Source organism: Dietzia sp. 111N12-1, from assembly GCF_001658045.1.
GTDB classification, from domain to species: domain Bacteria; phylum Actinomycetota; class Actinomycetes; order Mycobacteriales; family Mycobacteriaceae; genus Dietzia; species Dietzia kunjamensis.
This window is the reverse complement of the sequence record NZ_LSSV01000025.1, coordinates 1-84,935: the sequence shown is the minus strand read 5'-3', so window position 1 is coordinate 84,935 and position 84,935 is coordinate 1. Positions and strand designations below refer to the sequence as shown.

Here is an 84,935-nt window from a genome sequence, read left to right as displayed (position 1 = left end):
CCCTCCGCCACCGACATCGAACCTATATTCGACAATACCCGCACCGGCTCACTAGCACAAGTGTTCGATCATCTTCGATCACTCATCCCAACCTGGTACCCACCCACTGCGCCAGGGAAACACTGTCGCCTGCACCCGATCGACCAGACCGGCGGCCATCAGCGCCCGGTTCATCGACAAGCTGCCGTGCGAGCGCAACGACACGTCGGATTGCTGCTTCAAGCGAGCGACCACCTCGACGGCGTCTCCGCTGACGATGGCCGCGTCCGGCCAGTCGAGGGGACCATCCAGCGTCGTTGACACCACCGTGGTCAGCAGCGTGGTCATCTGGGTGACCCAGGGGTCGAACACGCCGGAATCGTCAGTAGCCGCCCCAATCACCGTTGTCGTTGTACGACCCGAAGCCGTCGAGGCTGGCGAAGACGTCAAACGTGTAGGTGGCGGTCATGGTGTTGCCTCCTAGATCGTGGACGCCTCCCATGGGAGGCGTCCGGAGGTCAGCCGGGTTGGAGTGTCCGGAAATCGCCTCGGTCGAAGCTGATGTGGAACCTCCTCGAGTCGATCCGCCAGCCCTCCGGCGTCCGGGTCCACAGATCCGAATACTCGCCGAAGCACTCGTAGGACAGATCGGACTGGTCCCCGGCACCGAGGTGGAGGACACGCGCGTACGTGAGGCTTCGTGCCCGGTCCTCGTCTCCGTGGAAGGCGAGCTGGACCCGATGGTTGCCCAACAGGTGCTGGGACGGTCCGCAGCCCCCGAGGTGCTCCCTGACCCTCTCGATGATCGCCTGCCGACCGGTCGCGCCGTACCCGGTGGCGGACTCGGTGAACAGCTCGCCCAGCCCGTCCCAGTCACGTGAGTCCAACGCGGAGGCCACGTCGGCCAGACGCTCGATGATCAGGTCCCTATCACTTGTCATCTCCTCTTGGTAGCAGGGATCGCCGGGGGATCTCAGCTGTCCTGGCTAATCTGGCCGCCATGACCGACGTCGAGATCGCGCTGTCCACCGGCCGCGTCAAGGGCACCGATCTGGGGGATGTGGTCCGCTACTACGGCATTCCGTACGCCGAGGACCCCGTCGGCGACCTGCGGTTCGCCGCCCCGGTCCGCCGCGAACCGTGGCCGGGCGTCCGTGACGCGACCCGGCCGGCCGCCACAGCGCAGCGGCTGCGCTTCGACCCCGACCCGGCGATCCCCGAGCCGATCGTCGCCGGCACGGACATCCTGCACGTCGACGTGTGGGCCCCCACCGAGGGCGCGGGCCACCCGGTGCTGGTGTGGATCCACGGCGGCGGCTGGGAGTCCGGGTCATCGCACCAGCCCTGGTTCGACGGGACCGCCTTCGCGCGCGCCGGGATCGTCGTGGTCTCGGTGGGCTACCGCCTGGGCGTCGAGGGGTTCACCGCGTTCCCCGACGCCCCGGACAACCGCGGGGTGCGGGACTGGATCATGGCCCTGGAGTGGGTCCGCGACGAGATCGCGGCGTTCGGCGGTGACCCCGGGCAGGTCACGGTGTCGGGTCAGTCGGCGGGCGGCGGGGCGGTGCTCTGCCTGCTCGCCTCGCCGTTGGCGGCCGGCCTGTTCCACCGGGGGATCGCCTCGTCGCCGGCGGTCCTGCGATCGCCTGCCGCGCAGGCCCCCAAGGGCACGACCGCCGCGGAGCTGGCAGCCGGCGGCCGGGGCGCCGTCGACGAGTTCCACCGGCGCCTGCGCAAGGACAATCCCTTCCTCATGCCGTTCCGCCCGACGGTCGGCGACGACACGGTCCCGGTCCCGCCCCTGGAGGGCATCGGGAGCGGTCCCGGGCTCGCCCTGCCCCTGCTCATCGGCTCCACGGCCACGGAGTTCGAGGGGGTCGTCCGGGCCCTCCCCGGGCCGGCGCTGGTGCCGGGTGCCGCGATGATCCTGCGGTCCCAGGAGCTGCCCACCACCGGACTGCGCGCGCTGGCCAGGCAGTCGGCGGGCAAGTCGCTGCGGCGGGCGGTGGGGGCGGTGGTCGACGCCGCGACCATCCACTCGACCGTCGTGCGGGCGGCCGAGACCCGGGTGGCCGCCGGCGCGCCCACCTGGGTGTACGACTTCCGCTGGTCCGAGGGCCGCGGCGCCGTCCACTGCGCGGACCTGCCGTTCTTCTGGGCGGTCCCGGAAGCCGCGAATGTGCGGGCCTACCTCGGAGCGGATGCGTCGCCGGAGCTCGTCGACGCGATGCACCGGTCGTGGGTCGACTTCGTCCGCTCCGGAGACCCGGGGTCCCCGCCCTACGAGGCCCCCGGGAGGCGCGTGCAGGTGTGGGATGACCCTCCCGCTGTCGTCGAGGACGGACTGGCCGACGTCCGCGCGGTCTGGTGGCCCGCCGGCGGCTCCTGACGCCTTGCTACGATTGCGCCGCGCGTGCCGGTGACGTACCCGGCGCGTGCGGGGGGCTATAGCTCAGTTGGTTAGAGCCGCGGACTCATAATCCGCTGGTCGCGGGTTCGAGCCCCGCTGGCCCCACCATCGCTCGACTCATCACCACAGCTGGCCCCACAACCACGCCGCGACCCCACCTCGGACGCGGGTCGGCCCGGTCAGGCGGGCCCGGAGCGCCCGACTACGATCGATCTCATGGTCGCCTCCCTGCTCGTCGCCGGTACGACCTCGGATTCGGGTAAGAGCGTCGTGACCACCGCACTGTGCCGGGCGTTCGCCCGCCGCGGCATCGACGTGGCCCCGTTCAAGGCCCAGAACATGTCCAACAACTCGATGGTGGTCGCCGCTCCTCGCCGCACAGGTCCGCACAGCACAGGCCCGGACGGCACCGCCGAGATCGGGCGCGCGCAATGGATCCAGGCCCTGGCCGCGGGCGTGGCCCCGGAGCCCGCGATGAACCCGGTGCTCCTCAAGCCCGGCGGAGACCGGCGTAGCCACGTGGTGGTGATGGGACAGCCGGCCGGGTCGGTGTCCTCCCGCGACTTCGTCGACGGACGGGCCCACCTGGCCGACGCCGCGTTCGCCGCCTACTCCGACCTCGCCTCCCGCCACGAGCTCGTCATCTGCGAGGGAGCCGGCAGCCCCACCGAGATCAACCTGCGCTCGAGCGACTACGTCAACATGGGGCTGGCCCGTCACGCGGACATGCCCGTCGTCGTGGTGGGGGACATCGACCGCGGAGGCGTTTTCGCCGCCCTCTACGGCACGGTCGCGCTGCTCGAGCCCGCCGATCAGCGGCTGGTCGCCGGGTTCGTCATCAACAAGTTCCGCGGCGACCCCACGCTCCTGGCGCCCGGGTTGCGCCAGCTCGAGGACCTCACCGGCCGCCCGGTCCACGGGGTGCTGCCCTGGAATCCCGACCTGTGGCTGGACTCGGAGGACGCCCTCGCGGTGGGTCCCCGCGCCGCTCACGCCACCGCCACCCTGCGCGTGGCCGTGATCCGTCTGCCGCGCATCAGCAACTTCACCGACGTCGACGCCCTCGGCCTGGAGGCGGACGTGGAGCTGGAGTACGTCACGGAGCCCCGCGACCTCGCGGGGGCGGACCTCGTCGTCGTCCCCGGGACCCGCGCCACCCTCGACGACCTCGCCTGGCTCCGTGCCCGGGGCCTCGACCGTGCGCTCACCTCGCACGTCGAGCGCGGCGGCGCGGTGCTGGGGATCTGCGGCGGCTTCCAGATGCTCGGCGGGGAGATTTCCGACCCGGACGGCATCGAGGGCGAGCCCGGCACGCGCGTGACCGGCCTCGAACTGCTCCCCATCACCACGCGCTTCGGCGCGGAGAAGGTGCTGCGGCTGCCCACCGGACGCGCGCTGGGCCAGGACGTGGGCGGGTACGAGATCCACCACGGGAGGGTGAGCGTCGGCGGCGGGCGCGAGCGGGTCGACGACGACGAGGAGTTCCCCGGCGGAGCCCGGCGGGGCCGCGTGTTCGGCACCATGTGGCACGGAACCCTCGAATCGGACGGCTTTCGGTCGGCGCTGCTGGCCGAGGTCGTCGGCGGCTCCGGCGGCGCGGGGCGTGAGCGCCCGGCGTCATCAGTGAGCTTCACGCAGGCCCGCGAGGCGCGGCTCGACCTACTGGCGGATCTCGCCGAGGAGCACCTCGACCTGGACGCGCTTCTCGAGCTGGCCCGCTCGGGTGCTCCGGAACTGCCGCTGCTGCCGCCGGGGGCGGACCGGTGAGCGTGCTGATCCTGGGCGGGACCGCCGAGGCCCGCGACCTCGCCGTCTTGCTGCAGGAGCACGGCCTGCGGTTCTGCTCGTCGCTGGCGGGCCGGGTCGCGCGGCCGCGGTTGCCGGTGGGGGAGGTGCGCGTCGGTGGGTTCGGCGGCATCGACGGGCTCCGGCGGCACCTCACGGAGGCCGGCGTGACCGCGGTCGTGGACGCCACCCACCCCTTTGCCGCCGGCATCTCGGCCAATGCCGCTGCCGCCTGCGCGGCCGCAGAGGTCCCGCTGCTGCGCCTCGAGCGACCGGGGTGGGCCGCCGCCCCCGGTTCAGGCGGCTGGCACTGGGTCGACGACCACGACGAGGCCGCCGCTACCGCGTCCCGCCTGGGCCGGCGGCCGTTCCTCACGATCGGCCGGCAGTCACTGGACAGGTTCGTCGGCCCCCTCGCCGAGCACCACGCGCTGGTCAGGGTGGTGGACCCGCCCGAGGTGGAGCTGCCCGCGTCGTGGCGACTGCTGCCGAACCGCGGCCCCTACTCGGTGGAGGGTGAGCGCGAACTCTTCGCCGACCACGGCGTGGACGTGCTGGTCACCAAGGACTCGGGCGGCGGTCACACGTGGTCGAAGATGGCGGTGGCCGGCGAGCTCGGCGTTCCGGTCGTGGTGGTGCGGCGGCCCGGACCCGCGCCGGGCGTGCAGGTAGTGGACGGCGCGACTGCCGCTGCGGAGTGGGCCCGCAGCCTGGATTGAGGATGTCGCCCACGCGCAAAGCGTGGCACAATTGTGTACATGTCTACCGAGCCGCTCCGTGATGTCCGGGCCAATTTCAGCGACGTGGTCGACCGTGTCTCCAAGCACCACGAGCGCGTCACCGTGACCAAGAACGGACGCCCGGTGGCCGTGGTCATGAGCCCGGACGATCTCGCCGCTCTCGAGGAGACGCTTGATGTCCTCTCCGACCCGTCAGCGTTGGCGGATATCCGGGAGGCCGATGCGGCGAGGGCGCGCGGAGATGTCGTGCGCGGCGTCGATGCCGTCCGGGCCCTCCGCCAGTAGGCCGCGCGGTGGAGGGCTACGAGCTCGTCGTCGCCCCACCCGCGGCTCGGGCGATCCAGCGGGGCCTTCCGGAGAATATCGCCGCGGCGGTTGTCGAATTCCTCACCGGGCCACTGATCGCGAACCCACGGCGAGTGGGAATTGAACTGCGGAGGGAGCTGACCGGGGTGTACTCCGCACGTCGCGGGACCTATCGCATCCTGTATCGGATCGACGACGACGCCAGAGAGGTCTTCGTTCTCTGGGTCGAGCACAGACGGGATGTGTATCGGTGAGCGCGGTCTGAGCGGCTGGTGTCGTCGGATAGCGCGCTCGTCGTCGCGAAGTCAGACCAACTCGGCGGCCGTGCCCATTCCGCGGTCCGCTAACCGGGCGAACTGCCGAGCCTGCGCCGCGAACCGGGCCGCGAGCGCCGGATGCCCGGCCCAGTGCGTGTGCAGGTACGACGCGTGGACCGACCCGCTAACGAACCCCTCTGGTCCGGCGCTGCTGGTCCAGGCGGGAGCCGCGCCCGGCCCGTCCGTGCTGGGCACGCCCGCGTGAGAGCCCGCCGCGCCCGCCGCGCCGGCGGGCGGGTTGACGGCCGTGCGGTGGAACTCGTGGCCGGTGACCTCGGTGCCGGCGGTCGCAAGGACACTGTCGGCGACCGCGGTCGAGCGGCGGTAGGCCAGCGTGAGCCGCGGGGCCATGGCCGCGTCGGCGTCAACGGCACCGACCATGGGGACACCGTCGAGGGTGCGACAGAGGTAGAGCAGGCCCGCGCACTCGGCGACGGTCGGCGTCCCGGCCGTCGTCGCCGCGCGCAGCGCCCCCAGCATCGGCGCGTTGGCGGCGAGGTCCGCGGCGTGCACCTCGGGGAACCCGCCCCCGAGGTAGATCCCCGCGGCGGTGTCGGGCAGTGCCTCGTCGGACAGCGGGTCGAACGGCACGACCGAGCAGCCGGTCGCCTCGAGCAACTCGACCGTCTCGGCATAGCGGAACGTGAAGGCCCGGCCACCGGCCACGGCGATGAGCGGGCGGCCCTCGTCGTCGTCGACCTCGTGGGCTCGGTCACCACCCAACGCCACGCGCGCCGACCAACCCTCGCCCGCCAGCGGCGGCGCCTCACGCGCGATGCGCATGACCGCCTCGAGGTCGATCGACGCCGCCACCTTCCCGGCCAGGTGGTCGAGCGAGCGCGCGGCCTCCGGGCGTTCGGCGGCGGGGACCAGGCCGAGATGGCGGGAGGGGGCGGTGACGTCGTCGTCGCGCTGGAGGACACCCAGCACCGGGATGCCGAGGGGCGCCAGCGCGCGTCGGACCTCGTCGGAGTGGCGGACCGAGCCGGCCTTGTTGAGCACCACCCCGGCGATCCGCACAGCCGGGTCGAAGGAGGCCATCCCCAGCACCACCGCGGCGATGCTGCGCGAGGCGTGGGAGATGTCCACGACCAGCACGACGGGGGTCCCGGTGAGCGCGGCGACGTGAGCGGTGGAGGCGAACCCGTCGCCGCCGATGTGCCCGTCGTACAGGCCCATGACGCCCTCGATCACCGCGACGTCGGCGGGCCGCCCCGCATCGATCCCGGCCCCGCCCGCGCCCCCACCCGCGCCGGCACCGTGCAGAAGCAGCGGCACGATCCGCTCCTCACCCACCAGGTGCGGGTCGAGGTTGCGGCCCGGACGCCCAGTGGCCAGGGCGTGATAGCCGGGGTCGATGTAGTCGGGGCCCACCTTGTGGCCGGACACCTCCAGCCCGGTGCGGCGCAGCGCGGCCATGAGGCCGGTCGCGACGGTGGTCTTGCCGTGCCCCGACGCCGGCGCGGCCACGACGATCCGCGGCAGCGCGGTCACCATTCGATGCCCCGCTGACCCTTCTGCCCGGCGTCCATCGGGTGCTTGACCTTGGTCATCTCGGTGACCAGGTCGGCGACCTCGAGCAGCCGGGGGTCGGCGTCCCGGCCGGTGATCACCACGTGCTGCCGTCCGGGGCGGCTGGCGAGGGTGGCGACCACGTCGTCGACGTCCACCCAGCCCCACTTCATGGGATAGGTGAACTCGTCGAGCAGATAGAGGTCGTGCCGCTCGTCGGCCAGTCGGCGCTTGATCTCGGCCCAGCCTTCGGCGGCGTCGGCGGCGTGGTCGTCCTCGGTGCCGTCCTTGCGCGACCACGACCACCCCGAGCCCATCTTGTGCCACTCGACCGGCCCGCCCTCGCCGGTCTCGTCGTGCAGGCGGGCGAGGCGTTCCATGACGGTCTGCTCGCCGATGCGCCACTTGGCGGACTTGACGAACTGGAACACCCCGATGTCCCAGCCCTGGTTCCAGGCGCGCATCGCCAGGCCGAACGCGGCGGTGGACTTCCCCTTGCCGGGCCCGGTGTGGACCATGACCAGCGGCCGGTTGCGGCGTTGCCGGGTGCTGAGCCCGTCGTCGGGCACGATCTCCGGCTGTCCCTTGGGCATCAGGCCACCTCGTTCCGGGGGCCGGCGGCGTGCGGGCGGGCGGTGCGCGCGCGGGCTGTGTGAACGCCGACCGCGTCGGTGAGTCCCTCGGCGGTGACCTCGCCCAACGGCACGTGCTCAGCGCCCAGGTGCCCGGCGAGCTCGGAGGCCAGGCCCATCCGGAAGCGGCCGGTCTCGCAGTCCACCACCACCGACGCCACGCCGAGGGAGGCCAGCCCGGTCGCCGCGGTGCGGGACCTGGCGAGGGCGTCCGGGCCGTGGGTGGCGCGGCCGTCGGTGACGACGACGAGGAGGGCCCGCCGCCGCGGATCGCGGACGCCTTCGATGCGCAGGACTTCGGCGGCGGTGAGCAGTCCCTCCGCCAGTGGGGTCCGGCCGCCCGCCGGGAGTTCCGCGAGGCGGGTGGCCGCGATGTCGACCGACGACGTGGGCGGCAGGGCCACGTGGGCCGCGGACCCGCGGAAGGTCACCAGTCCCACCTTGTCGCGGCGGCGGTAGGCGTCCAGAAGCAGGGAGAGGATCGCGGTCTTGACCTGCTCCATCCGGGTGCGAGCGGCCATGGAGCCGGAGGCGTCCACGCAGAACAGAACCAGGTTGGACTCGCGGCCCTCGCGGACGGACGAGCGCAGGTCCTCGGCAGCCAGCCGGAGTCGGCCGCCGTCTGGACCGGCTCCGCGACCCCGGGCGGATTGCTGCGGCGCGGCGGACCGGATCGTGGCGGGCAGGTGCAGGTCGGACCCGGTGAACGCGCCCGCGCCGATGCGGCGGCCGCTGGTGGTGAGGGCCCTCGATCGGCGGCCGGCAGCGCCCTGGCCGGTGCCGGCGACGGCGAGCAGGCGGGTGCGGTACGGCGCTGCGGCCGCGGTGACCGTGCCTGGCTCGGGCGGGGTGGGCCCGGGAGCGTCGGACCGCGAGGCGTCGCCGGGGGTGTCCTCCGCGGCGTGTCCGCCGGGCTGCTCGTCGGCTCGGCCGTCGGCGTCGTCGTCCGATTGGCCGTCCGCCTGGTCGGTGCCCGCGGTGCCGGAGTCGTCGCCAGCTCCGGGGCTGTCCTCGGTCTGCTCGGTCTGCTCGGGTGCGTGCTCGTGCCCGGCGTCCTCGGCCGACGCCCGCGCCGGGGTCGACTCTGCATCCGAGGTGTCTGCCGACGCGGACTCGTCTGCGGACTCCGACTGTTCGGCGTCGTCGGCCGGCGCGGTCTCGTCTCGAGGGTCGGGATCGGGCTCGTCGTCGTCGCCCAGGAGCCGCTCCAACAGGACCTCGTCGAGGCCCGGCGCATCGAACGGGGCACGACGGCGGCGGTGGGGCAGTGCCATGCGCGCGGCGACGCGGATGTCCTCGCGGGTGATCCGGGTCCGGCCCTGCCATGCGGCGTGGGCGGCGGCGGTGCGGGCGGTGACGATGTCGGCGCGCATGCCGTCCACGTCGAAGCCCGCGCACACCCGGGCGATGGTGGACAGCGCCCAGGGGGTCAGCGTCACCCGGTCGAGCACGCGCCGCGCGGCGGCGATCCGTTCGCGCACGGCGGCCTCGTCGGCGGCGTGGTCGGCGACGAATCCCGCCGGGTCGGCCTCGAACACGATCCGGCGGCGCACCACCTCGGCGCGCAGCTCCGGGTCCCGGGGCGCGGCCACCTCCACGGTGAGGCCGAAGCGGTCCAGCAACTGGGGCCGGAGCTCACCCTCCTCGGGGTTCATGGTGCCGATCAGCACGAAGCGCGCGGCGTGCTCCACCGAGATGCCGTCGCGCTCCACGGTCACCCGGCCCATCGCGGCGGCGTCGAGCAGCAGGTCCACCACGTGGTCGTGGAGCAGGTTGACCTCGTCCACGTAGAGGAGTCCGCGGTGCGCGCGGGCGAGCAGGCCCGGTTGGAACACCGTCACGCCATCGGCGAGCGCACTCTCCAGGTGTAGTGATCCGGTGATGCGGTCCTCGGACACCCCGATGGGCAGCTCGACCAGGCGGACCGGCCGCCGCTCGGTGGGCGCGTCGTGGGGGATACGTCCGTCCGGGGTCTCGGAGCCGCGGTCGTCGGGTGCGGAGGAGAAGCGGTCGCCGGTGACGACCTCGACCTCCGGCAGGATCCCGGTGAGGGCGCGGACCATCGTGGACTTGGCCGTGCCCTTCTCACCGCGGATCAACACGCCGCCGACCGCCGGGGACACCGCGGTCAGGGTGAGGGCCAGCGTCATGTCGTCGGAACCGACGACAGCGCTGAAGGGGTAGTGCAGTGGCATGGGGGCTCCCGCTCTCGTCTGCCAGGCTGGTCAGCGCGAGGCCGGTCTCCGGACTTCCCGGCTCATCTCGGACGTGCGCGCGGGGCGCGATCGTCTGAGAGGCCGGGTTACCGTAGCGGGCCCTGTGCCGGATTCTCACCGGCTTCCCTGATTCTCCCCTCCGCCCCGCCTGGGGCGGGTCGTGGGGCACCTCGTGCTGTGGGGTCTGTTCGGTTGTGTGGTCCCGAGGCTAGCCCAACGGCCTGTCCCGGGGCGCCTCAGGTGTCGCGGTAGGGTTCCGCGTCATGAACGCACGGGTGGTGGTCGTCGGCATCGGCGGCGACGGGTGGGCGGGGCTCGACGAGGCCCGCCGTCGCGCCGTCCTGCGCGCCGATGTGGTGCTCGGCGGGGAGCGTCATCTGGCGATGGTTCCGGGCGATGTGACGGCCGAACGAGTGCCGTGGCCGCGGCCGCTGCGGGATGGGTTGCCGGAGCTGCTCGCGCAGTTCCGCGGGCGATCGACCGTAGCCCTGGCCTCGGGCGATCCGCTGGTCGCCGGGATCGGCACCACCCTGATCGACCTGCTCGGCGCGGACGCGGTCGAGGTGCTCCCGGCGGTGTCCTCGGTCGCTCTGGCCCGCGCCCGGATGCGGTGGCCGGCCGAGTCCGTGGCGGTGCTGCGCGACCACCGCGCGCTCGGTCGTGAACTGGCACCGGGGCGACGTCTGCTGGTGCTCTCGGCGGACCGGCACACGCCGGGAGAGGTCGCAGCGCTACTTGACGGCGCCGGCTTCGGGGGGAGCGCGATGACCGTTCTGTCCGATCTCGGGGGCCCGTCGGAAGCGCGCTTCAGCTGCCCGGCGCGCGACTGGGCTGTCGATCACGAGGCCCCCGCCCTACACGTGTTGGCCATCGAGTGCGTGGCCGACGCGTCCGCCCGGCCGCTCGGGCTGGCGCCGGGATTGCCCGACGACGCCTTCCAGAACGACGGCCAGCTCACCCGCCGCGACCTGCGAGCCTCTGCCCTCTCCCGGCTCGCGCCGGCCCCCGGTGAGCACTTGTGGGACGTGGGTGCTGGCGCCGGGTCGGTGGGCATCGAGTGGATGCGCGCGCACCCGTCGTGTCGGGCGACCGCGGTGGAGGCGAACTCCGAGCGGGCGGCCCGGATCAGGCGCAACGCGGCCGCCCTCGGGGTGCCCTCGTTGGAGGTCGTCCACGGACGGGCGCCCAAGGCTCTGGACGGTCTGCCGCGGCCGGACGCGGTGTTCATCGGTGGGGGCGGTACTGCCCCTGGCCTGCTGCGACAGTGCTGGGACGCACTTCGCCCGGGCGGCCGGCTGGTCGCGCACGCGGTGACGCTGGAGACCGAACGCGCGCTCATCGACACCCGCGCCGTATTCGGCGGGGAGCTGACAAGGATCCAGGTCGAGCACGCGGACTCGATCGGCCGGTTCACCGGCTGGGCCCCCGCCCGTGCGGTGGTGCAGTGGGCGGCCGTGAAGCCCTTCGTCGCTGCGGCTGATACTTCGGAAACAGGGGAGAGCTCGTGACCGTTCACTTCGTGGGAGCCGGCCCCGGCGCCGCCGACCTGCTGACGCTGCGCGCGGCTGCGGCGCTTGCCGCCGCCGACGTCTGCCTGTACGCGGGGACGTATCTCGACGACGGTGTGCTCGACCACTGCCGACCCGAGGCCCGGCTGGTGGACACCCAGCATCTGGACCTGGACGGGATCATCGGCGAGATCGTCGCCGCTCACGCCGATGGGCTCGAGGTGGTCCGGCTGTGTTCGGGTGACCCGTCGCTGTACTCGGCTCTCGCCGAGCAGACTCGCCGCCTCGACGCGGCCAGCGTGCCGTGGGACGTGGTTCCTGGTGTTCCGGCCTATGCCGCGGCCGCCGCCGAGCTGGGTGTGGAGCTCACGGTTCCCGAGGTTGTGCAGTCGGTGGTGCTCACCCGCGTTCAGGCGCGGTCGACGGCGATGCCGTCGACTGAGTCGTTGGAGAATTTCGCCGCCACCGGCGCGACGCTTGTGTTGCACCTGGCGATCACTCGGATCCGTGAGCTGGCCGAGCGTCTGGTGCCCACGCACGGTGCCGACTGCCCGGTGGCGGTGGTGGCCAGCGCGAGCCGCCCGCACCGCGTGGAGCTGCGCGGCACGCTCGCCGACATCGCGGACGCGGTCGAGTCCGCCGGCCTGCGCCAGGCCGCGGTGATCCTGGTCGGCCGCGCGCTCGAGCGGCCGGGGGAGGCGGAGTCGTGGCTGTACGCGTCGAGCCCGGAGCGAGAGTCGAAGCGGCGGAGTGTCGCCGATACGCTCGGAGGGGATTGAACGCGGCCAGCGCCCGAGCGCTGACCAGGGAATTTCACATAACCCAACATTATCGGCACATCGCGCGGGGGTGTGAGCTGCGGAAATTACGGAGTGACGCTTCTCGGCCATTGTTCCAATCACCTGAGATGGATCGGGCCCGACGACATACTCCAGCGCCACATCGCAGGTGACAGTGGCTACGGTGAGGCTTGGCGGGCTCCAAGTTCGGCGACCTTGATGAAGTAGAGAAGAACGTCCCTACAGCGATGGTTCTTGCGGGCTCTGGCTACTTGGGTTCAAGTCGGCCGCTGTCGCGCATGCCCGTAATAGTGAGGCGACGGGATTGGTCGCCGAACCTGGTCCGGAGATCCCCACCGCATGTCCGTTTTTACGAAGTGGATAAGGCCTGATGGGCTGCCCGTGGCGCGGGACGCAAATACAGCCGCCCGTCTCGAGGGCGCACGCGTAATCTCAACAGGCATGACGCCTCGCGACAATGATGAACGGCTCATCGGGACCCTTGGCCTTACCGCCTGCGTCCGCTTGAGCTCCTGCGTCCAGCAGCACCGGCTGATCTCCGGTGGCGCAGGGTCTGCAATCGAGTCGCAGCGCACCGACTGTGGGCAGCGGACATGACCGTGCCCGCGTCCGGACGGCGGGTGCTGGTCACCGGCGCCACCCAGGGTATTGGCCGTGCCGTGGCACAGGCGTTTGCCCGGCTCGGGGATATCGTGGCTGTTCACTACGCATCGCGTCCCGAGGAAGCTCGACGTACGCTCGAGTCCCTTGATGGCGAGGGGCACGTCATGGTGAACGCCGACATCAGTGACCCGCACCAGTGCCGAGCCCTCGTGCAGAAGGTTCTGAGCGAGCTGGGAGGGGTGGACGTGCTGATCAACAACGCAGGTATCGCTCCGAGCCCGTTCAACGCTCATCCGATCGCAGACGCAACGTTCGAGGACTGGACGGATCGTTGGGAGCAGATGCTGTCGGTCAATCTCCTGGGAGCCGCCCACGTCACCTGGGCGTTCGCGCAGCAGCTCCGTGAAGGCGCCGGTTCTGGCGCCGTGGTGAACATCGGGTCGCGCGGCGCGTTCAAGGGCGAGCCCGAGCACCCGGCCTATGCGGCCAGCAAAGCCGCACTCCACGCGTTCGGGCAGTCAATCGCCGCGACGCTTGCCCCGTACGGAATCTCGGTCTCGTCGGTGGCGCCGGGCGTCGTAGCCACCGAACGCCAGGCGACAACACTGGCTGGCCCGGACGGCGATGGGCTGCGCGCACAGAGCCCCTTCGGTCGCGTTGCCACCCCGGAAGAGGTGGCACACGCCGTGCTCTACCTTGCCTCCCCCGAGGCGGTCTGGTCCTCGGGCGCCGTACTCGACCTCAACGGAGCCTCGTACTTCCATCCGTAGAGGGCTGACGGCTGACCCGTATGCCGGGTGCATCTCAACAGCAATGCTGGTCGTGGGTCTCCGCCGGGCCGTCAATTCCCGCCGGCCACTAGACCCAGTCGACGGTCTGCAGCAGCGGCTCCTCGAGCTCCAGAGCGGGGTCCCCAAACAGTGGTATGCCAGGGGACGGGCGTCCTCCGGCAGCGGAACGCTCCCGGAGAAGTGGTCGGGATCGACGAAGCTCGTGACGTGCCATGGTTGGCTCAGCCCGACGCTCGGCGCCACGGCGAAGACCCTAGGAGCCGCTCGATGGTTTCGCGCGGAACCGGGGTGCGGTGGAAGTGCCGATGGTCCCGGCGCGCGTCGCCAGAACGCGCCACAATGCCTCGACATCGACCGCGCGATCGTCGCCGGGGCCGGGACCGGTGCTCATGCCCGCACGAACCGGGGGCTCCACACCCGGCCGGAGTCCGTGATCCGCGTCCCGGAAGCGCCCACGATGAGCAGGCACTTCATGTCGATCGACCCACAGTGGAGTTCGCCGAGGGTGGTGACGGTCAACGATTCCTCGGCTCGGCCCACGTCACGGCCCACCACGACGGGCGTGGTCGGGCAACGGTGACGCAGGATCACCTCGCGGGCGTCGGAGACCTGGTGGGTGCGCGAGCGGGAGGCGGGGTTGTAGACCGCCAGGATCAGATCCGCGGCGGCGATCGCGTCCAGCCGCTGGTCGATCACGTCCCACGGCTTGAGCCGGTCCGACAGGCTCACCACGGCAAAGTCCGCACCGATGGGAGCGCCCGCCCGCGCGGCCACCGCCTGTACAGCGGAGACCCCGGGAGCGACGTGGACGTCGATGCCGGTGAAGCGCGGATCCTCCGCGGCTTCGAAGACCGCCGAGGCCATGCCGAACACGCCCGCGTCGCCGCCGGAGACCACGGCCACTTGCTCGCCCGCGCCGGCCAACTCCAGGGCGAGTGCCGCCCGGTCGACCTCGACGGTGTTGCCGGAGCAGTGTCTGCGCAAGCCCGCCCGCTGCGGGACGCGGTCGACGTACGGGGCGTACCCCACCACGTGGTCGACCTCGGACAGGATCCGCGAGGCCTCCGGGGTCAGCCACTCTGCCGGGCCCGGGCCCAGGCCGACGACGTGCACCACGCCGCGCGATGCAGAGGACTGCTCCTCGGCCGAGCCGGCGGTACGCCCCGGGGAGGGCTCCCCGGGTGCAGCGAGCTGCGCGGGCCGGCGGCCGGTGGGGTCGGAGTGCTGAGAGTCGCCGGGGACGACGATGAGCGAGAAGTACGGCACGGAGTCCGGGTCGACCTCGCTGACCGGGTGATGTGCCTCCGCGTCGGTCGACGCGCGCTCCACATAGACCGCGCCCTCGAGCCGACCGGCCGCCTCGAGCGCCCGGCGCACGGCCGGGAAGTTCCGGCCGAGTTTCATGATGATCGCGCCGTCGGTGTCGGCCAGCCGCCGCGCGAGCTCGGGCTCGGGCAGGGTGCCGGGCAGGACGGTGAGGACGTCAGTCTGTCTGACCAGGGGAGTGGCGGCCGCGGCGGTGGCAGCGGCGAACGCGGGAATGCCGGGCACGATCTCGGTCTCGAATCGAGCGGCGAGCTTGTCGTGCATGTACATGAAGGAGCCGTAGAACAGCGGGTCTCCCTCCGAGAGCAGGACCACGTCCCGGCCGGCGGCCAGGTGCTCGGCCAGTCGCTGCGCGCTGCGCTCGTAGAAGTCCGCGATCGCGCCCGCGTACCCGCCCGGGTGGTCGGTGACGCCCGTGGTTACCGGATACTCCAGTCGCTCCTCGATCGCGCCGGAAGGGATGAGCTCGGCGGCGATGCGACGCGCGTTGGATTCCTTGCCGCGCCCAGCGTGAAAAGCCACGACGTCGGCCGCGCCGATGAGCCGGGCGGCCTTGAGCGTGAGCAACTCGGGATCGCCCGGTCCCACGCCGACGCCGTACAGACGGCCGGTCACTCCGCCTCCTGGGCCAGGGCGTTGACAGCAGAGGCGGTCATCGCGGACCCGCCGCGCCGGCCGTGCACGGTGACGAAGGGGATGTCGATGCCGTGGTCGTCGGCGAACGCGGCGAGCGCGGCCTTGGACTCGGCGGCTCCGATGAAACCCACCGGGCAGCCGACGATCGCGGCGGGTCGGGGAGCACCGTCGAGGATCATCTCCAGCAGGTGGAACAGGGCGGTGGGGGCGTTGCCGATCGCGACGACGGCGCCGTCGAGGCGGTCGCCCCACAACGCCAGTGCGGCGGCGGATCGGGTGGTGCCCATCCGCGCGGCCAGGTCGCGAACGCCGGGATCGGACAGGGTGCACACCACGTCGTTGTCGCGGGGGAGCCGAGCCCGGGTGATCCCGGAGGCGACCATGTGGGCGTCGCAGAGGATCGGCGCGCCGGCGTCGAGCGCCGACCTCGCCGCGCTGACCAGGCCGGGGTGTACCTGCAGGTCACGGGTCAGGTCGGTCTGACCAGTGCCGTGCACCATCCGGACGGCGAGTCTCTCGGCGTCCGCCGGAACGCGGGACAGGTCGGTCTCGCGGCGGATGGTCGCGAAGGAGTCGACGTAGATGGCGGGCCCGTCGTCGACGTAGTCGTAGCGACGCGGCGGCCTCAGGGCAGCACTCATGGGGTCCTCCTCGGGGTTCTCGCCCCGGTGTGAGAAGTCGCAGCGACGCGGTGGGAGCGCGCTGATCCCCGGTGAGTATCTGGCTGGGCCCATCGGCTCGACGGGCCTCACAGTGGCGGAACCGCCCCGGACTTGCACCGGGTTCCTCGCCGTGGGACAGCCCGCAGCCTACTCGCGGACGGCCAGCACCCCGCGCCACGGGGTCACGATGAGCTCGGCGACGTCGCCGCCGGTGAGCCGGGCGATGAGGTCGCGGTCGAGGATCCCGTCCGGCGCCTCGACGTGCTCGATCGGCTCCGCCGAACCCGCGACCGGCCCGTACGGCAGCGCCGGGGCCGGGCTCGGCAGTCGGCCGTCCGCGGGGCGGGCCTCGAAGAGGGGGGTTGGCAGTTCCCGCACGTGCCACGGGGCGTCCGGCCCGACGCCGCGGGCGTCGACGAACTCGCGGGCCAGCTCGACCAGCCGCTCGGCGGCGTCGACCAGTGGCACCACCTCGGACCAGCGGTCACCCACGCGCAACTGCGCGGTGTCGGCATCCAGGGCGACCAGGCCCAGGTCGCAGGAGCGCTCGAGTAGGTCCCCGCGGCCGTCGTCCAGGACGAACAAGAACCGGCCCGGCAAGCCGCCGAGCGCGGGATCGGCCAACAGTCTGTCGTCCAGGGCCGTGGTCACCGGCCGCAGGTCCGCGCGGCCCCGGGCCTGCCCGCCGAACGACTCGCCCAGGCCCGTCAGCGGCGAGACGAGGACGTTGCGCACCAGCTCGTGCCCGGGCGCGGGGAGCAGGCCCGTCTCCGCGATCGCCGCCACCACCTCGCCGGGCAGCTGCCCGTCCGGACCGATCGGCAGAGCCCGCAGCTGCAGGTTCGCGCGCGTGGTCACGTGCACGTTGTCGTCGTCGCCATATCTCACGGCGACCCCGTGCAGGGCGGACAGGGCCGCCGGTGACACGCGGCCGCCCGGCACGCGCAGCCGGACCAGGGCGCCGTCGGAGGCCGGCCACGGCCGCAGGACGCCCGGGCACAGGTCGCTACGGGTCCGGCGGGTGGGTTCGCTGATGCTCACGGGGGCCATTGTGGCAGCCCATCGAGGGTGTACTTTTCCCAGATCGCAGATGGTAAGTTTTTTCTTCACAACTGAAGAAGCGGAGCTCCACCGTGACAACTCGCCGCGTACCCACCCTTCTCGCCTCCGCCCTCACCGCAGTCGCACTGGTCGCGGCCGGGTGCTCGTCGGACGCCGCCACCGAACCCGCCGCCACCGAAGCGGCCAACACCACCACGGCATCACCGGCCGCCGGGTCCGTCGCCGAGGTGACCGTCCCGGACGCGTTCACCGCGCTGACGATGATTCCCATCGGCAACCCGCCGCTGCCGTTCAAGGGCACCGACGGCAAGTACCACGTGGCCTACGACCTGCAGCTCACCAACGCCACCAAGGTGCCGGCGAGCGTGGACAAGATCGACGTGGTGGACGGCGCGGATCCCACGACGGTCATCGCCAGCTTCTCCGCCGCGGAGCTCGTGGACCCGGACTGCGTGTTCGGCGACTGCAACCGCCTGCGCGACCTGCCCGCGGGGTACGTCGACACCGCGCAGATCCCGCCGCAGGAGAGCCGGGTGCTGTTCATCGACTACACCTTCGACTCCCTCGACCAGGCACCGAAGGTGGTACTGCACCACCTCTACGGGACCGGCGCCGCCTCGCCGGCGTTCGGGGAGCCGGGGCCCATCGACTACCTCACGACGCCGGTCGCCTTCTCCACCCGCACCGTGCCGGTCATCGCGCCGCCCGTGCGGGGCGAGAACTGGGTGGCCCTCAACGGGTGTTGCGAACCGGGCTTCCCGCACCGCAGCTCAGTGATGTCGGTCAACGGCAAACTCAACAACAGCCAGCGGTTCGCGATCGACTGGAAGCGCACCAACGACCAGGGCGAGTTCTTTGCCGGAGACAAGAACCACAACGAGAGCTACGTGGACTACGGTGCCGAGATCCTCGCCGTGGCCAACGCTACCGTGGTCTCGGTCCTCGACGGGATGGACGCCAACGCGCCGGGGGTCCTGCCCGCGAGCAACCCGGAACTGGCCTCCAAGCTCACCGTGGAGAACGTGGACGGCAACCACGTGGTGCTCGACCTCGGCGGCGGCGTGTACGCGATGTACGCACACATGATCTCCGGCTCGGTCACGGTGAAGCCCGGGGACAAGGTGACCGAGGGCCAGGTGCTCGGCAAGCTCGGGAACACCGGCAACGCCAACGCCTCGCACCTGCATTTCCAGCTCATGGACGGGCCGAGCCTGCTGGAGGCCGACTCGCTGCCGTACGAGCTGAAGGGGTTCGACTACGCCGGGCAGGTCCCGCCGCAGCGGATCGCCGACGCCGACGACTTCCTGTCCGGCACCTTCGTCGACACCGCGGACCTCTCGCCGGAGCCGCGGAGAGGCGAGCTGCCACTCAACCTCGCGGTGGTGGACTTCCCCTGACCGGGATGGCCGTCCCCGGCTGACGCGAGGCAGCCGGGCGGCCACGGGCGGGGTGCGCCGGATAGGCTCGCCCGTGCCGTGGTGTTCGGGAAGCCGGAGGAAAAGCCGGCGCGGCCCTCGCCACTGTAGTCGCGGAGTCGCGCCCCCTCGTCCGTCCCTCACGGGGCGGAGACCACTGGATCCACGGGTCCGGGAAGGTCGGTCGCGCGGCATTGATGCGGAAGCCAGGAGACCGGCCACGGCGACATGTTCCACGAGGGTTTGGAGAAGAACATGCGCCCCGACCGGCGTTCGGCGTCCCCTGATGACGCCTCGGCACAGCACGACGTGCCCCGCATCACCCTGTTGTCCACCTCCGACACGGACCTGCTCTCCGCGCGGGAATCCCGCGCGGATTGGTCGCTCGGCAACCCGTCCCGACTCGACGTCGAGGCGAATCTGCCCGAACTGCTCGACGGCGCCGACCTGGTGGTGGTCCGCATCCTCGGCTCGCGGCGATCGTGGGAGGCCGGGTTCGCCGCCGTGCTCGGCGCGGGCGTCCCGGTGGTGGTCCTGGGTGGGGAGCAGACCCCCGACGCAGACCTGATGGAGCTGTCCACGGTCCCGATCGGCATCGCGGCCGAGGCGCACCGCTATCTCGCCGAGGGCGGCCCGGGCAATCTCGCGCAGCTGCACGCGTTCCTGGCCGACACCGTGCTGCTCACCGGCGCCGGGTTCGAGCCGCCGGTCAGCGTGCCGGTGTGGGGGATGCCGCCGCGCCCGGACACGACGGAAGCCCCCGGCCTGCCCCGCGTGGGCGTGCTCTACTACCGCGCCCACGAGGTGAGCGGGAACTCCGGGTTCGCGCACTCGCTGGCCGACGCGATCGACGCTGCTGGCGCGGTGGGAGTGCCGGTCTTCGCCGGCTCTCTGCGCTCGGCCCCCGACGAGCTGTTCGACGCGCTCGGCACTCTCGATGCGCTGGTCGTGACGGTTCTTGCTGCCGGCGGCACCACGCCCGGCGCGGTGAGTGCGGGCGGCGAGGACGAGACGTGGGACGTCGAGCGCATCGCCGCGCTGGACATTCCCGTATTGCAGGGCCTGTGCCTGACGTGGAGCCGGGAAGACTGGGCGGCCTCAGACGACGGCGTCAACCCGCTGGATTCGGCCAACCAGATCGCGATCCCCGAGTTCGACGGCCGGATCATCACCGCGCCGTTCTCGTTCAAGGAGATCGACGCCGACGGCCTACCCCGCTACGTGGCCGATCCGGAGCGGTGCGCGCGTGTCGCCGGGATCGCCGTGGCCCACGCGCGGCTGCGCCACGTGGCGCCGGCCGACCGCAAGGTCGCGCTGGTCCTGTCGGCCTATCCGACCAAGCACTCCCGCATCGGCAACGCCGTCGGCCTGGACACCCCGGTCTCGACCATCCGCCTGCTGCGCCGGATGCGCGACGAGGGCTACGACCTGGGCCCGGACGACGGCCCCATCGCCCGGTTCCTGGACACAGCCGGGGACTACGCCGACGACACCGCCGCCGGCGACGCCCTCATCCACGCGCTCATCGCCGCGGGCGGGCAGGACGAGGAGTGGCTCACCAGCGCCCAGCTCACCGACAGTCGCGTGCGGATCTCCACCGACGACTACCTGCGCTGGACCGCGGACCTGCCCGAGGCGCTGCGCGCGGAGATGGTCGAGGCGTGGGGGCCGGCGCCGGGGAAGCTGTTCGTCAACGACGCCGGCGAGATCGTGCTGGCCACCATCCAGGCAGGGAACGTCGTCCTGCTCATCCAGCCGCCCCGCGGATTCGGCGAGAACCCGGTCGCTATCTATCACGACCCCGAGCTCGCGCCCTCCCACCACTACCTGGCCGCCTACCGCTGGCTCGCCCGCGGCTTCGGGGCGCATGCGCTGGTGCACATCGGCAAGCACGGCTCGCTCGAATGGCTGCCGGGCAAGAACGCCGCGCTCTCGGCGGACTGCGCCACCGACGCGGCGATCGCCGACCTGCCGCTGATCTACCCCTTCCTCGTCAACGACCCCGGCGAGGGCGCGCAGGCAAAGCGCCGTGCGCACGCGACGATCGTCGACCACCTGGTCCCGCCGATGGCCCGCGCGGAGTCGTACGGAGACATCGCCCGCCTGGAGCAGCTGCTCGACGAGTACGGGAACATCGCGTCGATGGACCCGGCCAAGCTCCCGGCCATCCGCGCGCAGATCTGGACCCTCATGCAGTCCGCGCACATGCACGAGGACCTGGGCCTCGAGCAGCGCCCCGACGACGAGGAGTTCGACGACTTCCTCCTCCACGTGGACGGCTGGCTGTGCGAGATCAAGGACGTCCAGATCCGCGACGGCCTGCACGTCCTGGGCCAGGCGCCCGCGGGCGAGGCGCGCGTCAACCTGGTGCTGGCGATCCTGCGGGCCTCGCAGGTGTGGGGCGGCGAGTCCGGGGCGGTTCCGGGCCTGCGTCGCGCACTCGGGCTGGCCGAGGGCGCGCCGACCGAGGAGGTCGACCGGGTCGAGGCGCTCGCCAAGGCGCTGGTCGAGGGGATGGACGCGCGGGAGTGGGACGTCGCCGCGGTGCCCGACGTCCTCGCCGCCGCGGGCCTCACCGCGGGTGGGGCGGGTGACGGCGCGTCCGAGGGCGATGACGACAACGACGACGACAACGACGACGACGAGGTCGCGCAGGTGCTCGAGTTCGCCGCCCGCGAGGTGGTGCCGCGCCTGGCCGCCACTGTCGACGAGCTGGACGCCGTCATCCACGCACTGGACGGCGGGTTCATCCCGGCCGGGCCCTCGGGATCCCCGCTGCGGGGTCTGGTCAATGTGCTGCCCACGGGCCGGAACTTCTACACGGTGGACCCGCGCGCCGTCCCGTCGCGGCTGGCGTGGGAGACCGGTCAGGCCATGGCGGACTCGCTGCTGGACCGGCACGTCGCCGAGACCGGGGAGTACCCGAGCTCGGTGGGGCTGTCGATCTGGGGCACCTCGGCCATGCGCACCTCCGGGGACGACATCGCCGAGGTCCTGGCCCTGCTGGGCGTCCGCCCCGAGTGGGACGAGGCCTCCCGCCGGGTCACGGGCCTGGAGGTGGTCCCGTCCGAGGAACTGGGCCGCCCGCGCGTCGACGTGACCGTGCGCATCTCGGGCTTCTTCCGCGATGCGTTCCCGCACGTCATCGGGATGCTCGACGACGCCGTGCGGATGGTCGCCGAGCTGGACGAGCCCGACGAACACAACTTCGTCGCCGCCCACACGCGGGCCGATCTGGCCGAGCACTCCGACCACCGCCGGGCCACCACCCGCATATTCGGCTCCGCACCGGGCTCCTACGGCGCCGGGATCCTGCAGACCATCGAGGCGGGCAACTGGCGCGACGACCGAGACCTGGCCGAGGTCTACACCCGCTGGGGCGGGTACGCCTACGGCCGCGACCTCGACGGAGTCCCCGCGGCCGACGACATGCGCACCAACTACCGGCGCATCGCGGTGGCGGCCAAGAACATCGACACCCGCGAGCACGACATCGCCGACTCGGACGACTACTTCCAGTACCACGGCGGGATGATCGCCACCGTCCGCGCGCTCACCGGCGCCGAGCCGCGCGCCTATGTGGGCGACTCGACCACGCCTGATGCCGTGCGCACCCGGTCGCTGGCGGAGGAGACAACGCAGGTATTCCGCGCCCGCGTGGTGAACCCGCGGTGGATCGCGGCCATGCAACGTCACGGCTACAAGGGCGCGTTCGAGCTGGCGGCCACGGTGGACTACCTCTTCGGGTTCGACGCCACCGCCGGCGTGGTCCACGACTGGATGTACGACTCGCTCGCCCGCGAGTACGTCCTGGACGAGACCAATCAGGAGTTCCTGCGCCGGTCCAACCCGTGGGCGCTGCGCGGGATGATCGAGCGGCTCTCCGAGGCCGCCGACCGCGGGATGTGGGCCGAGCCCGACGCGGACATCATGGATCGGCTGCGGCAGGTCTACCTCGACGTGGAGGGCGATCTCGAGGAGTCCCACGGTGACTGAGTTCCCCACCGGCCGGCGGCGCGTGCGCGTGGTGGGCATCGGCTCGGGCGGGCTCGACCAGATCACGGTCGAGGCCGCCCGGGCCCTGCGCGCCAGCGACTACGCCCTCGCGGCCGTGAAAGGCCCGACCGACCCGTTGATCGATCTCCGCGCGCGGCTGCTCGCCCGCCACGCGCCGGGCGTCGAGCTGGTGGGTGTGCCCGATCCGGAGCGGGACCGCTCGTCGTCGTCGACCTCCTCCGACGCCGGGTATCGCGGCGTGGTGACAGACTGGCACGAGGCCCGCTCCCTGGCCTGGGAACGCGTCGTGGCCTCCCGGCCCGGCGATGTGGCGATCCCCGTGTGGGGCGACCCGGCGTTCTACGACTCCACGCTGAGGATCCTCGACCGGATCGCCGAGCGCGGTGCGCTGGACCTGGAGGTGGAGGTCGTGCCCGGGATCTCCGCGCTCCAGGTTCTGGCCGCGCGCCACCGTCTGGTCCTGCACGAGATCGGCGGCACGGTCACCGTGACCACCGGTCGCCGGCTGCGCGAGGTCGTGGCCGCCGGCGCCGACAACGTGGTGGTGATGCTCAACGGCGACCTGCCGCTCGATGACCTGGCCGACTGGAACATCTGGTGGGGCGGGAACCTCGGCGACGCCGGCGAGACGCTCGTCGCGGGCCGCGTGGGCGACGTCCTGCCGGACCTGCGCGCGCACCGCGAGCGGCTGCGCGACGAGCACGGCTGGGTGATGGACGTGTATCTACTGCGACGCGGAGAAGGGACGACGGCCCGATGACGGCTGAGAAGGACACCGCCGGGGCGACCGCCGGGGCGACGGCCGGGACGACCGGCGGGAAGGACAGCGCCGGCGCCACGGCCGCGCGGGACTGCGCGGGCCGGGTCGTGCTGGTCGGCGGCGGGCCGGGGGACCCGGGGCTGATGACCGTGGCCGGCCTCGACGCCGTCCGCACCGCCGATGTGGTGGTGACCGACCGCCTGGGACCGGTGTCGATCCTCGACGAGCTTGACCCCGGCATCGAGGTGATCGACGTGGGCAAGGTGCCCTTCGGTCCGGCGACCCCGCAGGAGGAGATCAACCGGATCCTCGTCGAGCACGCGCGGCGCGGGCGCACCGTCGTCCGACTCAAGGGCGGCGACAGCTTCCTGTTCGGCCGCGGCGCCGAGGAGCACCTCGCGTGCACCGCGGCCGGGGTGCCCGTCACCGTGATCCCGGGCGTCACCTCGGCACTGTCGGTTCCGGCCCTCGCCGGCGTCCCGGCCACCCACCGCGGACTCTCGCAGGGCGTGTCGGTGATCTCCGGGCACGTCCCGCCCGACAGCCCGCACTCGACCCTCGACTACGGCGCGCTCGCCAGGTCCGGGACCACGCTGGTGTTGCTCATGGCGGTCACGACCCTGCCCGCCATCACCGCGGAACTCCTGGCCGAGCGGATGCCCGGGGACACCCCGGCTGTGCTGGTCGAGAACGGCTCCACCCCGGCGGAGCGCGTCCTGCACGGGACGCTGGCGACGATCGCGCGGCAGGCGGCCGAGGCTCAGGTCGCGCCGCCCGCGATCACCGTGATCGGGGCGGTCGCGGCGCTGGCAGGGCAGATGATGGCCCACGCCTGAGCGGTGTGGGCGGCGACGGATCAGGCCCCGCCGCCGCCGTCGGTGAGTTCCCGCCCGCGCCGATGCGCACGCGTGAGTTCATCGGCAGGAGCGTGCGACCACACCCAGCACCGCCATCACGACGGTGCCCACCTGGACGCGGTCGTGCAGGAGGATCGCGCGGCGGATGTCGTCGTCCCGGACCGACCGGCCGTCACCGAGGACCGCCCGGTCCTCCACGCCGTACGGGTACGGCGTGGGCCCGCCAAGCCGGACCCCCAGGGCGCCCGCGCACACGGCTTCGACGACCCCGGCGTTCGGGCTCGGGTGCGCCGGTGCGTCACGGACCCACGCCCGCAGGGCCCCGGCGGGACTCCCGCTCACGGTCGGGGCGCAGACCACCCCGAGCACGCCGGCGACCCGAGCCGGCAGAAATCCCAGCACGTCGTCGAGCCGAGCGGTGGCGGTGCCGAAGTGGCGGTACCGCTCCGAACGGTGACCCACCATCGCGTCGAGCGTGTTGGCCGCGCGGTGGACGGCGGCGCCGGGCGAACCCGCCACCGCGGCCCAGAACAGCGTCGCCACCGCCGCATCGGAGGTGTTCTCCGCGACGGATTCGACGACAGCCCGCGCGAGATCCTCCGGGCCGAGCGCGGCCGGATCCCGTCCGCACAACCACGGCAACAGGTCCCGGGAACCCGCGTGATCGCCCCGGGCGAGCAGGTCACCCTGCCGCCCCGCGACCGCGAGCAACGAGGACCCGCCCAGGCACGACCACACCACGGCCGCGTCCCACGCCACTGCCGCGACGCGGTTCCGTCCGGCGAGACGTCCGACGCCCGTCACTGCAGCGGCGGTGCCCCCCACGAGGACGCCGGTGAACAGCAGGCCCGCCGCCCGCTGCGCGTTGGGCGTCAGGCCGGGCCGCAGGAGTCGCGACTCCACGACGAGCGCGACCCGGCCGAAGCCCGCGACGGGGTGGAACCGCCCCGGGTCGCCGACGAGGCGGTCGAGGGCGAACCCGGCCGCGATGCCCGCCGCGCGGGCGGGCAGTGCGCTGCCGCAGCCCCCGTGACGCGCACGCGGGTCAGCGCGCGAGATAGCGGACATGCGCCCCCCGCCCGTCGTGGGTCACCTCGGCCTCCACTCCGTACACCTCCCGGATCAGATCGGCGGTGAGCACCTCGTGGGGCGCGCCGCCGGTCACGAGCCGCCCACCGGACAACACGATGAGATGGTCGCAGAACGTGGCCGCCAGGGTGAGATCGTGCAGGGCCGCGACCACCGTGGTGTCGGTGGCGCGGACGAGGGCCAGCAGGTCGAGCTGGTGGCGGATGTCGAGGTGGTTGGTCGGTTCGTCGAGGACCAGCACCCCGGGCTCCTGGGCCAGGGCCCGCGCGATCTGCACCCGCTGCCGCTCGCCGCCGGACAGCGTCGCGTACCGCTGGTCCAGATGGTCGCCGAGGCCGGTCGTCTCCGCCGCGCGCCGCACCACCGCGTCGTCCCCGGGACCCGGACCCGACCAGGCCGCGCGATGGGGGATGCGGCCGAGTTCGATGACCTCCCGGACCGTGGGGTTCTGGTCGGTGGTCGCCTCCTGCGCCACCAGGGCCACGCGCCGGGACAGGCGTTTGCGGGGGAGTGATCGGATGTCCGTGCCGTCGAGGTGCACCGATCCGGTGTCGGGCCGGAGCAGGCCCGTGAGGATGCGCAGAAGCGTCGACTTGCCGGATCCGTTCGGCCCCAGCACCCCGACCATCGTGCCGGGGGCGGGAGCTACGGTGACGTCGTCGAGGATGGTCCGGCCGCGCACGGACCACGAGACGCCTCGAGCCTCGAGGGTCGACGGGGCGGCGGTCATCGGCCGTGTCCCCGTCGCAGGAGGAGCCCGACGAAGGCCGGGACGCCGATGAGTGCGGTGGCCACCCCGATCGGCAACTCCTGGGGCGCGATCACGGTGCGGGAGACGGCGTCGATCCACACGACGAACACGGCGCCCATCAGCGCCGCGGTCGGGACGAGGACCCGGTGCCGGCCGCCGACCAGGGCCCGCGCGGCGTGCGGCAGTACCAGCCCCACGAAACCGATCGCGCCGCAGGTGCTCACGATGACGGCCGTGACGAGCGCCGTCACCACCATGAGCACCAGCCGCGTGCGGGCCACGTTGACGCCGAGGGCGGCCGCGGCGTCCTGGCCGAAGGCGAACGCGTCGAGGCTGGAGGTGTGCAGCAGGCACGCCACCAGCCCGAGCAGGACCACGACGCCGCACACCGCCACGTCCGACCAGCGGACGGAGGCCAGCGAGCCGAGCAGCCAGAACAGGACGCCGCGGGTCTGCTCGGCGTCGGCGGCGATGTAGACGACGAACGAGGTCACCGCGGAGAACAGCTGGGTCGCCGCGACCCCCGCCAGCACCACCCGGTCGGGCGTCCCGCCGGACGCGAAGGCCAGGACCAGGACGAAGCCGAACGCGGTGAGCGCCCCGACGAACGCCCCCGTGGTGAGCCCGACCGCGCCCGCGCCGACCCCGAGCACCACCACGAGGACCGCCCCGGTGGATGCGCCCGAGGAGATGCCGAGGATGTACGGGTCGGCCAGGGGGTTGCGCAGCAGCGACTGCAGGATGACGCCGCACAGTGCGAGCCCCGCCCCGGCCAGGGCCGCCATGAGAGTGCGCGGAAGCCGCAGGTTCCAGATGATCCCCTCCTCGATCCGCGTGAGCCCGGAGTCGGCTCCCGTGAGTCGGGCCAGCGCGGACTGGATAACGTCGGCGGCGGTGAGTCCGGACGGGCCGATGGTGATGACGAGCGCCGTCGACACCGCCAGCAGCCCCAGGCCACCGAGCCACAGGGTGACCAGTGCGGACGGTCGCCGCAGAGCCGGCCGCCGGCGCGGTGGCGCCGGGACCACCGGGGCGGTGGTCCTCTCGGGTGCGAGGGTCATCGGGTCAGTTGGCCGGGTCCGGCGCGCCGGCCCCCGGCGTGATGAGGCCCAGCTCGGTGAGCCCCGCCGCGACGGTCTCCACCCCGTAGATCGTGCGCAGCGACGGGTTCATCTCGGCACCGGTGATGTCGATGAACCGCTTCTCCCGGACCGCCGCCATCTCCCGGGTGACGGGGTTGGACTCGAGGTAGGCGATCTTGGCCCCCGCGGTCTCGGCGGTCTGGCTCTTGCGGGTCAGGTCGCCCACGACGATCACGTCCGGGTCGCGCTCGGCCACGACCTCCCAGCTGATCTGCGGCCACTCCTGGGTGGTGTCGTCGAAGACGTTCTCCAGGCCCAGGGTGGTCGAGATGAGGCCGGGGGCACCGCAGCAGCCGGCCAGGTACGGGGACTCGGAGTTGGCGAACCAGTACATCGCGGAGATCCCGCGGGCGTCGACGCTCTCGACGGCCTCGTCGAGCCGGCGCTGCAGGTCCGCCACCAGCTCGTCACCGGCCTGCTCCACGTCGAAGATCGTCGCGAGCTCGGTGATCTCGCGGTAGAGCAGGTCCGGGGTCAGTGGGGTCTCGCGGACGCCGTCCCCGGAGTCGGCGACCTTGCCCACACAGTCGGTGGGGGAGAGGTACGTACCCACGCCGAGTTCGTGGAACTGCTCGCGGGCGGCGACCCCGCCCTCGCCGAGGGTGCTGCCGAAGGAGGCGGTGACGAAGTCCGGCTCCACGTCCAGGACGGCCTCCATCGACGGCGCGTTGTCGGCCAGGCGGGGGACAGACCTGTTCACCTCGGAGAACTCGGGTAGGACCGGGTCTGTCCAGGTGGCGGTGCCGACCATCCGGTCGCCGAGGCCGAGGGCGTACAGGATCTCGGTGGAGCCCTGGTTGAGCGAGACGACCCGTTCGGGCGGGGCGTCGAGCTGCACCTGCTCCCCGCAGTTCTCGATCGGATCGGTGCCCGGGCCGGCGATCGCGGCCGGGTCGTGGGCGGTGCAGGAGGTCAGGGTGAGAAGGGTGACGCCGGCGAGGGCGACCAGGGTGGACGAACGCATGGGTGTGCTCCGAGGTCGCGGGCCTGGAACGCGAAGCCCGGTGATGACCTGGCGGTTGTCACCGCGAGGGCCAGCCGGTATTCGGACTCGGGATCACCTGGACGGAAGCGCCTTCCCAGACCGTGCGGCCCAGTGGCACCGTGCCCCGCCATCACCCTCACCGCTGCGCGTCAGCTCCGGATTCGCACCGGATTCCCGCGACCGATCGGTCTCGCTGGCGATCACAAGGTAACACGCGCTCCAGGGTCAGTACGCCAGCCCCATCCGCATCGCGCCCACCGCTTCTGACAGCGCCGAGCGCGCGAGCGGGGTGGCCCCGACGGCGTTGACGAACGGGTGGACCAGTGTCTCGTGGCGGCGCAGCGAGACCGGGACACCGGCATCGGCCATCTTCCGGGCGTAGGCCTCGCCCTCGTCGCGCAGCGGGTCGAACCCGCCCGTGGCCACGTGGGCGGGCGGCAGTCCCGAGAAGTCCTCCGCAAGCAGGGGGGAGGCGCGGGGGTCAAGCCGGTCCTCGTCGGACCGGATGTAGGTCTCCTCGTACCAGTCCATGTTGGCCCGGGTGAGGAAGAAGCCGTCGCCGAACAGCTCGTACGAGCGGGTCCGCGCGGACATGTTGGTGGCGGGGACGAACAGCAGTTGGAAGTCCGGCATCTTCTCTCCGGCGTCGCGCGTCTGCTGGCAGACCACCGCCGCCAGGTTGCCACCGGCGCTGTCACCGCCCACCGCGATGCGCGTCGGGTCCACGCCGAGTTCGTCGGCGTGGTCGCGGACGTACCGGAACGCGGCGATCGCGTCCTCGACCGCGGTGGGGAACCGGAACTCGGGTGCCAGCCGGTAGTCCACGCTGATCACCTTGAGCCGGCCCGTCTTGGCGATGTAGCGGCAGGTCGCGTCGTGCGAGTCGACGCTGCCGAGCACCCAGCCGCCGCCGTGGAAGAACACCAGTGCGGGCAGCGTCTCGTCACCGTGGACCGGCGAGTACAGGCGCGCGGGCAGGTCGGCCCGGTCCGGGTCGGTGCCGCCGAGCGGGAGGACGATGTCGGTGACGACGGCGAGGTCGATCTTCTTCCCCGAGACGGTGAACGCCGACCGCTCGACGGCCGAACGTGCCTTCTCGACGGTCAGATCCTCGTATTCGCCCTCGGACGTCATCGAGATGACCCGGAGCCCGGCCTGGAAGTGCGGGTCGAGGACCTGGCCGTCCATCCGTCGCGGGGTCCCGCCCACGAGTCGGAGTAGCGGGCCGGGCAGGCACCCGGCAGCGGTCATGACGGCCTTGGTCAGGCGATCCGGGATCGACGGGGAAAAGACTCGGTGGCCGGACATGGGAGAGCGCATGGCCACATTGTGACGCAGATCCCTGGGATGATCGGGGTAATCGGACGAAGGAGCTGATCATGCGTTCAGAACACGAGAGCGTGGTGCGGGTCGAGGGCCTGGTCAAGACCTTCGGCCGCGCCCGGGCCCTGGATGAGCTGGACCTGGACGTGCGCCGCGGCGAGGTCCACGGGTTCCTCGGACCCAACGGGTCGGGCAAGTCCACCACCATCCGGATCCTGCTCGGGCTCATGCGCGCCGACTCCGGGCGGGCGACGGTGTTCGGCGGCGACCCGTGGCGCGACGCGGTCGAACTCCACGCCCGGCTCGCCTACGTCCCCGGCGAGGTGACCCTGTGGCCGCGGCTGACGGGCGGCCAGTGCATCGACCTGCTCGGCCGGGCGCTCGGGGGACTGGACCCGGGCCGTCGGGACGAGCTGATCGAACGTTTCCGGTTGGACCCGACCAAACGCACACGTGACTACTCCAAGGGCAACCGACAGAAGGTGTCGCTGATCGCCGCGCTGGCCTCCGACGCCGAACTGCTCGTGCTGGACGAGCCCACGTCCGGCCTGGACCCGCTCATGGAGCAGACGTTCCAGGAGTGCGTCCGCGAGGCCGTCGATGGCGGCGCCACCGTGCTGCTGTCCAGCCACATCATGGGCGAGGTCGAGACCCTCGCCGACCGCGTGAGCATCATCCGCGACGGCCGCACCGTCACCTCCGGGACGCTGGCCGACCTGCGGCGTCACACCACGACCGAGGTCCACGCCGTCACCGACGCCGATCCGGGTTCACTCGGGCGCGTGACGGGGGTCGACGGCCTGCGGATCGAGGAGACCGTCGACGGTCGGTTCGAGGTCCGCTGCCACGTGCCGGCCCCGCAGCTGGGTGAGGTCACCGGCCTCCTTCACGCGGCCGGCATCCACACGCTCACCGCGACCCCGCCCAGCCTGGACGACCTGTTCCTCAACGCCTACTCCGGTGCCGGCGAGGCCTCCGGAGACGATGACCGAACGGGGGACCGGCGATGACCTCGCCGTTCGCCGGCACAGGCCTGCTGGCACGCATCGCCCTGCGCGCCGGGTGGCGGGCCGCGGCCGCCTGGGTCCTCGGCCTGGCCGCGCTGTACCTCGTCACCGGGCTGTCGATCGCAGCCCTGTACGACACCCCGCAGGAACTCGCCACGTACGGCGCCTCGGTCGGCGAGTCGATGATCATGCTCACCGGCCGGGTGGCCGGGCTCGACACCCTCGGCGGCGTGATGATGAACGAGTACTCGTTCATGGTCGCCTTCGGCATCCCCGTCATGGCGATCGCCCTGACCGCGCGTGCCACCCGCAAGGAGGAGGAGTCCGGACGGTCCGAACTGCTCCTGGCGGGCCGGGTCGGCCGGCTCGCCCCGACGGCGGCCGCCCTCGTCGTCGTCGCCGGGGTCTTCACCGTCCTCGGTCTGGCGCTGTGGGCGGCGACCCTCACCGTCGACCTCGACCGCGCGGGCGCGGCGCTGTACGTGGCCTCGATCGTCGCCGCCGGCTGGGTGTACGCGGCCGGCACCGCCGTGCTCGCGCAGGTGTTCGCGCACAGCCGGACCGTGTGGGCGGCGGCGATGACCGTGGCCGGACTGACCCTGATCACACGCGGGATCGGCGACGTCAACCGCAACTGGCTGAGCTGGACCTCGCCGCTGGGCTGGCACGGCCTGACCCGGCCGTTCGGCGAGTCCTCCGTGGTGCCCCTGATCGTCGCCGTCGTCGCCGCGGCCGGGCTCGCCGCGGTCGCGCTGTGGCTCGCCGCGCGCCGCGACGTGGGCCAGGGGATGGTCCCCGCCCGGACCGGCCCCGCCACCGCGTCCCGGTGGCGGGCGTCCCGGACCGGGACCGCCGTACACCAGCACCTGGGCGCACTGACGGGTTGGACGATCGGCGTGGTGGCGTTGATGGCCATGTACGGCGCGCTGATGAACGTGGTGGTCGAGACGATGATGTCCAACCCCGACCTGGCGGTGTTCCTCGGCGACTCGGGCACCGTGGTCGATTCCATCGTGCAGATGCTGGTGGCGTTCACCGGATTCCTCGGGGCCGGGTTCGCGTTGCAGACCCTCACCGGGTTGCGCGGGGAGGAGACCGCGGGACGACTCGAGATGGAACTGTCCACGGGGCGCTCGCGGTGGTCGTGGCTCGCCGCCCACACCGCGGTCGTCGCCGCCGGCACCGTCGTCGTGGTCCTCGCCGGCGCCGCCGCGTTCGGGATCTCCGCCGCCGCCGTGCTCGACGACCCGGACCTGGCGGGACGAATCATCGGCGCCGGGGCGTGGTACGTCCCCGCCGCGTTGGTGTTCGTCGCGATCTCGATCGGCCTGTTCGGCGCATCCCCGAGACTGCAGGTCCTGGCGTGGGCGCCGTTCGCCCTCGCCGTCGTCGTCACCCTCATGGGACCCACGCTCCGGCTCGACGAGGACCAGATGCGCCTGTCCCCGTTCGGCGCGGTGGGCACCGCGCCCGTCGGCCCCGTCAACGCGATCGGCGTGGCCGCGCTCCTCACGGTGACGGTCGTGCTGGTCGCCGTGGGGCTGGCCGGCTTCCGGCGCCGCGACGTGCCGCGGACCTGACCGCGGCACCCGACCCGACCTGACAGACTGGCTCGCACGGCCGCCACGCCTCACCGGCGCGGCCGTCACGGACACCGGCGCCGCCGGTCGCACGCGAACCAGGGAGGAACCGATGTCGGACGAGTTCGATCGAGACAGGCTCTCCACCGCGCTGTCGGTGGTCGCGGACTGGCCGGTGGACACCGTCTCGGCCGCGGTGGTCGGCCCCGACGGCGCCCTCGCGGTCCACGGCGACGACACCCGCGTGTACCGCCTGGCCTCGGTGACCAAGCCCCTCGTCGCGATGGCCGCGCTCCTGGCCGTCGAGGAGGAGGCCATCGGCCTCGACGATCCTGCGGGGCCCGAGGGGTCCACGGTGCGTCACCTGCTCGCCCACGCCTCGGGGCTGGACTTCGCCGACCGCGACAAGGTCCGCGCCGAGCCGGGGGAACGGCGGATCTACTCCTCGGCCGGGTTCGAGGTGCTGGCCGACCACATCGCCGACGCCACCGGGATCGCGTTCGGCGACTACCTCCACGAGGCGGTGTGTCAGCCGCTGGACATGGAGTCCACCACGCTCGAGGGCTCCGCCGGGCACGGGGCCTCCGCCAGCCTGGCCGACCTCATCGCGTTCGCCCGTGAACTCGTGGCCCCGCGGCTGCTCGCGCCCGAGACCCTCGAGGAGGCCGTGACCGAACAGTTCCGCGGCCTCGACGGGATCGTGCCCGGGTACGGCATGCACAAGCCGTGCCCCTGGGGGCTGGGCTTCGAACTCCGCGACGCCAAGCATCCCCACTGGACCGGGCAGCACAACTCGCCCGCGACCTTCGGGCACTTCGGGCAGTCCGGGACCCTGCTGTGGGTCGAACCGGAGATCTCCACGGCGCTGATCGTGCTCACCGACCGCGACTTCGGCGACTGGGCCAAGCCGCTGTGGCCGGAACTGTCCGACAGGGTGGTCGATGCGGCAACCCGGCGTTCGCGCGAGGAGGACTCGCTCGGCGGGTGAGTCCGCCACCCGCGACACGCCCGCACTCGTGCCGGGCGCGGGAATCACCGTGCTGTAACTTTGCTGAGAGTCGAGAAGTGTCGCTGGTGTAATTCGATCACTTCAGGCACAGTGTTAACTGCAAGCAACAGAAGCAACATCATTCACACGATTTCGTGAGGTCGTTGGGGAAGACGTCCCTCAGTGAGTCGGGAGTGAAGTGATGTCTGACCATAACTATCTCGCGGATACGACGACCGGCGTGGTGTTCATCCATGCCGCGCCTACCGCGTTATGCCCTCACGTCGAGTGGGCTCTCGCAGCCACTCTCGACGCCAACTCAGCCATGCGCTGGGAAGACCAGCCGGCCCAGCCGGGCGCTCGCAAAGCGATCGTCGACTGGATCGGCCCGGTCGGCACCGGCGCGCGTCTGGCCGATTCGCTGGCCAAGTGGTCGATGCTGTCCTTCGAAGTGACCGAGGACCCGAGCGACCTCGTCGACGGCGAACGCTTCTCCCACACACCCGAACTCGGGATGTGGCGGGGGCAGACGGGCGCCAGCGGCGACGTGGTGCTCAGCGAGAACCGGCTCCGGCATCTCATGAAGGCCGGCCCCGCCGCCTTTCATGCCGCGGTGGAGGACGAGCTCGGCACCGCCTGGGACCGCGCCCTCGAACCGCTGCGCGGCCACCCGGCCGCCGCCGAGGTCACCTGGCTCTCCCGGGTCGGCTGACCCACCGCACCACCGCACTCCCGCACTCCGGACAGCGCCCGCCCCAGTTCTCGGGGCGGGCGCTGACTCGTGTGCGCGACACGCTGGCGACACCCGGCACCGGCTGCGGGTGGCCACCGCGTCCTCCCGGGACACGACTGCGCCCCCTCCCGTCAGATCGGGGAGGGGGCGCAGTCGTCGGGTGCGGATCTGCCGAAAGTGTTCCGGCCGGATTCAGGTCACAGCGGGATGTTCTTGTGCTGGCCGCGGGTGTGCGCGGCCGCGTCCAGCGCCTCGGCGATCCGTCGGCGGGTGTCGGTGGGCTCGATGACCTCGTCGACCACACCGATGGAGACCGCGCGACCCACGCCACCGGCGATGGCCGCGTGCTCATCGGCCAGACGGTCGTGCAGGGCCTCCCGCTCGTCCTCGGGAGCCGCCGCGAGGGTGCGCTTGTGGAGGATGCCGACGGCGGCCTTGGCGCCCATCACCGCGACCTCGGCGTCGGGCCAGGCGAACACGGCGGAGGCTCCGAGAGCGCGCGAGTTCATCGCGATGTAGGCACCGCCGTAGATCTTGCGGGTGACGAGCGTGACCCGGGCGACCGAGGCCTCGGCGAACGCGTGCAGCAGCTTGGCGCCGCGGCGCACCACGCCGTCCCACTCCTGCGAGACGCCGGGCAGGTAACCGGGGACGTCCACGATCACGACCAGCGGCACGCCGAAGGCGTTGCAGAGCCGGACGAACCGCGAGGCCTTCTCCGCGGACTCCGAGTTGAGGCAACCGCCCAACCGCAGCGGATTGTTGGCGATGACACCCACGGTGCGGCCGGACATCCGGCCGAAGCCCACCACGATGCTGGGCGCCCACTTGGCCTGCAGCTCCTCGAAGGTGGTGCTGCCATCGAGCTCCGAGGAGTCGAGCAGCCCGTGGACGAGAGGACGGACGTCATACGCGCGCTTCGGTGAGTCGGGGAGCAGGCCCGCAAGATCGGTCTGATCGCCCTCGAGGGCACGCGGGTCGAACTCGCCCTGCGCGGACAGCAGGGTCACCAGACGACGCGCCCGGTGCAGGGCATCACGCTCGTCGGTCGCGGCGATGTGACACACCCCCGACTTGCGGTGGTGCACGTCCTGGCCGCCCAGGCCCTCCATGTCGACCTGCTCGCCGGTGACGGAGCGGACCACGTCGGGACCGGTGACGAAGATCTTGCCGGCCGGCGCCATGATGACGACGTCGGTCAGCGCGGGGCCGTAGGCGGCGCCACCGGCGGCGGGCCCGAGCACGACGGAGATCTGGGGCACGTGGCCCGACGCGCGGACCATGGCCTCGAATACGAGGCCGACCGCGTGCAGCGCCTCGACGCCCTCCGCGAGTCGCGCCCCACCCGAGTGCCAGACGCCGACGACGGGCAGATGCTCGTCGATCGCCACGTCGATGGCACGCACGATGTGCCGGCACCCGTCCAGGCCCATGGCACCACCCATGACGGTGGCGTCCGTCGCGTACGCGATGGTGGGTTCGCCGTCGATCAGGCCGCGCGCGGCCATGGCGCCGGAGGCGTCGGGCTCGGTGATGAACTCGAGCGAAGCCGGGTCGAAGAGGTTCTCGAGCCGGACGACGGGATCTCGAGGGTCGATCTGGGTGTTCTGGTCAACAGGGCTGGTGATGGTCATATGTGCAGTCCTTTCCTCGGCGCGTGTCCCTGGAAGGGAGAGCGCGCCTGCGATGGACCCCCGGACTGGCTTGTGGGCGATCGGCGTTCGGATCGGGACCCCCGTCCCGGTCCGGACCTCTCGCCCGGCACCCCGCCGTGAGCGGGGTGATCATTGTTGGGCCCTGTGTGGGGGAGGGGACGCGGGCTCGACGTGGTGCACCGACCGCACCTTCGGCCCTGACTGCGTCCCCGCCCCGGCACACGGGGCCGGATGTCAGCTCTGGTCGAGCTTCTGGATGTAGTCGACCGCATCCTGAACAGTACGCAACTTGGCGAGGTCTTCGTCGGGGATCTCCACCCCGTAGCGGTCCTCGGTCTGCACGGCGATCTCCACCATGGAGAGCGAATCGATGTCGAGATCGTCTACGAAGGACTTCTCCGGGGTCACCTCGGAGGGTTCGATCCCGGTGACCTCCTCGACGATCTCCGCCAGTCCTGCGATGATCTCGGCCTCGGTGCGTGCCATGTGGTGTCCCTTTCTGATGGGTGGTGTCGTGCCCGGCGGGCGCGACGGGTGGTCTGATCGCGATCGACGGTTGGGGCCGCCGATCGGGGGTGGGAGGAGCGGTCAGGCGCCGCTGAGAGCGGGGACCGACTCGAGTGCGAACTCGAGGTCCTCGACGGTGGTCACGCCGTAGCGGGGCACATCGCGCATCATGCGCTTGGCCAGTCCCACGAGCGAGCCGGAGGGCGGGAGTTCGACGAACGTGTCGACGCCCAGCTTGAGCATGGTCTGCGTGCACAGGTCCCACCGGACGGGGTGGGTGATCTGGGATACGACCCGGTCGAGGGCGTCGCGACCGGAGGTGACCACCATGCCGTCGGCGTTGGAGATCAGGGTCAGTTCGGGGTCGTTGACCTCGATCGTGTCCGCGAGCTCGCAGAACTCGGCGACGGCGGAGGCCATGTGGTGGGTGTGGAACGCCCCCGCGACCTCCAGTCGGCGCAGGCGGGCCCGGCTCGGCGGGTTCTGCTCCAGCGCGTCGCAGGCCTCGAGCGGGCCGGCGGCCACGATCTGGCCCGCGCCGTTGCGGTTGGCGGGCTGCAGACCGGCCGTGTCCAGGGACAACAGGACGTCCGCCTCGACGCCGCCCAGGACCGCGATCATCCCGGTGGGACGTTCGGCGCACGCCCGGGACATCGCCGCACCACGGACGGACGCCAGGCGCAGGGCGTCGGCTTCCGACACGACCCCGGCGATCGCCAGCGCCGCGATCTCACCGATCGAGTGACCGGCGACCATCGTGTCGGAGGGAACCTGGCCACGACGGCGCAGCTCCGCGGCACCGAGCAGTGCGGAGGCCACGACGAGTGGCTGGGTCACCGCGGTGTCGGTGATCTCCTGCAGGGTCGCGGTGGTGCCGAGACGCTCGAGGTCGAGTCCGCTCGATGCGGACCACTCGTCGAGGCGGTCCGAGGCACCGGGCAACTCGAGCCAGGGGGCGAGCATCCCGGCTTTCTGAGACCCTTGTCCAGGGGAGGTAAGGCAAAGCACGAATATCAGAGAACACGTCCGCACCCACTTCGGATGATGTTCCCCAAGCCAGAAACGCAGCCCGGATTTTGTACACTTCCCACAAATGCCGAGCTGGCCGGTCGTCCATCTGCATTCTGTGCGGTTTCGTTACACCCTGTTACAGAAGTGACTAATTAGGACTCCTGAGTACTTCGATCGGCGAACTTCCCGAGGACGAGGGCGATTCTGAGGACAAAAGCGTCCCTTGCGTTAAGTGGATCGAATTTGGTGATTTGGCTCACTCTCTTGAGGCGGTACCGCACCGTATTGGGATGGACGAACAACTCGCGGGCACAGGCCTCGACGTGCCCTCCGGAGTCCAGATAGGCCCGCAGGGTGTCCTCGACCGAGGAATCGGCGCCACGCAGGGGAGTGACGACCCGGTCGACCAACATCGCCGCCGCACCACGATCGCCGGCGAGGACCCGCTCGGGAAGGAGGTCGATCGCTGCCACCGGCCGGGGTGCACCGGGCCAACCGCAGACGGCCGCCGACCCGGAGAGCGCCTCGGCCGCGCTGTCGGGGGCCTCGGCGAGGGAGCCCACCGTGTGCCCGACGACGATCGGTGCATCCGGTGAGAAGGAGTCGAGGACCCCGGCCGGCACGGCGGAGGAGGACTCGAGTTCACCGGAGAGGATGACGACGAGACGGGCGCCCTGCACCACGGCCAGGGCGTGCCGGTTGGCGGCGACCGCAGCCCGGTGGGCGGCGGGTACCGACGCCAGTCCCAGTTCCTCACGGGGCCTGCCGACGATCACCGTCGCCGCGGTGGTCGGGTCCCAGTTCAGGGCCGAGGCACCGGAGGCGAGGTCGGCATGGCGGTCACCGCGGACCACGGCGTCGACCAGCATGGCCTCCATCCGGGTGTCCCAGGCACCCCGGTTCTCCGCGGCGGCGGCATAGACCGACGCCGCGGTGAAGCCGAGTTCGCGACCGAACTTGAGCACCGCGGTGATCATGAGACCCCGTTGGCGCTCGTTGTGGGTGATCCGCGGCATCACCAATTCGAAGTACTCACACGTCGACCGGACGAGCTGGACCGTCTGCTGCAGGGTGAGACCCTGGCCGAGCCCCTTGGGGAGCAGCTTGAATCCCGCGATGGTGTCCGTGTGCGGCGCCTCCGGGTTGCGCATCCAGGTCACGAAGTCGCGCACCGCGCTCTGGATGATCAGTTGGATCTCGGCCCGCTGGTCGGCGGACAGCTCGCCGAAGAACGGCAGCTCCTGCTCGAGCGCGCGGACCGCCTCGGTGGACAGGGTCCCCGAGTACCGGGTGATGCGCTTGAGCAGGGCATCGGAGACGGGTCGCTGGTCCGGCGGCGTCGAGGAACGCCGCCGGACGGGCTGTGGATCCTTCTCCCCGGTCCCGGGGCCGGTCGGGTCTGTCACGCCACTCCGGGGTCCGTCGTCGGCTCGGGCGCGGCCATGACGTCGTCGATCCGGTACAGGCGGGCGGCCTCGAGGAGGGTGCGCTTCTCGATCGCGCCCTCACGGACCAGACCTGCCAGGACGGCGACGACGATCGATTCCGCGTCCGTGTTGAAGAAGCGGCGCGCGGCGGGCCGGGTGTCGGAGAACCCGAAGCCGTCGCACCCGAGAACGGTGAAGTCGCCGGGCACCCAGGCGCGGATCTGGTCCGGAACCGCCTTCTGGAAATCGCTCACCGCCACCTTCGGCCCCTCGGCCGAGGCCAGGGCGGCGGTGACGAACGGGGTGCGCGGCTGCTGGTCGGGATGGCGCAGCGCATGACGCTCGCACTCGAAGCCGTCGCGGGCGAGCTCCGTCCACGAGGTCGCCGACCACAGGTCGGCCGCGACGTCCCACTTGTCGGCGAGCATCTTCTGCGCCTCGACCGCCGCATACATCGCCACGCCGGACGCGAGGATGGAGGCCTTGTGGCTCCCGGCCTCCGCCGCGCGGAAGCGGTACAGACCGCGCAGGAGCGCGTCTGCGTCCAGGTCCTCGGGCTCGGCCGGCTGGGGGACGGGCTCGTTGTACAGGGTGATGTAGTACGAGACGTTGCGGTCGATGCCGTCGGTCTCGGTCTCGTGGGCCGCCCCGGGGCCGTACATGTGCTCGATGCCCGCACGCATGATGTGGGCGACCTCGTACGCCCACGCGGGGTCGTAGGAGATGATCCCCGGGTTGGTCGCGGCCAGGAGCGGGGAGTGGCCGTCCATGTGCTGCAGTCCCTCGCCGGTGAGCGTGGTGCGGCCGGCGGTCGCACCCAGCAGGAAGCCCCGGGCGAGCTGGTCGGCGGCGGCCCAGATGCCGTCGCCGGTGCGCTGGAACCCGAACATCGAGTAGAAGATGTACAGCGGGATCATCGGCTGACCGTGGGTCGCATAGGCGGTCCCGGCGGCGGTGAACTCGGCGACCGAGCCCGCCTCGCTGATGCCCTCGTGCATGATCTGGCCGTCCTTGGCCTCCTTGTAGCTCAGCATGAGGTCGTGGTCCACCGAGGTGTAGTTCTGCCCGTGCGGGTTGTAGATCTTCAGGGTGGGGAACCACGAGTCCATGCCGAAGGTGCGGGCCTCGTCGGGGATGATCGGCACGAAGCGGTCCCGCAGTGACTCGTCGCGCATGAGCTCCTTGGCCGTCCGCACGAGCGCCATCGTGGTGGCCACGGCCTGCTTGCCCGACCCCTTGCGCAGGGACTTGAGGGAATCGATGTCCGGCACGGCCAGCGGCGTGAACGTCTGGCGCCGCTCGGGGACGTGCCCGCCGAGAGCGGACCGGCGCTCCAACATGTACCGGATCTCCGGCGAGTTGGGTCCGGGGTTGTAGTAGGGCGGCTGGGTCGGGTCGGCCTCCAGCTCCTCGTCGGTGATGGGGATCTCCTGCTTGTCGCGGAACTGCTTGAGATCGTCCAGCGTCAGCTTCTTCATCTGGTGGGTCGCGTTGCGTCCCTCGAAGTTCTGGCCCAGCCCGAAGCCCTTGATGGTGTGGGCCAGGATGACCGTCGGCCGACCGGTGTGCTCGAGCGACGCCTTGTACGCGGCGTGGATCTTGCGGTAGTCGTGCCCGCCACGGCGCAGCGCCCAGATCTCCTCGTCCGTCATGTCCTCGACGAGCTTCGCGGTGCGGGGGTCGCGTCCGAAGAAGTGCTCACGGATCCACGCACCGTCGTTGGCGCGGAAGGTCTGGTAGTCGCCGTCGGAGACCGAGTTCATCAGCGAGACCAGGGCGCCCTCGGTGTCCTTGTCGAACAGGGCGTCCCATTCGCGACCCCAGACCACCTTGATGACGTTCCAGCCAGCGCCGCTGAAGTACGACTCCAGCTCCTGGACGATCTGCCCGTTCCCGCGGACCGGCCCGTCGAGACGCTGGAGGTTGCAGTTGATGACAAAGGTGAGGTTGTCGAGGGCGTCGTTCGCGGCGATCTGGAGCGCGCCGCGCGACTCGACCTCGTCCATCTCACCGTCACCGAGGAACGCCCACACGTGCTGCTGCGACGTGTCCTTGATGCCGCGGTTGTGGAGGTAGCGGTTGAACCGCGCCTGGTAGATCGCGTTGATCGGCCCCAGGCCCATGGAGACCGTGGGGAACTCCCAGAACTCGGGCAGCGAGCGGGGGTGGGGGTAGGAGGGGAGTGAACGCCCCGGATGGCTCTTCTCCTGGCGGAACCCGTCGAGGTCCTGCTCACGCAGTCGGCCCTCGAGGTACGCGCGGGCGTACATGCCGGGGGAGGCGTGACCCTGGAAGAAGATGTGGTCGCCGCCGCCGGGATGGTCCTTGCCGCGGAAGAAATGGTTGTACCCCACCTCATAGAGCGGGGCCGCCCCGGCGTATGTGGAGATGTGGCCACCGACGCCGATCCCGGGCCGCTGGGCGCGGTGGACCATGATGGCGGCGTTCCACCGGATCCATCGACGGTAGGTCCGCTCCACCGCCTCGTCGCCGGGGAACTCCGGCTCGAGGCTCGTGGGGATGGTGTTGACGTAATCGGTGGACGTGAGGGCGGGCAGCGGAACACGCTGCTTGGAGGCCCGCTCGAGCAGACGGAGCATGAGGTAACGGGCACGCTCGGGACCGGCCTCGGCGAGCAGGCCGTCGAGCGAGTCCATCCACTCCTGGGTCTCCTCGGGGTCGGAGTCCGCCAGGTAGGAGGCGACCCCTTCCCGGAGAATCGGCACGTTGGTGGGGGCGGTCCCGTCCCGTGGGCCTTCGTTTCCGCTCATGCGTATCGTCCTCACTTCTGTGATTCGTACCGTGGACGCCCGGTGGGGCCTCCACATGTCGTGGTACTTCGTCGGGCCCGGGCCGCGGTCCGCAGGTGTGGGGCGGATCGCGTCGGGCTCGGGACGGGCCACCGTAGGCCCACCGGTTCCGATTGTGCCCCAAAGCGTGACGCGCGACACCGTCACCCGAGCCCGGGCACCGGTAAATGGGCGGTAGTCGTTTCCCCGGTGAGCATGCGCGGGTAGTGTTCCTGGTCAGCGAAGGACCCGAGAAGTAGCACGACGGAATAGAGGGAGGAACACCACGGTGGTCGCCGCGGCGAACCAGCAGGACGGAGCGGACCAGGTAGCTGGTCAGCTCGAACTGACGGAGGGCATGCTCGTTCAGGAGGTCGGATGGGATTCCGACTGTGACGAGTCGATCAGCGAGGCCGTCGAGGACGCCGTCGGATCAGAGCTGCTGGAGGAGGACACCGACGAGGTGGTCGACGCGGTGCTGCTCTGGTGGAGGGACGGTGACGGTGACCTCGTCGACCGACTCATGGACGTCATGACCCCCCTGGCGGACGACGGTTCCGTGTGGGTCCTCACCCCCAAGACGGGGCGCGACGGGCATGTCGTGCCCGCGGTGATCGCGGAGTCCGCGCAGACCGCGGGGATGTTGCAGACGCGCACCGCCGCGCTCGGGGACTGGGCCGGCAGCCGGCTCGCCCTGCGGAAGAACAGCATGCCGCGCAAGTGATCGCGGCACCCCGGACCTCTCGTGCGCCCCGGGGTGGGGCGCGGTTCCGGGTGGGTTAATCTGACCGCACCGGCGCGATCGACGCGTCGGTGCGCACGCGCGCGTAGCTCAGCGGTTAGAGCTCTGGTCTTACACACCAGCGGTCGGGGGTTCGATTCCCTCCGCGCGCACCGATGAAGACCGACCGATGACGACCGACCGCACCCGGTGCCGAGGGCTCGGCGTAGGTGGTCAGGTCCGGAGGCGGTCCGCTCGGCGGAAAGCCCTGCGCTGCTCGGCGTCGTTGCGATCGCCGTAACGGGCCCGCATCGCGCGGTCACGGGCGGACGCCTCGTCGAGCTCGGGGGTGCCCCGGTCGCCGCCGCCCGAGTCACCGCCCGCCGTGTCACCGCCCGTCGTGTCGCCTCCAGCGGCGCCGCCGCTGTCGCGGCCGAGGTCGTCGGTGTCGCCACCCCGGGCGTCGACCCCCGCGGTGGGCGTGGCGTCGTCCCCCGGTGTCCCGGACCCCTGGTCGGCGTCGGCGTCAGCGGCCGCGACCTCCGCGTCGCGCCGCCGGGCCCGGATCTCCGCCCAGGCGAAGTAGATGAGCGCGGCCGGGGCGAGCACGCCGAAGGCCAGCCACTGCAGTCCGTAGGACAGGTACGGGCCGTTCTCGATGCCGGGGATCGGGGCGGGGGAGAGCGATCCGGGCTGGCCCCCGGCCAACTGCAGGTAGCCCTCCGACACGAGGTCGTGCCCGAGGGTGTCGCCGATGACGACCGGGTCCACCACGCGCACCGCGGGCAGTCCGGCCATCGGGACGGGCTCGGCCTCGCCCGGCTCGGTGACCCGCAACCGGGCGGTGATCTCGACCTCGCCGGCGGGGGCGGCGGGATAGTCCGGTACCGCGTTGTTCTCCCCGACGAGCACGTATCCGCGGTTGACCAGCATGTCCGCGCCGCTCACGGGGTCGAACACCGTGAGAACCTGGTAGACCAGCTCGCCGTCCACCGACCGGAGTCGCAGCAGCGCCTCGGAGTCCGGTCGCCACTCTCCGGTGAGGGTGACCAGGCGCCATTCGCGCTCGGCGTAGGCCCGCGGGCCGTCCACCACCTGCGCCAGCGGCGCGGGCTCGGCCTCGACGGATTCGGCCAGCCGGGCGTTGCGGGCGTCGAGATCGTCGCTCTTGCCCAGCTGCCACGGGGCCAGCAGCGCGAAGCACGCCCACGCGAACAGGGTCGCGGCGAGGACGCCGATCACCCATCCCGGGGTCAGGAAACGCCGCAGTATCCGCATGCTCCCAGGGTATCCGTCCCGGCCCGCCGGGTCCCGTGGCAGGTGTGCCCGCTACCCCGTGAGCTCGCGCACCTCGGCGACCAGCCCGGGCAGGGCCGCGGTGATCTGCAGGCGGGTGCGGGTGAAGCCGCTGTCGTCACCGTAGTACGGGTCGGCCACGTCAGCGCCGGCGGCGCCGTGCTCGTGTGCACGGGGGTCGTAGGACCGCAGCAGCCGGATCCGGCCCGGGTCGACACCCGCCCGACGCAGGTGGTCGCGGTGGCCGGTGTCGAGGGCCACCACCAGGTCGGCGTCGTGGTCGCCGGGGGACAGCTGCGATGCCACGTGCCCGGTGTCGTAGCCGTGGGCTGCGAGTTCGGCGGCGGCGCGCGCGTCCATGCCGTTGCCGACGTGCCAGTCGCCGGTGCCGACGCTGGAGACGGTCACCCGGTCGCCGAGTCCGGCGTCGTGGAACGCCCGGCGGGCAAGGACCTCTGCCATGGGGGAGCGGCAGATGTTCCCGGTGCAGACGAACACCACCCGCACCCGCGACTCACCACCCACGGATGATCTCCTCCAGCGCCGCGGTGTCGACGGCCGACCAGTGGGCTCGGTCCCACTCGTCGGGCCGCCCGTAGCCCCAGCGCACGATCGCGGTCGGGACGCCGTAGCGGGCGGCGCCCTCGATGTCGTGTTCGCGGTCGCCGATCATGAGTACCTGTCCGGTCCCGCCGCCGTCGACGGGCGTCGGGTCGATCCCCATCGCCGAGAGGGAGTGCGCGATGACGTCGGCTTTTGCCATCCGGCCGACGGTGATGTCCGCCCCACCGATGAACTCGAAGGGGGCGGCCAGGTCGAAGTGCCCGAGGATCCGGCGCGCGGCGACCTCGTCCTTGCTCGTGGCGACCGCCATCCGGTAGCCGTCCACGGCGAGCCGGTCGAGCAGGGCGTCCATCCCCGTGAAGACGGCGTTCTCCAGCCACCCCACCTCATCGTAGCGCTCACGGTAGGCTGCCACCGCCCGGTCCAGGTCGGACCCGGCGAGGCCGAGCGAGGTCAACGTGTCGACCATGGGCGGGCCGGCGATGGAACGGATGTCGCGGGAGTCGTCCCAGCGCGCGCCCACCACGCCGAGCGCGTGGTGGAGGGACTTGGCGATGCCGTCGAGGGAGTCGGTGATGGTGCCGTCGAGGTCCACGAGGAGGGTCGGGCGGTCGGTCATGCCGACATCCTCCCAGAGTCCGCCGGGCGGGTTCCCCCGCCGGTCCGGGGCCGCGCGCCGTTCGTGGTCGTCCTACGCTTCCGGGAATGAGCGAGAAACCCGGAGAGCGTCCCGATCAGGCGTCGTGGGCGGCGCTGCGACACCACGGTGACGCCGAGTTGGTCCCCGGCGCCCTGGACTTCGCCGTCAACGTGCGCGGGTCGGGGCCGCCGGGCTGGCTCCGCGACAGGTTGGCGGCCCGCCTCGCCGACCTGGGGGGATACCCCGGGGGCGACGACGACGAGGCCGCCGTCTCCGCCGTGGCCGCCCGTCACGGGGTCGGACGCGACCGCGTCCTGCTGCTGGGCGGGGCCTCGGAGGGATTCCACCTGCTCGCCGCCCACGCGGCCCGGAACCAGCTGCGAGCGGCGGTGGTGCACCCGTCCTTCACCGAACCGGAGCTCGAGCTGCGACGGGCCGGCGTGCCGGTAGAGCGGGTCCTTCTGCCGGTTCCGTTCGACCTCGGCCCCGGCCTCGTCCCCGAGGAGGCGGACCTCGTCGTCGTCGGCAATCCCACCAACCCCACCTCGGTGGCGCACCCCCGGTCCACCGTGGCGGCGCTGTGCCGGCCCGGACGGGTGACGGTCGTCGACGAGGCGTTCTGCGACATCCTCGCGGACGAGGCGGCCCACACCCTGGCCGGCGCCGACCTGCCGGGCCTCGTGGTGCTGCGGTCGCTGACCAAGACGTGGGCGCTGGCCGGCCTACGCGTGGGGTACGCCGTCGGGGACCCGTCGGTGCTGGCCGATCTCGCCGCGCACCGGCCCCACTGGCCCCTGGGCACTCTCCAATTGGAGGCCATCCGGGCGTGCGTCGGTCCGGCGGCTGATCCGGAACTCCAGGCCGCGCGGGCGCAGGTCGTCTCCGAGCGCGACGCGATGGTCCGCGCCCTCGACGCCGCCGGGATCGAGGTGGCGGTGCCCCCGTCCGCACCGTTCGTCCTGGTCCGCACCCCGGCCGGGATCGACCCGGTCGCGTTCCGGACCGGACTCGTGCGCCGGGGGATCGTCACCCGCCGCTGCGACACGTTCCCCGGCCTCGATGCCACCTACCTGCGACTGGCGGTGCGGCCGGGCACGATGGTGGACGAACTCGTCGGAGCCTGGCTCGGGGAGGTCGCGGCACGGACTGATCGCGGCACGGACAGGTCCCGCCGCGGCGGGTGAACAGGAAGGGGAGCGACCATGACCACCGGCAGGCCCACCCTGGCCGACGTGATCGACCTGTTGGAGCACGCCTACCCGCCGCGGCTGGCCGAGTCGTGGGACCGCGTGGGGCTGGTCGCCGGAGACCCGGCGGCCGAGGTCGGACGGGTCGTCGTGGCGGTGGACGCCACCGACGCCGTGGTCGACCACGCGCTCGCCGAGGGCTCCGACCTGTTGCTGGTCCACCACCCGCCGCTGATGCGCGGCGTGCACTCCGTGGCGGCCGACACCCCCAAGGGCCGGCTGCTGCACGAGCTCATCGCCGGCGGGTGCGCGCTGTACTCCGCGCACACCAACGCCGACTCCGCACGGCCCGGCGTCAACGACGCCCTCGCCGACGTGCTCGGCCTGACGCCCGGTCGCCCCCTGGCCCCCACCGGTGACGGCACCGTCGACCGGTGGGTGGTGACCGTGCCCGACGACGACCTCGACGACCTGCTGAACGCGGTGTTCGCCGCCGGCGCGGGACGGATGAGCGGCTACACCGAGTGCTCGTTCTCCGTTCAGGGCACCGGCCGGTTCCGCCCCGGCGACGGCACCGACCCGGCCATCGGCACCATCGGCGAGCCCGAGCGGGTCTCCGAGACGCGGGTGGAGTTCGTGGCGCCGCCCGAGCTGCGATCCGCGGTGCGGCGAGCCGTCCTGGCCGGGCACCCCTACGAGGTGCCCGCCATGGACGTGTTCGTCAACCACGCCGGACCCGGGCCGGGGCCCGAGGACACCGGGCTCGGGCGGATCTGCGAACTCGACGCACCGATGACGCTTGCGCAGTTCACCGAGCTCGTGGCCGAACGTCTGCCCACCACCGAGTGGGGGGTCCGCGCCGCGGGCGACCCCGACGCCGAGATCCGGCGCGTCGCGCTGTGTGGCGGATCCGGCGACTCACTGTTGGGCGCGGCCCGCGCGGCGGGCGCCGACGTCTACCTCACCGGGGACCTGCGCCACCACGTCGTGGACGAGCACCTTCGCTCGGGCGGGCCCATGCTCGTCGACGCCGCGCACTGGGCGCTGGAGTTCCCGTGGTGCGCCCAGGCCGCTGCCCTGCTCGAGGAGGGGGCGGACCTCACGGCGACGGTGTGCGAGCAGCGGACGGACCCCTGGACGGTGGCCGCCGGGGGAGGGCGCGTACAGCGGTAGTCTTGGCACCCATGAAGGCCGATCCCCACGACCAGCGTCGACTCGTCGACATCGCCGACCTCGACCTGCGCCTGGCGAGTCTGGAGCACCGGCGGTCGCAGCTACCCGAGCAGACGACCCTGGACGAGCTGGAGGCCGAGCGGCGGGCCGCCACCGAGTCCGTCGCCCGGGCCCGGATCCACCTGGAGGACCTCGACCGCGCCCTCGCCAAGCTGCGGTCCGATCTGGAGGCCGTGCGCCGGCGCCGGGCCGCCGACTCTGATCTGCTGGCCAAGGGCGGCCTGTCCGAGCGACAGGCCACCGAACTGGACTACGAGCTGCGTTCGCTGGCCCGCCGCCAGGAGGACCTCGAGGGCGAGCTGGGTGAGCTGGGCGAACGTCACGAGGCCATGGAGGCCGACGTCCGCCACTCCGGGGCGATCGTCACCGACCTGGACGCGCGGATCGGGATGGCCGCGACGCTGCGGGACACCGCTCTCGCCGAGCTCGAGGACGCGGTCACCGAGACGATGGCCGAACGGGCCCGCGACACGGAGACCGTCCCCGCCGACCTCCTCGATCACTACACCCGTAGCGCCGCGGAGGCGGGCCGAGGGGCGGCGATCCTCAACGGAGGCCGCTGCTCGGCGTGTGCCATGGACCTCGACCGGAGTACCGTCTCGGCGTTCCGGTCCGCTCCCGCGGACGAGGTCCTGAACTGCCCCGAGTGCGGCGTGATCGTGGTCCGCACCGACAACTCGTGAGCGGCGGACCGGGCTCCACCGGCGGGCCGGGCTGGACCGGCGCCACCGGGCGCCCCACCCGGATCGTCCTGGCCCGTCACGGCCAGACCCCACTGTCGGTGGACCGGCGCTATTCCGGCCAGGGCGACCCCGAGCTCACCGAGTTGGGCGTCACGCAGGCCGAGCGCACCGCCGCCCGGCTCGCGGCACTGCCGGATCTCGCCGCGGTGGTCTCCTCCCCGCTGCGCCGGTGCCTGGGCACCGCCGAGCGGGCCGCCGACGCCGCCGGCGTGCCCCTGGTGGTGGACGAGGACCTCATCGAGACCGACTTCGGGGGGTGGGAGGGGCTCACCTTCCGGGAGGCCGCCGAGCAGGATCCAGACCTCCACTCGCAATGGCTGAGCGACACCGCCACCGCGCCCCCGGGCGGCGAGAGCTTCGCCGTGGTGCGGGCGCGCGTCGAGCGGGGACTGCGGCGCATCGTCGCCGACCGCCCCGGCGGCGTGGTCGCCGTCGTCAGCCACGTCACCCCCATCAAACTGGCGATCCGGGCGGGCCTGGGCGCCGGTGACGAACTGCTGTTCCGGCTGCACCTGGATCTCGCCTCCGTCTCCGACGTGCGTTTCTACTCCGACGGGCCCACCTCGGTGCACCTGGTCAACGACACCTCCCACCTCGTTTGAGCCCGCACCCCGACCGACCCGCGCGGGCGACTAGACTCCCTGGGGCGAACGAGTCGGCCGGACGGCCGCGGACAGGGGAACCGGCGCCACAGGCGACCAGGCCCCGGCCCGAGGAAAGTCCGGACTCCACAGAGCAGGGCGGTTGCTAACGGCAACCCGGGGTGACCCGCGGGACAGTGCCACAGAAAACAGACCGCCGCGCCTGCGGGCGCGGTAAGGGTGAAACGGTGCGGTAAGAGCGCACCAGCGCCCCGGGTGACCGGGGCGGCTAGGTAAACCCCGCCCGGAGCAAGGTCGAAGGTCGCACCGCTCGCGGTGCGGCTGCGCGGATTGTGTGCAGCGATGCACGGGAGGGCTGCTCGCCCGAGTCCGCGGGTGGACCGCTCGAGGTACCCGGTGACGGAGTGCCCAGATGGATGGTCGTCGCCCTCCGCCCGCGGAGGGCACAGGATCCGGCTTACAGGCCGGCTCGTTCGCCCCATCCCCGGCAGGCGCCACCGCGGCGCGCGGTGGCGGGTCCGGACCCGGATAGTAGTGTCCGAGGTGACAAGCCCGTCCCGTCGAACCGAGGAGGCCCACCGTGTCGGACGAACAGTGGTACTACGACATCGCCACAGGTCAGGCGCAGCAAGGCAAGGTGACCAACTGGGACAACCGGATGGGCCCCTATGCCACGCGCGGCGAGGCCGAGGCGGCGCTGGCCAAGGCGAAGGCCCGCAACGAGGCCTGGGACGCCCAGGACGACTAGTACGAGCCCGGGGGGTTGAGCCGGGCCGTCCTACTTCTTCCCGCCCTTCTTCTTGTTCTTCTTGTCCTTCTTCTTCCGGCGCCGCCGTGCCGCACGCCGTGACTCGGACAGTTCGCGATAGGCGGCCGTGACCGCCGCGGCGTCGCTCTCGAACCCCTCGAGGGTGCGCTCGGAGAACCCTCGCTCGTGCTCGAAGAGCACCCCGAGGCCGAACGTCGACTCACCAGCGAACTCGGCCCGCCGCGCGATGCGCCGGATCCACTGCCGGGTGGTGACGCTGTCCTGGACCTCCCCGAGCACCGTGTGCAGCCGGTCGCAGGCCGTACGCAGCGGGGCCACCGTGAGGTCCTCCGTGTTCGGAACCGCACTGACGATGCGGCGCAGTGCCTTGGCGCGCTTGCGCACGACGTGGGTGAGTTCCTCCCGCTGGGCCAGCGTCAGATCGAGGGAGTCCAGGTCGCGCTCGGTGCGAGTGCGGACCTTGGTGAACTTGGAGAACTGCCGGTCCACCCCGCGCAGCAGTGTCTCCTCGGCCTCGCGCCGCTTCCTACCGCCCTTCGACCGAGCACCGCCCTTCGACGACGCCCCGCCCCCCACTGCGGCAGGGCCGGTGCCGGCGACGCGGACCAGCTCGTGGAGTCGGTCGACCACGTCGAGGTACCGGTCGGAGAGCAGCGCCGCGGTGACGCGTTCGCCCGCGCGCTGCTCCTCGAAGTCCAACTCGGTGCGCAGGAGATGCCGGGTCCGTGCGGTCACGACGTCCTCGGGGTAGTCGGCTGCCAGCGCCCCGAGTCGCTGGTCGACCACCTGGATGTCCCGGGCCTTGCCCAGCACCGCGGCGAGTTCCTTGAGTTCGGCGAGGAGCGCGGCCGGGTCGATGTCGGTGCCGGCGGTCTCCGCCCCGAGCTCGTCGGCGTACGAGCTGATGGTGCTCCGCAGGCCACGGACCGCGACGCGCATCTGGTGGACGCCCACCACGGTGACGCGCCGGGCCGCCGGATCGTGGTCGAGGAGTTGCTGCAGGTCCTGGACAAGGGCGTCGCGCACGGGCGAGACGCCGCGCTCGTAGAGGTCGGGGAGTGGGCCGATGGTGCGGGCGAGTTTGGACGACGACGACGAGGCGTGAGCCCCGGCGTCCGCGCAGGCGGCGGCGACGGTCGCGAGGAGATCGTGTGCATCGGGTCGCGCCGGATCGACCAGTTCGGTCTCCCATTCCCGCCATCCCGCCGTTGATCCGCCGGCGACGAACGACTCGGTGGAGACACGGTCGTCGCAGAACTCGATCACCGCGGCCCCGTCGGGGTCCCGCAGCGTGAGGACCTGCCGGCGGTTGTCGATGCGGGCGACGGGCTCGAGGGGCCGACGGCGGACCAGCCCGGCGACGGCCGTGACGAGCTCCGCGGGGACGACGTCGTCACGGGGGTCGCCGTCGCCGAGCGGGGCCTGCAGTTCGACGCGTCCCGCCCGGTCGGGCAGTTTGAGGTGCCAACCCTCGTCGTCCCCGCCGGTGCGGCGCCGGAGTGTGACCTTGTGCCGGGTGAGCGAGAGGTCGGCGGTGTCGTAGTAGGTGGCGGAGAGCTGGTGCTCCACCGGGACGTCCGCGACGAGAGGCGCCAGGGCGTCGACCGTGGGCAGCGGGGTGTGCTCGTCGACCTCGAACTTGCTCTCGACCTCGACAGTCTCGTTGATCGTCATGGTCCGGTTGTATCAGTAAAGGATGAACACCGGCAGTGAGCGCCGCCCCTTCCGGACTTACCGGCGGGTAAGGTAAGTGGCTACGGTCACACATTCGTCGTAAGGGAGAGACTGTGGATCAGCCGAAAATCGTCGACGTCCTGGTGGTGGGGGCGGGGTTCTCCGGGCTCGGTGCCGCCATCCGGCTCGCGCAGGAGGGCTTCGACGACCTCGTCGTCCTCGAACGCGGCCCCGAGGTCGGCGGGACGTGGCGCGACAACAGCTATCCGGGCGCGGCGTGCGACGTCCCGTCCCACCTGTACTCGTACTCCTTCGCCCTCAACCCCGACTGGTCACGGGCCTTCTCGCCGCAGGGCGAGATCTACGACTACATCCGGAAGGTCACGCACGAGGCCGGCGTGCGCGAGAAGATCCGCTTCGGCGTCGACGTCACCTCGGTGGACTACGACGAGTCCCGCGGCCGGTGGACGGTGCGCACCAGCGAGGGGGAGTACGACGCCCGCGTGGTGGTGCTGGGCGTCGGCGCACTGTGCGAGCCCAGGCTCCCGGAGATCGACGGCGTCGGCGACTTCGCCGGGCCCGTCTTCCACACCGCCCGCTGGGATCACTCGGTGACGCTGGCCGACAAGCGAGTCGCGGTGATCGGCACGGGCGCCTCGGCGATCCAGGTGGTGCCGTCCATCGCCCCGACCGCGGCGCACCTCGACGTCTACCAGCGCACCGCGCCCTGGGTCCTGCCCCGGATGGACCGGCAGTACCCCCGGTTCGAGCGGTCGCTGTACCGCCGGGTGCCCGGGTTGCAGCGCGCGGTGCGGGCCCTGCAGTACGCCAGCCGCGAGTTCCAGGTGGTGGGCCTGACCCGCACCCGCGCCGCGCTGGCGCCCATCAAGGCGCTCGGACGCGCCCACCTGGCGATGCAGGTGCGCGACCGTGCCCTGCGCGCGCGGCTCACCCCGCACTTCGAGATCGGGTGCAAGCGCATCCTGCTGTCCAACACCTGGTACCCGGCACTGTCCCGGGACAACGTCGACGTGGTCACCGAGCCGATCACCCGCGTCACCGAGGGCGGGATCGTCACCGGTGACGGGACCGAGCACCCCGCCGACGTCCTGGTGGTGGCCACCGGCTTCCACGTCACTGATTCACCGTTCTTCGAGCGCGTCCGCGGAACGGACGGGCGCACCCTGGCGGACAAGTGGCAGAGCGAGGGGATGGAGGCCTACAAGGGGACCACGGTCGCCGGCTACCCCAACCTGTTCGTCCTGGTGGGCCCCGCGACCGGACTCGGGCACTCGTCGATGATCTACATGATCGAGTCCCAGCTCAACTACCTCGTGGACGCGCTGCGCACCATGCGCGACCGCGGCCTGCAGACCGTCGAGGTGCGTGCGGCCGTCCAGGACGCGTACAACCGCGAACTGCGCGACAGCACCGGCGAGACCGTGTGGGTGACCGGCTGCAGGAGCTGGTACCTCGACGACAAGGGCAACGCGCCGGCCGTGTGGCCGGACTACACCTTCACCTTCCGCAACCAGACCCGGGAGTTCGACCTGAGCGCCTACCGGCGGACCGCGGCCGACGCCACGGCCGCGACGCGTACCGGGCAGGAGGCCCTCCGGTGAGCGCCCCGATCGGCAGACTGTTCGGCACGGTCGGGTCGCTGGCCCGCCGCCCCCGCTGGCGGATGGACGGCAAGGTCGTCGTCGTCACCGGCGCCGGCTCGGGGATCGGGCGCGAACTGGCGCGCGAGGCCGCGCGGCGCGGCGCGCGGTTGGCACTGAGCGACATCGACGCAGACGGACTGGCCCGGACCGTCGAACTCGCGCGCGGTGACGGCGCGACCGACGTGCACTCGCAGCGTCTCGACGTGACAGAACAGGCGATGGTCGCCGAGTACGCGGGGGCGGTCGCCGAGCACTTCGGCGTGGTCCACCTGGTCGTCAACAACGCCGGCATCGCGTTCACCGGGGCGGTCGAGCAGTCCGGCTACAAGGACATCGCCCGCGTGATGGACGTCGACTACTGGGGCGTCGTGCACGGCACCAAGGAGTTCCTCCCGCACCTCATCGCCTCCGGCGACGGCCACCTGGTCAACATCTCCAGCATCTTCGCGTTCCTGTCCGTGCCCACCCAGAACGCCTACAACGCGGCCAAGGCGGCGGTCCAGCAGTTCACCGAGTCCCTGCGGATGGAGATGATGGCGGCCGGGCACCCCGTCGACGTCACCTGCGTCCACCCGGGCGGGATCAAGACCGCCGTCGCCCGGAGCGCCGGCGCGGCCGAGGGGCTGGACAGCGCGAACTTCGCCGCGATCTTCGACGCGAAGTTCGCGCGCACCGAGGCGTCGACGGCCGCGCGGGTGATCCTCGACGGCGTCGAGCGACGTAGGGCGCGCGTGCTGGTGGGGGTCGACGCCCACCTGCTCGACGCCCTGGTCCGGCTGTTCCCGACCGGCTACCAGAAGGGCACGGTCGCGATGACGCGCCGCTTCGGGGTGGTCTGAGCCGGGAGCGCGCCCGGCCCGGGCTCCTCAGGGCCGGAAGCGGTCCGTGGCCTCCAGCAGGTGGTGCGTCGTGCCGGGTTCGGCCATCGCGTGCCCCGCGTCGGGGACGATGTGCAGCTCCGAACCCGGCCACGCGGCGTGCAGCTCCCACGCGCTGGCGACCGGGCACACCACGTCGTAGCGGCCGTGGACGATCACGGCCGGCAGGTGGGCGATCCGGTCCATCCGGTCCAGGATCGCCCGGCCCCGCAGGAACGCGTCGTGGACGAAGTAGTGGTTCTCGATCCGGGCGAAGGCCAGGGCGAAGCGATCGGGGTCGCCGCCGGTGCCGGCGGGTCGGGGGAGCAGGGTCGAGGTGGACGTCTCCCACGTGGTCCACGCGCGGGCCGCCTCGAGTTCGACCTGCGGATCCCCGCAGTGCAGGAGCCGGTGGTAGGTCGCGACGTGGTCGTAGCCCGGCTGATGGACGGCGTCGGGGCCGTCCGCGGCGAGCAACGGCGCGAGGTAGCCCTCCCACACGTCCGGGAACAGGTGCGCGGCCCCACCGCGATAGAACCAGTCGATCTCGCTCGGGCGGCACAGGAAGACGCCGCGCAGGATCAGACCGCGGACCCTGGAGGGATGCTCCTGGGCGTACGCCAACGCCAGGGTGGAGCCCCACGAGCCGCCGAAGACCAGCCACTCCTCGACCCCGAGGTGCTCCCGCAGACGCTCGAGATCGTCGACCAGGTGCCAGGTGGTGTTGACCGTCAGGTCCGCGCCGTCGGCGACGTGCGGGGTGCTCCGCCCGCACCCCCGCTGGTCGAGAAGGATGATCCGGTAGGCCGCCGGGTCGAACATGCGTCGGTGCTCGGGCGTCGTCCCGCCACCGGGTCCACCGTGGACGAACAGGACGGGGGCGCCGTCCGGGTTGCCGGAGCACTCCCAGTACACGTGCTGCCCGTCGCCCACGTCGAGCATCCCGCTGTCGTGGGGCTCGATCGCCGGGTACGGGGCACGGCGGGCGGCGCCGCGCCGGGGGTCGGTCGTCGGTGCCACCACGGTCAGAAGGAGTGCTCGGCGCCGGGGAAGGCCCGCGAGCGGACCTCGGTTCCGTACTCGCGGGCGGCGTCACGCAGCGTGTCGGCCAGCTCGGCGTACCGCTTGACGAACTTCGCGGTGCGGCCCGTGCTGTGCCCGGCCATGTCCTGCCAGACCAGCACCTGGGCGTCGCACCCGTTGCCGGCCCCGATGCCCACGGTGGAGATCTCCAGTTCGGCGGTCACCTCCCGCGCCAGGTCGGCGGGCACCATCTCCATCACCACGGAGAACGCCCCGGCCTCCTGGACGGCGCGGGCGTCGGCGCGCAGCTGATCCGCCGCGTCGCCGCGACCCTGGACCCGGAACCCGCCCAGCCCGTTGACCGACTGCGGCGTGAAGCCGATGTGCGCCATCACGGGGATCCCGGCGTCGACGATCGCCTTGATCTGCGGGACCATCCGCACGCCGCCCTCGAGCTTGACGGCCTGGGCGCCGCCCTCCTTCATCATGCGGGTGGCCGCGGCCACGGCCTGCGTCGGCGAGGCCTCGTAGCTGCCGAACACCAGATCCGCCACGACCAGCGCCTTCGGGGCGCCGCGGGTGACGGCCCGCACCAGCGGGATCATCTCGTCCTCGGTCACCGGGACCGTCGTGTCGTAGCCGTAGACCACGTTGGCGGCCGAGTCACCGACGAGCAGCACCGGGATCCCGGCCTCCTGGAACAACCGCGCGGAGACGAAGTCGTAGGCGGTGAGCATCGGCCACGGCTCGCCGGCGGCCTTGAGCTCGGCGAGGTGGTGCAGACGGGTGACCCGGGTCAGGCCCTGCGGCCCGTCGCCCTTCGGCGTCTGGTCCGGTGCGCCGCCGGCGCCGTAGACCGGGGAGTCGGGGGTGTCGCTCATGGGAGTGTGGCCTTCCTTCGGTGACCTCGAGGCCGGCTGGAGCGCCGGTACCCGGGTGGACAGGGGGCGGTGACGTGCGCGGCGGGATCCGTGCGCTGTCGCGGACGAGTCTGCCACGACCGGCACGGAGGGGTCCGGTGGGCGTCGAGGCGGGCGGATGTCACACGCTCGTAACACGACAGGCACTAGGTTGGACCGCATGAACCGCCAGCAGGAGTACGTTCTCAGGACCTTGGAAGAGCGCGACATCCGGTTCGTCCGGCTCTGGTTCACCGACGTCCTCGGCACCCTCAAGTCGGTCGCCGTGGCGCCGGCCGAACTCGAGGGCGCCTTCGGGGAGGGGATCGGCTTCGACGGCTCCGCCATCGAGGGCTTCTCCCGGGTGTCGGAGGCGGACACGGTCGCCAAGCCCGACCCGTCGACCTTCCAGGTGCTCCCGTGGGCCCACGCCGACGGCAAGCAGCACTCCGCGCGCATCTTCTGCGACATCTTCAACCCGGACGGCAGCCCCAGCTGGGCGGACCCGCGGCACGTCCTGCGCCGCCAGCTCAGCAAGGCCGCCGACCTCGGGTTCTCGTGCTATGTCCACCCCGAGATCGAGTTCTTCCTGTTCAAGGACCTGGACACGGACGGCGCGGAGCCGGTGCCCACCGACAACGGTGGCTACTTCGACCAGGCCGTGCACGACTCCGCCCCGCACTTCCGGCGCCACGCGATCGAGGCGCTCGAGGCGATGGGCATCTCGGTGGAGTTCTCCCACCACGAGGGCGCCCCGGGCCAGCAGGAGATCGACCTCCGCTACGCCGACGCCCTGAGCATGGCGGACAACATCATGACGTTCCGCTACGTGGTCAAGGAAGTGGCCATGAACAACGGGGTGTGGGCGTCGTTCATGCCCAAGCCCCTGCGTGACCACCCGGGCTCGGCCATGCACACCCACATGAGCCTGTTCGAGGGCGACGCCAACGCGTTCCACGACCCGGACGACGAGTACCAGCTGTCCGATACCGCGAAGTCGTTCGTCGCGGGCATCCTCACCCACGCGCCCGAGTTCTCGGCGGTGACCAACCAGTGGGTCAACTCCTACAAGCGACTCATCGGCGGAGGCGAGGCCCCCACCGCGGCCACCTGGGGCCGGGCCAACCGGTCGGCGCTCGTCCGCGTGCCCATGTACACGCCCAACAAGGCGTCCTCGCGCCGCATCGAGGTGCGTAGCCCGGACTCGGCCTGCAACCCCTACCTGGCCTACGCGGTGATGTTCGCCGCCGGGATCAAGGGCGTCCAGGAGGGGTACGAACTGCCGCCGGAGTCCGAGGACGACGTGTGGACCATGAGCCGGCGCGAGCGGCGGGCGATGGGATACACCGACCTCCCCGGCAGCCTCGAGCAGGCGCTGGACGCCATGGAGGAGTCCGAGCTCGTCGCCGAGGCGCTGGGCGAGCACGTCTTCGAGTTCTTCCTGCGCAACAAGCGGCGCGAGTGGCGCGAGTACCGCAACGACGTGACCCCGTACGAGCTGCGGCACTACCTCAACTTGTGACCGGGGGCGGCATCGTGAGCAGGGACTCCTCGCGCCCTCGGTTACCGAGCCCGGGCCGCCTCGGGCTGCTCGACGACCGGGCCGCGGACTGGCTCGACTACCTGGGGTGGACCGACGACGACGCGGTCCCGGTGCTGTGGTCGCTGTCCCGGGCTCCGGACCCCGACCTCGCCCTGGGAGCCCTGGTGCGGCTCCACGAATCACTCACCGCCGAGTCCCACGATGAGGGCCCCTCCGCGCGCGCCGGGGCCGACACCGGGGTCGCGGCATTGGACGCCGCCCTACGGTCCGATTCGCGGCTCCGGGCGAGGCTGCTGGGGCTGCTCGGATCCTCGAGCGCGCTGGGCGACCACCTCGTCGCCGAGCCCACCCGGTGGGCGCTGCTGCGCGGAGGACTGCCGACGTTCGAGGACGTTCTGGCCGACATGCTCGGGGCGGTCGAGGCCGTGCCCGAACAGGCGGTGGAGGGCGCGCCGCCGCCGTCCCAGAGGGAGGACCTGCGCAGCGTCGGGACGTATCGCGCCGGGGTCACCGGCGGCGCCGCCGTCAGCGTGCTGCGCTCGACGTACCGCGACCACGTGGCGCTGCTCGCCGCGCACGACGTGGCCGGGTCGGTCGACGACGACGAGCCCGTCCTGCCGTTCACCGAGGTGGGCCGGCGCCTGTCCGACCTCGCGGACGCGGCATTGACGGCCGCTCTCGCGGTCGCGGTGGCCACCGTCCACCCGGACTCGCCGATGCCGGCGCGGTTGGGCGTGGTGGCCATGGGCAAGGGCGGGGCGCGCGAGCTCAACTACATCTCGGACGTCGACGTCATCTTCGTGGCCGAGCCGGCCGACGCCAGGACCGGCCGCGTGGCCGGGGAGTTGATGCGCATCGGGTCCATGGCCTTCTTCGAGGTCGACGCGGCGCTGCGCCCGGAGGGCAAGTCGGGCGAACTGGTGCGCACCCTCGACTCCCACACGGCCTACTACAAGCGGTGGGCCAAGACGTGGGAGTTCCAGGCCCAGCTCAAGGCGCGCCCCATGACCGGCGACCTGGCTCTGGCGGTGGAGTATCACGACACCGTCCACCCGATGGTGTGGACCGCCGCCGAGCGGGACGACTTCGTGCACGACGTGCAGGCGATGCGCCGACGCGTGGAGGAGAACGTTCCCGAGGCGCTGCGCGAGCGTGAACTCAAGCTCGGGCGCGGCGGTCTCCGCGATGTCGAGTTCGCCGTGCAGCTGCTGCAGATGGTCCACGGCCGCACCGACGAGGACCTCCGCGTCACCAGCACCGTCGAGGCGCTCGGCGCGCTGCGCGACGGCGGGTACATCGCCCGCGAGGACGGCGCGGAACTACTCGCCGCCTACGAGTTCCTCCGCCTGCTCGAGCACCGCCTGCAGCTGCAGCGCTACAAGCGCACCCACCTGCTACCGGAGGACGACGACGAGGAGGCCTACCGCTGGTTGGCCCGCGCGGCGCACATCCGGCCGGACGGGCCCAACGACGCCGCCCAGGTGCTGCGGCAGAGTCTGCGCGAGCTGCGCCGCCGGGTCCGCCGCCTGCACTCCAAGCTGTTCTACCGCCCGTTGCTGGACTCGATCGCCTCGTACGACGCCGAGGCCCTGTCGCTCAGCACGGAGGCGATGGAGCGTCAGCTGGCCGCCCTCGGCTTCGCGGCGCCCCGCAACGCGTTGGGTCACCTGCGGGCGTTGGCGGGACAGAGCAGTCGCCGTGGCCGTATCCAGGCGCTGCTGCTGCCCACGTTCATGGAGTGGCTCGCGGACACCGCGGACCCGGACGCGGGGTTGCTGGCCTACCGGCGGTTGTGCGAGGAGAACGAGGAGATCACCTGGTTCCTGCGCACGCTGCGGGACGACAGCATCGTGGCCCGCCGCCTCGTGCGGGTGCTGGGGACCTCGGCGTTCGTCGCGGGCTTGCTCATGCGCAACCCCGAGGTGATCCCCGACCTCACCGACGGCGCGCAGGGCCCGGTGCTCGTGGCCTCCAAGGTCTCCGACATCGCCTCCGCGCTCACCGCCTCCGCCGCCCGGCACCCCACGCCCGAGCGGGTCATCGCCACGGCGCGGTCGCTGCGCCGCGCCGAGCTGGCCCGGATCGGGGCCGCCGACGTCCTGCAGATGATCTCCGTACCCGATGTCGGGCGGCGACTGTCGGCCGTGTGGCGGGCGGTGCTCGAGGCGTCCCTGGCCGCCGTGGTCCGCGACATGATGCCCGAGGGCGGTGCGGCGCCGGCTCGCCTCGCCTACATCGGGATGGGGCGGCTCGGCGGGGACGAGCTGTCCTACAGCAGCGACGCGGACGTGATGATCGTGTGCGACCCGGTCGAGGGCGCCAAGGAGGAGGAGGCGGTCAGGTGGGCCACGCAGGTGGCCGAGCGGGTGGGCAAGTTGCTGGCCTCGCCGTCGTCGGATCCCCCGCTGGACCTGGACGCCGACCTACGCCCGGAGGGCCGCAACGGCCCACTCGTGCGCACCCTGGCCTCCTACCGTGCCTACTACGCCAAGTGGGCCGAGACGTGGGAGTTGCAGGCGCTGCTGCGGGCCTCGTTCGCCGCCGGGGACCGCGAGCTCGGGCTGGATTTCCTCCACATGATCGACGAGTTCCGTTACCCGGAGCAGGGCGTGCCCCCGAAGGTCGTGCAGCAGATCCGCCGGATGAAGGCGCGGATCGACTCGGAGCGCCTGCCGCGTGGCGCGGATCCGGCCACCCACACCAAACTCGGCCGCGGTGGCCTGGCCGACGTGGAGTGGAGCGCCCAGTTGTTGACGATGCAGCACGCCGCCAGGGTGCCCGGGCTGCACACGACGTCGACCCTCGAGGCACTCGACGCCGCCGCCTCGGCCGAGTTGCTGCCGGAGTCCGAGCGCGATGCGCTGGTCGACTCGTGGCTCATGGCCGCCCACGCCCGCAACGCGTTGGTCCTGGCGCGCGGCAAGGCGGTCGACCAACTGCCGGGTCAGGGCTCGATCCTGGCGGCGGTGGCGATGATCTGCACCGGTTCGGCCGACGGCGCGGGGTTCCTCAACGAGTACCTGCGCGTGACCCGTCTCGGTCGCAAGGCGGTCGACCACGTGTTCTGGGGCGAGGACTGACGCCGGCCCCGGGGGTGAGCCGGGTCCGGGACCAGGGTCGTCCCTGATGCGGCGGGGGCTCCCACGCCGATAACCTGGGTCCATGCCTGTGACCATGAACCTCACCCTCACCCTCGACGGCGTGACCTACGGCGAGCTGTACGAGTTCGTCGACGCCGTCCGCGCCGCCGGGGTGCCGGCCGACGAGCGGGTCCGCTGCCTCGGTTCCGACGACAAGGGCGACCGCTTCGAGGTGGACCTCGGCCCGGACCGCCGTCGGGCGGGATCGGCCCGTGCGGCCTCCGGCGCGCTGGTGGGCCACCCGGTGGAAGGTCCCGCCGCGCCCGGGGCTGCGTCGTCGTCCTCACCGACCGTGGCGTCGGTCGCCGAGACGGTGCGCTCGATGGTGCGTAACGGCGACGACCTGGACCGCGTGATCGCCGCGCTGGGGGACCTGCGCAAGTTCCTGCGTTGAGCCCTCGCCGCCCGGTCGCCCGGGCCGTCGCCGTCCTCGCCGCGCTCGTCGCCGGCGCGGGTGTGGCGCTACACCACTCCCGCTCGGAGATCCCGGCCGTACCGGTGCTCGCGAGCTTCGCGGTCGCCGCCTGGGCGTTCTCCCTGGTGGCCCTGATCGCGGCACTGCGTGCGCGGTCGGTGCTGCTCGGGATCATCGCCGTCGTGTTGGTGGGTGCCGGGGTGGTCCAGTACGGGCCCCTCGTGGCACCGCCACGCCAGATCGACGACGACGAGGGCATCCCGATGCGGGTGATGGTGCAGAACCTCGAGTTCGGCCGAGCCGCCCCACACGACGTGGTCCGGGCAGTCCGCACCGGCGGGGTCGATCTGCTCATGACCGTGGAGACGACCCCGGAGGCGGCGGACGCGCTGCGCACGGCGGGTCTCACGGGGCTGCTGCCGCACGAGGCCGCCTCGACCGCTCCCACGACGCAGGGGGTCGCGGTGTGGTCGCGGTTCCCGCTCTCCCCGCCCGAGCGGGTCCCGGGCTTCAGCCTCGGGCTGGTACGCACCGAGATGGCGGGGCCGGGCGGCCCGGTGACGGTGGTGGCCGCGCACCCGGTGGCCCCGGTGTTCGACGCCCCCGCCGCCGTGGAGGAGGCCGATCGCCTGCGCTGGTACCTCGGCAGCCTTCCCGGACCCGCGCCGGTGGTGGTGGGCGGGGATTTCAACGCCACCTGGGATCACGTACGGTTCCGTGACCTGAGGGGCCTCGGGTACACCGACTCCGTCTCCGGCGGGAGTGACGGCTGGGTGCCCACCTGGCCGGCGGGTCGACGGATCCCCCCGCTCATCGGGATCGACCACGTGCTGGCCCGCGGAGCGGTCGCGGTGGGGGACACGGACACCGTGGAGGTGGCCAGGACGGACCATCGCGGCGTGATCGCGACGGTGCTTCTGCCCGCGCCGCGGGCGCGGTGACCTAGCATGCGCACCATGAGTTCACGCATCCGCCTGATCGCCAGCGGCGTCACCTCGGCCGCGGCGGTGGCCCTCCTCGCGGGGTGCGGCGGGGCGACGGTGGACGGTCAGGCCCCGGAGGTGTCCTCGGACCCGGCCGCGTCGGCCGCCTCGTCGTCGCCGTTCGCCGAGGAGCGGCCGGAGAAGCCCACCGGTCCCGTCCCGCCCCCTCCGCCGCAGTCACCGGCTCCGGAGCCGATGCCGGGGGAGCCCGAGCCACTGCCTCCGCCCGAGGACGCGCCCGCACCCGCTCCGGAACCCGCTCCCGCGGAGACCGCGCCACCGGCTCCGGGTGCGGGGGACTTCGTCGCCCTGCTCGAGCGGCGGGGTGTCGTCCTGCCCGAGGGCGTGGACCCGGTCGCCACGGCCACCGAGGCCTGCGGCCGGTTCGACGGCGGGCAGCAGATGGACGAGGTCTCCGGATGGCTGGGTGAGCGGGCCCGCCTCGACGCGGATGGCCAGGGTTTCTTCCTCGGCGCCGCGGTGGGGACCTACTGCCCGGGGAACTTCCCCAAGCTCGGCTGAGGCACGCCGGGCCGGGTCACGCCCGGCGGGCGAGTGCTCGGCCGTGTCACGCCCTGCGCGGCCGGGTCACATCCGGCCGTACCGGGCCCGCCCGATCGAGTAGAGGCCGTACAGGGCGATCCCTGCCCCGGTGAGCACCAGCAGTACCTGACCGAAGGGTTGCTCGCCGACCGCCCGCAGTGCGGCGTCCAGCCCGCCCGCCTTCTCCGGATCCGCGGTCACGACGGCCGCGATCACCAGGCCCCCGAGGATCGCCAAGGCGATGCCCTTGGCGACATACCCCACCCGGCCCGTGATGATCATGGCCCGGCCGACCTCCCCGGACCCGGTGCGGTCGAGGTCCTCGACGAACTTCGTGGTGGCCCCCTTGTAGACGTGGTAGCCGCCCACCGCGAGGATGGCGATCCCGGCGACGACCAGGGCCATCTTCCCCACCCCGGAGCCGAGCAGCCCGGCCGTGGCGCCGGAGGCGGTCGCGGAATCGGACCCCCCGCCCCCGGAGGCGAACCGCGCGGTGGTCAGTCCCAGGACCACGTACACGGCCGCCTTGGCCGCGGCCTTGATCCGGTCAGAGGTCTCCTCGGACCCGAGGACCAGCTCGGTGATCTGCCACAGACCCAGCGCGAGGAAGCCCACGGCGCCGACCCATAGCATGACCTGACCGCCCGGTGCGCTCGCGATCTCCGCCAGCGCACCCGAGTTGGACGCCTCGCCGCCGCCCGACCCGAGTGCGATCCTGACGGCGATCCAGCCGATGAGCAGATGGAGCACGCCGTTCATGACGTATCCGGCGCGGGCCAGCCACTCGAGCGCGGGATGGTCGGCGGCGGAGCGCGCGGCGCCGGAGAGGGTGGCAGAACGTATCGGGGAGTTCATGGGTGAACTCTCCCACGTCGCCGCGGATTCACCACTCGAACCCTGTCACCACTCGATCTCGCCGAGGACCTCGTTGCGACGGCGCAGTTCCGCCAACCGCAGTTCGGCCGCGCGGTGCTCCTCCATCCGCATCCGCGCCTGTTCGGCGAGGGCGTCGGCCTCGACCTCGGCGAGCAGGAGCTGGAGTCGGTCCTTCTGCTCACGGAGCGTCTCCACCGAGGTGTCCATGGCGATGAGCTTCCGGGAACCGGCCACGGCGTGGAGGAAGGGGTTGCGCTCGAGGATCAGGCGCGCCTCCTCGGGGGCCAGCACCCTCGACAGTTTGAGCAGGACCGGATAGCCCTGCCCCTGTCCCTGCCGGTCGGTCTCGGGGTCGTGTCCGGGATCCAGTGCTGCGGCGACGACCTTGAGCGGCCGGGCCCGGGGCGAGGAACTCCGGAAGTCGAACTCGTCGGTGTCCATGTGGTCCGGCTCCTTCCCGGCGTCCTGCCCGGCAGTGGCTGCTTACCTGCCACCACCGTAGGCGTACCGGCCGGGACGGCCGGGCGGTTCAGGGTTTTGCGCTCCGGAGGGGCTCAGCAGCTGTAGCGGGGTGTGCGGGACGACCGCGTCCCGGCGGTGTGCCCGCCCGGCGCCGATACACTCGAGCTGTGACTACCGGCAATGAAGGCGCAACCGACCTCGACTACCTGCTCCGCCAGATGGCAGAGGGCATCGAGCAGGCTCCCGTGAACTTCCCGATCACCCTGGTGATCGACGGGAACACCTGGGAAGGGAACCTCACCACCGAGGGTGAGTTCATGCGGATCCAGGCGGCCACCTTCGACGCGCTGACGGGTGATGAGAAGTCCGAGCAGGTGGCTGATGCCCAGGCCAGTGCATTCCGGCAGATCGGCATCACCAAGTACGAGGAGGCACTGGACGGGGAGGACAGGGTGGCCTCGTTCATCCACGTCACGGACGCCTGGCAGAGGGGAGAGAAGGCTCCGATCCCGGTCATGCGCGTCCGGATCTCGTCGGTGGATGCGTGGACCTTCGGCCACGCGAGTAGCTAGAAAGGCGCCGCCCGCCCGGCCATCGAGGTGATGACCGCGCGGGCGGCGCCCGGCACTACGACCGAAGTCGATGCGCGCCCCGGCCTGCGCGGGGCAGGTCAGGGCGGGCATGAGGGTCAGCAGTCGTAGTAGAGCTCGAACTCGTGCGGGTGCGGACGGAGGTTCACCGGGGCGATCTCCTTCTCGCGCTTGTACGAGATCCAGTTCTCGATGAGGTCCTCGGTGAACACGCCACCCTCGGTGAGGTACTCGTGGTCCTGCTCGAGACGGTCGATGACGGCGGGCAGCGAGGTGGGCGCCTGCGGGATGTCGGCGGCCTCCTCCGGCGGGAGCTCGTAGAGGTCCTTGTCGACCGGGGCCATCGGCTCGATCTTGTTCTTCACACCGTCGATGCCGGCCATCATCATCGCGGCGAACGCGAAGTACGGGTTGCCGGACGAGTCGGGGCAGCGGAACTCGATGCGCTTGGCCTTGGGGTTGTTGCCGGTGATCGGGATCCGGACACACGCCGAGCGGTTGCGCTGCGAGTACACAAGGTTGATCGGGGCCTCGTAGCCCGGGACGAGCCGGTGGTACGAGTTGATCGTGGGGTTGGTGAATGCCAGCAGCGACGGCGCGTGGTGCAGGATGCCGCCGATGTAGTAGCGGGCGATGTCGGACAGCCCCGCGTAGCCGGACTCGTCGTGGAACAGCGGCTTGCCGTCCTTCCACAGCGACTGGTGGGCGTGCATGCCCGAGCCGTTGTCGCCGAAGAGGGGCTTGGGCATGAACGTGGCCGACTTGCCATTCTTCCAGGCGGTGTTCTTGACGATGTACTTGAACAGCTGGACGTCGTCCGCGGCGTGCAGCAGGGTGTTGAACTTGTAGTTGATCTCCTGCTGGGCGCCGGCCACCTCGTGGTGCAGACGCTCGAGCTCGAAACCGGCGTTGGTGAGATTGGTCGACATCTCGTCGCGCAGGTCGACGAAGTGGTCGTACGGGGCGACCGGGAAGTACCCGCCCTTCTCGCGGACCTTGTAGCCGAGGTTGGCCGAACCGTCGGCCTCCTGGGAGGCACCGGTGTTCCAGTGGCCGGCGCTGGAGTCGACCTCGTAGAAGCCGTGGTTCGTGCCGGAGCCGTAGCGGACGGAGTCGAAGACGAAGAACTCGGCCTCGGCCCCGAAGAAGCACGTGTCAGCGATGCCGGTGGAGAGCAGGTACTCCTCGGCCTTGCGGGCGACGTTGCGCGGGTCGCGGCTGTAGGCCTCACGGGTGAAGGGGTCGTGGACGAAGCAGCTGATGTTGAGCGTCTTGGCCCTGCGGAAGGGGTCGAGACGGGCCGTCGCGACATCCGGCAGGAGCATCATGTCGGACTCGTGGATCGACTGGAACCCCCGGATGGAGGAGCCGTCGAAGGCCAGGCCGTCCTCGAACATGTCCTCGTCGAACGCCGCTGCGGCGATCGTGAAGTGCTGCTCGTTACCCGGCAGGTCGGTGAACCGGATGTCGACGTACTCGACGCCCTCGTCCTTGACGTACTTGATGACCTCGTCCGGCGTGGAGAATGCCACGATTCGCTCCTCGTCTCTGAAGTGCGACGGGAAACCGGTGTCTCCCGTCGTGCGGTGACCTCACGATATGGGCGAGGTGTTGCCCGGCCGTCAAGCGAATGTTTCGCTGGTGTTACGTCACCGGCCGGGTGGGTCCCTCCCAATAGGGTCAGTTTAGTCACCCGAAGCGGGGTATCGCCGACATGGGGATCGGCAGGTCGCCCGGCTACCCTGGGCAGTATGCGTGACGTTGCGGGATCATGGTTGTCCGGCCCCACCTCCGGCAGTGGGCCGGAGCAGAAGTACAAGGGTGAGAATCTCGGTCTCCCGGCGTCCGGCGCGGGCTCGATCGCCCCGTTGGGCGTTCGTGTCGGCGCGCTGGCGGTGGACTGGTTCCTCGCCTACGGGCTGGTCGCCGTCATCGTGATGCTGCTCAGCCCGGAGACGCTGGGGGGCGACTCGTTCTCCGCCGTCTCCAGCTGGGCCGTGCCGCTGCTGTGGGGCGTGAGCGGCGTGGTCTGCGTGTGGCTGTTCGCCCAGACGCCGGGGCAGGCGCTGGTCGGCATCGGCACGGCACGGGTCGACGCCGAGGAGCGGGTGGGTTTCGTCCGTGCGCTGGTGCGCGTGGTGTTCATCTTCTTCCTGCTGCCCCCGCTCATCCAGGACGAGGACGGACGCGGCATGCACGACCGCGCCACCGGCACCACTCTGATCCGTACCCGTTGATCCGTACCCGCTGACGAGACGACGCCCGCCGCCCGGGACGGGCGGCGGGCGTCGTGAGCCCGGTGGCTGCGACAGCCTGACGGCGGACGGCTCAGCCGCGGCGGCGGGCGCTGCGCTGGATGTTGCGCACCTTCGCGCCCTGGGGGACCGGGCCCTTGGGCATCTGGTTCTGAATGCCGGTCTTGGTGCTCAGCGCGCGGAGCCGGGTGTCGAGGGCGTCGACCTTCGCCCGGCTGATGTTCATCGGGTATCGGGTGAGCCGGCGGTTCAGCTTGCGCAGTGGCACCTGCTCGGGGGTCGCGTCCTGCTCCTCGCCGACGATCAACTCGTAGATCGGGGTGTCGCCGACGACCCGGGCGACCTTCTTCTTCTCCTGTGCCATGAGCGGCTTGAGCCGGCGCGGCTCGCCCTCGCCCACGATCACGATCCCGCACCGGCCGACCACGCGGTGGACCGCGTCGAAACTCGTCGTGGCGGCGACGGCCTGGTTGACCCGCCACCCGGACCGCAACTGGTCCAGGGCCCACGCGGCCGCGCCCGGCTGCCCCTCGGCCTTGCCGTACACCGTGTTCTGCACGCGGCGCGAGAAGATCACCATCGCGAGCATGAGGCCGGTGAGCACACCGAGGGGGAGCATCCACCACTCGCCGCCCCACAGCATGCCGAGGAGGAAGAACACGACCGTCGACAGGACGACCGCACCGATCATCAGCGGCCACAGGAGCTTGTCCTGCTTGGACTGGATCTTCAGCGCCTGCCACATCTGGCCGCGCTGTTCCTTGCCCGCCTGCCGCCGAGCGGCCCGGGCCGCCTTCTTGTCCGCCTTGGTGAGCTCGCTCTTCGCCATGGTCATCAGGATACGTGCCCGCCACCGCGGTCCGGGAACCGCGGCTGACCCGAGGGGTGCCCCGCCCCGGCCGACTGTGGGCGGGTCAGACGCGGGCGCGCTCGCGGTCCAGGACGCTCGAGGCCTCCTGGGACGCCGAACCTCCTGTCGTCAGCTGCTGCAGGTGCTCCGGAACCGCCTGCCCGCGGTGCTCCAGCGCCTGGACGTAGAGGCGGCCGGCTCGGTACGACGAGCGGACGAGCGGTCCGGCCATGACGCCGGCGAAACCGATCTCACGGGCCTGATCGGACAGCTCGACGAACTCCTCGGGCTTGACCCAGCGGTCGATCGGGTGGTGCAGCGGGCTGGGCCGGAGGTACTGCGTGATGGTGAGGATGTCGCAGCCGGCGGAGTGCAGGTCGCGCATCGCGTCGACGATCTCGTCGGTGGTCTCGCCCATCCCCAGGATGAGGTTGGACTTGGTGACGAGGCCGAAGTCGCGCGCGGCGCGGATCACGTCGAGGGAGCGGTCGAACCGGAACGCCGGGCGGATCCGCTTGAAGATCCGCGGCACGGTCTCGAGGTTGTGCGCCAGCACCTCGGGACGCGACTCGAACACCTCGGCCAGCTGGTCCGGGTCCCCGTTGAAATCGGGGATGAGGTTCTCGACCCCCGTGTTGGGGTTGAGCTCGTGGATCTTGCGGACGGTCTCCGCGTAGAGCCAGGCCCCGCCATCCTCCAGGTCGTCGCGCGCGACGCCCGTGATGGTGGAGTAGCGCAGACCCATCTCGCGCACGGACTCGGCCACGCGCCGCGGCTCGTCACGATCGAGGGCGCTGGGCTTGCCGGTGTCGATCTGGCAGAAGTCGCAGCGGCGGGTGCACTGCTCGCCGCCGATGAGGAACGTGGCCTCCCGGTCCTCCCAACACTCGTAGATGTTGGGGCAGCCGGCCTCCTCGCACACCGTGTGCAGGCTGCCGGTCTTGACCAGCGTCTTGAGTTCCTTGTACTCGGGACCCATGGTGGCCTTCGTACGGATCCACGACGGCTTGCGCTCGATCGGCGTCTCGGCGTTGCGGGCCTCGATACGGAGGAGCTTGCGGCCTTCAGGAGTCACAGTCACGGCCGCAAGCCTACGCGCGAATCACGCCACGGGCAGTCGGCCGTCCAGCGCCTCCACCATGTCGGAGGTGACCTGGTCGAGAACCTCCGACACCGGCACCACGCGACCGAGTTCGGCGCTGAGGGACGTGACCCCGGCGTCGACGATCCCGCAGGGGACGATCCGCGAGAACGCGGTCAGATCGCAGTCGCAGTTGAGGGAGAACCCGTGCATCGTCACGCCCCGCTGGACACGGATCCCGATGGCCGCGATCTTGCGCTCGGGCCTGCCGTCCGAGGCCGCACACCACACCCCGGAGCGCCCGTCGACGCGCCCGGCCTCCACGCCGAGTCGCGCGCAGGTGGAGATGAGGGCCTGCTCGACACGACGGACGTACTCGACCACGTCGATGGGGTCGGTCAGCGCGACGATCGGGTACCCCACCAGTTGGCCGGGTCCGTGCCAGGTGATCCGGCCGCCGCGGTCCACGTCGACGACCGGGGTCCCGTCGGTGGGACGGTCGGACGGCTCCGTGCGTTTGCCGGCGGTGTAGGTGGCGGGGTGCTCCAGGAGGAGGATCGTGTCGCCCCGCTGCCCGTCGGCGCGCTCCTCGGCGAGGGCACGTTGGAGCTCCCAGGTGGGGCTGTACTCGACGGTGCCGAGCCGACGGATCTCCGGGGGCGCCGGGTCACGGCGGAGGGACTGACCGGTGTGCGACATGTCCCCAGGGTAGGCCGAGGGGTGTGACGACGACGACGGGCGCCCTCCGTGAAGGAGGACGCCCGTCGCGGGGGTCAGCGGAACCTACCGATCAGCCGGCTTCACAGGTCGAGGTCACCGTCGAACTCGGCCTTCTCCAACCGGTCCTTCACCGTGGTGAGGAAGCGGCCGGCGTCGGCGCCGTCGATCAGGCGGTGATCGTAGGTCAGCGGCATGAAGCCCATCGACCGGATGGCGATCGACTCGCCGTCGGCGTCGGCATCCACCACGGGCCGCCGCACGATCGCGCCGGTGCCGAGCATCGCCGCCTGCGGCGGGACGAGGATCGGGGTGTCGAACAGGGCCCCCTCGCTGCCGATGTTGGTGATGGTGAACGTGCCGCCCTGGAGGTCGTCCGGCGTGAGCTTGGACGCCCGCGCCCGCTCGGCCAGGTCGATGATCGCCTTGGCCAGCCCCGGGATGTCCAGGTCCTGCGCGTTCTGGATGACCGGGGAGAGCAGCCCCGCCTCGGTGTCCACGGCGATCCCGAGGTTCACCGACCCGTGGTAGGTGATCTCGTTGGTCTTCTCGTCGTACGACGCGTTGACGTTCGGGTGCGACACCAGGGCCTCGACGACCGCCTTGGCGTAGAACGGCAGGTACGAGAGCTTGGCGCCGTGCTTGTCGGCGAACTGCTCCTTGACCTGCGAGCGCAGCTGCGCCACCCGGGTCATGTCCACCTCGAAGACCTGCGTGAGCTGAGCGGTCTGTTGCAGCGACTCACGGGTCTTCTGCGCCGTGATCTTGCGGATCCGGTTGGCCTTCTTGGTGGTGCCGCGCAGCTCCGCGAGCTCGGGCCGGACGCCGGCCTTCGACGGGCCGCCGCTGGGCGCCTTCTCCTCGGCCGGGGTCTCGGAACCGGAGTCGGAACCCGAGCCCTCGGCCGCCGCGAGGACGTCCTGCTTACGGATCCGGCCGCCGATGCCGGTGCCCTTGACCGAGTCCAGGTCGACGCCGTGCTCCTGCGCGAGCTTGCGCACCAGCGGGGTGACGTACGGCGAGCTCCCGGACTTGGCGGCCGCCGCGGGCTCGGCCCGCTCGGGCAGGTCGCCGGAGGGCCCGCTGTCGGACTTCTCCGACCCGCGCGGCTTCGCGGCCTTCTTCTTGCTCTTCTGCTCGGCCTTCTTCCCGGACGTCGACCCGGACCCGGACTCCGCCTTGGCGGCGGCCTTCTTCTCGGTCTCGGGGGTGTCCTCGGGGACCTCGTCCTCGTCGGAGGCGTCCACGCCCTCGTCCTTGGCGTCGGTGGCGTTCTGCTCCTCGGCCGACTGTTCGTCCGAGTCAGAGCCGGAATCGCCGGAGTCGTCGTCGGAGTCGCTCGCGGCGTCGCCGTCGCCGATGACGGCGAGGGTGGCGCCGACGTCGACGGTCTCGTCCTCCTCGGCCACGATCTTCTGCAGGGTGCCGGCGACGGGGGAGGGGATCTCGGTGTCGACCTTGTCGGTGGAGACCTCGAGCAGGGGCTCGTCGACCTCGACGGTGTCGCCGACGGACTTGAGCCACTTGGTGATGGTGCCCTCGGTGACGGACTCGCCGAGTTCGGGCATGACGACGTCGGTGCCCTTGCCGCCGCCCCCGCCTCCGGAGGACTTCTTGGCCGGGGCGGACTCCTCGGCGGGCTCGTCGTCCACGGGCTCGTCCGCGGCATCCGACTCGTCGGCCTCGTCGGCCTGATCGTCGGAGTCGTCGGCCTCATCGGCGGAGCCGGAGTCAGAGCCGGAATCGCCGGAGTCGTCGTCGGAGTCGCTCGCGGCGTCGCCGTCGCCGATGACGGCGAGGGTGGCGCCGACGTCGACGGTCTCGTCCTCCTCGGCCACGATCTTCTGCAGGGTGCCGGCGACGGGGGAGGGGATCTCGGTGTCGACCTTGTCGGTGGAGACCTCGAGCAGGGGCTCGTCGACCTCGACGGTGTCGCCGACGGACTTGAGCCACTTGGTGATGGTGCCCTCGGTGACGGACTCGCCGAGTTCGGGCATGACGACGTCGGTGCCCTTGCCGCCGCCCCCGCCTCCGGAGGACTTCTTGGCCGGGGCGGACTCCTCGGCGGGCTCGTCGTCCACGGGCTCGTCCGCGGCATCCGACTCGTCGGCCTCGTCGGCCTGATCGTCGGAGTCGTCGGCCTCATCGGCGGAGCCGGAGTCAGAGCCGGAATCGCCGGAGTCGTCGTCGGAGTCGCTCGCGGCGTCGCCGTCGCCGATGACGGCGAGGGTGGCGCCGACGTCGACGGTCTCGTCCTCCTCGGCCACGATCTTCTGCAGGGTGCCGGCGACGGGGGAGGGGATCTCGGTGTCGACCTTGTCGGTGGAGACCTCGAGCAGGGGCTCGTCGACCTCGACGGTGTCGCCGACGGACTTGAGCCACTTGGTGATGGTGCCCTCGGTGACGGACTCGCCGAGTTCGGGCATGACGACGTCGGTGCCCTTGCCGCCGCCCCCGCCTCCGGAGGACTTCTTGGCCGGGGCGGACTCGTCATCCGCGGAATCGTCGGCCTGGTCGGCCTCGTCGTCAGAGTCGTCGGCATCATCGGCGGAGCCGGAGCCGGAGCCGGAGTCGTCGTCGGACTCGTCCGAGTCGTCGGACCCGCCCGAGCCGTCGTCGATGACGGCGAGTTCCCCGCCGATCTCGACCGTCTCGTCCTCATCGGCGACGATCTTCTTCAGCGTGCCGGCGGCGGGCGACGGGATCTCGGTATCGACCTTGTCGGTGGAGACCTCGAGCAACGGCTCGTCGACCTCGACCGTGTCCCCCTCCTTCTTGAGCCAGCGGGTAACCGTGCCCTCGCTGACGGATTCACCGAGAGCCGGCATCTGTACGGAGAAGGCCATGGTGTCGTGACTCCTCAAGAGTTCTCATTCGCTGCCAGCAAGCGCGGTCCGCGCCCGCGTGAGCGGCGTCGTGGGTGTGAGTTATCTGTTCGTCGTGTCGATCCGGGGCCGGATGCGCGGTGGCGCCCCCACCCAGGATCGTCGTCCATTGTGCCCTCTGCCACCTCTCGGCGTCGGCGGACGTGCCGATCCCGACCCCGGTGGGTGCCCGATCCGCCGGTCGCCCGCAGCGTGACGGGCGTCGGGCGTCGGTACGATCGTGTCCCATAGGAGGCCCTCACCCCGTACGGGGGCCCGACGGGAGGGATCGACGGTGGGTATCCGTGACCTGTTCGGGCGTCGTGGGCCGCGGGTCCGGGCGGATCCGGCCGATCTCGACCACCTGCGCCGGTGGTGTCGCACCCGCGTGGGCGTGGAGGCCTATCTCGAACCGGAGACCCTCGTCTCGGTCCCCGGCCTGTGCCTGGTGGCCTTCGACGGCGAGTGGACCCGCCGACCGGTGGGCGACGTGGCCACCGCGCGGAAACTCGCGGCGCAGTTGAAGCTGCCCCTGTTCGACGCCGCGGTCCGGGGCTACCCCCAACGGATGCGCGACTACGAGGAGGTCCGCATCAAGCGTGAGCGGCGCGAGCGGGCCGAGCGCCTCCGCGACCGGCTGCGCGAGCCCGAGGGGGGCTAGCCGCGCTGACCCCGCCGCCCGCGGCCGACTCAGGCTCCGGCGGCGATGTCCTCGAGGACGGCGAGCATGGTCCGCACGGGCACCCCGGTTCCGCCCTTGGGCAGGTACCCCTCCGGGCCACCGTCGTTGTAGGCGGGGCCGGCCACGTCGATGTGTGCCCACTCGACGCCGTCCGCGACGAACTCGGAGAGGAACAGTCCGGCCGAGAGCATGCCGCCCCACCGGTGCGGGGTGACGTGGGTCAGGTCGGCCACCTCGGAATCCAGCCCGGCACGCAACTCCTCGGGCAGTGGCATCGGCCACCCGCCCTCGCCGACCGACCGGCTGAGGTCGGCCACCCGGTCGCGGAAGTCCTCGGTTCCCATGACACCCGGGGTCTTCTTGCCCAGCGCCACCATCTGCGCACCGGTGAGGGTGGCGGTGTCGATGAGATGGGACGGGGAGTCCTCGCAGGCGCGGACGATCGCGTCGGCCAGGATGAGCCGCCCCTCGGCGTCGGTGTTCTTCACCTCGACGGTCGTGCCCCCGTACATGGTCAACACGTCGCCGGGCCGGTACGCCGTCGACGACGGCATGTTCTCCGCCATGGGCACGGTCGCCACCACGGTGAGATCCAAGCCCAGCCGCGCGGCGAGGATGACGGTGGCGACGACGGCCGCGGCGCCACCCATGTCCATGGTCATCTGCTCCATGCCGGCGGCCGGCTTGATGGAGATGCCGCCGGTGTCGAAGGTGATGCCCTTGCCCACCAGGGCCACGGTGGGTCGACCCTCGGCGCCCCGGTGGGTGAGCCGCACCATGCGCGGGCCGCGGGAGGAGCCGCCGCCCACGGCGAGGATGCCGCCGTAGCCACCCTCGGTGAGCGCCTCCTCGTCCAGCACCTCGACCTCCAGACCGGCGTCGCGGGCCAGTTCGGCGGCCCGATCGGCGAACGATCCGGGGAACAGCAGGTTGGGCGGGGTGTTGACCAGATCGCGCGCCAGCCCGACACACTCGGCGACGGTGGCGGCGCGGGTCACGGCGTCGGCGCCGCCCTCGGCGACGAACACCTTCAGCGAATCGCTGTTCTCGTCGTCGTCGTCGTTCTTCGAGGTGACCTTGGCCGGGCGGAACGATCCGAGCCCCGCTCCCAGGGCCACCGGCTCCGCGCGCTCGGCGTCCAGCAACACCAGGGCGGACCCGAGTCCGCGGCAGGCCCGCGCGGCGGCGCCGGCCGCGCGGCGCAGGGACTCGTCGGACACCTCGTCGTCGGAGGACCCGAGCCCCACCAGCACCACGGACCCGGCCGACACACCGTCCGGCGCCGGGACACGGGTGGTGGAGGCGACCTTGGTGGACGCGCCCACCGACCGCGCGACCGCGGCGAGCGCCGCGGTGACCCCACCCTCCAGGCCGGGGGCGACGACGACGGGCGCCGCATCCTCTCCGGCCCCGGCATCGGCCGCGATACCGACCACCACGACGTCGGCGTCCACCGGCGTCGTGACCGCCTCGATCGGGGCGAGATCAGGGCTGTGGGTGAGGATCGACTGCGCGGTCGGCATGAAGCGCTCCTGGGGGTCGGCGGGACGTACGGGAAGGGTCGTGATGCCCGGACGACGCGGCGGGACCGCCACGGCGAGGGCACCATAGTCTATCGACTAACGTGGGCAGGCAGCCGGACCGAAGAGCGCGAGGAGTGGCCACATGACAGACACAGGGGACCTTCACGAGGGACCACTGCACTCCCGCCACGTGGAGGCCGGCGCCACCTTCGCCCCGTTCGGCGGCTGGTCGATGCCGGTGCAGTACGCCGGCACCGTCGCCGAACACACCGCCACCCGCACGGCCGTCGGGCTGTTCGACGTCAGCCACCTCGGCAAGGCGCTCGTGACCGGCCCGGGCGCCGCGGAGTTCGTCAACTCGTGCTTCACCAACGACCTCGACCGGATCGCCGCCGGCAGCGCCCAGTACACGCTGTGCTGCGACGAGTCCGGGGGAGTGGTGGACGACCTCATCGCCTACCGGGTCTCCGACTCCGAGATCTTCCTCATCCCCAACGCCGCCAACACCGCCGAGGTGGTCCGCCGGATGCAGGCCGCCGCGGCCGAGCGGGCGCCCGGGGTCACCGTCACCGACGAACACCGTTCCCGCGCCGTGATCGCGGTCCAGGGCCCGCTCGCCGGAGAGGTGCTCGAGGCGGTGGGGCTGCCGACCGACCTCGACTACATGGCGTACGTCGACGCCGACTGGAACGGACACTCCGTGCGGATCTGCCGCACCGGGTACACCGGCGAGTACGGCTTCGAGGTGTTGCCCGCCTGGGACGAGGCCGGCCCGATCTGGGACGCGCTCGCCGAGCAGGTGCTGTCCCGCGAGGGCGCCCTGTGCGGTCTCGGTGCCCGCGATTCGCTGCGCACGGAGGCCGGCTACCCGCTGCACGGCAACGAACTGTCCGTGGACCTCAGCCCGCTCGAGGCACGCTGCGCCTGGGCCATCGGCTGGGACAAGCCCGCCTTCTGGGGGCGCGAGGAACTGCTGCGTCAGAAGGAGGCCGGCCCCGCCCGCCGGATGTACGCGCTCGAGGTCACCGGACGCGGGATCCCGCGCGCCGGACAGACCGTGCGCGCCGGTGGACGCGACGTGGGCGTCACCAGCTCCGGCACGTTCTCACCGACCCTCAAGACGGGGATCGCGCTCGCGTTCATCGAGCTGGACGCGGGTCTGAAGAAGGGCGACGAGGTCGTCGTCGACGTACGCGGACGAGAGGTACCGTGCCGCCTCGCGGTACCCCCGCTCATCGAGATCCGCACCCGCTGACCCGCCCCCTTCCTCCAGGAACGAGACCCGCAATGTCCGAGTTCGACGTCCGTCCGTCCGCCTCGCCGAGATCGACCGCCGAGCGCGAGGCCATCCTCGCCGCCCCCGGCTTCGGCAAGCACTTCACCGACCACATGGTCACCCTCCCGTACTCGAACGGGCAGTGGGGCACCCCGGTCGTGGAGGCGTACGCCCCCCTGTCCATCGACCCGTCCGCCGTGGTCCTGCACTACGCGCAGACGATCTTCGAGGGCCTCAAGGCCTACCGGCAGGCCGACGACTCCATCGCCTCGTTCCGACCCGAGCAGAACGCCGCCCGCTTCAACCGCTCCGCGGAGCGCCTCGCCATGCCGCAGCTGCCCGAAGAGCTGTTCATGGAGTCGTTGCGGCAGATCGTGGCGATCGACCGCGACTGGGTGCCCGCCGCCGGCGGTGAGGAGGCGCTCTACCTGCGGCCCTTCATGATCGCCACCGAGACCGGGCTCGGCGTGCGGCCGGCCGACGAATACCTCTACTCGGTGATCGCTTCCCCGGCCGGCGCGTACTTCTCCCGCGGCGTGGCCCCCGTGAGCGTCTGGCTGAGCACCGAGTACGTGCGCGCCAGCCCCGGCGGCACCGGCGCCGCCAAGTTCGGCGGCAACTACGCCGCCTCGCTGCGCGCCCAGGAGCAGGCCGCGGCCAAGGGATGCGACCAGGTGGTCTGGCTCGACGCGATCGAGCGGAAGTACGTGGAGGAGATGGGCGGGATGAACCTGTTCTTCGTCCTCGGCTCCGGCGACTCCGCCGAGATCGTGACCCCCGAACTGTCCGGCTCGTTGCTGCCGGGCGTCACCCGCGACAGTCTCCTGCACTTGTCCCGCCACCTCGGCTACCCCGTGACCGAGCGCAAGGTCTCCGTGGACGAGTGGGAGTCGGGCGTGGCCTCCGGCGAGATCACCGAGGTGTTCGCGTGTGGCACCGCCGCCGTCATCACCCCCGTCGGGTCCGTGCAGCACTCCGGCGGCGGATACACGGTGGGCGACGGGGGCCCCGGGGCCATCACCATGCGCCTGCGGGAGACGCTCACCGGGATCCAGCGCGGCTCCGTGGAGGACCCGTTCGGCTGGATGACGCGTCTGGCCTGAGCGGCCGCGTCAGAGGAGGAGCACCGCCGTCACGAGCGCGGCGGCGGTGCCCGTCTCGATCACCGCTCCCAGGACGTCCCCGCTGATCCCACCGAGCCGACGGACGGCGTGACGACCGAACCCCGCCGCCGCGGCACAGGCGGCGATCCCCGCGGCGGCGCCCACCACGGGCGCCCACCACGCGGCGGCGGACCACCCGGACCCCGCCAACGCGGCGCCCGCGGCCGCACACACCAGTGCGGTCCCCGCCACGGCGACGCGCGACTGCGAGCCGGCGACGAGCGCGCCGAAACCGGTCGGCGATGCCGGGGGGACGCCCCGGCGCAGGAGGACGGCAGGTAGGCAGCGCGAGAGGACGAGGGCGGCGACCGGGGCGAGCCAGGCGCCCGAGTCGACCAGGGTGCCCAGCGCCGCGACCTCGGCGAGCAGAACCAACACCAGGACGGCGGCCCCCATCGGCCCGACGGACCCGGACCGCATGATCTCCAGCGCGCGATCCGGGCCGGCGTACGACCCCAGCCCGTCCGCAGTGTCCGCCAACGCGTCCACGTGCATGCCGCGGGTCAGCGCCAGCACGCCTGCCACGCCGACCACCCCGGACAGCAGCGCGCCCGCTCCCGACGCGTGTGCGCCGTGGGCAAGGGCGGTCGCCACGACGCCGCACACCAGTCCCACGACGGGCATCGCGGTCATCGCCCGGCCGGCCGCCGCGGCGTCGGGTACCCCGGGCCGGCCGACCGGCAGGACCGTCATCCACGACAGGGCGAGCCGGGCCGCGTCGAGCACGGGTCGTCAGTCCTTGCCGGCGACCCCGGCGTCGGCGAAGGTCGCCATCTGCGTGAGGATCGCGACGGCGTTGTGGACGACGGGCAGGGCGGCGACGGCCCCGCTTCCCTCACCCAGACGCATCGAGTGTTCGAGGATCGGGTCGAGGGACAGGTACGTCAGCGCGGCGGTGTGGGCGGGCTCCGCGCTGCGGTGACCGGCCGCCCACCACTGGCGGGAACCGGGTGCCATCGCCTCGGCCATGAGCGCGGCGGAGGTGACCACCGATCCGTCGAGCAGGCACGGGGTCTTCCGGATCGCCGCCTGGGCCAGGAATCCGGCCATCGCGGCGAGGTCTGCACCACCGACCTTGCGCAGCATGGCCACGGGATCCCGCAGATCGCCGGACGCCCGGAACATCGCGTCCCGGATCGCCGCAGTCTTGCGCATCCAGCCCTCGTCGTCGATCCCGGTTCCGCGCCCGACCAACTCGACCGGTTCCCGACCGGTGACGAGGCACGTCAGCACGGTCGCCGGGGTGGTGTTTCCGATGCCGAGGTCGCCCGCGATGAGCAGGTCCGCCCCGGAGTCGACCTCCTCGTCGGCGATACGGCGTCCGGCGGCGATCGCGGCCCGCACCTCGTCGGGGGTCAGTGCGTCCTCCCGGTCGATGGACCCGCTGGAGCGGCGGACCTTGTGGTCGTCGAGCCCGCCGGGTCGCTCGGCCGACATCGCCATGTCGGCCACCCGGACCGAGGCGCCGGCCGTGCGCGCGAGGACGGACACCGCTGCTCCACCGCCGACGATGTTGTCGGCCATCTGCAGCGTGACCTCCTGCGGGAACGCGGACACTCCGTGCCCGGCGACCCCGTGATCACCGGCGAACACCACCACCCTGGCGCGGTCGAGCGGGCGCGGCGGACACGTCTCCTGGCAGGAGGAGATCCAGACACCGAGCTCCTCGAGTCGGCCCAGGGATGTCGCGGGCTTGGTCAGCGTGAGGTGCCGGGCGCGGGCCTCCTCGGCGACGGAGTGGGACGGCGGGTGAACCGGGGGGAAGGCGACGGGGTCGTCGTAGTACGACACGTCGCCCAGGCCGGGGAAGTCGTGGGGGACGGTATCGAGGTCCCGGGGCGCGGCCGCGGCCTCGGCCTCGGGCGCGCCGGCGGCGGCCACCGTCGTACCGGTGGCCACGGCGGCCGCCCCCGTCCGGGCGTCCGGGGTGCGAGTGGCGCCACCGGCGGTCGGGTGCACGGCCTCGAGGGGGAGGGGGCGACCGGCGACGACGAGGACCGCCGAGTCGCACACCCCGGCCAGCCGCCGGTTGAGCGAACCGATCACATCGGCGAACACCCGACCGGAGAGCGTGTCCGGCACGACTCCCAGACCGACCTCGGGCGAGACGAGGACGAGGGTGCCGGAGTGCTCGGCGACAGCGGTGACGAGGGCGTCCAGGTCCGCCGCGACCGCGGCACCCCCGTCGGTCCACCCGAGTGTGGCGTCCATCCGACGCGTCAACCAGCCTCCGAGGTCGTCCACGAGGACCGTCGATGTCGGGTGGTCGGCGAGGACCCGGACGATGTCCTCCGTCTCCTCGGTCACCCACCGGGTGGGCCGGCGCTCGCGGTGTGTCTCGATCCGCGCGGCCATCTCGTCGTCCCCGGGGTCGCGCCGGGCCGTGGCGACGTACACGACGTCGTCGTCGGTGGCCGCGGCCACCGACTCGGCGTGGGCGGACTTGCCCGAGCGGATACCACCGAGGACGAGCAGGCGCATGGGGGGTCAGGCCCTTCCGGGGATCAGTGGCTCTGGACGGGTCAGATGGCGTCGCCCGGGCGGACCCGGGGCCGGGGGGTGCGGAGCATGCGGGGCTGCGTCGCACGCATGACGGCGTACCACCCCATGCCGAAACCGGTGTCGTCGGTGGACGGGAACCTCTCGCGGACCGCCTTGTTCACGGTTCGTCCGAGGAGGATGCCGTCGACGACGACGACCATGATGAGCACCAGGAAGAGGGTCTGGCTGTAGACCATGAGGGTCGGGTTCGGGATGAGCTGGAACACGATCACGAACAGGGCGAGCGGCATGAACCAGTTGATGAGGCGCCGGTGGGTGTCGACCCAGTCGCGCGCGAACCGGCGGACCTCTCCGCGGTCACGGGAGAGCACGTAACGGTCGTCGCCCTCCATCATGAGCTGGCGGCGCTCCTCGCGCGCGGCGCGCTCGCCGGCCCTGGCGGCCCGACGCTCGTCCTTGGTCATGGTCGCCTGGGCGGCCTTCTTGCGCTCCTTGGCCTCTTTGCGGGTGACCGGCGCGGTCACCGGACCCTGGCGCACCCCGCGGGCGCGCTCCTGGTCGCGACGACGGGGCGTCGGCTTCCCCTTGCCCGCGGGGCGGCGCGGGTCGCCGGAGGGCTCGGAGGCAGCCGCATCCGCGGACGCGGGCCGCCCCTCGGGGGCGGGGGAGCCTTTGCCGCTCTCGTCGTCTCTGGAGCCGAATGCACGCAACTTCACACACCCAGGCTAGGCGATCGACACCGGCGCCGGACATTCACCCATGGGCGACAGCAGGCGTATCGTGTGCGGGGGAACGGGTGCCGGGGAATAGAGGACTCCCCGGTGGGCGTTGAACCTTTCACGACGCCCCCGAAGCCCTCTTCCGATCGCAAGGAGAACCGACATGACCACTGCGGAGAACACCGCTACCGGCGTACTGCTCACCGAGGCAGCCGCCGCCAAGGCCAAGGCCCTGCTGGACCAGGAGGGTCGTGACGACCTCTCGCTGCGCATCGCCGTCCAGCCCGGTGGCTGCGCGGGCCTGCGCTACCAGCTCTTCTTCGACGACCGCTCGCTCGACGGTGACGTGGTCGACGACTTCGGCGGCATCAAGCTCGCCGTCGACCGGATGAGTGTCCCGTACCTGACCGGTGCGTCCATCGACTTCGTCGACAGCATCGAGAAGCAGGGCTTCACCATCGACAACCCGCAGGCCACGGGCTCCTGCGCATGCGGCGACTCGTTCAACTGACGCCGCGGTCGCACTGACGACCGGGCGACCCGGGCCGATCACCGATCGGTCCGGGTCGTCTACTGTCTGGGGCATGCCCGTAGTCATCACAGGTTCCATCGCCACCGACCACCTCATGACCTTCTCGGGTCGCTTCTCCGAGCAGTTGCTGCCGGACCAGCTCGCGCACGTGTCGCTGAGCTTCCTGGTGGATTCGCTGCAGATCCGCCGGGGCGGGGTCGGCGGCAACATCGCCTTCGCGCTCGGCGTCCTGGGTCGGCGACCCCATCTGGTGGGGGCGGCGGGCGAGGACTTCGCCGAGTACCGCGACTGGCTCGAGCGGCACGGTGTCGATTGCTCGGCGGTCCACATCAGCTCTGCTCTGCACACGGCGCGGTTCGTGTGCACGACCGATTCGGAGATGGCGCAGCTCGCGTCGTTCTACCCCGGTGCGATGGGGGAGGCGGCGACGATCTCGCTGGCTCGCCTGGCCGAGCGGATCGGCCGTCCGGACATCGTGCTCATCGGGGCCAACGACCCCACGGCGATGCACTCCCACACGATGGAGTGCCGCGAGCTCGGTCTGGACTTCGCCGCCGATCCCTCCCAGCAGCTCGCGTTCCTCGACGGGGACGCGGCCGGTGAGCTGGTCGACGGGGCGCGGTACCTGTTCACCAACGAATACGAGTACGAGCTGCTGCTCAACAAGACCGGGTGGTCGGCCGAGGAGCTGGACGCCAAGGTCGGCACTCGCGTCACCACCCGGGGTGGGAAGGGCGTCGTGATCGTCGAGCAGGGCGCGGAGCCCATCGAGGTCGGGATCGTCCCGTCGGACAACCTGCTGGATCCCACGGGGGTCGGCGACGCGTTCCGGGCGGGCTTCCTCTCCGGTGTCCTGGACGGGTTGTCGCTGGAGCGTTCCGCCCAGTTCGGGGCCCTCATCGCCACCCACGTCCTGGAGACCACGGGCACGCAGGAGTGGACCATCGACCCGGCCGCCGCCCGCCGCCGGCTCGTCGATGCCTACGGGGACGAGGCCGCCGAGGAACTGTCGGCGCTCCTTCCCGCCTGACCGTCCCGCCGCCTCCTGCTAGAGGCGGACGGGGTACTCGCGCTGCTCGATGTCTGGGGTGATCCGGCCCTCGACGAAGATGCCGTGCCAGATCATGAAGCACAGCATGGTCCAGATGCGACGACTGTGATCGGACTCGCCGCGGCGGTGCTCGTCGAGCATCCGCAGTACCGCGGCCTTGTCCACGAACTCGTCGGTGCCGGACGCCGCCACGTGCTCGCGTGCCCAGTCGTGCAACTCCGGCCCGGCCAGCCAGTGACGGGTCGGGACGGGGAATCCCAGTTTCTTCCGGTGCAGCACGTGGGCGGGAACGATCCGTTCGAGGGCCTTGCGCAGTGCGTACTTGGTGGTGCCGTGGGCGACCTTCTCGGTGTGGGGGAGCCGCGACGCGACCTCGTAGACCTCACGGTCGAGGAACGGCACCCGTAGCTCGAGGGAGTTGGCCATGGTGACCTTGTCGGCCTTGACCAGGATGTCGCCGCGCAGCCACGTGAACAGGTCCAGGTGCTGCATCCTCGCGACGGGGTCCCATCCGCGGGACCGCTCGTAGATCGGCGCGGTGACGTCCTGGTGGCTCCACTCCGGTCGGTAGTCGCGGAGGACCGCCTCCACCTGCGCGTCGGAGAAGGAGCGGGCGTTGCCGTAGTACCGGTCCTCGAGGCTCATCGAGCCGCGGTGCAGCAGGCTCTTGCCCCGGGTGCCCTCCGGGATCCGGGTGCTGAGTCGGCCCAGCGCACGACGGATCCCACCGGGGACCTTCTCGAACGGCGCCAGCGACAGGGGCTCCTTATAGATGGTGTAGCCGCCGAACAGTTCGTCCGCGCCCTCACCCGAGAGGACGACCTTGACGTGCTTGCGCGCCTCGCGGGCGACGAAGTACAGCGGGACCAACGCCGGGTCGGCCACCGGTTCGTCGAGGTACCAGATGATCTCGGGGATCGCGGCGGCGAACTCCTCGGGCGAGACCACCTTGACGATGTGCTCCACGCCGATCGCGGCGGCCGACTCGGCGGCGACGTCGATCTCCGAGTACCCCTCGCGCTCGAAACCGGTGGTGAACGTCAGGAGGTTCTCGTTGTGGCGTCGCGCGAGGGCGGCGATGGCGGTGGAGTCGATGCCCCCCGAGAGGAACGAGCCGACGGTGACGTCGGCGCGCATGTGCTTGGCGACCGAGTCCTCGAGTGCGGCGGCGATCTCGTCGTAGCGGCGCTCGGCGTCGCCGTCGGCGACGGGCACGACGGGGAACGTGGGCTCGAAGTAGCGCTGGATCACGGGCTCGGTGCCGGGGGTGACCGTGGCATGGCATCCCGACTCCAGGCGCCGGACGCCCCGGGTGAGGGTCTCGTCCTCCGGGACGTACTGGAGGGTGACGTAGTGCTGGAGGGCGCGGGTGTCGAGGGAGGTGTCGACGACGACGAGGTCGATCAGTTCGGTGACCGACTTCTTCTCGCTCGCGAACACGGTTCCGCCGGGTCCGGTCGCCATGTACAGGGGCTTGATGCCGAAGGGGTCCCGGGCGACGAACAGCGAACGCTCGACGGTGTCCCAGATCGCGAAGGCGAACATTCCGCGGAGCCGGCGGACGGCCGAGGGGCCCCAGTGGTGGAACGCCACGACGATCGGCTCGCCGTCACCCTCGGTGGCGAACACGGCACCGTGCTCGCGCTGCAGCTCCTCGCGGAGTTCGAGGTAGTTGTAGATCTCCCCGTTGAACACCAGCGCGTAACGGTCCGGCTGCTCGGGCGGACCCCAGCGGAGCGGCTGGTGAGAGTGCGCGATGTCGATGATCGACAGGCGGTTGAACCCGAAGGCCATGTCGCCGTCGACCCAGGTGCCCACCTCGTCGGGGCCGCGGTGGCGCTGGCACCCCATGGCGCCGAGGACCCGCGCCTCGTGGGTACGGGCGGAGCCGTCGGGGGTGATCAGACCAAGCAGGCCACACATGCGTCGGGTACCTCGTCCATCGTCGTCGGGGCGTCAGCGGTGACCCGCCCGAGCGGGTCGCGACGCGATCGAATACTACTGGTCGGCGGAACCCCTCCGGCCCCCCGCCGACGGCGTGGGGGAGCGGGCGGGTGAATTGCCGGACCCGCGGCTTCCATTCTGAGAGCCGTGGTCTACTCTTTTAAGGTGTCCCGGCCACGTGGTCGGTGCCGCTGATCAGGAAGGCGTGATGGTGGAACAGCGTGACGGGCGTCGTCGGACGCGCAGGGCGACACTCGCGATGTCTCTCGGCACATTGGGCTTGCTGTTGTCCGGTTGTAGCCTCCAAACCGACAACAAGTGGTGGAACCAGACGATGAACTTCGGCTTCCCGACCGGGATCACCCCGGAGGGCGTCGCGATCCGCGAGTTCTGGACGGGCACCGTCATCACGTCGCTCATCGTCGGCTTCTTCGTGTGGGGCCTGATCTTCTGGTCGATGGCGTTCCACCGCAAGCGGAAGAACGACGACGGCGAGTTCCCGCGCCAGACTGCGTACAACGTGCCCCTGGAGCTGATCTACACGGCTGCGCCGTTCGTGATCATCTCCGTGCTCTTCTACTTCACCGTGGTCACGCAGAACAAGGTGCTCGATCTCCGTCCGCAGGAGGAGGTCGGCGTCAAGGTCGACGTCACCGCCTACCAGTGGAACTGGAAGTTCGGCTACAACAAGGTCGACGTCGCGGGGGCCAGCATCGAGGACGGCACCAACGTCGAGGCGCAGCGCGCGGCCGAGGAGGCCGGTGTGCTCTCCGACGAGGTCCGTGAGGCCCTGGGTCGCGACGGTGAGCCGGCGGCCGGCGGCCCGATCCACGGTCGTCTTGCCGAGGACAAGTCGTACCTCCACTACAACAACATCGAGACCGTCGGTACCTCCGAGGAGGTTCCGGTCCTGGTTCTGCCGACCGACACGCGCATCGAGTTCCGCCTCGCGTCGGCCGACGTGGTCCACTCGTTCTGGATCCCCGAGTTCATCTACAAGCTCGACGTCATGCCGCACCCGGGCAAGAACCAGCAGTTGAGCATGTTCCAGATCGAGGAGATCGATCGCGAGGGTGCGTTCGTCGGACGCTGTGCCGAGATGTGCGGTGTCTACCACGCGATGATGAACTTCGAGCTGCGCGCGGTATCGCCGGAGGCCTTCGCCCAGTACATCCAGTTCCGTCAGGACAACCCGACCGCGTCCAACGCGGAGGCGCTGGAGTCGATCGGCCAGGACCCGTACTCGACCTCCACCGCACCGTTCAAGACCGGACGCAGCGATACCCGTGACCAGAACAACATCATCGAGACCGCGTCGGGCAACTGACGGTTCTCCCGGTATCACGCGAAGGATTCCTGAACGATGAACGCAACAGTACGAATTTTCGACGCCCTGTTTATCTTCCTGGCCGTCATGGGTATCGCGTACGCCTACCTCACCGGTACGTCTCGGACGGGCGTCGAGTGGGTCGGCGCCACGGCCTTCGTGCTCTCGGCCGGCCTGAGCCTGCTGATCGGTGGTTACCTCCGCTTCGTGGCGCGGCGCATCAGCACCCTGCCCGAGGACTTCGAGGAGGCAGAGGTCTCCGACGGCGCCGGCGAGCTCGGCTTCTTCAGCCCGCACAGCTACTGGCCCGTGCTGGTGGCCTTCTCGGTCTTCATCATCGGCTACGGAGCGGCCTTCTGGAACTGGTGGGTGCTCATCGGCGGCGCCGTCGCGCTGGTCATCACCGCCTGCGGCCTGGTCTTCGAGTACCACTGGGGACGCGAGAAGCACTGACCGTCTGACCGTCTTCCACCGGGGCCCGGTGTCGCACGCTGCGACACCGGGCCTTTGTGCTGTCGCCACCAGGGTGTCGGCCCGGGCTCGCCGCGCGCCGGTCAGAAGGGTGGTGGGTCGGGGTCGTGGTGGTGGTCGGGTGGGGTGTCTGGTGGTGGGGCCATGGTGTTGGCTTTGCGTTCGGCGGCCAGGCGTAGGGCGCGTCGGTACCAGTGGGTGCTTTGTGGTCGGGGGTTGAGCCAGGGGCGGCG

Annotated in this window: 72 protein-coding genes, 2 tRNA genes, 1 other RNA gene, 3 pseudogenes and 4 riboswitches; of the genes and pseudogenes, 41 read left to right on the top strand and 37 right to left on the bottom strand. The window is 71.6% G+C overall.

The genetic code is table 11. The features are described from left to right. Positions 1–102: 102 nt before the first annotated feature. Positions 103–448, bottom strand: a pseudogene (locus tag AYO52_RS05500) (dihydrofolate reductase family protein); the annotation flags it as partial. A gap of 49 nt (positions 449–497) precedes the next feature. Beyond that, positions 498–920 carry a nuclear transport factor 2 family protein gene (locus tag AYO52_RS05495; protein WP_067714296.1) on the bottom strand — a complete coding sequence of 141 codons (423 nt, stop codon included), beginning with the start codon at positions 918–920 and terminating at the stop codon, positions 498–500. A 59-nt stretch (positions 921–979) separates the two neighbouring features. Between AYO52_RS05495 and AYO52_RS05490 the strand changes: the two genes are divergently transcribed. The 6 genes from AYO52_RS05490 to AYO52_RS05465 all read left to right on the top strand — a co-directional run bounded on the left by AYO52_RS05490 (position 980) and on the right by AYO52_RS05465 (position 5,474). Further along, on the top strand, positions 980–2,368 hold the full coding sequence (locus AYO52_RS05490; RefSeq protein ID WP_067714293.1) for a carboxylesterase/lipase family protein: 1,389 nt from the start codon (positions 980–982) through the stop codon (positions 2,366–2,368). Between the two features lie 52 nt (positions 2,369–2,420). Beyond that, positions 2,421–2,497 (top strand) — tRNA-Ile (locus AYO52_RS05485). Positions 2,498–2,605: 108 nt separating this feature from the next. Next, a complete protein-coding gene (locus tag AYO52_RS05480) occupies positions 2,606–4,156 on the top strand; it encodes a cobyric acid synthase (protein ID WP_067714290.1) in 1,551 nt (516 codons plus the stop codon). Then, positions 4,153–4,893, top strand: a complete 741-nt coding sequence (locus AYO52_RS05475; RefSeq protein ID WP_067714287.1) for a cobalt-precorrin-6A reductase — start codon at positions 4,153–4,155, stop codon at positions 4,891–4,893. The genes AYO52_RS05480 and AYO52_RS05475 overlap by 4 nt, the downstream gene beginning before the upstream one ends. Positions 4,894–4,932: 39 nt before the next feature. Further along, the gene (locus AYO52_RS05470) at positions 4,933–5,199 is read left to right on the top strand and encodes a type II toxin-antitoxin system Phd/YefM family antitoxin (protein ID WP_067714339.1); all 267 of its coding nucleotides are present in this window, start codon (positions 4,933–4,935) and stop codon (positions 5,197–5,199) included. 8 nt (positions 5,200–5,207) lie between these two features. Beyond that, complete coding sequence (locus AYO52_RS05465) at positions 5,208–5,474, top strand: type II toxin-antitoxin system RelE/ParE family toxin (RefSeq protein ID WP_067714284.1); 267 nt, start codon at positions 5,208–5,210, stop codon at positions 5,472–5,474. 51 nt (positions 5,475–5,525) lie between these two features. Here AYO52_RS05465 and AYO52_RS05460 read toward each other — a convergent pair whose 3' ends face one another. The 3 genes from AYO52_RS05460 to AYO52_RS05450 are packed head-to-tail and all read right to left on the bottom strand — an operon-like array spanning position 5,526 to position 9,876. After that, complete coding sequence (locus tag AYO52_RS05460; protein WP_067714281.1) at positions 5,526–7,034, bottom strand: cobyrinate a,c-diamide synthase; 1,509 nt, start codon at positions 7,032–7,034, stop codon at positions 5,526–5,528. Continuing rightward, positions 7,028–7,642, bottom strand: a complete 615-nt coding sequence (cobO, locus tag AYO52_RS05455) for a cob(I)yrinic acid a,c-diamide adenosyltransferase (RefSeq protein ID WP_067714278.1) — start codon at positions 7,640–7,642, stop codon at positions 7,028–7,030. Before cobO ends, AYO52_RS05460 begins: the two co-directional genes overlap by 7 nt. Then, entirely contained in the window at positions 7,642–9,876 is a 2,235-nt protein-coding gene (locus tag AYO52_RS05450; RefSeq protein ID WP_067714275.1) for a magnesium chelatase subunit D family protein, read from the bottom strand. The genes cobO and AYO52_RS05450 overlap by 1 nt, the downstream gene beginning before the upstream one ends. 21 nt (positions 9,877–9,897) lie before the next feature. Beyond that, positions 9,898–10,085: riboswitch (cobalamin riboswitch) on the bottom strand. Between the two features lie 75 nt (positions 10,086–10,160). Between AYO52_RS05450 and AYO52_RS05445 the strand changes: the two genes are divergently transcribed. The 3 genes from AYO52_RS05445 to AYO52_RS05435 all read left to right on the top strand — a co-directional run bounded on the left by AYO52_RS05445 (position 10,161) and on the right by AYO52_RS05435 (position 13,578). After that, positions 10,161–11,405 (top strand): bifunctional cobalt-precorrin-7 (C(5))-methyltransferase/cobalt-precorrin-6B (C(15))-methyltransferase, encoded by a 1,245-nt coding sequence (locus tag AYO52_RS05445; RefSeq protein WP_067714272.1) that lies wholly within the window; start codon positions 10,161–10,163, stop codon positions 11,403–11,405. Further along, positions 11,402–12,184 carry a cobalt-precorrin-4/precorrin-4 C(11)-methyltransferase gene (locus AYO52_RS05440; protein WP_067714270.1) on the top strand — a complete coding sequence of 261 codons (783 nt, stop codon included), beginning with the start codon at positions 11,402–11,404 and terminating at the stop codon, positions 12,182–12,184. Before AYO52_RS05445 ends, AYO52_RS05440 begins: the two co-directional genes overlap by 4 nt. 614 nt (positions 12,185–12,798) lie before the next feature. After that, positions 12,799–13,578 carry an SDR family NAD(P)-dependent oxidoreductase gene (locus AYO52_RS05435; RefSeq protein ID WP_067714267.1) on the top strand — a complete coding sequence of 260 codons (780 nt, stop codon included), beginning with the start codon at positions 12,799–12,801 and terminating at the stop codon, positions 13,576–13,578. Between the two features lie 408 nt (positions 13,579–13,986). On the opposite strand, the gene AYO52_RS05430 is transcribed toward AYO52_RS05435, so the two are convergent. From AYO52_RS05430 to AYO52_RS05420, 3 genes are all read right to left on the bottom strand, one after another. Further along, positions 13,987–15,540 carry a precorrin-2 C(20)-methyltransferase gene (locus AYO52_RS05430; protein ID WP_067714264.1) on the bottom strand — a complete coding sequence of 518 codons (1,554 nt, stop codon included), beginning with the start codon at positions 15,538–15,540 and terminating at the stop codon, positions 13,987–13,989. Next, positions 15,537–16,202 carry a precorrin-8X methylmutase gene (locus AYO52_RS05425; protein WP_067714261.1) on the bottom strand — a complete coding sequence of 222 codons (666 nt, stop codon included), beginning with the start codon at positions 16,200–16,202 and terminating at the stop codon, positions 15,537–15,539. The genes AYO52_RS05430 and AYO52_RS05425 overlap by 4 nt, the downstream gene beginning before the upstream one ends. A 73-nt stretch (positions 16,203–16,275) precedes the next feature. Then, positions 16,276–16,350: riboswitch (cobalamin riboswitch) on the bottom strand. Between the two features lie 20 nt (positions 16,351–16,370). Then, positions 16,371–17,264 (bottom strand): nitrite reductase, encoded by an 894-nt coding sequence (locus tag AYO52_RS05420; RefSeq protein ID WP_082923798.1) that lies wholly within the window; start codon positions 17,262–17,264, stop codon positions 16,371–16,373. A gap of 92 nt (positions 17,265–17,356) precedes the next feature. On the opposite strand from AYO52_RS05420, the gene AYO52_RS05415 reads away from it, so the two are divergent. The 4 genes from AYO52_RS05415 (at position 17,357) to cobA (ending at position 24,313) form a co-directional block, all read left to right on the top strand. Further along, positions 17,357–18,682, top strand: coding sequence for a M23 family metallopeptidase (locus AYO52_RS05415; protein WP_067714255.1), 1,326 nt, complete (start codon positions 17,357–17,359; stop codon positions 18,680–18,682). Between the two features lie 62 nt (positions 18,683–18,744). Then, positions 18,745–18,938, top strand: a riboswitch (cobalamin riboswitch). Between the two features lie 17 nt (positions 18,939–18,955). Next, a complete protein-coding gene (gene cobN / locus AYO52_RS05410; RefSeq protein WP_067714336.1) occupies positions 18,956–22,696 on the top strand; it encodes a cobaltochelatase subunit CobN in 3,741 nt (1,246 codons plus the stop codon). After that, positions 22,689–23,477, top strand: a complete 789-nt coding sequence (cobF, locus tag AYO52_RS05405; protein WP_067714252.1) for a precorrin-6A synthase (deacetylating) — start codon at positions 22,689–22,691, stop codon at positions 23,475–23,477. The genes cobN and cobF overlap by 8 nt, the downstream gene beginning before the upstream one ends. Beyond that, positions 23,474–24,313, top strand: a complete 840-nt coding sequence (cobA, locus tag AYO52_RS05400) for a uroporphyrinogen-III C-methyltransferase (protein ID WP_253701903.1) — start codon at positions 23,474–23,476, stop codon at positions 24,311–24,313. Before cobF ends, cobA begins: the two co-directional genes overlap by 4 nt. Before the next feature lie 78 nt (positions 24,314–24,391). Here the strand turns inward: cobA and cbiB are convergent, their stop codons facing one another. From cbiB to AYO52_RS05375, 5 genes are all read right to left on the bottom strand, one after another. Next, positions 24,392–25,402, bottom strand: coding sequence for an adenosylcobinamide-phosphate synthase CbiB (gene cbiB, locus AYO52_RS05395; protein ID WP_082923794.1), 1,011 nt, complete (start codon positions 25,400–25,402; stop codon positions 24,392–24,394). Beyond that, positions 25,380–26,153 (bottom strand): ABC transporter ATP-binding protein, encoded by a 774-nt coding sequence (locus tag AYO52_RS05390; protein ID WP_067714249.1) that lies wholly within the window; start codon positions 26,151–26,153, stop codon positions 25,380–25,382. Before AYO52_RS05390 ends, cbiB begins: the two co-directional genes overlap by 23 nt. Next, positions 26,150–27,235: an iron ABC transporter permease gene (locus AYO52_RS05385; RefSeq protein ID WP_082923793.1), complete on the bottom strand. Its 1,086-nt coding sequence runs from the start codon at positions 27,233–27,235 to the stop codon at positions 26,150–26,152. The genes AYO52_RS05390 and AYO52_RS05385 overlap by 4 nt, the downstream gene beginning before the upstream one ends. Positions 27,236–27,239: 4 nt before the next feature. After that, complete coding sequence (locus AYO52_RS05380; RefSeq protein ID WP_067714246.1) at positions 27,240–28,280, bottom strand: ABC transporter substrate-binding protein; 1,041 nt, start codon at positions 28,278–28,280, stop codon at positions 27,240–27,242. A gap of 54 nt (positions 28,281–28,334) precedes the next feature. Next, positions 28,335–28,514: riboswitch (cobalamin riboswitch) on the bottom strand. Between the two features lie 12 nt (positions 28,515–28,526). Continuing rightward, complete coding sequence (locus AYO52_RS05375; protein WP_235027867.1) at positions 28,527–29,621, bottom strand: alpha/beta hydrolase; 1,095 nt, start codon at positions 29,619–29,621, stop codon at positions 28,527–28,529. A 59-nt stretch (positions 29,622–29,680) separates the two neighbouring features. On the opposite strand from AYO52_RS05375, the gene AYO52_RS05370 reads away from it, so the two are divergent. The 4 genes from AYO52_RS05370 (at position 29,681) to AYO52_RS05355 (ending at position 33,911) form a co-directional block, all read left to right on the top strand. Beyond that, positions 29,681–30,634 carry an ABC transporter ATP-binding protein gene (locus AYO52_RS05370; protein ID WP_067714241.1) on the top strand — a complete coding sequence of 318 codons (954 nt, stop codon included), beginning with the start codon at positions 29,681–29,683 and terminating at the stop codon, positions 30,632–30,634. Then, a complete protein-coding gene (locus tag AYO52_RS05365) occupies positions 30,631–32,211 on the top strand; it encodes an ABC transporter permease (RefSeq protein ID WP_067714239.1) in 1,581 nt (526 codons plus the stop codon). The genes AYO52_RS05370 and AYO52_RS05365 overlap by 4 nt, the downstream gene beginning before the upstream one ends. Before the next feature lie 112 nt (positions 32,212–32,323). Beyond that, entirely contained in the window at positions 32,324–33,199 is an 876-nt protein-coding gene (locus AYO52_RS05360; RefSeq protein ID WP_067714237.1) for a serine hydrolase, read from the top strand. Positions 33,200–33,401: 202 nt separating this feature from the next. After that, positions 33,402–33,911 (top strand): DUF3145 domain-containing protein, encoded by a 510-nt coding sequence (locus AYO52_RS05355; RefSeq protein ID WP_067714234.1) that lies wholly within the window; start codon positions 33,402–33,404, stop codon positions 33,909–33,911. A 218-nt stretch (positions 33,912–34,129) separates the two neighbouring features. Here the strand turns inward: AYO52_RS05355 and AYO52_RS05350 are convergent, their stop codons facing one another. From AYO52_RS05350 to aceE, 5 genes are all read right to left on the bottom strand, one after another. Continuing rightward, complete coding sequence (locus AYO52_RS05350; RefSeq protein WP_067714232.1) at positions 34,130–35,566, bottom strand: acyl-CoA carboxylase subunit beta; 1,437 nt, start codon at positions 35,564–35,566, stop codon at positions 34,130–34,132. A 255-nt stretch (positions 35,567–35,821) separates the two neighbouring features. Further along, positions 35,822–36,073 carry a meromycolate extension acyl carrier protein AcpM gene (gene acpM / locus AYO52_RS05345; protein ID WP_067714230.1) on the bottom strand — a complete coding sequence of 84 codons (252 nt, stop codon included), beginning with the start codon at positions 36,071–36,073 and terminating at the stop codon, positions 35,822–35,824. A gap of 102 nt (positions 36,074–36,175) precedes the next feature. Beyond that, positions 36,176–37,102, bottom strand: a complete 927-nt coding sequence (locus tag AYO52_RS05340; RefSeq protein WP_082923792.1) for an ACP S-malonyltransferase — start codon at positions 37,100–37,102, stop codon at positions 36,176–36,178. A 155-nt stretch (positions 37,103–37,257) separates the two neighbouring features. Continuing rightward, positions 37,258–38,511, bottom strand: a complete 1,254-nt coding sequence (locus AYO52_RS05335) for a CdaR family transcriptional regulator (RefSeq protein WP_082923791.1) — start codon at positions 38,509–38,511, stop codon at positions 37,258–37,260. Beyond that, complete coding sequence (aceE, locus tag AYO52_RS05330) at positions 38,508–41,303, bottom strand: pyruvate dehydrogenase (acetyl-transferring), homodimeric type (protein ID WP_067714224.1); 2,796 nt, start codon at positions 41,301–41,303, stop codon at positions 38,508–38,510. The genes AYO52_RS05335 and aceE overlap by 4 nt, the downstream gene beginning before the upstream one ends. 307 nt (positions 41,304–41,610) lie before the next feature. Here aceE and AYO52_RS05325 point away from each other — a divergent pair, with 307 nt between their 5' ends. Both AYO52_RS05325 and AYO52_RS05320 read left to right on the top strand, forming a co-directional pair. Beyond that, positions 41,611–42,045 carry a DUF3052 domain-containing protein gene (locus tag AYO52_RS05325; RefSeq protein WP_067714222.1) on the top strand — a complete coding sequence of 145 codons (435 nt, stop codon included), beginning with the start codon at positions 41,611–41,613 and terminating at the stop codon, positions 42,043–42,045. A gap of 97 nt (positions 42,046–42,142) precedes the next feature. Then, a tRNA-Val gene (locus AYO52_RS05320) sits at positions 42,143–42,215 on the top strand. A gap of 61 nt (positions 42,216–42,276) precedes the next feature. On the opposite strand, the gene AYO52_RS05315 is transcribed toward AYO52_RS05320, so the two are convergent. From AYO52_RS05315 to AYO52_RS05305, 3 genes are read right to left on the bottom strand one after another with little or no spacing between them, the layout of a single operon-like run. Then, a complete protein-coding gene (locus AYO52_RS05315; protein ID WP_156523532.1) occupies positions 42,277–43,320 on the bottom strand; it encodes an SURF1 family protein in 1,044 nt (347 codons plus the stop codon). Positions 43,321–43,371: 51 nt separating this feature from the next. Beyond that, on the bottom strand, positions 43,372–43,863 hold the full coding sequence (locus tag AYO52_RS05310; protein WP_305790905.1) for a low molecular weight protein-tyrosine-phosphatase: 492 nt from the start codon (positions 43,861–43,863) through the stop codon (positions 43,372–43,374). Beyond that, positions 43,853–44,521 (bottom strand): HAD hydrolase-like protein, encoded by a 669-nt coding sequence (locus AYO52_RS05305; RefSeq protein ID WP_067714219.1) that lies wholly within the window; start codon positions 44,519–44,521, stop codon positions 43,853–43,855. The genes AYO52_RS05310 and AYO52_RS05305 overlap by 11 nt, the downstream gene beginning before the upstream one ends. Positions 44,522–44,607: 86 nt before the next feature. Between AYO52_RS05305 and cobC the strand changes: the two genes are divergently transcribed. The 6 genes and pseudogenes from cobC (at position 44,608) to AYO52_RS18175 (ending at position 49,055) form a co-directional block, all read left to right on the top strand. Beyond that, positions 44,608–45,726, top strand: coding sequence for an Rv2231c family pyridoxal phosphate-dependent protein CobC (gene cobC, locus AYO52_RS05300; protein ID WP_067714216.1), 1,119 nt, complete (start codon positions 44,608–44,610; stop codon positions 45,724–45,726). Between the two features lie 18 nt (positions 45,727–45,744). After that, positions 45,745–46,902: a Nif3-like dinuclear metal center hexameric protein gene (locus AYO52_RS05295; protein ID WP_067714213.1), complete on the top strand. Its 1,158-nt coding sequence runs from the start codon at positions 45,745–45,747 to the stop codon at positions 46,900–46,902. An 11-nt stretch (positions 46,903–46,913) separates the two neighbouring features. Next, complete coding sequence (locus AYO52_RS05290; RefSeq protein ID WP_067714208.1) at positions 46,914–47,645, top strand: zinc ribbon domain-containing protein; 732 nt, start codon at positions 46,914–46,916, stop codon at positions 47,643–47,645. 26 nt (positions 47,646–47,671) lie between these two features. Continuing rightward, a pseudogene (locus tag AYO52_RS05285) lies at positions 47,672–48,307 on the top strand (histidine phosphatase family protein); the annotation flags it as partial. A 49-nt stretch (positions 48,308–48,356) separates the two neighbouring features. Next, positions 48,357–48,783, top strand: an RNA gene (gene rnpB, locus AYO52_RS05280) — RNase P RNA component class A. 104 nt (positions 48,784–48,887) lie between these two features. Further along, positions 48,888–49,055, top strand: a complete 168-nt coding sequence (locus AYO52_RS18175) for an SPOR domain-containing protein (protein ID WP_132061872.1) — start codon at positions 48,888–48,890, stop codon at positions 49,053–49,055. 30 nt (positions 49,056–49,085) lie between these two features. Here the strand turns inward: AYO52_RS18175 and AYO52_RS05275 are convergent, their stop codons facing one another. After that, positions 49,086–50,750, bottom strand: coding sequence for a CYTH and CHAD domain-containing protein (locus AYO52_RS05275; protein ID WP_067714204.1), 1,665 nt, complete (start codon positions 50,748–50,750; stop codon positions 49,086–49,088). Between the two features lie 113 nt (positions 50,751–50,863). On the opposite strand from AYO52_RS05275, the gene AYO52_RS05270 reads away from it, so the two are divergent. Continuing rightward, positions 50,864–52,372, top strand: coding sequence for an NAD(P)/FAD-dependent oxidoreductase (locus AYO52_RS05270; protein WP_067714201.1), 1,509 nt, complete (start codon positions 50,864–50,866; stop codon positions 52,370–52,372). 62 nt (positions 52,373–52,434) lie between these two features. Next, positions 52,435–53,253: an SDR family oxidoreductase gene (locus AYO52_RS05265; protein ID WP_067714319.1), complete on the top strand. Its 819-nt coding sequence runs from the start codon at positions 52,435–52,437 to the stop codon at positions 53,251–53,253. Positions 53,254–53,280: 27 nt separating this feature from the next. Here the strand turns inward: AYO52_RS05265 and pip are convergent, their stop codons facing one another. Together pip and panB are read right to left on the bottom strand one after the other, a co-directional pair. Further along, positions 53,281–54,291 (bottom strand): prolyl aminopeptidase, encoded by a 1,011-nt coding sequence (gene pip, locus AYO52_RS05260; RefSeq protein ID WP_371517324.1) that lies wholly within the window; start codon positions 54,289–54,291, stop codon positions 53,281–53,283. A 5-nt stretch (positions 54,292–54,296) separates the two neighbouring features. Further along, on the bottom strand, positions 54,297–55,175 hold the full coding sequence (gene panB / locus AYO52_RS05255) for a 3-methyl-2-oxobutanoate hydroxymethyltransferase (protein ID WP_067714199.1): 879 nt from the start codon (positions 55,173–55,175) through the stop codon (positions 54,297–54,299). Between the two features lie 199 nt (positions 55,176–55,374). On the opposite strand from panB, the gene glnA (AYO52_RS05250) reads away from it, so the two are divergent. The 5 genes from glnA (AYO52_RS05250) (at position 55,375) to AYO52_RS05230 (ending at position 61,796) form a co-directional block, all read left to right on the top strand. Then, positions 55,375–56,715, top strand: coding sequence for a type I glutamate--ammonia ligase (glnA, locus tag AYO52_RS05250; protein WP_067714196.1), 1,341 nt, complete (start codon positions 55,375–55,377; stop codon positions 56,713–56,715). Positions 56,716–56,726: 11 nt separating this feature from the next. Continuing rightward, the gene (locus AYO52_RS05245) at positions 56,727–59,816 is read left to right on the top strand and encodes a bifunctional [glutamine synthetase] adenylyltransferase/[glutamine synthetase]-adenylyl-L-tyrosine phosphorylase (protein ID WP_067714313.1); all 3,090 of its coding nucleotides are present in this window, start codon (positions 56,727–56,729) and stop codon (positions 59,814–59,816) included. Positions 59,817–59,898: 82 nt separating this feature from the next. Continuing rightward, positions 59,899–60,270 carry a hypothetical protein gene (locus AYO52_RS05240; protein ID WP_240341431.1) on the top strand — a complete coding sequence of 124 codons (372 nt, stop codon included), beginning with the start codon at positions 59,899–59,901 and terminating at the stop codon, positions 60,268–60,270. Next, the gene (locus AYO52_RS05235; RefSeq protein ID WP_067714192.1) at positions 60,267–61,232 is read left to right on the top strand and encodes an endonuclease/exonuclease/phosphatase family protein; all 966 of its coding nucleotides are present in this window, start codon (positions 60,267–60,269) and stop codon (positions 61,230–61,232) included. The genes AYO52_RS05240 and AYO52_RS05235 overlap by 4 nt, the downstream gene beginning before the upstream one ends. Before the next feature lie 15 nt (positions 61,233–61,247). Further along, positions 61,248–61,796 (top strand): DUF732 domain-containing protein, encoded by a 549-nt coding sequence (locus AYO52_RS05230; protein WP_082923796.1) that lies wholly within the window; start codon positions 61,248–61,250, stop codon positions 61,794–61,796. A 66-nt stretch (positions 61,797–61,862) separates the two neighbouring features. Here AYO52_RS05230 and AYO52_RS05225 read toward each other — a convergent pair whose 3' ends face one another. Beyond that, positions 61,863–62,672, bottom strand: a complete 810-nt coding sequence (locus AYO52_RS05225) for a DUF1206 domain-containing protein (RefSeq protein WP_067714189.1) — start codon at positions 62,670–62,672, stop codon at positions 61,863–61,865. Positions 62,673–62,717: 45 nt separating this feature from the next. Continuing rightward, entirely contained in the window at positions 62,718–63,134 is a 417-nt protein-coding gene (locus AYO52_RS05220; protein WP_067714187.1) for a hypothetical protein, read from the bottom strand. Positions 63,135–63,322: 188 nt separating this feature from the next. Between AYO52_RS05220 and AYO52_RS05215 the strand changes: the two genes are divergently transcribed. Further along, the gene (locus AYO52_RS05215; protein WP_067714186.1) at positions 63,323–63,727 is read left to right on the top strand and encodes a hypothetical protein; all 405 of its coding nucleotides are present in this window, start codon (positions 63,323–63,325) and stop codon (positions 63,725–63,727) included. A gap of 116 nt (positions 63,728–63,843) precedes the next feature. Here the strand turns inward: AYO52_RS05215 and glnA (AYO52_RS05210) are convergent, their stop codons facing one another. Then, positions 63,844–65,277 (bottom strand): type I glutamate--ammonia ligase, encoded by a 1,434-nt coding sequence (gene glnA, locus AYO52_RS05210; RefSeq protein ID WP_067714185.1) that lies wholly within the window; start codon positions 65,275–65,277, stop codon positions 63,844–63,846. Positions 65,278–65,496: 219 nt separating this feature from the next. Between glnA (AYO52_RS05210) and AYO52_RS05205 the strand changes: the two genes are divergently transcribed. Then, positions 65,497–65,982 (top strand): RDD family protein, encoded by a 486-nt coding sequence (locus AYO52_RS05205; RefSeq protein ID WP_067714182.1) that lies wholly within the window; start codon positions 65,497–65,499, stop codon positions 65,980–65,982. A 91-nt stretch (positions 65,983–66,073) separates the two neighbouring features. Here the strand turns inward: AYO52_RS05205 and AYO52_RS05200 are convergent, their stop codons facing one another. From AYO52_RS05200 to AYO52_RS18830, 5 genes and pseudogenes are all read right to left on the bottom strand, one after another. Beyond that, positions 66,074–66,829, bottom strand: a complete 756-nt coding sequence (locus tag AYO52_RS05200) for a DUF4191 domain-containing protein (protein WP_067714310.1) — start codon at positions 66,827–66,829, stop codon at positions 66,074–66,076. A gap of 85 nt (positions 66,830–66,914) precedes the next feature. Beyond that, positions 66,915–67,931, bottom strand: a complete 1,017-nt coding sequence (gene lipA, locus AYO52_RS05195; protein ID WP_067714180.1) for a lipoyl synthase — start codon at positions 67,929–67,931, stop codon at positions 66,915–66,917. Positions 67,932–67,952: 21 nt separating this feature from the next. Further along, positions 67,953–68,630, bottom strand: a complete 678-nt coding sequence (gene lipB, locus AYO52_RS05190) for a lipoyl(octanoyl) transferase LipB (protein WP_067714178.1) — start codon at positions 68,628–68,630, stop codon at positions 67,953–67,955. Between the two features lie 101 nt (positions 68,631–68,731). Beyond that, entirely contained in the window at positions 68,732–71,074 is a 2,343-nt protein-coding gene (gene sucB / locus AYO52_RS05185) for a 2-oxoglutarate dehydrogenase, E2 component, dihydrolipoamide succinyltransferase (protein WP_067714307.1), read from the bottom strand. Between the two features lie 252 nt (positions 71,075–71,326). Next, positions 71,327–71,476: pseudogene (locus tag AYO52_RS18830) on the bottom strand (biotin/lipoyl-containing protein); the annotation flags it as partial. A gap of 331 nt (positions 71,477–71,807) precedes the next feature. Here AYO52_RS18830 and AYO52_RS05180 point away from each other — a divergent pair. Beyond that, a complete protein-coding gene (locus AYO52_RS05180; RefSeq protein WP_067714176.1) occupies positions 71,808–72,173 on the top strand; it encodes an oxidoreductase in 366 nt (121 codons plus the stop codon). Positions 72,174–72,202: 29 nt separating this feature from the next. On the opposite strand, the gene AYO52_RS05175 is transcribed toward AYO52_RS05180, so the two are convergent. Next, positions 72,203–73,717, bottom strand: coding sequence for a leucyl aminopeptidase (locus tag AYO52_RS05175; protein ID WP_082923790.1), 1,515 nt, complete (start codon positions 73,715–73,717; stop codon positions 72,203–72,205). 142 nt (positions 73,718–73,859) lie between these two features. On the opposite strand from AYO52_RS05175, the gene gcvT reads away from it, so the two are divergent. Both gcvT and AYO52_RS05165 read left to right on the top strand, forming a co-directional pair. Beyond that, a complete protein-coding gene (gene gcvT / locus AYO52_RS05170) occupies positions 73,860–74,972 on the top strand; it encodes a glycine cleavage system aminomethyltransferase GcvT (RefSeq protein WP_067714174.1) in 1,113 nt (370 codons plus the stop codon). Positions 74,973–75,004: 32 nt separating this feature from the next. Further along, on the top strand, positions 75,005–76,096 hold the full coding sequence (locus tag AYO52_RS05165; protein WP_067714172.1) for a branched-chain amino acid aminotransferase: 1,092 nt from the start codon (positions 75,005–75,007) through the stop codon (positions 76,094–76,096). A 9-nt stretch (positions 76,097–76,105) separates the two neighbouring features. On the opposite strand, the gene AYO52_RS05160 is transcribed toward AYO52_RS05165, so the two are convergent. Genes AYO52_RS05160 through AYO52_RS05150 form a run of 3 tightly spaced genes read right to left on the bottom strand, consistent with a single transcriptional unit; the run spans position 76,106 to position 79,374 of the window. Continuing rightward, entirely contained in the window at positions 76,106–76,882 is a 777-nt protein-coding gene (locus tag AYO52_RS05160) for an adenosylcobinamide-GDP ribazoletransferase (protein WP_067714169.1), read from the bottom strand. Between the two features lie 6 nt (positions 76,883–76,888). After that, on the bottom strand, positions 76,889–78,637 hold the full coding sequence (cobT, locus tag AYO52_RS05155) for a nicotinate-nucleotide--dimethylbenzimidazole phosphoribosyltransferase (RefSeq protein WP_067714166.1): 1,749 nt from the start codon (positions 78,635–78,637) through the stop codon (positions 76,889–76,891). A 41-nt stretch (positions 78,638–78,678) separates the two neighbouring features. Beyond that, complete coding sequence (locus AYO52_RS05150; protein WP_067714163.1) at positions 78,679–79,374, bottom strand: DUF3043 domain-containing protein; 696 nt, start codon at positions 79,372–79,374, stop codon at positions 78,679–78,681. A 166-nt stretch (positions 79,375–79,540) separates the two neighbouring features. On the opposite strand from AYO52_RS05150, the gene AYO52_RS05145 reads away from it, so the two are divergent. Beyond that, positions 79,541–79,888, top strand: a complete 348-nt coding sequence (locus tag AYO52_RS05145) for an iron-sulfur cluster assembly accessory protein (RefSeq protein ID WP_067714160.1) — start codon at positions 79,541–79,543, stop codon at positions 79,886–79,888. Positions 79,889–79,961: 73 nt separating this feature from the next. After that, complete coding sequence (locus tag AYO52_RS05140) at positions 79,962–80,939, top strand: carbohydrate kinase family protein (protein WP_067714157.1); 978 nt, start codon at positions 79,962–79,964, stop codon at positions 80,937–80,939. 18 nt (positions 80,940–80,957) lie between these two features. On the opposite strand, the gene asnB is transcribed toward AYO52_RS05140, so the two are convergent. After that, on the bottom strand, positions 80,958–82,883 hold the full coding sequence (asnB, locus tag AYO52_RS05135; protein ID WP_067714154.1) for an asparagine synthase (glutamine-hydrolyzing): 1,926 nt from the start codon (positions 82,881–82,883) through the stop codon (positions 80,958–80,960). Positions 82,884–83,163: 280 nt separating this feature from the next. Here asnB and AYO52_RS05130 point away from each other — a divergent pair, with 280 nt between their 5' ends. Beyond that, positions 83,164–84,231: a cytochrome c oxidase subunit II gene (locus tag AYO52_RS05130; protein WP_067714301.1), complete on the top strand. Its 1,068-nt coding sequence runs from the start codon at positions 83,164–83,166 to the stop codon at positions 84,229–84,231. A 36-nt stretch (positions 84,232–84,267) separates the two neighbouring features. Further along, positions 84,268–84,684, top strand: a complete 417-nt coding sequence (locus AYO52_RS05125; RefSeq protein WP_067714151.1) for a cytochrome c oxidase subunit 4 — start codon at positions 84,268–84,270, stop codon at positions 84,682–84,684. The last annotated feature ends 251 nt before the right edge of the window (positions 84,685–84,935 follow it).

Coding starts and splice junctions, on each gene's coding strand:
- AYO52_RS05495 (WP_067714296.1), bottom strand. CDS start 920: ATGACAAGTGATAGGGACCTGATCATCGAGCGTCTGGCCGACGTGGCC.
- AYO52_RS05490 (WP_067714293.1), top strand. CDS start 980: ATGACCGACGTCGAGATCGCGCTGTCCACCGGCCGCGTCAAGGGCACC.
- AYO52_RS05480 (WP_067714290.1), top strand. CDS start 2,606: ATGGTCGCCTCCCTGCTCGTCGCCGGTACGACCTCGGATTCGGGTAAG.
- AYO52_RS05470 (WP_067714339.1), top strand. CDS start 4,933: ATGTCTACCGAGCCGCTCCGTGATGTCCGGGCCAATTTCAGCGACGTG.
- AYO52_RS05460 (WP_067714281.1), bottom strand. CDS start 7,034: ATGGTGACCGCGCTGCCGCGGATCGTCGTGGCCGCGCCGGCGTCGGGG.
- cobO (WP_067714278.1), bottom strand. CDS start 7,642: ATGCCCAAGGGACAGCCGGAGATCGTGCCCGACGACGGGCTCAGCACC.
- AYO52_RS05450 (WP_067714275.1), bottom strand. CDS start 9,876: ATGCCACTGCACTACCCCTTCAGCGCTGTCGTCGGTTCCGACGACATG.
- AYO52_RS05445 (WP_067714272.1), top strand. CDS start 10,161: ATGAACGCACGGGTGGTGGTCGTCGGCATCGGCGGCGACGGGTGGGCG.
- AYO52_RS05435 (WP_067714267.1), top strand. CDS start 12,799: ATGACCGTGCCCGCGTCCGGACGGCGGGTGCTGGTCACCGGCGCCACC.
- AYO52_RS05425 (WP_067714261.1), bottom strand. CDS start 16,202: ATGAGTGCTGCCCTGAGGCCGCCGCGTCGCTACGACTACGTCGACGAC.
- cobN (WP_067714336.1), top strand. CDS start 18,956: ATGCGCCCCGACCGGCGTTCGGCGTCCCCTGATGACGCCTCGGCACAG.
- cobA (WP_253701903.1), top strand. CDS start 23,474: ATGACGGCTGAGAAGGACACCGCCGGGGCGACCGCCGGGGCGACGGCC.
- cbiB (WP_082923794.1), bottom strand. CDS start 25,402: ATGTCCGCTATCTCGCGCGCTGACCCGCGTGCGCGTCACGGGGGCTGC.
- AYO52_RS05390 (WP_067714249.1), bottom strand. CDS start 26,153: ATGACCGCCGCCCCGTCGACCCTCGAGGCTCGAGGCGTCTCGTGGTCC.
- AYO52_RS05385 (WP_082923793.1), bottom strand. CDS start 27,235: ATGACCCTCGCACCCGAGAGGACCACCGCCCCGGTGGTCCCGGCGCCA.
- AYO52_RS05380 (WP_067714246.1), bottom strand. CDS start 28,280: ATGCGTTCGTCCACCCTGGTCGCCCTCGCCGGCGTCACCCTTCTCACC.
- AYO52_RS05375 (WP_235027867.1), bottom strand. CDS start 29,621: ATGCGCTCTCCCATGTCCGGCCACCGAGTCTTTTCCCCGTCGATCCCG.
- AYO52_RS05370 (WP_067714241.1), top strand. CDS start 29,681: ATGCGTTCAGAACACGAGAGCGTGGTGCGGGTCGAGGGCCTGGTCAAG.
- AYO52_RS05365 (WP_067714239.1), top strand. CDS start 30,631: ATGACCTCGCCGTTCGCCGGCACAGGCCTGCTGGCACGCATCGCCCTG.
- AYO52_RS05360 (WP_067714237.1), top strand. CDS start 32,324: ATGTCGGACGAGTTCGATCGAGACAGGCTCTCCACCGCGCTGTCGGTG.
- AYO52_RS05355 (WP_067714234.1), top strand. CDS start 33,402: ATGTCTGACCATAACTATCTCGCGGATACGACGACCGGCGTGGTGTTC.
- AYO52_RS05350 (WP_067714232.1), bottom strand. CDS start 35,566: ATGACCATCACCAGCCCTGTTGACCAGAACACCCAGATCGACCCTCGA.
- acpM (WP_067714230.1), bottom strand. CDS start 36,073: ATGGCACGCACCGAGGCCGAGATCATCGCAGGACTGGCGGAGATCGTC.
- aceE (WP_067714224.1), bottom strand. CDS start 41,303: ATGAGCGGAAACGAAGGCCCACGGGACGGGACCGCCCCCACCAACGTG.
- AYO52_RS05315 (WP_156523532.1), bottom strand. CDS start 43,320: ATGCGGATACTGCGGCGTTTCCTGACCCCGGGATGGGTGATCGGCGTC.
- AYO52_RS05305 (WP_067714219.1), bottom strand. CDS start 44,521: ATGACCGACCGCCCGACCCTCCTCGTGGACCTCGACGGCACCATCACC.
- cobC (WP_067714216.1), top strand. CDS start 44,608: ATGAGCGAGAAACCCGGAGAGCGTCCCGATCAGGCGTCGTGGGCGGCG.
- AYO52_RS05295 (WP_067714213.1), top strand. CDS start 45,745: ATGACCACCGGCAGGCCCACCCTGGCCGACGTGATCGACCTGTTGGAG.
- AYO52_RS05290 (WP_067714208.1), top strand. CDS start 46,914: ATGAAGGCCGATCCCCACGACCAGCGTCGACTCGTCGACATCGCCGAC.
- AYO52_RS05275 (WP_067714204.1), bottom strand. CDS start 50,750: ATGACGATCAACGAGACTGTCGAGGTCGAGAGCAAGTTCGAGGTCGAC.
- AYO52_RS05265 (WP_067714319.1), top strand. CDS start 52,435: ATGGACGGCAAGGTCGTCGTCGTCACCGGCGCCGGCTCGGGGATCGGG.
- panB (WP_067714199.1), bottom strand. CDS start 55,175: ATGAGCGACACCCCCGACTCCCCGGTCTACGGCGCCGGCGGCGCACCG.
- glnA (WP_067714196.1), top strand. CDS start 55,375: ATGAACCGCCAGCAGGAGTACGTTCTCAGGACCTTGGAAGAGCGCGAC.
- AYO52_RS05240 (WP_240341431.1), top strand. CDS start 59,899: ATGCCTGTGACCATGAACCTCACCCTCACCCTCGACGGCGTGACCTAC.
- AYO52_RS05230 (WP_082923796.1), top strand. CDS start 61,248: ATGAGTTCACGCATCCGCCTGATCGCCAGCGGCGTCACCTCGGCCGCG.
- AYO52_RS05225 (WP_067714189.1), bottom strand. CDS start 62,672: ATGAACTCCCCGATACGTTCTGCCACCCTCTCCGGCGCCGCGCGCTCC.
- AYO52_RS05220 (WP_067714187.1), bottom strand. CDS start 63,134: ATGGACACCGACGAGTTCGACTTCCGGAGTTCCTCGCCCCGGGCCCGG.
- AYO52_RS05205 (WP_067714182.1), top strand. CDS start 65,497: ATGCGTGACGTTGCGGGATCATGGTTGTCCGGCCCCACCTCCGGCAGT.
- AYO52_RS05200 (WP_067714310.1), bottom strand. CDS start 66,829: ATGGCGAAGAGCGAGCTCACCAAGGCGGACAAGAAGGCGGCCCGGGCC.
- lipB (WP_067714178.1), bottom strand. CDS start 68,630: ATGTCGCACACCGGTCAGTCCCTCCGCCGTGACCCGGCGCCCCCGGAG.
- sucB (WP_067714307.1), bottom strand. CDS start 71,074: ATGCCCGAACTCGGCGAGTCCGTCACCGAGGGCACCATCACCAAGTGG.
- AYO52_RS05175 (WP_082923790.1), bottom strand. CDS start 73,717: ATGCCGACCGCGCAGTCGATCCTCACCCACAGCCCTGATCTCGCCCCG.
- gcvT (WP_067714174.1), top strand. CDS start 73,860: ATGACAGACACAGGGGACCTTCACGAGGGACCACTGCACTCCCGCCAC.
- AYO52_RS05165 (WP_067714172.1), top strand. CDS start 75,005: ATGTCCGAGTTCGACGTCCGTCCGTCCGCCTCGCCGAGATCGACCGCC.
- cobT (WP_067714166.1), bottom strand. CDS start 78,637: ATGCGCCTGCTCGTCCTCGGTGGTATCCGCTCGGGCAAGTCCGCCCAC.
- AYO52_RS05145 (WP_067714160.1), top strand. CDS start 79,541: ATGACCACTGCGGAGAACACCGCTACCGGCGTACTGCTCACCGAGGCA.
- AYO52_RS05140 (WP_067714157.1), top strand. CDS start 79,962: ATGCCCGTAGTCATCACAGGTTCCATCGCCACCGACCACCTCATGACC.
- asnB (WP_067714154.1), bottom strand. CDS start 82,883: ATGTGTGGCCTGCTTGGTCTGATCACCCCCGACGGCTCCGCCCGTACC.
- AYO52_RS05130 (WP_067714301.1), top strand. CDS start 83,164: ATGTCTCTCGGCACATTGGGCTTGCTGTTGTCCGGTTGTAGCCTCCAA.
- AYO52_RS05125 (WP_067714151.1), top strand. CDS start 84,268: ATGAACGCAACAGTACGAATTTTCGACGCCCTGTTTATCTTCCTGGCC.